A 115,343-nucleotide genomic window follows, 5' to 3' on the forward strand; every position below is an offset into this window, starting at 1 on the left:
GAGCCTCACGTTGTATTCGAGCAGCGAAAGCGAGCCGTCTGGCTTGATCATTATGCCGGCGTAGATGACGCCGATGAAGGGGATTTTGTCTTCTTTAAGTCCTTCGACGGTCGGCGTGAGTATTTCGTCGGTGATTTTTTTAGTGAGCTCGTCGCCGACCCACGGCACCGGCGAGTAGGCGCCCATGCCGCCGGTGTTGTTTCCCCTGTCGCCGTCGAGCGCGCGCTTGTGGTCCTGGCTCGACGGGAGTATGCGCACGCAGCCGCCGTCCGTGAAGGCGAGCACGGTCATTTCCATTCCGGGAACGTAATCTTCTACGACGATCAACTTTCCAGCCGTGCCGAGCTTCTGCTCCTCAAGCATCATGCGGCAGATGGAAAGGGCTTCGTCGTACGTCTCGGGAAGGAAGGCCCCCTTGCCGGCCGCAAGGCCGTCGGCCTTTACTACGAAGGGCGCGCGGCGCTTGGAGAGCGCAGCTTCGCACTCCTCGACGTTCGTGCAGAGGTCGAAGTCGGAGGTGGGGATGTGGTGGCGCTTCATGAACTGCTTTGAGAAAGCCTTGCTTCCCTCGAGGCGCGCGCCGGAAGCGCCCGGGCCCATAACGAGAATTCCCGCGGCTCTCAGAGCGTCGGCCGTGCCGGCGACGAGCGGCGCCTCCGGTCCGACGAAGGCCAGCTCTATGCCCAGCTTTTTGCAGAGTCCGGTCATTTCAGCCGGATCGCAAGGGTCTCCCGCGTGGCACTCCGCAAGCTTAGCGATGCCCGGGTTGCCTGGGCAGCAGTGCAGCCCGCTCGTTATTTTCGATTTTGAAAAGGCGTGGACGACCGCGTGTTCTCTGCCGCCGCCGCCCAATACCATTACTTTCATAGCCGTGCCTCCCGCTCAGTGCCTGAAGGTGCGCGTTCCGCCCTCGAAAAGCGAGATCCCGAGTTCTTCCGCCCTCTGGAAGACCTGGCTGTCTCTGATCGATCCTCCCGGCTCTATCACCGCGACGACTCCCGCCCTGTGGGCCAGCTCGATCGAATCGGGGAAGGGGAAGAAGGCGTCGGAGGCCATCACCGCGCCCTTCGCCTTGTCTTTCGCGAGCCGGATGGCGTATTCGGCCGCGTCTACGCGATTCGTGAAGCCGCCGCCTATTCCCACAGCGGCGCCGTCTTTGACGAGCACGATCGCGTTGCTCTTGGTTATCGCCGCCGTTTTCCAGGCGAAGATTATGTCCTCCCAGAGATCGGGGCGCGGCGTGCCGTGCCATTTGCCTTCTGTCTCCTGCGGCAGCTTGGGCAGCTTGTCCTCCTGAACGAGGAAACCGCAGCGGTTGCCGGTGAACTGCAGCGTCGGCGCGTAGCCCGGCACGAGCTTCAGCACGCGGAGGTTCGGCTTCTTCTCTTTCATGTACTCGGCGACTCCCTCTTCGAAGTCCGGCGCGGCGAGTATCTCAAAGAAGGTCTCCGTTATTTTCTTCGCCGTTTCGAGGTCTACTTTGCGCGTGATCCCTATGATGCCGCCGAAGGCGGAGACGGGGTCGCAGGCGAGGGCCTTTTCGAACGCTTCGAGCGGCGTCGCGCCGCAGGCCGCGCCGCAGGGCGTCGTGTGCTTGACTATCGTGCAGGCGCACATGTCCTGGAAGACGGAGCAGCCGCGCAGCAAGGTGTCTAAATCGAGCAGGTTGTTGTAGGATAGCTCTTTGCCGGAGAGCTGTTCGAAGGGGCGCTTCTCAAGCGGCGGCAGGAAGAGCCCGGCCCGCTGGTGCGGGTTTTCTCCGTAGCGGAGCTTCTGCTCCACGCGGAGCGGAAAGATTTTTTCTTCCATGACCTCTTCGCCGACGCCGAGTTCGCGGCAGAGTCCCCTGTATATTACCGAATCGTACGACGCGGTGTTTTTGAAGGCTTTGAGCGCGAGCTCCTGCTTGAATTCCAGCGTGAATTCCTGCTTTTTGTCGAGTTCGTCGAGGACGCGCGCGTAATCGGCGGTTTCCGTGACGACCGCGACGTGGAAGTAATTTTTCGCGGCGGCGCGGATGAGCGAAACTCCGCCGATGTCTATCTTTTCGATGAGCTTGTCGAGCTCGGCGCCGCTCTTTGCGGTCTCTTCGAAGGGATAAAGCGTGCAGACTACGACGTCTATAAGGGGTATGCCGAACTTCTCGCGGTCGGCTTCGTCCTGGGCGAGCCCGCGGCGGGCGAGGATGCCGCCCATTATCGTCGGATGCAGCGTTTTGACGCGTCCTCCGAGTATCGCAGGGACTCCGGTGAGGTCGACGACTTCCGTCACCTTCACGCCGCCTTCTTCGAGATGCTTCGCGGTGCCCGAGCTTGACACGATCTCGTAGCCGTGGGCAGCGAGCCCCTTCGCGAGCTCGACGACGCCAGTCTTATCCCATACTGAGATAAGGGCCTTTCTTGTCTCAAATTTTTCCATTGACTTTTCCTCCCATTGATTTATTGAAACAGGATGCTCTGCGAGGAACTTTTTCAGAGTCTCCTTGTATATGACGTGTTCGACGGCGTGAATCTTCGCTTCGAGCGTTTCCAACGTGTCGTGCGGCTCGCGTTTTACGCTGCGCTGCGCGAGTATCGGGCCGTGGTCGACCTCTTCGTCGACGAGGTGGACCGTCACTCCTGTCTCGCAGGCTCCGGCGTTCCAGGCGTCCCGAATGCCGTGCGCGCCCGGGAAGAGGGGCAGCAGAGCCGGATGGATGTTTATTATGCGCCCCTTGAAGCGGCGCACGAATTTCGGCGAAAGCACCTTCATGAAGCCGGCGAGCACTATCCAATCGCTGTGAGTTTCCTCTATCGCTTTGGCTATCGCCTCTTCGGCGGCTTCGCGCCCCTCGCGCTTGTAGAAGAAGACGCGCGTCTGAGCGCCGAGCGCGGCGGCCGTCGCGAGCCCCTTCGCGTCCAGCCTGTCGCTGCCCACGAAGGAGACTTCCGCCGGCAGCTCTCCTGTGATCGTAGCCTTCAGAAGGGCTTCCATATTGGTGCCCGTGCCCGATATCAGTATCGCTATGCGCGGGATGTGCATTTTATCACCTCTCCTATCACGGCCGGCTCTTCGCCGAGCGCTTCGAGCGATTTTTCTATCTCTTTCAGGTCGTCGGGCGCCGCTATGAAGACGAAGCCGATGCCGAGGTTGAATACGCGGCGCATTTCCTCTTCTTCGATGCCGGCGCTCTGAATAAGGTCGAATACCGCCGGACGCCGCCACGAGAGGAAGTCCACGGCTACGTCGAGATGTTTGGGTATCACGCGGATGACGTTTCCGAGCATGCCGCCGCCGGTGATGTGCGCCATCCCGCGCACCTTTCCGGTGGACGCCGCGGCAAGCGCCGCCTTCACGTAGAGCTTCGTCGGGCGCATCACCGCTTCGCCGACCGTTTCCTGCCAGCCTGTCGGCAGGGAATCGAGCGCGACGTCCAGCCCCTCTTTTCCGAGCGCCGAGCGCACGAGGCTGTAGCCGTTGCTGTGTATCCCGCTGCTGGGCAGCCCTATAAGCAGATCTCCCTCCTGTATTCCGCTGCCGTCGATTATTTTTTCTTCTTCAACTATGCCGACGGAGAAGCCGGCGAGGTCGAAGCCGTCGCTGTCGTAGACGCCCGGCATCTCGGCCGTCTCCCCGCCGAGCAGGGTGCAGAGGCTTTCGCCGCACGCGTCTATGACCCCCTGCACGATTTCCTTGAGGATGCTTTCGTTGAGCTTTCCGCAGGCCGCGTAGTCGAGGAAAAAGAGCGGGCGCGCGCCGACGGTCACGAGGTCGTTGACGTTCATCGCGACGAGGTCCTGCCCGAGCCCTCTGTAAAGCCCCGTCGCCTTAGCGAGTTCGAGCTTTGTGCCGACGCCGTCGCAGCACGCCGCGAGGCACTGCCCGCCGCCGATTCTGTAGAGCCCGGCGAAGCCGCCGACGCCGCCTAAGCAGTTTTTATCTTTGGGGCGCTTGGCGAGGAGCCCCTTTATCGTTTCGACCCAGGCGTCGCCGCCCGAGATGCTGACTCCGGACTTTTCATAACTCAGCTTGCCCATCGCTTATTTCTCCTCATCTTCAAGGTATTTGCCGCTGAAGCACGCTGTGCAGAGCTTTTCCTCAGGCAGGCCGACGGCGGCGGTCAGATCTTCTTCCGACAGGTAATCGAGCGAATCCGCGCCGACCTTTCTGCACAGCTCGTCGAGCGTCATCCTTACGGCGGCGAGCGTGTTCTCCTTGCGCGTGTCTATGCCGTAGCGGCAGGGATGCAGCACCGGCGGCGAAGCTATTCTGAGGTGGACCTCCTCCGCGCCGCAGCTGCGAATCATCGATACGATGCGCTCGGCCGTCGTGCCGCGGACGATGGAGTCGTCGACGATCGCGGCCTTTTTGCCTTTGAAGAGCGCCTCGATAGGGTTGAGCTTTATCTTGACTCCGAGCTCGCGCACCTTCTGCGTCGGCTGTATGAAGGTCCTTCCGACGTAGCGGTTGCGGACGACGGCCATCTCGAATGGCGTTTTCGACGCCTGGGCGTAGCCTATAGCGGCGATGGTGCCGCTGTCCGGCATTCCCGCGACGAGATCCGCGCCGGGACAGGGAGACTTCCGCGCAAGCCGCCGCCCCATCTCCTTTCTCGCCTCGTAGACCGACCGCCCGTCGATGATGCTGTCCGGGCGCGCGGTGTAAACATATTCGAAGGAGCAGTGCATGAGGCGCCGGCATTTTTCCTCCGGGCGCACGCGCAGGCTCTTGACGCCTTTGCCGTTGACGACGACTATCTCACCCGGCTCGACGTCGCGCAGCAGCGTTGCTCCCACTATGTCGAGCGCGCAGGACTCCGAAGCTACGTAGTAAGTGCCTTCGCGCTCGCCGAGGACGAGGGGCTTGAAGCCGTAAGGGTCGCGCGCCGCGACGAGGGAATTTTCCAGCAGCACGGCGAGCGCATAGGAGCCCTCGATCCTGCGCAGCGCGTCGACGAGCGCGTCTATCGGCTGCATATGGGACTTCTGCGCCATCATATGCAGTATGGCCTCTGAATTCGTCGAAGACTGGAATATCGCGCCGCGCTGTTCGAGCTGGCGCGTCAGCTCGGCGAGATTCGTGATAAGCCCGTCGTGCGCTATGGCTATCGGGCCGCGCGCGTAATTCGCGCTGATTGGCAGTACGTTCTGAAGGCGGGAGCTCTCGAGCGGCACGTAGCGCACATGTCCTATCGCGTTGTACGCCTCCCCGTCGGCGAGCCGCTTCTGGTCTATCGCATTGTGCAGCAATCCGAGACCGCGCTTGGATGCGACGCTACCATCCTGGATCCAGGAGATCCCGGCGGATTCCTGCCCTCTGTGCTGAAGGGCGTAAAGCCCTAGGTAGACCTCTTCGAGCACCGTTTTTTTAACGGCGCTGTACGCGCCGAAGATTCCGCTCATATCGCGCTATTCCGAGATCCTCTTCCAGATTTCCTCGTATGCTCCGAGTACGTCGCCCAAGTCTTTGCGGAAGCGGTCCTTGTCGAGATGGTCTCCCGTCGAGCTGTCCCAGAAGCGGCAGGTGTCGGGGGAGATCTCATCGGCGAGCATCAGATTGCCGTCGGCGTCCTTGCCGAATTCGAGCTTGAAGTCGACGAGCACCACGCTCTTCTTTGCGAAATAATCCCTGAGTATCTCGTTCACGCGGAAGGAAATTTCCTTGATCTTGTCGAGCTCTTCCTTCGTCGCCCAGCCGAAGAGCAGCGCGTGGTCCTCGATGATGAAGGGGTCGCCGAGCGCGTCGTCCTTGTAGCTCAGCTCGAAGAGCGGGCGCGGAAGCTTGATTCCTTCGGCGACGCCGAGGCGCTTGCAGAGCGAGCCCGTCGTGATGTTGCGGATGATCACTTCGAGCGGGACTATCTTGACGCGCTTGACGAGCTGGTGGGTGTCGTCGAGCTGTTTGACGAAGTGCGACTCTACGCCGCCGTCGGCGAGGATTTTGAAAAGCTTCGACGATATGTTGTTGTTGAGCACGCCCTTGCCGCTCATCGTCGCCTTTTTCTGTCCGTTGAAGGCTGTGAAGCTGTCCTTGTACTCGACGATCACATATTTTGGGTCTTCAGTTGTGTAAAGCCTTTTCGCTTTGCCTTCATAAATAAAATCCTTCTTTGTGAGCTCCATTGCAATTCCTCCGTTATGTATTTGAAAATAATTTCCGTTTCTCTTTTGCGTCCGTCAGACTTCCAGCCGTCCGCCGCTTTCTTCTTCGTCGAGGTAGCCGCCGTCGAAGCAGGCGGTGCAGAGTTCCTCGCGCGGAAGTCCTATCGATTCGCAGAGCTCTTCGCAGCTGATGTAGCGCAATGTGTCCGCGCCTATCTTTACGCGCAGCTCCTCGATGTCGCTTTGAGCCGCGATCAGCTCCTCGGAGCTGGGCGTGTCTATGCCGTAGTAGCATGGATAGCGCACAGGCGGGGAGGCGATGCGCATGTGCACCTTTTTCGCGCCGGCGCCGCGTATCGTCGAGACCGTGCGCCCGGCCGTGGTGCCGCGGACGATGGAATCGTCCACGATGACGGCTTCCTTGCCGTCGAATATGCCGGGCTGCGGGTTCAGCTTGATCTTCACGCCGGCTTCGCGCACGCGCTGCGTCGGCTGTATGAAGGTCCTTCCGACGTAGCGGTTGCGGACGACGCCGGCCTCGAAGGGCACCCCCGCCTCCTGGGCGAGGCCGAGCGCCGCTAAGGTCCCGCTGTCCGGCATGCCCGCGACTATCGAATTTTGTGGGCACTTCCCGCCGCGCGCGAGACAGGCGCCGAGGTTCTTTCTCGCCGCGTATACCGAACGCCCGTCTATCACGCTGTCCGGACGCGCGAAATAAACGTATTCGAAGGAGCAGTGGCGGAGGCGCTGCGCCGTTATCGGGAGCCTGCGCGAAATGACGCCGCGCCTGTCGATCACGAGTATCTCTCCCGCTTCGACGTCGCGGAGGAATTCCGCGCCGATTATCTCGAAGGCGCAGGACTCCGAGGCGACGAAATAATCGTCGCCGCGCCTGCCGAGCGCAAGGGGCCTGAACCCCCACGGGTCGCGCGCCGCGATCAGACAGTCCTCAAAAAGGACCGCTATGCTGTACGCGCCTGTGATCTTCGTCAGCGCGTTTTCAAGCGCTTCGAGCTGCACGGTCGAGGGCTGGTGCGCCATCAGCTGTATTATCGTCTCCGTGTCGCAGGTCGTCTGGAATATCGCGCCCCGGTTCGCGAGATAGCTTGAAAGCGCAGTCGCGTTAGTAAGGTTGCCGTTGTGGGCTATCGCTACGGGGCCTTGCGCGTAATTGGCGCCGAGCGGCTGGCTGTTTTCCCTCTCCGTGCCGCCGGCCGTCGCGTAGCGCACATGACCTATCGCCGCGTGCGCCTCTATCTCGGCGAGCTCGTTCTGTTGCAGGGCTTCGTGGACGAGGCCGAGCCCCTTCTTTATATGGACCGAACCTCCCTGAGTCCACGCCACGCCCGCGGAAAGCTGCCCTCTATGCTGAAGCGCAGAGAGCCCCAGATATACGTCTTCAAGCACAGGCGCGCCGCTTGCGCTGTACGCCCCGAAAACTCCGCACATTTATTACTCTTCCCCCGAAAAGGCTTTTTCAAGCTCCGAAAGCGGTACGTTCAAAATATCTTTCCAGGCGAAGCCCCTTCCGCCGGCCCTTCCCGCCTTCGTAAGCGGGAAGCCTTGCCAAATCCTCTCGAACTCCGCGGCCTTTTCCGGCGCGACGGCGTAGATGGCGCGCGCTCCGCCCTCGGAAAAGAGGAGCGATTCGACGGATTTTTCCGGCGCGAGGGTTATCTCCATGCCGACGCCGGAGGCTATCGCTTCGTTCGCAAGCGCCGTCGCGAGTCCGCCGCCGGCAATGACGCGCCCCGAATCGGCGGCCTGCGCCCGAGCCGTTTTTATTGCGCGCTCGCGGAAGTTCTTCTCCGCTTCGAAGTCCGGCTCGACCGTTTTGCCGAGAGGCTTTCCGCTTTTGCGGCTCTGGTATCGCGAAGACGAGAGGGAACCTTCGATCTTTCCCACCGTATAGATATAGTCGCCATCTTTTGTCCTTCCGGAGCGCGTTATCTTCTCTCTGTCGATTACGAGGCCGGCCGCGACGACGAGCGGCGTCGGATATATCCTTCCCGACGCCGTTTCGTTGTAGAGGCTGACGTTGCCCGAGACGACGGGGCAGTCGAGCGCGCGGCAGCTGTCCGCAAGTCCGCGGACGCACTCCTTGAGCTCGTAGAATTTGTCGGGCTGCTCGGGCGACGCGAAGTTGAGGCAGTTCGTCATGCCGAGCGTATCGGCTCCCGTCAGCCACAGCCCGCGCAGCGCGAGCGCCATCGTCTCGGCCGCTCCGCAGTACGGGTCCGTCCAACACTTGTAAGGCTCGGCCTCCATCGTCAGCACGCAGGCGCGGCGCGTCTTTGGAACTTCGACTACGGCGGCCGGCTCGCCGGGCCCCGCTATCGTGTGAAGCTGCACCATAGAGTCATACTGCTCCCAGATCGCGTCCTTCCTGCGCCCGTTCGGGCATGAGAGCATTGTTGTGAGCTCCTTTGCCGGATCCTCCGACGCGAGCGTCGAAAGGTCTATCGCACGGCGTTCCGGCATGTCCTTCGGCTCTTCGGCGGGCCAGGAGAGCTCCGGCGCGCTGCCGAGTATCGACGTCGGCAGGTCGGCTTCGAGCGCGCCGTTCCTGTAGACGCGGTAGCGCTTGCCCTCCGTCATTTCGCCGACCGCCGCGCAGTCGAGACCGTAATGTTTCGCCGTAGCGAAAACCGGCGCGAGCTTTTCTTTTTCTACTATCAGAAGCATCCTTTCCTGCGATTCGGAGAGGAATATTTCCCATGAAAGCATGTCGGCTTCGCGCAGAGGAATCTTTTCTACGAATATGTCGATGCCGCAGCCGCTCTTGTGCGCTATCTCGCTCGACGAGGAGAGTATCCCAGCGGCGCCCATGTCCTGCATCGAAGCGATCATATTTTTGTCGAGCAGCTCTAAGCAGCACTCTATGAGGAGCTTTTCTTCGAAGGGGTCGCCTATCTGTATTTGCGGCTTGCTCGCCCTTGCATCCTCGTCGAGCTCGCGCGACGCGAAGGAGGCGCCGGCTATCCCGTCGCGCCCGGTCTTGGAGCCGAGCAGCACCGCGCAGTCTCCTGGCTTCGCGGTCTGAGAGCTCGCCATCTTGTCGAGACGCACGAAGCCGGCGCTGAAGGCGTTCACCAGCGGATTGTCATTATAGGCCGGCGAATAAAACGTTTTGCCGCCGACTACGGGGACGCCTACCGCGTTGCCGTAGGCGCCGATGCCCTCGACTATGCCCTTGGCGAGATTCCGCGTCTTGCAGAGGTTCGCGTCGCCGAAGAAAAGGCCGTCCATCGAGACCGAGGGGCGTGCGCCCATCGCGATGATGTCGCGGATTATGCCGCCGACTCCCGTGGCCGCGCCCTGGAACGGGGCGACGGCCGAAGGATGGTTGTGGCTTTCGACCTTGAAGGCGAAGCCCCAGCCCTCGCCCATATCTACGACGCCGGCGTTCTCGCCCTGCCCCTGAAGCACGTATCTGCCCTTCGACGGGTAAGTGCGCAGCAGCGGACGCGTCGATTTATAGCTGCAATGCTCCGACCACATTACGCCGACGAGCTCCAGTTCAAGGGCGTTCGGCTCGCGTCCGAGCAGTTCTGTTATCCTTTTATATTCTGATTCTGAAAGTCCGACTTCGCGAAAGCCCATTTCTAAGCACCTCTTTCTGCAAAATCACGCGCTATCGAAAGCCAGAAAGCGCCGCCGTCGGAGCCGCCGTTTAAGTGAGCCACAGTCGAGCGCTCTGGGTGCGGCATAAGTCCTAAAACGTTCCCCTCTTCGTTGCAGATGCCGGCGATGCCGTTCAGCGCCCCGTTCGGCGCGAACCTTTCGCCGGCCTCTCCGCTCACGGGGTCGGCGTAGCGGAAGACCACACGCCCGTCATCTTCCAGCTGCCGGAGTTCCTTTGGCGGCAGGAAGTAAAGTCCCTCGTGGTGGGCGATGGGGTACTGCACTATCCCGCCCTTTTTGAGTCCGGAGGTGAAGCGGTTCTCCGTCTGCTCGACGCGCAGCCAGCATTTTCTGCAGATGAAGGTCGTGCTCGTATTCGCAAGCAGCGCTCCCGGCAGCAGCCCGCTCTCCGTCAGCACCTGAAAGCCGTTGCAGATGCCGAGCAGGCGCCTGCCGGCGGCGGCGTGGCGGCGGACGGCGCCGATGATCGGCGAATGCGCCGCCATCGCGCCGGAGCGCAGATAGTCGCCGTATGAGAAGCCGCCGGGCAAAATAACGAGGTCCGGCTCGGAGGCGAATTCTCGTTCCTCATGCCAGACCATATCGACGGGCGTTTTAAGCGTTTCGCTGACCGCGCGCCGCACGTCGCGGTCGCAGTTGCTTCCGGGAAAGACAACGACAGCCGTTCTCATCGCTATGCTTCCCGCAGCGAGATGCTGTAAGTTTCTATCAGGTCGTTCGCCAAGAGGTCGCAGCACATCTCCTTCACGCGCTCCGCGGCTGCCTCTCCGTTGTCGGCCTCCAGCTTCATCGTAACGATTCTTCCCACGCGGACGTCGCTTACATCGTAGCCGAGTTGGCCGAGCGTCTTTTCCACGGCCTTGCCCTGTGTGTCAAGAACTCCCATGCGCGGGGTGATCACGGCCTCTGCATGAAAAATCATGAAAAACTTCCTCCTTGAGATTTCTTTTTACTTTTAACTCATCGCAGCAAAATTATCTATAACTTGGTTGATAATATAGTTTAAATCCCTTTAAATGTCAATATATTTAACGCGTCGGCGCGGTTGTCGCAGATATTTTTTAATTGACCGGCCGATTTGTACCTTCAATAGACGCGATGTGATCATTATAAACAGGAATGCGTCGATCTGTTTGCGTTAATCTGTTAAAGCGTCCTATCGGCTCGGCAAATCGGCGTTGATAAACGTTTTCGCAAAATAAGCAAAATAAATAATTAATATATGAGTTTTTAATAATTTAAAGACTAAAGGTTTGAAAATTGACTGAACGTAAAATACCATTATAATAAAGCTTGAGCGAAGATTCAGCCGCTCAAATAAAAGGGAGGTAGATATACACCATGAAACTGAGTAAGCGCACCGCAATAGTCGTTATGTTAGTCTTGTGCACCGCGCTCTTCGCGTCGGCCGCGGCGTTTGCGGCCGAAGAAATCAAGGTAGGAGCGCTCTTCCCGCTGACGGGGCCGGCCGCGGTCTCCGGACAGAACTGCGTCAATTCCGTGCTGGCCGCCGCCGACGTCATCAATACTAAGAATCCCGACATCAAAGCCCCGCTCGCGGCCGGCGAAGGGCTTGTGGGCGGCAAGTACGTCATCAAAATAGTGCCGGCGGACCACCAGGGCAAGCCCGACGTCGCAAAGTCCGAAGCGGAACGCCTCTACAATCAAGAGAAGGTCTTCGCGGTGATCGGATGCTACAACAGCTCCGCGACGAAGCCCGCGAGCGCGGTCGCCGAACGCGCGAAAAAAATATTCCTCTGCGGCTGCTCGAGCTCGGCCGCTCTGACGGAGCGCGGTTATAAATATTTCTTCCGCCATGCTCCGACCGACGCTATCGAATCCGTCGAGTTCGTGGACTATATCGCCTATCTCAACAAAGAGAAGAACGCCGGCATAAAGACGCTCGGCGTGATCTATGAGAACACCGAATTCGGAAAGCACGCCGCCGACGAGGCGAGAAAGGCCGCCAAAAGGGCGGATCTTGAGATCGTGGCCGACGTCCCATTCAACAACGGCGCTACGAACCTCAACAGCGAGGTCCAGAAGCTGAAGTCGGCCAACCCCGACGCTGTCTTCGGCGCGGCGCTGGGCGGCGACTACTCGCTGTGGGTCCGCACGATGAAGCAGGTCAACTGGCTCCCGAAGATCGCGATCAACTACTGCACGGGCTATCAGAACCCGGCGGTGCAGAAGGAGCTCGGCTCCGACGGCAACTTCTTCATGGGCGGCATGGGCTATTCGCCGGAGCTCGCCAAGAAGTTCATGCCAGAAGCCATAAAGATTCAGGATAAGTACTACACGCCGAGAAGCAAGCAGCCGTTCGATAGCGACTCCATACAGGAGGCCGTCATGCTGATGGTCCTCGCGCAGGCCATCGAAAAGGCCGGAGGCCCCGACACCGAGAAAGTCGCAAAGATAATCCAGACGGATGAATTCCCCTCGGTCATGTCGCTCTCCGGCAGGGTGAAGTTCTCGTCCGACGGACAGAACGCCGAAGCCCTTTCCGTCATCACACAGCTCCACGAGCAGAAATACCAGACTGTCTTCCCGCTCAAGTACAAAGATTCGGAGCCCACGCTTCCCATGACTCCTTGGGATAAGAGATAGTTACATAATCGAGCGTTTTCCGGCGGGGCATAAAGCTATGCCTCGCCTTTTTTTCAGCAAGGAGGTCGTTGCATGAGCAATTTTCTGCAAGTCCTGATCGACGGCATACTGAGCGGGCTGCTCTACGCGCTCGTCGCCGCGGGCCTCAGCATGATCTGGGGCGTTATGGACGTTATCAATTTTGCCCACGGAGAGTTTCTGATGGTGGCTATGTACATATGCTACTGGCTGGGCTTTATATTCAAGGTCGATCCGCTCTTCACGTGGGTCGCGGCGGGCATATTCCTCTTCATCTTAGGCGCCGTCACTTACAAATGGATCATAAGAAGGAGCCTCGGTAAGGCCGCTATGGCGCCGCTGCTTGCGACCTTCGGCCTTTCCATGTTCCTCAAAAATTTATGTATGAACCGCTTTTCGCCAAACTTCCGCCTTCTGTCGGGCACTCTGCTCGACGGGAAGACCTTTGAGATCGGGGGTGCCATTGTATCGGTGCCCCAGTTCGTAACGGGAATCTTCTCGCTCGTAGTCGTCGTCGCGCTCTACTGGCTCGTGAAGAGGACGCGTCTCGGCTGGGCCATACAGGCGACCGCTATGGACAAGGAAGCGGCTGAACTGATGGGCATCGATACCGAGAAAATATTCCTGCTTGTCTTCGGTCTTGGCGGGGCATGCGTCGGAGTGGCTGGCGGGCTTATGACCACATACCTTGCCGTGCATCCCGAAGTCGGAGGGCTCTTCAGCCTTATAGCCTTCGTCGTTGTGGCTCTCGGAGGCTTCGGCAGTATTCCCGGCGCTTTCGCGGCCGCGATTCTCATCGGGCTCGTAGAGTCCTTCACCGGCTTCTACGTCGCGGCGGTCCTTAAATATGTCGCGGTCTTCGCAATATATCTGGTAGTTATCCTCGTACGCCCCAAAGGGCTCTTCGGATGGTGACGGCGATGACTCTGACGAAAAAAGACAAACTCTGGTACGGATTTATCATAGTCGCGGCCATCCTGCCCTGTATACCCGGCGTCATCGGCGGCGGCTCCTTCTTCGGTCACGTCGCGACGATGGTGCTGCTGTACGCCGCTATGGCGCAGTCCTGGAACATCATAAGCGGCTACTGCGGGCAGGTCTCATTCGGGCACTCGGTCTTTTTCGGGATCGGCGCCTACGCCGCCGGGCTCGCCGTCGTCACCTTCGAAACTCTTCCGTGGTACGGCGTGCCGCTGGGGATGCTCGCCGCGGCTCTCGTCTCTATATTGATAAGCTATCCCTGCTTCAGGCTCAAGGGGCACTACTTCGCGATAGCGACCTTTGCGATAGTCGAGATATTCAACCGCCTCTTCATGATATGGGACGCGGTGGGCGGGGCTCTCGGCCTCGACTACCCGATCCTGCCGGACGGCTGGGAAAATTTTTCCTGGTCCGACACTAAGACGGGCTACTACATCGGCGCCTTGGCGATATTCATAGTCGTCTTCGGCGTCGTCCGCTGGATAGAGAGGCACCGCATGGGCTACTATCTGCTCGCCGTGCGCGAGGGGCAGGAGACGGCCGAGTCGCTCGGCGTCAACAGTACGATCGTGAAGCTCGGCGCCATGGCGCTCTCGGCCGCGCTCGCGGCTTTGTGCGGCGCCTTCTTCGCGCAGTACAACTACCGCGTCGACCCTCCGATGGTCATGTCGCTCGATATGTCGATGAAGTTCGTCCTCATCACGATACTCGGCGGAGTGGGCACCTTCTGGGGGCCCTTCCTCGGCGCGCTCGTGCTCATCCCGCTGCAGGAATACACAAGGGCATATCTGACCCATTTCGGCGCGGGTATCGACCTGATAATATTCGGCATAATAATCATCGTCGTGATGATAAAGGAGCCGCGCGGGATCATGGGGCTTATATCTTACTTTAAAAAAGATAAAGCTGAAGAGGGGGCGAAAAGTTGATGGCGCTGCTTGAAGTCAGGGACCTTACGATGAAATTCGGCTCGTTGCTTGCGAACAGCGATGTTTCCTTCGAAGTCGAAAAGGGTACGATCGTCGGATTGATCGGGCCTAACGGGGCGGGGAAGACTACGCTCTTCAACTGCGTCGCGGGGCTTTACAAGCCGACGTCGGGCAGGGTCGTTTTCAAAGGCGTCGACGTTACTAACCTTCCGGCTTACAAGATGGCGCGGCTCGGCGTCGCGCGCACCTTCCAGGTCGTCCGCCCCCTGAAGGAAATGACGGTATTTGAAAATATCATGGTCGGCGCCTATATGCGCACGAGCGACAGCTCGAAGGCCGCCGCAGCCGCCGAGCGCTGCATGGAACTCTGCTTCCTCGGCGACGACAGGGACCGTCCGGCGGGAGGGCTGACGATAGGAAACAAAAAGCGCCTGGAGGTGGCGCGCGCCCTCGCGACGGGGCCGGAGCTGCTGCTTTTAGACGAGGCCGTCGCGGGGCTCACTTCGACCGAGATCAAAGAAATGGTCGAGGTCATCGTCCGCCTGCGCAGGGAGGGTATAACGATACTGATGGTCGAACATATAATGGAGGCGATAATGCCGATAGCCGATAAAATAGTGGTGCTCGCGTCCGGCAAAAAAATCGCCGAAGGCGCTCCGGCGGATATAGTCAAAGACCCCGTCGTCACCACGGCGTATTTCGGCGAAAAATTCAGCAAGAGGCTCAAAGAACGGAAGGAGGGTGCGTGATGGCTGCGATGCTTGAAGTCAAAGACATTCACTGCTCCTACGACCACGTCCCGGTGATACAGGGCGTCTCTCTTGAAGTCAACGAAGGAGAGATAGTCGCGATACTCGGCGCTAACGGCGCCGGAAAATCCACGACGATGCGCACGATCGCCGGGCTGATGCATCCGACTTCCGGTTCGATAACATTCAACGGCATTGATATAACGAAGATGCCGGCTTCGTCGAGCATAAAGCGTGGGCTCAGCTACGTCCCGGAGGGGCGCAGGCTCTTTGCGAAGCTGACCGTGCGCGAGAACCTCGAGCTCGGCGCCTTTACGAGCGCTGACAGGACGGGCGTCGCCGAACGCCTCGAAGAGATGTTCGAACTCTTCCCGATACTGAAAAGCCGCGCCGCGCAGACGGCGGAGACGATGAGCGGCGGAGAGCAGCAGATGTGCGCTATAGCGCGCGGGCTTATGTCGCGCCCTAAGCTCATCATGCTCGACGAACTTTCGCTCGGCCTTCAGCCGAGTCTCGTCGAGAAGGTATTCGAAACGGTGAGGGAGATAAGAAAGCGCGGCGTGACGATCCTTCTGGTCGAACAGATGGTGCAGGAGGCCCTTGAAATATCCGACCGCGGCTACGTGCTTCAGACCGGCCGCATCGTCCATCAGGGCACGGCGAAGGAGCTCCTGAACTCCGACGAGGTGCGCAGGGCCTACATGGGCATGTGACCCCCGCCTACAATCGTAAATGAAATACCCCCGGCTCCGCCGGGGGGCGTTATTATTGCGCTATGCCCTTTCGAAGCAGTCGGCGCAGAGGAATTCTCCGTCCTTCACCCTCAGCCACGGCTCGGCCGTGAGCTCGCCGCAGCGCGCGCACTTTTGCGAGCGGTATATCTCCGCTGGCGGAGGCGTCTCTATCTTCGCCCTCTGGACGTCGAAAATTTCTTCGCTCTCCGCCTCGCGCATGAATTTTCTTTTTTCTTCCTTAGAGGCGAAGGCACGCTCTTTCAAGATTATCCTGAAGGACTTTCCGCTCTTCCTGTCGAAAAAGGTGAAGGCCTGCTTGCCGCGCAGCCTGAAAATCAGATTCCCCTTGCCGGCCGTGCAGCTGAGCAGCGCCTGAATTGCGTCCACTCCGCAGGCGTCGTTTTCCGTGACGCAGACGATTTCCTCGTCCTCCGACGGAGCTTCTATCCCGAACTGTTCCATAGCGCAGAGCGCGGCGCGAAAGCCGAGCAGCAGCCCGCCGCATTCGTGCCCGTGGAATTCTATGCACTTTCTGTATAAAAGCTCTCGCTCCATTTTTCTTCCCCCTTACGAAAGCAATTATACAGAAAACGGGCGAAGGATGACAATTTGCAAAGTTCTGATATTGGATGTAAACTCATTAAGCTTAATAAAATCTGTATGTGAAGTGGAGTCTGAATCATGAAGGAAGACATTTTTTCCAAATCGCTCGATATGCACAGGAAGCTTCGCGGCAAGCTCGACATACGCTGCCGCAAAGATATAGAGAATGTGCGGGATCTGGCGCTCGTCTACACGCCCGGCGTCGCCGAGCCGTGCCGCGCGATAGCGCGCGATGAAAACGAGCTGTGGAACGTCACGATAAAAAACAATCTCGTCGCGGTCGTCACGGACGGCACGGCGGTGCTCGGGCTCGGAGACATCGGCCCCGCCGCGTCGATGCCGGTGATGGAGGGCAAGAGCTGCCTATTCAAGCGTTTCGCCGGAATAGATTCGATTCCGCTCGCGATATCTACGAAGGACGTCAACGAATTTGTGAACGTCGTTTCAAAGATCGCCGTCTCCTTCGGCGGAATAAATCTTGAGGACATCTCCGCGCCGCGCTGCTTCGAAATAGAAAGCCGTCTTCAGCAGGAGCTCGACATACCGGTCTTCCACGACGATCAGCACGGCACCGCGGTGATAGCTCTCGCGGCTTATAAAAACGCGCTGCGCCTGACGGGGCGTTCACTTGCCGGCTCAAGGCTTGTGATAAACGGCGCCGGCGCGGCCGGAAGCTCGATAGCGCGCTACTTCCTCGCGGCCGGCGTTGAAGACATCATAATGTGCGACGTGAACGGCGCGCTCTGCGAAGGATACCCGCAAGGGCTTAACCCGGCGCAGGTAGAGCTTTCGAAGGTCACCAACCCCGAGAAGAAGCGCGGAGGCCTCGCCGACGTGATAAAGGGGGCCGACGCTTTCCTCGGCGTCTCGCGCCCCGGCCTCCTGACGGGCGACATGGTGCGCTCTATGGCGAAGGAGCCGGTCGTTTTCGCGATGGCGAACCCGACGCCTGAAATATTCCCCGACGAAGCCTTCGCGGCCGGAGCCGCGGTCGTCGCGACCGGCAGGAGCGACTTCCCGAACCAGGTCAACAACTGCCTCGGATTTCCTGGAATATTCCGCGGCGCCCTCGACGTGCGCGCACGCCGCATAAACGAAGAGATGAAACTCGCCGCTTCCGAGGCCCTGGCTTCGCTCGTAACGGACGCTGAACTGTCTAAGGACTATATAATCCCCTCCGCGCTTGACGAACGCGTCGTTCCGGCCGTCGCGCGCGCCGTAGCGGAGGCCGCGCGGCGCACCGGAGCCGCGAGGCTGTAGCGGTGCGCGAAATGTTTCTTCAGAAGGACGAAGCTTTTCAGCTGCTGGCCGACTTCGGCTCGCCGCTTTACGTCTACAGCGAGGGCATCCTTCGCGAACGCTGCGGAGAACTTCTGGAAGCGTTCGAAGGCCGCATAAAGCCGAGCTTTTCGGCAAAGGCTAATTCCAACCTCCACCTTCTGCGCATCATACGCGAAGAGGGCATAGGCGCCGACGCCGTCAGCCCCGGCGAAATATTTATCCTTGAGCGCGCCGGCTTTGAGAGCGGCGAAATATTTTACATCTGCAACAACGCGTCGGAGGAGGAGCTCCGCTTCGCGATCGACCGCGACATACTCGTCAGCGTCGATTCCCTGTCGCAGCTTGAGACCTTCGGACGCATAAACAGGGGCGGCAGCGTCGCCCTGCGCATAAACCCGGGCGTCGGCGCGGGGCACTGCGACAAGGTCGTCACGGCCGGGTGCGGCACAAAATTCGGCATAGACCCCGCTTGCTGCGGCGAAGCGAAAAAAATCATTGCGAAATATGAGCTGAAGCTCATCGGGATCAACCAGCACATCGGCTCTCTTTTCCTTGACGCGGGGCCCTACGTTAAGGCGGCCGGTATATTGCTTTCCATCGTTCTCAAACACTTCCCCGGGCTCGACTTTGTAGATTTCGGCGGCGGCTTCGGCGTGCCTTACAAAGAAGGCGAACGGAGGCTCGACTTCGGCGCCCTGCGCGACGGCCTCTTCCCGCTGATGGATTCCTTCGTCGAGCGCTACGACAATAAATACGTGCATTTCAAATGCGAGCCGGGGCGCTATATAGCCGCTGAGTGCGGCCTTCTGCTCGGCACCGTGAACGCTGTGAAGGAAAGCTTCGGGAAACGCTACGTCGGCACCGACCTCGGCTTCAACGTGCTGATGCGCCGCGTGCTCTACAACTCCTATCACGAGGCGCGCCTGCTCAGGAGGGGTGCGGCGGTGCAGCGCTCCGCGGTTCTCGCCGACGTCGTCGGCGACATCTGCGAGAGCGGCGACGTTATCGCCGAATCACGCCCCGTCGGCGACGCGCGCAAGGGCGACGTTATCGCGGTAGAAAACGCCGGCGCCTACGGCTATTCGATGGCGTCGAACTACAACAGCCGCATGCGCCCCGCCGAAGTCCTCATGACGCAGCGCGGCGAGTTCAAGCTGATACGAGCCGCCGATACCCTTGAAAGCCTGCTGGCGAATTTCTGACGCGCAGCGCTTTAGAAAAAAATTTATAAAAATCCGCCGTTTCCTATGGGAACGGCGGATTTTACGCACTTTGGAAAGCTGCGTTTATCTGATCGAACAGACGCTCCCTCCCGACGTCACCGCGATGATGCGCTCCGCCGTGACAGCCGGCGCGGCTACGACGTCGCCGTCGAGCGGAACGCTCCAGCTGACGCTGCCGCTGCCCGCGTCGAGCTCGTAAAGGCTGTCACTGTTGGAGCCTATATAAATTTTGTCTCCGAGCGCCGCCGCCGACGAGAAAACGGAAGCGCCGGTGTCGACCTTCCAAAGCTCCGCGCCGCTGTTCGCGTCGACCGCGGTGACCTTGCCGGAGATGTCGCCGAATATGACCCTGCCGTTATGTACGAGAGGCGAGGACTCTATCTGAGCCTTCGCGTCGTAGCGCCAGATGACCGCCTGGTGTTTCAACCGCGCGCAATAAAGCTTTCCGTCTTGGCTCGTGAAGTAGAGCATGCCGTTGGCGACCGCCGGAGCCGACATGATCGGGCCGCCGACTATGGCGCGCCACTTTAGCTTTCCCGTCGCGGCGTCGATCGCGAACATCTTGCAATTCTTGTTGCCGACGTAGACCACGCCGTCGGCGACGACCGGCGAGCCGGTGACCGCGGCGTCCGTTTTGAAACTCCATCTCTGCCAGCCGGTCTTTATCGAGACCGCGTAGACGAAGCCGTCGTTCGAGCCGAAGTAGACGGTATCGCCGTCGGTGGCGGGGGAGCTCTGTACGCCGCTGTGCGTCGTGAATCTCCATATCAGCCCGCCGGTCTCCGCGTCGAGGCAGTAGAGTCTGCTGTCGTAGCTTCCGAAATAAACTCTGCCGTTCAAGACGGCCGGCGACGTCGTGATCCAGTTCTCCGCTTTGAAACGCCACAAGTCATTTCCGGCCGCGTCTACGGCGCAGAAGTCGCCGTCGTTCGTGCCGAAGTAAAACTTCCCCTTGTAGGCCGCCGGAGATGAGGCTATGGCCTGCGACGCTTTGACCGCCGTCCATTCGCGCCGTCCGGAGAAGCGCTGTACGGGATAATTCCCCTCTTGATTCGCGCCCGTGCGCAGGGCGTTGTTCTTGAAGGTCGGCCAGTCCTGCGCGCAGGCGGCCGAAGCTGCGGCTATGATGACGGCGGCCGCTGCCGCCGCTTTGAAGAGATGTTTCGCTGTCATGTCGCTATACTTCCTTTCGTATTAGTTTTCGTCTGTTTCGGCCGCGCGGCGCAAAGCGGCTCAGCCTGCATAGTCCCCGCGGTCGGACACGACCTCGTAGCCTATCGCGTCCATACTTTTCTTTACCGATTCATACGCCGCTTCGGTCTCCGCGTCCGCGTTGAGCTTGTTGTCGTAGAGCATATATTTCCTGCGCACAGACATAGGGGAGATATTCGGCATGACCACGTTGCATCCCGCGAGCACCCCCATTTCGCGCCCGTTGTTTTCGACCGTGCCGAGGGCGGTGGTGGCGGGCAGCAGGACCTTGGGATTCATCAGCCTCACTATCGCGAGCAGGAAGAGCGTGAGCTCCGCGGAGCCCGGCTTTTCGTGTGCGAATGGCGTCTCGTGGTGCGGGATGAAGGGCCCCATGCCCACCATCTGCGGCGCGAATTCTTTTATGAAAAGCAGGTCTTCGACGATATTGCCGACGGTCTGGTAGGGGGAGCCGACCATCGAGCCCGCACCGACCTGGTAGCCGATCTCCTTAAGATTGCGCAGGCATTCCATCCTGTTCGCGAGGGAAAGCTCGGCCGGGTGCAGCCTGCGGTAATGTTCGGGGTCCGCGCTCTCATGACGCAGCAGGTAGCGGTTCGCGCCGGCGTCGAAGAAGCGCTGATAGCTTTCGCGCGGCTTTTCACCGAGCGAGAGCGTTATCGCGCAGTCGGGATATTCGGCGCGGATCGACGCGACTATATCCGTCATTATATCGTCGGTGTAATACATGTCTTCGCCGCCCTGAAGGACGAAGGTGCGGAAGCCGAGCGAATGCCCCTCGCGGCAGCACTCCATTATGTCTTCTTTTGTAAGACGGTAGCGCTGCACCTTTTTGTTGCTCCTGCGGATGCCGCAGTAGAGGCAGTCGTTACGGCAGTAGTTCGTCATCTCTATCAGCCCGCGCACGAAGATCTTCTTTCCGTAGTATTCACAGGCCCTTTCTCGCGCCAGTCCGTATAACATGCGCGCGCTCTCCCCGCTTCTGTTTTCGATGATGAAGCGCAGCTCGTCGCGTGTGGCATCCGCGGTTTTGTAAATAGATTCGATAATGTCGGCTGACTTCACGTTTCCAACTCCCGCACGAAAATCTCCCTCCGGAGGCAATTATATCTCATTTCGATATGAAAATCTTCCGCAAGAAAAAACGGGCCCCCGAAGGGGCCGCGTTTATGACGAACTATCTTTCGAGCAGCTTTCCGACGAGAGCGGTGAATTTCTTTCCGTCGGCGACCGGCTCTCCGTCGGCTATAGAGGCGAGCCCGTAAAGAAGGTTGGACCAGTCTACGGCGTCGAAGCCCTCCTTTTCGGATTCCAGAGCTATCTTTTTGATCAGCGCGTTGTCGGCGTTGATCTCCATTACGCGCTTTTCTTCCGGCACTTCCTGTCCCATGGACTTGAAGAAGTTCCTCATCTGCGGCGATATCTCCTCGCCCTTCTGCACGAAGCAGACGGGGGAATCTACGAGGCGGTCGGAAATTTTCACGTCCTCGACGAGGGCGCCGAGGGCGTCCTTTATCTTCTTGACGAGCCCGCTCTTTTCGATCTCCACGTTATTCTTTTCCTCTTTCTTCTCTCCCTCAGGCAGGCTGAGATTCTCCGCCGCGGCCGATACGAAATCATATTTATCGTATTTGCGCGCGTGATTTACCCATATCTCGTCCACCGGGTCGCTGAGCAGCAGCACGTTCACGCCCTTCTTCTTGAAAGCCTCGAGTTTCGGCGAGTTTTGCAGATTCTTCAGCGAGGAGCCCGTCAAATAATATATTTTGTCCTGCCCCGCCGGCATGTTGACGATATAGTCCTCGACGGAAGTCTTTTTGCCCTCGGAGCTCTCAAATACGCAGAGCTTTATCAGCTCGTCGCGGTGGCGCAGGTCTGAGATGATGCCCTCCTTGAGGACGATTCCGAAGGTCTGCCAAAATTTTGCGAATTCCTCGCCCTTTTCCTTCTTCATCTTCGCGAGCGTGTCGAGTATCTTTCTGACGAGGCTGCTCTTTATCTGAGACGCCATCCTGTCCTGCTGCAACATCTCGCGCGAGACGTTGAGCGACAGGTCTTCGGAATCTACCACGCCCTTTACGAAGCGCAGGTACTGCGGTATGAGCTCCTTGCAGTCGTTCATTATGAAGACGCGGCGGATGTAGAGCTGGACGCCGTGCCTGCCGTCCTGGTAGAAGAGATCCATCGGCTGGCGCGACGGGATGAAGAGCAGCGCCGTGAACTCACATGTCCCCTCGGCCCTGTAGTAGATGCGTTCCATCGGATCCTCCCAGTCGTGGGAGATGTGGCGGTAGAACTCGTTGAATTCTTCGTCTTTGATATCCTTCTGAGGGCGCGTCCAGAGGGCCTTCATGGAGTTCACCGGCTCTTCTTTTTCGTCCTCCTTCTTCTCCCTGCCCTTTTCCGTCAGATATATCGGGTAGCTGACAAAGTCGGAGTATTCCCTGATTATGCCGCGGATCGTCCATTCCGATAGATAATCCTTGAGTTCTCCTTCCTCCTCGTCTTTCTTTTCATCTTTTTTGATATGAAGAGTTATCGTGCTGCCGTTCGACGCGCGGCTGCCGTCGTCGATAGTGAAGGTGCCGTCGCCGGTCGATTCCCACTTCCACGCCTTATCCTCGCCGGCCTTCATCGTGTCGACCGTCACGTTGTCGGCCGCGATGAAAGCGGAGTAGAAGCCGACGCCGAACTGCCCGATGAGATTGCCGGCGCTGCCGCTCTTCGCTTCCTGCATCGCGCGGATGAATTCGTTAGTGCCGCTCTTCGCTATAGTGCCGAGGAAGGAGACGAGCTCCTCTTTGTTCATGCCTATGCCGTTGTCTGAGAAGGTCAACGTTCCGCTCTCTTTATCTATCGTGACGTCAATGCGCCCGTTCTTTGCGTATCCGGCGAGCTCAGGCTTGCTCAGGCTTTCGATGCGCAGCTTGTCTATGGCGTCGGATGCGTTGGATATGAGCTCGCGCACGAATATGTCGGGGTTCGAGTAGACTGAGTTTATCATCAGCTCCAGGACCTGTTTTGCCTCGCTTTGAAATTCCCTTTTTTCAGCCATTGAAAATCCTCCTAAGTGCTTATAAAAATTCTTTGCTATTATAAAATAAAACAGGACGTTTTATTTACTCCGTTCCGCCGCGGGTTGGAACAAACGGAGGCCGCCGCGCCGGGACGCGGCGGCCTGCCTGTGTGTTCTATTCTTTTTCGGCGTTCCCGAACTGGAAGTCGAAGGTCCCGCTTTTTTCCGCTATGCGTATCTTTCCGCCGTCGTTCACCGCGCCGCCTATTATCGCGCGGGCGATGGGCGTTTCGAATGTCTTTTGTATATAGCGCTTCAGCGGGCGCGCGCCGTAGACGGGGTCGTAGCCGTTCCTGGCGCAGAGGTCGAGCGCCCCGTCCGTCAATTCGAGCGCGATATTGCGCTCGTGCAGGCGCGCTTCGAGCTGTCGCAGCATCAGGCGGACGATATTGCGGATGTTGTCGAGCGTCAGAGGCTTGAAGCAGATTATCTCGTCTATGCGGTTCAGGAACTCCGGGCGGAACTTTCCGCGCAGCATCGACATGACTTCCTCGACGGCGCCCTGATTCAGGCTGCCCTTGTCGTCCATGCCGTCGATCAGCGACTGAGCGCCGATGTTGCTCGTCATGATGATGACGCAGTTTTTGAAATTCACCGTGCGTCCGTGGCTGTCCGTTACGCGTCCGTCGTCCAGTATCTGAAGCAGGATGTTGAAGACGTCCGGATGGGCCTTTTCTATCTCGTCGAAGAGCACGACGGAATAGGGATGGCGGCGCACGGCTTCCGTAAGCTGGCCCCCCTCTTCGTATCCGACATATCCCGGAGGCGCTCCTACGAGGCGGGAGACGGAATATTTCTCCATGTATTCGGACATGTCTATGCGGACGATGTTCTCCTCCGAGTCAAAGAGCGCCTCCGCAAGGGCCCTCGCAAGCTCCGTTTTACCTACGCCGGTCGGGCCGAGGAAGATGAAGGAGCCTATTGGGCGCTTCGGGTCCTTGATGCCGGAACGTGCGCGCAGCACCGCGTCGGCGACGAGGCTCACCGCTTCGTCCTGCCCGACGACGCGCTCGTGAAGCACCGCGTCTAAGTGCAGCAGCTTTTCACGCTCGCCTTCGACCAAGCGCGTGACCGGTATGCCGGTCCACTTCGCTACAATCTCGGCGATCTCGTCCTCGGTGACCTCTTCGCGCAGGAGCTTCTGCCCGCCGGCGGCAGCGCCCATAGCTTCCTCCTCTTTCTTGAGTTCGCCTTCAAGCTTGTTAAGAGTGCCGTAACGCAGCTGCGCGGCCGTGTTGAGATCGTAGCTGCGCTCCGCCTCTTCGATCTGATGGCGCACCTTCTCTATCTCTTCGCGCGTGCTGCGAATCTTTACGATGTCGCGCTTTTCCGTCTCGTACTGCGCGCGCAGGGTGTTCGCCTTCTCTCTTTCGTCGGCGAGCTCCTTTTGCAGCGCTTCGAGGCGTTCCATACTCGCCTTGTCCTTTTCGAGCTTCAGCGCCGCTTCTTCGATCTCCAGCTGCATCACGCGGCGATTCACCGTATCGAGCTCCGTAGGCAGTGAATCGATGTCGGTGCGTATCATCGCGCAAGCTTCGTCTATCAGATCGATGGCCTTGTCGGGCAGGAAACGGTCGGTGATATAGCGATTCGAGAGCGTCGCTGCCGCCACGAGCGCGCTGTCCTGGATCCTCACGCCGTGATGGACCTGGAAACGCTCTTTGAGGCCGCGCAGTATCGATATAGTGTCCTCGACGCTCGGCGGCTCCACCATGACGGGCTGGAAACGCCTTTCGAGCGCCGCGTCCTTTTCGATATACTGGCGGTATTCTTCAAGCGTGGTCGCCCCTATGCAGTGCAGTTCGCCGCGCGCAAGCAGCGGCTTCAGCATGTTGCCCGCGTCGAGGGCGCCCTCCGACTTCCCGGCCCCGACTATCGTATGCAGCTCGTCTATGAAGAGGATGATGCGTCCGTCGCTCTTCTTGACCTCGTCGAGCACCGCTTTGAGACGTTCTTCGAACTCTCCGCGGAACTTCGCGCCCGCGATGAGCGAGCCCATGTCCAGCGCAAAGATGATGCGGTCTTTAAGGTTCTCCGGGACGTCGCCGCGCATGATGCGCTGCGCCAGCCCCTCGGCGATGGCAGTCTTGCCTACGCCCGCTTCGCCTATCAGGACGGGGTTGTTCTTAGTTTTGCGGCTCAGGATGCGTATCGCCCTGCGTATCTCCTCGTCGCGCCCTATTACTGGGTCTAGTTTGTTGTCTCGCGCGGCCTTAACGAGGTCGCGCCCGTACTTTTCCAGAGCGTCGTACTTATCCTCGGGGGTGTCGCTGGTGACTCGCTGGTTGCCGCGCACCTCGGAAAGCGTCTTCAAAAAACTTTCAGGCGTTACGCCGAAAGTCTCGAAGACCTTTCCCAACGGGGAACCTTTCGTCTCGCTGAGAATCGCCAGGAAGAGGTGCTCTACCGAGACATATTCGTCCTTCATATTGTTAGCTTCGCTTTCGGCCTTCACGAGGATTTTCGAGAGCGTCTGTGAAATGTATATCCTGCCGCTCTCCTGCCCTGCGCCGGAGACCCGCGGCTTCCTTGAAAGCTCCTTCTCGACCGCCGCGGCGATGTTGTCGGCCGCGATGTTCATCTTGCTGAAGAGGCGTGGGATAAGCCCGTTCTCCTGCTTCAGCAGCGCCAAAGCAAGATGCTCGACGTCCACCTCCTGGTGCCCGAAGCGGATCGCCGTGTTTTGCGCCTCGTAGAAAGCTTCCTGAGATTTCTGTGTCAGTTTATTCATATCCATAACTATCCCTCCCGGGATGCAAATTTAACCAACCCTGACGTTGTAGGCATATTATAGTACATCAATGAATATCAAACAATAGGGTAAAATAATTTTTTTGAAAAAATTTTTCTTTGACGTTCCACGCAGTTCGGCGAAGACGGAAAACGCTCATGGCTTTGGCGGCATAAAATGTTGCCGCAGGCGTCTGGTAATTGGCGGGCGTTTATGTCATACTAACAGTCTGACGTAAAAACTACAGCCGGAGGTGTAGGGGCGTGTCCCTGATATGGATGGAAAGAGAGAACAGGATACTTATCATTGACTGCGGTTCACAATATACACAGCTCATAGCGCGCCGCGTGCGCGAGCTCGGCGTTTACAGCGAGATAATCTTTTGGGATTCGCCGAAGGAAAAAATCGCCGCGATCAACCCGAAGGGAATAATAATTTCCGGCGGGCCGCGGAGCGTCCTTGACGTCGGCTCGCCTGTGCTCTCGAAAAATCTGATAGCGGACGTGCCGGTCCTCGGCATATGCTACGGCATGCAGCTCCTCGCGCAGCTCTTCGGCGGCGTCGTCGAACGCGGAGAAGCGGCGGAGTACGGACACGCCGTCGTGGAGATCGAAGACAGCCGTCTTTTCTCGCGCTGCGGCGAAGATAAAAAGCTCGACGTCTGGATGAGCCATTGGGACGAGGTGAAAAAAGCGCCGGAGGGCTTCAGGGTCACGGCGAGGAGCGAAAGCGGGGCGCTTGCGGGCTTCGAATCCGCCGACGGCCGCGTCGCGGCGCTGCAATTCCATCCCGAAGTCGCGCACACGCCGAAGGGTAGGGAAATATTGTCCGCCTTCGTCTTCGACATCTGCGGCTGCAAAGCGGACTGGACTCTCGGCGCCGAGTGGGTCAGCCGCGAGATAGAAAAAATCCGCGAAAAGGTCAAGGGCGGCACGGTGATCTGCGGGCTCTCGGGCGGCGTAGATTCTACGGTCTCCGCGGCCATAACGCAGCGCGCCGTAGGCGACAGGCTTTACTGCGTATTCGTCGACCACGGGATGCTGCGCAAGGACGAGGGACAGCGGGTGATGGAGACATACCGCTCGCTCGATCTCAACGTCCGCTACGTAGACGCGGGCGAAAGATTTTTGAAAGCCCTCGAAGGCGTGACCGAACCGGAGCGCAAGCGCAAAATAATCGGCGAGCTCTTCATCCGCGTATTCGAAGAAGAGGCGCGCCGTATCGGCGGCTCCGACTGGCTGCTTCAGGGGACGATATACCCAGACGTCGTAGAGAGCGGACACGGAGGAGGCGGCGTGATAAAAAGTCATCACAACGTCGGCGGGCTGCCGAAGGATATGAAGATGGGGCTGCTCGAACCGCTGCGCGACCTATTCAAAGACGAAGTCCGCCGCGTCGGCAGAACGCTCGGCATAGCACCGCACTTTCTTGGCCGCCATCCCTTCCCGGGGCCGGGGCTCGCGGTGCGCTGCCTTGGCGAGCTGAGAAAAGAACGCCTGGACATACTGCGCGACGCCGACGCGATATTCATCGAGGAAATTCGCAATTTCGGTCTCTACGACGACATCTGGCAAGCCTTCTGCGTGCTCCTTCCCGTGCGCAGCGTCGGGGTGGTCGGCGACGTCCGCAGCTACGGCGAGACTATAGTGCTTCGTGCCGTCTCGTCCCTCGACGCGATGACGGCCGAGTGGGTGCGCCTGCCCTACGAACTGCTCGATACGGTGAGCCGCCGCATATGCAACGAAGTGCCGCAGGTGAACCGCGTGACGCTCGACGTGACAAGCAAGCCGCCGGCAACTATTGAGTGGGAGTGATAGTAAGAAATATGATTCTGTTGTAAAACGATTGAAAATATAGCATTTCGGAGGTTTTGCAGTGTAAAAAACTCTTGAGTGATACTGTTTTGATACTAAAAATGTAAAAAAGCAGCGTCAAAAGGGAGTTATTGAATTAAGCGAGTTTTACGAGCAATACTTATTGACCGAAGGGCAGTAAGGTAGGTAAATTGTTTAGAAAGCCTTCCATCATTTTGTGGTGGGAGGCTTTTGTGGATGTGATTAGAATTGTAAAATTTTGATTTGTAAGTACGTTTATAATCTAAGGATACCGTCAAAATTTGTACGGATATTGTAGGGTAGAATGTGCTAAAAACCTCTAAACTATAATTGAGAGGAGGAAGTCGTGATGAATATTATAATGGCATTTAATAAAACAATAGACTATATTGAAACGGTCTTAGATGGTGAAATAGACGAAGAGAAAATAACTTATTTATCAGGGTACTCATATCCGATGTTCAGTCGATTGTTTTCTATGTTGACTGAAATGACATTGTCAGAATATATAAGAAACAGAAGATTGACGGAAGCGGCTGTTTTATTAAGAGATACAAATGAAAAAATAATTGATATAGCTATTAAGTCTGGCTACGAATCATCAGATTCATTTGGAACTGCTTTTAAAAGTTTTCATGGATTTACTCCTTCCGAGGTAAGGAATGGGAAACCGTTCAAATTAGTTTCTCGCATTCAACTAGCACTGAGTGTAAAAGGAGGTAGAAGTATGAATATTACAATTCAAAAGAAAAAAGCGTTTGGAGTTGCAGGAATCAATGAACAAGGTATTGACTCATCGCTGTGTTCGGATGTATGGAAAAATCTTTATTCTAAATATAGTCATGAAGAATTAGCGGCACTTGGAGAAGGACAAAGTATCGGAGTTTGTCATGATGTAGAAAATCCTAATATTATAAATTATATGGCAGGTTATATTGTTGCAGATATAAATAAAGCTAAAGAAATGGGATTTGATGTTTTAGAAATTGAAGAAAACGAGTATGCTGTTGTTGAACTGAATGGAAGTGTACCGGAATGTATTCACGAAGGGTGGAAATATGCCATGGAAGTATTCTTTCCGGAACATGGATATGTTCATTCAGGAGATCCGGATTTTGAATATTATTATGAAGGAGATATGCACAACCAAGATTACAAAATGGAATTATGGATTCCGATAGTCAAGGCGTAAAATTTATAATGCGGGATGGGATGGGATGGGATGGGATGGGATGGGATGGGATGGGTGTTCGGAAAGACTCTTCAAGAGCTAAAAAAAAGACAAATCGCAGCTCAACATGAACGTACTGCGCAAGAGTGCGCTTGCGTTGTTAAATCAGGCTAAATACGGTCGTTTAAGCAAGAGGAAGGAAGATGATGTTCAAAGCAGCCCTTAACCCACAGCTCTTGCTTGATATCTTGTTTGCTCATAAAAAGTAAATGCTGTGGCCTTGGGAGCTTCCCGCCTTTTTCTTGACACATACAGGGCTCGATGGTATTATATCTGCCGTTGCGGGCGGAAATAGCTCAGCTGGTAGAGCGATGGCCTTCCAAGCCGTAGGTCGCGGGTTCGAGTCCCGTTTTCCGCTCCAGGTTTACCCGCGTTTTTGATGGGGCTGTAGCTCAGCGGGAGAGCACTTCCCTCGCACGGAAGGGGTCGGGCGTTCAAATCGCCTCAGCTCCACCATCTTAATGAGGGTTACGGCCTGCGGCTCATTCGCAGGCCATTTTTTTATCCTTATGAGCCGTGCGCTCATCTCGGCGGTGATTGAAATGTCTTTCGGTCCTGAGCTCGTATGGTTTTGGAGAAGAGAGATCGAAGCGTCCTTCTGTGGCAAGCGCGTACAAAGGGTTGACGGCGGCAATAATTCGGCGATTATCTCCTTCGGTCAGGCTGAACTGCTGCTCTCATGGGACTCGGCCCACTGCGGCGCGGCTGTAGTATCGCAGAAGGAACGGAAAAATTTTCTATCGTCAGCAACGCATATGCCGCAGATCACTAACGCTTTGAGGAGCCACCTCGTCGGCGCTGAATTTTTTTCGGCGGATCAGCTGCGGCGCGACAGGATTTTAAAACTGTCGTTCCGTAAGACGGTAGGCGCCGGTTTTTCAGTCGTCCGCTACGTTTTCTTCGAGTTGATGGAGCGTTTCAGCAATCTGCTTATCACCGACGAAAAAGGTACGATCATCGAAACGGCTAAGCATATACATCCGTCCGACAACGCCTTCCGCAGTATTCTTCCGGGTCTCAGCTACAGCATGCCGCCGCTTTTTGAAGGAATTTCGCTCGAAGAGTGGCTCGCATCTCCTAGGGCTTCCGAGATTAATAGAATAGCCGGCTTCGGTAAAAAGCTGCTTAGGGCTCTTTCAGAGCAGCCGCTTGATGTATCGGAGCGCTTCCTTAGAGCTTTTTACAGCAGTAACGAAGCCGATATAGAATTTATCCCGCAAGCGCTTGGCAATTATATTACAGTTCTTCCTGGGCTTCTGCCCGGCGCGGCGCGTCTGTCGAAGGGTGGAAGCGGCACGGCCGCGGTCCTCGCGCCGCTGCGCTACGCCGCTTTCGATGCGCGCAGGAAGAGGGTCCTCTCTCTGCTGGAAAAGGAAATACTTCGCAGAGAGCGGCAACGCGCTGATATAAACGCGTTGATCGCGGGGCGCGGCGCTGAGCGCTTCAAACAGTACGGCGAGCTGATAACCGCGAACCTATGGCAGATAAAGCCGGGCGCGCGCGAAGCTGAGTTGAGCGGCTACAGCAAAGACGGCGGCGTTTATTCTCTTAGCGTTCCCCTTATTGCCGGCGTATCGCCGCAGAAGTGCGCGGAGATATATTTCTCGAAATATAAGAAGATACGAAGCGCCGCCGAACGCGCGGCCGCCCTGCTGCCGCGCATCGAAGAGGAGCTTGCAGGCTACGCCGAGACGCTTGAAGCGGCGCGCGCGGTGACAGATGCCGGCAGCCTTGTGATGATAGAAGAGGAGATCGGCGCTATAAAACCCGCTGCGGGCAGAAAAAATGCGAGAGCGAAGAAAAAGGAGCAGCTGCCGCCGCATTTGCGCTTCGAGTTCGACGGGGCGATCGTTTTCGCGGGGCTTTCAGCAAAGGGTAACAGATACGTCACCTTTAAACTTGCAAACTCCGACGACATATGGTTTCACGCTGAGGGCGTGCCGGGCTCCCATGTGATACTGCGTCATTCCGCCGCACTGTCTGCAAAGGAACGCGGCGACCTGTTGGATTTCTGCGCGTCGCTCGCGGTTTTTTACAGCAAAGCTAAAGAGACCTCTAGATGGCGCGTCGATTACACTGAGCGGAAGTACGTCAGCCCGATACGCGGCGGCGTGGCGAACGTCACCTATAAAGAATTTTCGTCGATTGCCGGCAGCGGCGCTTATTGGCGTGAGTATCTCGAAGAGCGGAAAAAAGATTCATGACGGCGCGTGCTGCTCTGACTGCTCCGCATGAACGGCGGCGAATGTCCCCGCATATGAAAGTTTTACGCGTGCTTTGAGGGCTGTTTCGCTTTGTTCGGGGAGAATAAAAAAAAGAAGCAATGAAAATCAATCTATATGACGCAGTAGAATTAGACGGTGGACGGATTGTAGCAGTAGTTGCAGATGACGTTGCCGGTTTTTTATTATGCGAAGATGAATCAAAGGTGGAAGAGGAGTCTGCTTCTGGTAAAGACTGTGGCTGGATCGTCAGTGTGCCAATCTTCAAAGTAAAAAGAGTGATAAGCTGACGATAAACATAAAGTCAAAAGCGGCGCCTATGTTATTGCGAAAAACCGGATAAAAATGGAGAGTGAGGAAGCCATTAAACGATTAAAAAATAATGCGGTTGATTATTGCGCCTCTTGAAGATATAATGTTTCATTGGCTTGAGAACGGGCCGATAACATAAATTTGTCAGGGGGCGCTTCAACTAATGAATCTTTTAGCGATAGTAGGAGTGACGGGAGTGATCGCGCTGCTCTTCGCGGCAGCAGCGTCGTGTAAGATCTCCGGTTTTCGTGTGGAGAACGAGCGGGTAAAAGAATTATCCGGCATTATACAGGGAGGGGCCATGGCCTTCCTCTACAGGGAGTATAAGACCCTCGTCCCATTCGTCATCATAGTGGCGGCCATCCTTGCGTGGAAGATAAACGTTCCCAGCGCGGCGTGCTTTGTGGCAGGCGCTCTTTGCAGCGGTCTGACGGGCTTTATCGGTATGAAAGTGGCCACCAAGTCGAACGGCAAGACCTCATTCGCCGCCATGCACGGCATGAACGACGCCTTGAAGATCGCCTTCACCGGCGGCAGCGTCATGGGCATGACGGTAGTCGGAGTAGGTCTTTTAGGCGTCATCGCCATGTACTATATCTTCCCGAGCCCCGAAGTCATCACGGCCTTCGGCTTCGGCGCGAGCTCCATAGCGCTCTTCGCGCGAGTGGGGGGAGGCATCTACACCAAAGCGGCCGACGTTGGTGCAGACCTCGTCGGCAAAGTCGAAGCCGGCATCCCGGAAGACGACCCGCGCAACCCGGCGGTCATAGCGGACAACGTCGGCGACAACGTCGGCGACATAGCCGGTATGGGTGCCGACCTCTTTGAATCATACGTAAACTCGATAATCGCGGCCATGGCCATAGGTGCGATGGCGTTCGACCAGACGGGAGTCTACTATCCGCTCCTACTTGCGGCGGTAGGCATAATCTCCTCGATACTCGGCACCTTCTTCGTTCGCGTAGGTGAAGGAGGCGACCCGGCGAAAGCCCTGCGCATGGGGCTCGGCATCACGGGCGTCTTCATGCTCGTCGGCACCTTCTTCATCACAAAATGGATATTCCACGGAGACATCACCCTCTTCTGGGCGGTCCTCTCGGGAGTCCTCTGCGGGCTGCTCATCGGTGCGGCGACTGAATACTACACCTCCGGCGACTACGGCAGCGTCAAAGAAATCGCCCAGGCCTCCGAGACTGGTGCGGCGACCAACATCTTGGCGGGACTCGGCGTAGGCATGAAATCGACGGCCATCCCCGTCATCCTGGTCTGCTGTGCGATAATGGCCGGAGTATTCTTCGGCGGGCTCTACGGCATATCCTGCGCGGCCGTAGGCATGCTCGCCATAACCGGCATGGCCCTTTCAGTAGACGCCTACGGTCCCATAGCCGACAACGCGGGAGGCATCGCCGAAATGGCCGAACTCCCCGAAGAAGTCCGCAACATCACCGACAAACTCGACGCCGTCGGCAACACCACGGCGGCCGTCGGCAAAGGCCTTGCGATCGGCTCCGCCGCGCTCACGGCCCTTGCACTCTTCGTGACCTTCGCGCAGGCCACGCGGCTCAAAGCGATAGACCTACAGAACCCCGCCGTGATGGCCGGACTCTTCATCGGCGGGCTGCTCCCCTTCATCTTCAGCGCCTTCTCCATCCAGGCCGTCAGCCGCGCCGCTGAGAAAATGATCGAAGAAGTCCGCCGTCAATTCCGCGAAATCCCCGGTATAATGGAAGGCACGGGACGTCCGGAATACGAGCGCTGCGTAGACATCTCGACGGCGGCAGCGCTGAAAGAAATGATAGTTCCAGGGCTCATGGCGGTCCTTGCTCCCGTAGCGGTAGGCTTCCTGCTTGGTCCGCAGGCGCTGGGCGGCATGCTCGGCGGCTCCATAGTCACGGGAGTAATGATGGCCATCTTCATGTCCAACGCTGGAGGGGCGTGGGACAACGCTAAGAAATTCATCGAGTCCGGTGCGCACGGCGGCAAAGGCAGCGCGCCCCACGCCGCGGCGGTCGTCGGCGACACGGTGGGCGACCCGTTCAAAGACACGGCCGGCCCGAGCCTCAACATACTGATCAAGCTGATGTCCGTCGTCGCTACCGTACTCGCTCCGCTCTTCGTTATGTAGTCACAGCGTAACGAAATTTGAAAAATTTGCGTAATAGCGGGCGGCGCCTTATAAAGGGCGCCGCCCGCCGCTTTTTTCGCGAATCGCAATGAGGGCCGCCCGTAAGCGTTTTTGCCGCGGCCCAGGGCGTGCGGTATTTCGGAGGATCCGTATGCCCGGCCGCCACATTCCTCAAGCTCATTTTATATACGGCTTTCTATGATGTATAATTCTCGCAACTTTAACGAAAGGGCGAAAGGGAGTGTGCCGAATATGTGGAAGGGACGTTTTGCGCAGGACACCGACGAGGCCGTGATAAATTTCACGCAGTCGCTCGACCTGGACTGGCGCATGGCTATGGCGGACATACGCGGGAGCGTCGCGCACGTAAGGATGCTCGCCCACACGGGGCTTCTTGCCGCCGACGAGGCCGCAGTGATAGAAAAAAACCTGCGCGAGATCGCGGATGAGATAAAAAAAGGCGAATTCACGCCGAAGCTTTCACTCGAAGACGTTCATATGAACATCGAGTCGCGCCTGATAGAAAAATGCGGCGCGACAGGCGCGCGGCTGCACATGGGGCGCAGCCGCAACGACCAGGTGAACACGACGGTGCGCCTCTATCTGCGCAAAGAGCTGCTTGATATCTGGGAGGGGCTGGAAGCGCTCATTGCGACGCTGCTGGAAAAGGCGGAGGAACACGCCGACGTCGTAGTGCCGGGCTACACGCACCTGCAGCAGGCTCAGCCGATATCGATGGGGCACTTCTGGATGGCCCACGCCCAGGCGTTCATGCGCGACGCGCGACGCCTATGCTCCGCTTACGACGCCGTCGACGAATCGCCGCTCGGCTGCGGCGCCCTCGCCGGCTCGACGCTGCCGCTCGACCGCGAATTCACGCGCGCCGACATGGGCTTCGCCCGCATCACGGAGAACAGCATGGACACGGTCGCGCACCGCGACCATTTCCTGGACGTCCTCTACTTCGCGGCGGTCTTCGGCACCCACGTCAGCCGTCTCTCCGAAGACCTGATAATTTATTTCACGACGGAGTTCGGCTGGCTTAAGCTGCCCGATTCCTTCTGCACCGGATCGAGCATAATGCCGCAGAAAAAGAATCCCGACGTGCTGGAGCTGCTGCGCGGCAAGGCGGGGCAGCTGACGGGCGCGCTCGTCGACCTGCTGACGACGGTGAAGGGTCTTCCCCTCAGCTACGACCGCGACCTGCAGGACGATAAGCGCAGCCTCTTCCGCTCGCTCGACTGCCTGAAGGGAATATTCTCGGTGCTGCCGGCGCTGCTGAAAAACGTAGGGGTAGATGAGGAGCGCGCGAATAAAGGCTTTGCCGACGGGCTTATACTCGCTACGGACGTCGCCGAGTATCTCGTGCTGCGCGGCGTGCCCTTCCGCATCGCGCACGAAAAAGTCGGCCGCGCCGTGCGCTGGTGTATTGAAAACAAGAGACCGCTCGACAAGCTGACGCTCGCCGAATGGCAGGCCCTTATCCCTGAGGCCGAGGAAAGCCTTCTGCCGCTGCTCACGCCGCGCCGCTCGGTGGAGCGCAGGAACACCTACGGAGGGACGTCGCCGCAGCAGCTGCGGGCTCAGATAGGGCGCGCGAAGGAAAAGCTCGCCGCCTATGAAAAAGAGCAGGCGGCGCACCGGGAAAAACTCCCCGACATGCTCTAAATCAATAAACGGCGGCGATAACGGCATACCGGGCGGACGTGGAAAGGAGCCTCTGCAGGGGCCCCTTTTCTTCATGGACGAAAATCCGAAAATCCAGCAAGCTTAATAAAGTGCGGCTTCTGCGGGCGTACAAGGCCCTATTCTTAATTCGTTGCCGAGTTTGAATATAGCAAACGGAAATTCATTATTCTTTAGCGCTTGTATTGACATCGAAGGGGGCAGATGTTATAACTTAGAAAAGTTAGCAAATGCTAACTAAATAATTTCCAGGAGGTATTGTATATGAAAAGGCTGTTCCAGATGACTGCAAAATATAGGCTTGGCAGGGGAGCTCTCGCCCTTATCTGCACCGTGCTTCTCTGCCCGCCGCTGGCAGAGGCTCATTATTTCAGCGTCATCCCTAAGGTCTCGCACACCGATGTGGGAAAGGAGCACTCCGTCATCGTCTCTTTCACACACATAAGCAAGCAGGCGCAGTACGATTACAGCTTCATGAAACTGGTCCCCGACAGGGAGATGCTGAACGGCAGGCTGATATATAAAGACGGCACAGAAAGCGATCTGACAAACCTGTTTGCCGCCTACGACGACCCTGACGGAGATGAAGTCACGGGGATCGATTCGCGCCGCGCTGTGGCGCGGATAACCAAAGAAGGGACCGTGACGGCCGCCTGCCGCACTTATCTGAACATTCCGGGCGCCATGGTCTATACCGGCTTCAGTAAACACATATTCAACATCGCAGCCGACCGCCATTCGATGGCCTCCGTCGGAGGCGGCGAGGTGGCGGAGATCATCCCCCTCTCCGATCTTGCCGGGGCCAGCGTCGGTATGCCTATCAAGTTCAAGCTGCTTTATAAAGGAAATCCCTACGCGGGCGCGGTGATAGAATACGGGAACGAAACCACCCCCATCATACAGGGAGAAGAAGGGCCTGAAAATCTTAAAAAACTTGAAACGCCCAGCGACGAAGAGGGCGTATTCACATATACCCCAGATTCTGCGGGAAGGAATACGGTCGCGGCAATGCTGGATGTGGGCGGCGGAACTTATTACTCGGCGACGCTCTCCTTCGAAGCCAAAGAAAGCTCCGGAGGCAGCAGCGGCGGCTGCAACGCCTCGTCGGCGGCCATGCCGGCCCTGCTGCTTCTTCTCGGCTCCCTTCTGCCTGTGATAAAGAGCGGAATCAAGAAAAACGCCAAAAGGTAAAAAACGAAATATCTATCTGCGACGCGGCGCCTCTGTGCACAGAGGCGCCGTCTCTGTACTTTAGGTTATCCCGCGAAAGTGGCAGGAGGCCGCGTGCTAAAATCACATCCCGGGGTAGCGGAAGTACTGCACCGGTATTCTGTCGTAGCGAGCTTCGATCTCGGCGATTTCTTTCAGCAGTTCTGCGGCGTTTTCCTGCTTTGCCGCCTCTTTTTTCAGGTAGTATTTGCGGAAGAAGCTGTTTTCGTCGCTCGCTCCCTCCGAAGCGAAGAGCTCTTGATACATCATCAGGTCGACGGGCATGCCGAACTTCCTTTTGACGTCGTCATAGCCGAAGAGGACCCATATCTCATGGAAGCCCGCCCAGGAAATGGCCGAGATGCACATGGGGCAGGGGTCGTGGCTCGCTACGAAGAGGCACGACGCGGGGTCAGGATGATTCCGGTCGGCGAAGAAGCGCTGGATGGTGTCGATTTCGCCGTGGTAGATGGGGTTTTCCTGACGGTTGTTGCTGCCGGCCGTTATTACCCGGCAGCTCTGCCTGTCGAGCACGATGCCGCCGAAGAGATGATTGCCCTCCGCCGCCTTTTTTTCCGTCAGCGGCAGGAGCTTCTCTTTGATAGCCTTAATTATGAGCTGCGGCTTGTTCATCTTGTCACATCCTTTCCGCAGCCCGCCGTGCGCGTATCCGACGGGATTTATCGATTTTTTATCAGACTGCGCCCGCCCTCTATTCCCAGTTCGTTATTTCGGCGTTCGCACCGCTTCCGCCTTCCTGCCCGTCCGCGCCGTAGGACATTATGTCAAAGTCGCCGTGTTCGCCGGGCGAGGCGTAGAGGAAGTCGCGCCCCCACGCGTCCTTGGGGACCTTCTTCATGTAGCCGCCCTTCTTGTAGTTGAGAGGCTCCGGCGGAGTCGTCGGCTCCTTTACGAGAGCTTCGAGCCCCTGCGCCGTCGTGGGATAGGCTCCATTGTCGAGGTAGTAGAGCCCGAGCACCTGTTCGAGCTGGGCGATCTGCGTCTGCGTCGTCTTGCGCTTCGCCTCGTCGCTCTGCCCTATGAGCCTCGGGCCGACGAGCGCCGAGAGCAGCCCGATTATCACGACGACGACCATGATCTCTATCAGCGTGAAGCCTTTTCTCTTTTTCAGCTTTATTCTTGCGCTTTTCACTCAGTATACCTCCTCTTCATCTAATGCAACAGATAAATATTACCTTGCGCGCATATATTTTTCAAGCGCAGCGTCCCGTCTGCCGGCGAGCGTCGTTATACGAGAAATTTCTTTTTTGAATGAACCTGAATGAATTGTCGGTTAAAAATGTAGCGATAACACGCTTGAAAAGAGTATAATTGAAAAGTTGTGACTTATTACGCAGGAGTTGGAGGAGTTTCAGATGTACTTGTTGATCACCGCCGTTTTGTTTCTCTTCACCGCCTTCTCGCAGAGCGGCGCTTTTGCGTCGTCGGACGCTCTGTATTACGATGTAGCGGTAATCGGAGCCGGCACCGGCGGCACGGCGGCCGCGATACAGGCCGCGCGCATGGGGATGGACGTAGCTCTCATCGAGGAATCCGACTGGGTCGGCGGACAGATGACGGGCGCCGCCGTTTCCACGATGGACGACGTCCGCCGCACGAGGACGGGCATTTACAACGAATTCATAACGCGCGTACGCGAGCATTATGAGATGCGCGAGACGGCGGTCAACACATGCTACTGGGGCTCGGACACGATAGCGTTCGAGCCGTGGGTCGGGCAGAAAGCGCTGACCGATATGATAAACGAAGCAAATAGAGTGATGCTCTTCCTAAAAGCGCGAGTGCTCGAGGCGCAGGTAGACAATGGCGGGGTCACGGCGGCCATCATCGAGGACGAAGAGGGGAAAAAGACGATACGCGCGAAGGTCTTCATCGATGCGACCGAGGCCGGCGATTTCATCCCTCTCACCGGAGCGCGCTATAGATCAGGTAACGGCATCTCTCCGCATATAGACAACGACAGCGTTATACAGGACATAACCTACGTCGCCGTGGTGAAGAAGTATCCCGAAGGCCTGCCCGAAGAGCTGCGTATAATGACGCCGCCGCCGCATTACTACGAATATCTCCCCCACTTCCGCGAAATAATCGCCAAAGACGGTAGCTGGTGGCCCGGAGATTATCCCTTCAACGTGGCAGTACACAACGCCTACCGCGGGATGCCGGACGTCACCAACCCCAACCGTTCGAAAATCGACGGCGGAGTGCCCTCCACATGGCAGTTCATATCCCGCACGGCGCTGAACTGGGCGAACGACTACCCGGGGCGCAAGTTCGGCTCGGCAGGCATGCCGGCGCGCTTCCTCGAGGACAAAAAGTTCCGCCGCGACGCGGAGCGCAAGGCGATGGAGGAGACTCTCGCGTTCCTGTACTATATGCAGACCGAGCTCGGCATGGAGGACTGGTCGGTGGACACGCGCCAGGGCTACGGCGGCAGCTTCACGAACGACTGGCAGAGCTGGAAGGAGATGCCGGAAGAGTTCGCGCCGATTCTCAGGCACTTCCCCCCCTTCCCCTATATCCGCGAGAGCCGCCGCATAATCGGCGTCGCGACGATGACCGTCAAAGACGTCATCCGCGACGCGTCGCTCAAGCGCATTCTAAACATGGTGCCGGAGAGCGTGGCGCTCGGAGAATACCCTACCGACATACACGGGCTGCGCGAGCCCAAATATCTTGACCGCGACCTCGGCGAGCGTCCCGAGGACATACCGGACGACAAAGAGTGGGAGGGAGGGCTCTTCCAGATACCGCTCGGCGTCTTTATCCCGGAAAAGATAGACGGCCTTCTCGCGGCGGAGAAAAATATCTCCGTTTCGCGCGTGGTCAACGGTTCGACGCGCCTGCAGCCCGTCACGATGCTCACTGGGCAGGCGGTCGGCGCCTTAGCCGCGGTCGCGGTCAGAGAAAAGATCGAGCCGCGCGACGTGCGCCCGATACAGGTCCAGTGGGAGCTGCTCGGGTCGAAGGACAAGCTCTCCTACTACAGCTTCGACGATGTCCCACCCGATTCCCTCTGGTGGCGCGGCGTCGAGCTCGCGATGCTTTACGGCTACATGGACAACCCCGGCGAGACGATCTTCGGCGTCGACCACGAGATGCACTGGCTCGAGGTAAGGGACGCCTTCCGCCGCATCTTCGGCCGCACGGAATTCCCACGGCGCGAATACGAGGCCCTCGTGACGCAGAACGACTTCAATGCGTGGCTCAGAGAGCTGTGGAAGGACGACGCGGAAAAGTACAAAAGTGTGCTCGAACGCTTCTCCGGAGAGGGGGTCATGACTAAAGGGCAGCTCGCCGCTGCGATGGGCGAGATAAAATACATCTATGAAATGCAAAAGTAAACCTCTGATAGAACGCTTGAGAAAATGCGCTCGTAGTGCTATTTTAATCTGGACTTAACGGTTATCGAGAACCTGCTTCCCCTTGCCGGAACGCCGGCCGAAGCCCTGGGGGAAAACGCATACGAATTTCAATGAAGGAGGGGAGCGGGATGCCGCGGAACATCGACTTTATGATCGTCGTAGATATGCAGAACGACTTTGTGAGCGGCGCGCTCGGAAGCGAAATGGCGCGCGCGATCGTCCCCGAAGCGGTGGAAAAAGTGCGATCCTTCGTCGCCGAAGGCGGAACCGAAAGACTGATATTCACTAAAGACACCCACGGCGAAAATTACGCCGAAACAAATGAAGGACGGCATCTGCCGGTGCCGCACTGCGTCAAGGGCACATGGGGCTTTGAGATAATCGACGAGCTCGCCGGCTTCGCGAAGGACGCGAAGATAATTGAAAAGCCGGCCTTCGGCTCGACGCTCCTTCCGTCGGCGGTCCGTGAAATGACGGACGCTCCGGATGAAGAAATAAGCTTTTACCTCCTGGGCCTCTGCACCGACATATGCGTCGTATCGAACGCGACGATATTAAAGGCGCACTTTCCGGAGAGTTGCGTGAACGTTTATTCAAAGTGCTGCGCCGGCGTGACGCGCGAAAGCCACGACGCCGCCCTTCTGACGATGAAGATGTGCCAGATAGAGCTGCTCTGACGCGAAAAAGAAAAAGCGCTTCAGCGTCGACTTTTGGGCGCGCTCCGCGCTTGCGCCGAAGTTTGACAACGTTGAAAAATAATGTATAATACTTTCGTTCCGCAAAAGGATACTTGCCGGTGTAGCTCAGCTGGTAGAGCAGCTGACTTGTAATCAGCAGGTCGGAGGTTCGAATCCCCTCGCCGGCTCCAGAGAATCAAGCGCCCACGGCAGAGCCGTAGGCGCTTTCTTTTCATCCGTCGTCAGGCTTCCGTCGGCGCGGCCGACTGTATCAATTCCGTGAAGGAGCGCATCGGCGGCGTAACGTACTTGTTTTTGTGACAGACGATCTGGCTCCACAGGCTTATCGCGTTGCAGCGGACGTCCAGGACCGACAGCTCCCCCTTTTTCACGCTTTCTTCTATTACGTAATCCGGCAGGAAGGATACCCCCATGCCCCTTTTCAGCAGGCGCAGGATGACTTCGATGTTGTCGACCTCAAGTATAGGCACGAGCTCGACGCCGTTCACGGCGGCCTCGCGGTCGAGCTCCCGCCTGTAGATGGCGTCGCGCTCGGCGAGTATAAGCGGCTGCCGTGCGATTTCCTCAAGAGAAATATTTTTCTCGGCGCAGAGCGGGCTCTCCGGCGCGGCTACGAATTTCAGGCTCACCGGCGACGCGCAGGCGCGGACACAGTCTTTGTGATAGATGAGGTTGTCCAGCAGATAGATTACGTCGACTTCGTTCTGGCGCAGCATCCTGTAAAGGGCGGCTCCCGTCGCCGAGGTTATCTCGATTTTTACCTCCGGATATCTGCTGTGGAAACGCGGCAGCAGGTCGGCCGTCTTCCAGACGAAAAGAGATTCGAGGACGCCGATGCGCAGCGTGCCCGCGACAGAGTCCGGAGCGTCGCTCAGGGAGCTCAGCTTGTCCTCGAGACGGACGAACTCATTAGCGTAGAGGATAAATTCTTCGCCCTTCTGCGTGAGCGAAATGGTCTTGCCGATGCGATCGAATAGCGGAAAGCCGAGCTCCCTCTCGAGCTGTTTTATCTGAATCGTAACGGTGGACTGAGAGTATCCGAGCTCGTTCGCCGCTTTCGTAAAACCGCCGAGCCCGGCCACGCGAAGAAACGTGTTGATATTTTTAAGCTCCATCCTTTGCCTCCGACGCAGGTTAAACGATATGCGCAAAGCCATTTTAGCATATAACGGCGCGTAAAATTTTGGGGAAAACGCCGCCGATAAAGGGAAAAGAATGAAACCTCGCAACGCCCGTATGTACCTCGGCTTTATGGTTGCGGGCGGGGACGCTTCCGCGCCCGTCAGGCGGCTCCGCCCGCGCCGTAACAGCGCGGAGAAATTTTTCTCTGCGCCGCGGCGAAGCGAAGACGCCTAAAGAAAAATTTCCGCGCAAATTAAGGCGCGAGAGCCGACAGTTGAAAGGGAAAACGTGAAACGCCGGTGAATAGCGCCCGATAAAAATAAAATCGTTTAATTTTGAACATAAGAAATCTTTTATCGGTCATAACTCAGAAAATGTACTATAATATGTTTAATGAGACATTGTTAAATGTTTCACTTAACATAAAACTTTTACGGGAGGCGCTGGCTGTGAGCAGCAAGGCAATGACAATAGGAAACAATGTTAAATGCGAGGGCAGAAAGTCTTACGTAGATGCTAAGACCGTAGTATACGGCGCCGTTTTTGTGGCGGCGTTCATCCTTCTTGCGTACTTCCTCGGACATGCTGAAGTCGTGTCGAACCCCTACGTTCCCGCCCGCATTTTCTAAAATACCCGTTCGGACGGTACGCAGTGAACAGCAAAAGGCCGCGGAATTGAAAGCCGCGGCCTCTTTAATTTTTCAAGAATTCTGCGTGGGCTCCTTTATGATAAGAGACGTATCTACGAGGTCGGTCTCTCCGTTCACATAATAATTCGTGCTACGCACGAAATCGTTATATTCGGCTATCATTTTTTTTGCCTTGGCTTCGTCTTTCTGGCAGATTTCAAACGAAAGCGCGTGTATCAGAGCCATATACGACGCGTTGGAATCGATATATGTCACGTACTTTTCGGGCACCTGTATGAAAATCTCGCAGTACGAGAATATAGGCGAAAGCACAGAATTTGAGAAGCCTATCACCGGGATTTCGCGTTTCTGGATGATTTTTAAAATTTTCTGCGTTTCAAGCGGATAGCGCGGAGTGGAAAAGACGATGCATACGCTGTTTTTCCCCGCCGACCGTATCAGCGCGTCCTCGGGGAGTCCAAGCTTTTCTATCATATGAACGTTCGGCTTCATTACCTGCAACGCGAAGAGCAGCGCCTGCGCGCAGCATACGTTGGCGCCGCAGGCGACGATAAGGACCGTCTTCGCCTTTGCGACCATCTCCGCAGCCCTTTCAAACTCATCTTCGTTTATCCCCGCCAGCGTTTCCGCCATCACCTGCATTTCCATCGCGAAGATGGCGCGGCAGGTGTCTCTCGGGAATTCATATTCGCCGCTTTTTATTGCGAACGCGCTCATTATTGGGCGTTTGCTGTTTGCCGTGAGCTCCTCGCGCAGAGCCGCCATAAACTCAGGGAAGCCCTTGTATCCGAGATTATAGACGAAGCGCACGACGGTAGTTTCGCTGACGTTTGCGAGAGAGGCCAGCTCCGTCATCGTCACATAAGCTAAAGAGGTGTAGTTTTTTTCAATGTACTGTGCCAGCTTTAAATGTTTGGGCGAAAGATTGCCGCTCTTTGCCGCAATTCTGCGAAGCATGGAAAAGTTTTCTTTTTCTGTCATCTGCGGACTCCTCTCCATTATCGCCGATAGTAACTCATATTCCGCTTTTTTGTCAAGGTGAACGCGGGCACAAATGATGCGGTAAGAAATATTTAATTGTCGGCTGATTATACGCGACATTCTAAAAAATTTTCTTCTTTTTTATAAAAATATATTGACAAATTTTCTTCAAAAATATAATATTTACTTGACCGGTTTTACAAGCTTCACATGTGAATAAAAAGGGTTTCAGCACCACGCTCAAATGTTCCAAAACTAAGAGGGGGAGAAACACAATGGAGAACACAACGCTTAATCTGGTTGTCCTTCTGCTTTACATGGGCGGCCTCATGTTATTCGGCCTCTATCAGGGGATGAAAGTCAAAAACACCACGGACTTGAATATGGGCGGGCGTTCGGTCCCCGGCTGGGCCTGCGCCTTGTCCGAGAGAGCGACTGCGGAGTCGGCATGGTGCCTTGTCGGCTTCCCCGGTTATGCGTACGGCAGCGGGCTCGTCTCGATCTGGGTCGCGATAGGCCTAGCGCTCGGCAACATATTCGCGTGGACGCTGCTTGCCAACAGAATGAGGAAGGAAGCGGCCAAATTCGACGCTCAGACTTATGTCGACTGGGTCGTCAAACGTCACTCGAAGAGCAAGGCCGTAACGGCCATCAGGCTTATGGGCAGCTTTATCGTAATTTTCCTTTTTGCGTTTTACGTCGAAGCTCAGGTCATAGGCGGGGGCAAAACGCTGCACACGCTCTTCGGGCTTCCGGTAACGTGGGGGATCATCCTCACTATGGTCGTGATCATACCCTACACAGTTTGGGGCGGCTTCCAAAGCGTCGTCTACACGGACTGCGTGCAGAGCGTTTTGATGATCTTTACGCTGATAGTCGCACCGCTCTACGGGCTGTATTACATATCCGTCACGCCGGGGCTGTACGCCTCGTCGATCGTCGAAGCGCTGAGGCTGGCCGGCCCGAACTACCTTGATCTCACGGCCGGAGCTAAGGGTATTTTCGCGGGCTTCATGATCGCCAGCAACTTCGCGTGGATCATCGCCTATCTCGGCGGCTGCCCGCACCTTACAGTGCGCTTCATGGCTATGAAGGACGACGCGGCGTGGAAAATGGGAAGGAACATCGCCTGCGTCTGGACGGTGCTCGGCTACAGCGGCGCCATCCTTATCGGGCTCGTTGGACTTGCGATATTCGGCCCCGCGAACATAGCGGATGCGGAAATGATCATGCCGAAGGTCGTGCTGAAAATATTCAACCCCGTGCTGGGAGCTATATGCGTGACCGGCGCAGTCGCGGCGATGCTCTCGACCGCCGACTCGATGCTCATCGTCACCTCCTCCGAGTTCTCAGAAAATATTTTGAAGCCGGTCATTCTGAAAGGCCAAAAGCTCGACCCTAAGAAGGAACTCTTCATTTCGCGCTGCGTTACCGTCATAGTCGGGCTTTCCGCCCTCGCCTTAGCCTTCCTGCTGCCCGCGAACATGGTCTACAGCATAGTCTCCTTCGCCTGGGCGGCAATGGGCAACCCCTTCGCCGTCGTCACCTGCATGACGCTGCTCTGGAAGAAATATACCGGCGCGGCGGCCTTCTGGACTATGGCGTTCGGCTTCTTCTGCACCGTTTTCTGGCAGATGTCCCCCTACAACGCGATAATCGACGCGCGCCTCGTCGGCGTCGTCCCGGCGCTAATCGCCGGCTATGTGGTGACTAAAATGTCCAATGGCGGTGAGGAATATCTTGGAGAGGCGGAATAAGCTTTAACTGGAGACAAAGCGGGCCGCGCCGCATAAAAAAGGCGGTCCGCTTTGCCCGTGCGCTCAAATATGCGGGCGTCTTTTGAAGAAAAATCTTTTTTTATTTTATAAAAAGGTTGACAAACTTCATGAAATGAATTATATTCCAATTGTTGAATTTACAGTATTTTTATGAGGATATATTTTATATGATATTGTGTTTGTCTTTAAAAATGAATTAAAGTTAAGCATGGCTTGAAAGCGGCATAAAGGCGGGATTCATGGCTTCAAACGCGCGCTGCGCAAAGGGCGCGAAAGTCACATAAAGGCGCAAGCAAGAGGGTAATGTGCATGGCGGTTTTTTCCGTCAGTCATTAAAAGGAGAGTGAGGCAATTGCAGCTGATCAACCAGCACCCCGTTCTGGCTTACAGCCACGGGGCAAAAGTCAAATTCACGTTTGACGGCAGCGAACTGGAAGGTTTCGAAGGAGAACCTATCGCTATGGCGCTTCACGCGAACGGCGTCCACGTCTACAGGGTGACTCCGGAAATGAAGAGGCCGCGCGGGTTTTTCTGCGCGATAGGGAAGTGCAGCTCGTGCTTTATGGTGGTGGACGGGGTGCCCAACGTAAGGACCTGTATCACCCCCCTTAAAGCCGGAATGAAGATCGAGACGCAGCACGGCAAGGGCGCTGTTCCTATGGAGGTGGCGTAGACGATGTCTGAGATCAGAAAGACCGACATCCTGGTCGTGGGCGGCGGAGCGGCCGGGCTCAGCGCGGCCGCCGAAGCCGCCTCCCTGGGCGCGAAAGTCACGGTGCTTGAAAGCGACCTTCATCTCGGCGGGCAGCTTGTAAAGCAGACGCATAAGTTCTTCGGCAGCAAAGACGAACACGCCGGCACCAGAGGCTATAAAATAGCCGATATCATCCTTGACGAAATAAGGGCCTGCGGTGATAAAGTCGAAGCCTTCACAAACACTTCGGTGATAGGCTATTACAAAAACGACGGGATCGTCACGGTGATGCGCGGCGAAGAGGAGTACTACAAGCTTCTGCCGAAGAAGATCGTAATGGCGACCGGCGCGCAGGAGCGCATCATCCCCTTCCCGAACAACGACATCCCCGGCGTTTACGGCGCCGGCGCGGTGCAGACGCTGATGAACGTCTACGGAGTGGTCCCCGGCAAGAGAGTCCTTATGATCGGCGCCGGCAACATCGGCCTCATTGTAAGCTATCAGCTGATGCAGGCCGGCGTTGAGATCGCCGCTGTACTTGAAGCGCTACCGAAAATCGGCGGCTACTGGGTCCACGCGGCGAAGATCCGCAGGCTCGGAGTCCCCATCCTTTTGAGACACACAATCAAGGCGGCGCTCGGCGCCGATATGGTCGACGGCGCGGTCGTCCAGGATATAGAGACGGGCGAGCTGTCGCACGTCGAATGCGACGTCATCTGCCTCGCGGTCGGACTCACGCCGACGAACGAAATGCTCTGGCAGGCCGGATGCGAAATGAGATATATCCCACAGCTCTGCGGACACGTCCCCCTTCGCGACCCCAAGCTGCGCACGAGCCACCCCGATATCTGGATCGCCGGCGACGCGGCCGGAATCGAAGAGGCGAGCTCGGCGATGGTCGAAGGGCGCATCGCCGGGCTTGCGGCGGCGCAGTCCCTCGGCTTTAAGGCCGACGAAGGCAAATTTGACGAATATCACGAGCGCCTGGCCGCGCTGCGCAGAGGCGAAGCCGGCGAAAAAATCCGCAGCGGCCTCGCTCTGGCGCAGGTCGACGACTGGAGGGATGAGTAATGGATAACGAGGAGAGACTCTTCAACAGCGGCGTCCTTACGGGCGAACGCAAGGGCGCGGTGCTTCCTCCGAAGGATCTCTGGGAGAACAAAAAGGGCGGGCTCGTCTTGATCGAATGCCCGCAGCGCATCCCGTGCAACCCCTGCGCTACGAGCTGCCCCAGCGGCGCGGTGAAGCCCTTTGCCGACATAAACGACAATCCGGAGATCGATTACGCGAAATGCACCGGCTGCGGCCTCTGCGTCGCGAAATGCCCGGGGCTCGCCTGCTTCGTGATCGACCTGACGTTCGCTCCCGGCAGGGCCCTCATAAAGATGCCTTACGAGCTGCTGCCGCTGCCCTCTAAGGGCGACAAGGTGGCGTGCCTCAACAGAATCGGTGAAGCGGTGACCGAAGGCGTCGTTGAAAATGTGGCGGAACCGCTTAAAGATTCAACAAAAGTTTTGCATGTCTCCTTCGACAGGAAATTCGTCGACCAGGTGCGTGCGGTAAGGGTGGTGAAGTAGATGTCCTGCTGTGATCACGATCACACTAAAGTCGATTTCAAAAAGATGGAAGATGACATCGTCGTCTGCCGCTGCGAGGAAATCACCCTCAAGGAGATCCGCGAATGGATAGCGCGCGGTTACGACACCTTTGACGAACTGAAGCGCCTGCTGCGCGTCGGCATGGGCCCCTGCCAGGGACGCGGATGCAGGGACATAATCCTTCGCGAGATTTCAAAGCAGACCGGCGTTCCCGTGGCGGACATACCTTCCGGCACGATACGCCCGCCCGTGAAGCCGATAAAGTGCGGGCTCGTCGGCGACATTAAAGGAGGGGACTTCGAATGAGCTGGAAGAGAACGGCTGACGCCGTCGTCATAGGCGGCGGCATGATGGGAATGGCTACGGCCTACTATCTCAAAAAGCTGGGGATGAAAAGCGTAGTCCTGCTGGAAAAGAAGACGGCCGCCTCCGGAGCCACCGGAAGGTGCGCGGCGGCTTTCAGGGCGACCTGGGGCGGCGAGCTGAATATAATCCTCGGCAAGGCCTGCATCGAAAAATACGAACATCTGTCGGAAGAGCTGGGCATGGACATCGGCCTTTATCAGAACGGCTACCTCTTCATGGCCTACTCCGACGCGCAGGTCGAAAACTTCAAGAAGTGCATCGAACTGCAGAACTCCCTCGGCGTTCCGTCGAGGATGCTCACGCACGACGAAGCGCGCGCTCTCTGCCCGGGGCTCTATACCGACGACATAAAGGGCTTCTACTGGTACAAGCGTGACGGGCACGCCGACCCGATGCTCACGAACTTCGCGCACCAGGAGGCTGCAAAGCGCGAAGGCGTCGTCATCGAGAAGTTCACGGAGGTCACGGGCTTCAAAAAGACCAACGACGCGATAAAGGGCGTGCGCACGAGCAAAGGCTATATAGACACGGACATCGTCATCAACGCGGCCGGCGCCTGGTCAGGAAAGGTCGCCGCGATGGCCGGGCTCGCCATTCCGGTTCACGGAGAGCGCCACGAGATATTCGCGACCGAGCCGGTCGACTTCAACGTCTGCCCGACGTTCCTCATGAGCTACGACCCGGACTTCTACATGCAGCAGCGCCCGCACGGCTCGATAATCGCCGGCTGCGGCCCGCACCGTTACCGCCCGGGTGCGGCGCCCTTCGACGACTACGAAATGGGCGACTGCTGGGACTTCCTCGAACATATGACGGGCATACTGACGCACGTGCTGCCGCGCACGAAGGGCATCCGCGTCGTCAGGCAGTGGTCCGGCATGTACGACATCACGCCGGACATGCAGCCGGTCATAGGCGAAGCGGACGAGCTGAAGGGCTTCTGGATGAACGTTTCCGGTTCGCGCGGCTTCATGTTCGGCCCCGTCGCCGGCGAGATGGTGGCCGAGCAGATACTCTTCGGCAAGACTAAGCTTCCAATAGAGAAGTTCCACTGGAACCGCTACGCAAGGGGCGAATATCTGCTTGATACGGCCATAGCGTAAAGGTTTTAAAGGGCGCGCGCTGAAGATGAGAGAGGGCGCATCGATTAGAAAAAGTAATCTATCTAATCAAAACAATCAATTTTACAAATCTTCAGCGGCGCCCGTATAATATCCGTAAAGCCCGAGGGGAGAAAACGGCATAGAGGATTTTCCGTCTTGGGCGGCGGTTTTCGGCAACAGGGGAAATATATTTTTTGACACAAAACAGGAGGTAATTTATAATGGCTGGTGGTAAGGAAGTAAAAACGCTGCTCCTTTCGCAGGACGACCTTCTCAAGGTCGGCGTTACAAATATGGCCGATTGCATCGACGTCATCGAAGGCGTCTTCAGCCTTATCGGCAAGGGCGACTATCTGATGGGCGGCCCGCTGCAGAACGAGCACGGGCAGATGATTTATTTCCCGGACGAAGAGCGCTTCCCCGGGATGCCGGTGAGCGGGCCGGACCGCCGCTTTATGTCGATGATCGGCTATCTCGGCGGCAAATATAAGATCTGCGGCGAAAAGTGGTACGGCTCCAACCCCGCTAACACCTCGCGCGGGCTGCCGCGTTCGATATTGACGACGATCCTCAACGACGCCGACACGGGCGCGCCCTTCGCGATCATGAGCGGCAACCAGATCTCCGCGATGCGCACCGGCGCCGTTCCCGGAGTCATCGCGCGCCATCTTGCGCGCAAGGGCTCGAAGGTGGTCGGAGTGATCGGCGGCGGCGTAGTCAACCGCGGAGGGCTGCTTGCTATAAAGACGGCGGTGCCGACGATCGAAGAGGCCGTCCTCTACGACATCAACCTCGAAAAGGGCAGGAAGTGGGCGGAGGAAGAGAGCAAGGCGCTCAACATCAAAGTCTCCGTCACGACGAATATCGAAGAGGCGATACGTCCCGCCGACGTCGTCGCGATAGCTACCGGCGGCAACGTAGTGCCGCGCATCGAGAAGGAGTGGCTCAAGAAGGGCGCGCTGGTGATCTTCACGGGCGACGCCGACTTCGATCCCGAGGCCTACTCGGAGAACACCGTCTTCGCGGACAACTGGAAGATGCATCAGGCCTTCATCGCCGACGGTAAAGAGCACCCGAAGGGACTGGAGGCGGTCTCCGTAGTCGCCCCTTCGTACCATCTGCTACTCGCCATTCAGGCGGGCAAGTTCGATGAAAAGAAAGTCCGTAACCTGGGCGACGTCGTGAACGGCATCGACAAGGGGCGCAGCAGCGACGACGAGATCATCATGTTCGTGACGGGCGGCATGCCGCTGCACGACATAGCGTGGGGCAAGACGCTCTACGACCGCGCGGTCAAAGAGGGGCTCGGCCAGGAGTTCTGCTTCTTCAAGGAAGCTTACTGGAGATAAAAAAGATTTAAGTTTCTGAGTTACGGCCATACGGCGTCTGTCCTGCACAAAATATATTCTGCGAGACAGACGCTGTTTTTAAAATGAGAGGCTTTGCGGCGGCGCAAAGCGTCGGCCCGTCTTCTCAGGCGCTGAGGGCGGCGCTGAAAGGGCGGAAGGAGTATCCGTAATTTTTTAATCGTTCATTGTCGGGCCCGCGGTATGAAGCTTGGCATATCGCAACTTAAAGGGCGGTAAGCAGCAAAAAACACGGGGAGGCTGAAGGAAATGGCATTGAGAAAGATGTGGCTCAAGATAAACGGGGCGAACAGAATGTTCGCCTGCGATCCCGCAAAAGACTCTTTGGCGGATGTGCTGAGACGCCTGGGGCTCACCAGCGTAAAGGTCGGATGCGGCATAGGCGTCTGCGGCTCCTGCACGGTTCTTCTGAACGGGGAGCTCGTCAGATCCTGCGCGCGCAAGATGGCGCGCATAGACGAATACAGCGAAGTGACTACGGTCGAAGGGATAGGCACGCCGACTAATCTGCACCCTGTGCAGGTGGCGTTTATGAACAACGGCGCGGTCCAGTGCGGTTTCTGCACGCCTGGATTTATAGTATCTTCGTACGCGCTGCTGCAGAAAAACGATAATCCGACGCGCGAAGAGGTGCGCGACTGGTTCCATAAACATAGGAACGTATGCCGCTGCACCGGCTACAAACAGATAGTGGACGCGGTCATGGATGCCGCCAAGGTGGTGCGCGGAGAGGCCACGATCGACGATATAAAGGTCAAACTTCCCGAAGACAAGGAATATTACGGCAAGCCGCTCGTGCGCCCGACCTCTCTCGCCAAGGTGTGCGGGCTCGCCGACTACGGCGACGACCAGGAGCTGAAGATGCCCGCCGACACGCTTAAGGTAGCGGTGGTCCAGCCCCGTCTCGCTCATCACGCGAAGATTCTTAAGATAGACGCCTCTGAAGCCGAGAAGATGCCCGGTGTGAAGAAAATCATCATGGCCGCGGACCTCAAGGCGGCAGGCGGCTCGAACGTGATGGCCGAAGCCAACTTCCACGAGCGCAGCACGGTAAGGATTCCCAGCCGCAACGTCCTCGCCGAGGACAAGATCTACCGCTACGGCGATGTAGTAGCGCTCGCGGTCGCCGACACCAAGGAGCACGCGCGCGCCGCGGCCGCCAAGGTGAAGGTCGAGATAGAAAAGCTTCCGGAGTATCTGAGCTTCCTTGAGGCGGCGATGCCGGACGCCCAGCGCATCCACGAGGACACGCCCAACATCTTCTGCAAGCAGCCGGTACTCAAGGGCGCCGGCCTCGAAGAGCCGGAAAAGGTGGCGGAGATCATCGATAACTCAGCTTACAGCGTCGAAGGCAGCTTCTATTCGTCGCGCGAGCCGCACCTTTCGATCGAAGGCGACTCCGTGCAGTGCTACTTCGACGAGGACGGTTTCCTCACGTTCCAGTGCAAATCTCAGGGCGTCTACTCCTCGATCAGCCGCATAGGCACCTGCCTCGGCGTACCGACGTCGAAGCTGCGCGTAATGATGAACCCGACGGGGGCGAGCTTCGGCTGGTCGACGAACGCCGGCGACCTCTGCCTGGCGGGGGCCGCGGCCGTCGTTATGAAGGAGCCGGTGGCGCTTTCGATGAGCTACGAGGAACACCAGCACTTCTCGGGAAAGCGCTGCCCATCCTATTCGAACGGGCGCCTCGCCTGCGACGAGGAGGGAAAGCTGACCGCGGCGGAATTTGATTTCGGCCTCGACCACGGCGCATACTCGTGGGGCGGCGACGACTGCTTCACAAAGCAGGCGCGCTTCGCCTTCTTCCCCTACTCGATCCCGAACGTTGCAGGGCTCTGCCGCGTCGCGAACACCAACCACAACTTCGGCACGGCCTACCGCAGCTACGGCTCGCCGCAGGCCTATACACTCAGCGAAGCACTCGTCGATATGCTCGCCGAAAAGGCTGGGATCGACCCCTTCGACTTCCGCTACCGCAACATAGGGCGCCCCGGCGATACGAATATCAACAGCTATCCCTTCCGTCAGTACCCGATGGAAGAGATGATGAACATATTGAAGCCCCTCTACGACAAGGCGGTGGCGGAGGCTAAGGCCGCCGACACGCCGGAAAAGCGCCGCGGCGTGGGGCTCGCGTGGGGCGGGTTTAACGTAACGGAGGGAGGCACCGACAAATCGGCTGCCGCCATCGAGCTCAACCCCGACGGGACCTTCACGAAGTACGACACATATCAGGAGCTCGGCCAGGGCGGCGACATCGGCTCGCTGATGCTTACGCTTGAGGCGCTCAAGCCGCTCGGCGTGACGCCGGATATGATCAAGCTCGTGCAGAACGATACAAAGCTGTGCCCGGACAGCGGCATGTCCGGCGCGAGCCGCACGCACTACATGAGCGGCAAGGCGACGATGAACGCGGCCGAGCAGCTGATAAACGCGATGAGAAAGCCGGACGGCACGTTCCGCACTTACGAGGAGATGAAGGCCGAGGGCATCCCGACGAAGTACACGGGAAAATGGACGTGCGCCAGCGTCGAAGGGCTCTGCCGCCTCGACCCCAACACCGGCATAGGAGACCCGAGCCCCTCATACACCTACTGCCTCAACATGGCCGAAGTCGAAGTCGACACCAAGAGCGGCAAGACGACGGTGCTTCGCTTCAGCTGTGTCGACGACGTCGGCAAGGTGGGCAATCTGGCCGCGGTAAACGGCCAGGCGTACGGCGGCATTTCGCACAGCATAGGCTTCGCGCTCAGCGAAATATACGAGGATGTGAAGAAACACACCAACATCGCGGCGTGCGGCGTCCCCTACATCAAGGACATCCCCGACGAAATCAACGTCATACACTACCAGCGCCCAGATGAAATCGGCCCCTTCGGCTCCTCCGGCGCTTCCGAAGCCTTCCAGTCGTCCGGACACGTGGCTGTGCTGAACGCCATCAACAACGCCTGCGGCGTGCGCATCCACGAGATACCGGCGACGCCGGCTAAGGTGAAGGCCGGGCTCGACGCGATAGCGGCCGGCGGCAGGCCCGAAGAGCCGGCGAAATACTTCCTCGGCTCCGACCTCTACGAAGAGCTCGACGACATAAAGGCCAATCCGGTGAAGTACGAAGGAGAGCCAGATTTCTTCCGCGCTCTCGGCGACACCACGGAAAAATTCTTCTAAGAATCGGATAACGACTTGAAGCTGTACTTCGGGCCGCATTTTTACACGCGGCCCGAAGTATGCTATAAAAATGTAGGACGACAAACGGCTGCGGGGTGTCTTGATATGGATGATGAACTGAAGCGGATGTATCAGCTGAAGGTCGAAGGGCTCTGCTGCTCTTCGATACTTATAGAGATGGGGCTCGAGCTTCGCGGCGAAAGCAACGAGCAGTTCGTCAAGGCGGCGAGGGCCCTCTGCGACGGAATACACAGCGGGCTTATCTGCGGCGCTCTGACCGGCGCCGTCTGTATGCTCGCGCTCTTCGACGAGAAAAATATCGAGATGACGAAGGAAATGGCCGACTGGTTCACGAACGAGCTCTGCGCAAAGTACGGCTCGGCCGACTGCCGCGCGATAACGCACCTCGCCCCTTACGAAAAAGCGGTCAAATGCCCCGAGATATTGAAGGCGACATATCTGCGCGCGAAGGAGCTGCTTGAGGAATTCGGTTATATAGAGCCGGGCGGGTAACCATGGACGAGACTGTAAAAAATCAGATCAGAAACTGCTGCCTGGAAAAGGAGGCCGCTCCCTGCGTATCGGCCTGCCCCTTCCATTTCGACGTGCGCGGATTTATTCCAAAGGCCGGCCGCGGAGCGTTCAACTTAGCCTACAGGGCCTACGCGAACGCCGTAGCCTTTCCGCGAATAGTTTCCCAGATATGCGGCGAACCCTGCCGCGCCGGCTGCCCGCTTAAAGACAGGGGCGGCGCGGTAAACCTCAAGCTTATCGAGCAGGCCGTCGTAAAATCAGCGACGCGCACGGCGCCGAACAGCTACAATCTGCCCGCGAAGGGGAAAAGAATCGCGGTGATAGGCGGCGGCGCTGGCGGCCTGGCGTGCGCGCTGCACCTGTGCAACAAAAAGTATGACGTCACGGTTTACGAAAAGACGGAGAGGCTCGGCGGGCGGCTGTGGGAGACGCTCTCCCCCGACATCTTTTTAAAGGATATAGCGGAGCAGTTTTCCAAAGAAAAATACGAGCTCCTCCTCGGCCGCGAGATAGGGGAGATCGGCGAAATAAGAGAGAAGTTCGACGCTGTGTACGTCGCCACCGGCAGAGGCGGCGAAAGCTTCGGGCTCTTGAGGGCTTGCGAAATGCGCGAAGCCTCGGCCTCTTCTCTCGACGGGGTATTTCTCGGCGGCGCGCTGCTCGGCGCCTCCCCCGTCGAGGCGATAGCGCAGGGCGCGGCGGCGGCAGGGCTCATCGAAGGCTACCTTAAAACCGGAATTGCGAAAAGCGCTGAGCCGCACCCACCCACGAGGATAAAATTGAACCTCGACGGCGTTGAGACAAAGCCGGAGCTCCTCCCCGCCTCTTCCGACGGCTACAGCGGGGAGGAAGCCGCGGCGGAGGCGCTGCGCTGCATCAGATGCCGCTGCGATTCTTGCGTCCGCGCCTGCGACATGATGGCGTATTTCCAGAAATTCCCCAAGCTGATCGAGGAAGAGGTACACATCACGATATACCCCGGCACGCTCGACGGCAACGGCACGGTGGCGACGCGCCTCATCTCCACATGTAATCAGTGCGGGCTCTGCGGCAAAGTCTGCCCGGAAAAGATCGACGTGGGGCTTTTCATGAGGGAAAGCCATATAGCGATGCGCGAAAAGAAGGCCATGCCGTGGGCCTTCCATGAATTCTGGCTCAACGACATGGATTTCTCGCGCTCGGAGCGCGCGCAGTTCTTTTACACGCCCGCAGGCAAATGCGCCTATTTGTTCTTCCCCGGCTGCCAGATGGGCGCGTCGAACCCGGATTATGTCACTAAGACATACGCGCTTTTGCGGGAGCTCGCCGGCCCCTGCGCCGTTTACGTCACTTGCTGCGGCGCGCCGGCGCTGTGGGCAGGCGACAAAGGCGTTTATGAAGGCATCTGCGGCGAACTGAAGGATAAATGGCGCAGCTGTGGCGAGCCGGAGATCATCTTCGGCTGTCCTACGTGCAGGGAGATGATGAACCGCCACCTGCCGGAGATGAAGGGCAGGATGCTCTCCGACCTGCTCTGGGAGCTGGGGGCGAAGATCCCCGACGCGCACGGCGCGGAGGTGTCGCTTTTCGACCCCTGCTCGGCGCGCGACTTTCCCGAGACGCAGAGGAACGTGCGCGCTCTGCTCTCCTCCGCGGGATACGTCTTGAGCCCGCTGGAATATGAAAAAGAGCGCGCGAAATGCTGTTCGTGGGGCGGACAGATCTCGATAGCGAATCCCCCCTACGCGAGGTGGCTCGTGGAAAAACGGCTCTCGGAGGGAGAGGCGCCGTACGTCGTCTACTGCACGAACTGCCGCGACGTCTTTGCCGACGCGGGCAAGCCGGTGCGGCACATCCTCGACCTGCTCTTCGGGCTGGAGAGGGAGGGGCGCACGCCGACGTACAGCAAAAGGCGCGACAACCGAGAAGAGGTGAAGAGGCTTTTGACAAAGGAACTGCTCGGCATGGAACTGCCCGAAAAAGAGAAAATCCCGCTTTTTATTTCGCCGGAGCTCGAAGCTAAGATGAACAGGGACAGGATACTCGAAGAAGACGTCGCCGCCGTGATCGCTTTCTGCGAAAAGACGGGAAGAAAGCTGGTCGACGAGCGGGGGCATTTCATCGGATACAGCGAGATCGGACATATCACCTGCTGGGCCGAATATTCGCCGGAAAAAGACGGCTACAGGGTGCATAACGCGTATCCGCACCGTATGAAGATAGAGCTTGAAGAGGTGTGGCATGGAAGAAAAACCAAAGCTGACTTGTAGCAGATGCGGCGTCGAACTTGAGATGCACAAGGCGTTCTTCAGCTACCTGGAGCATTCCTTCAGCACAGAAGTGCTGCGCTGCCCCGTCTGCGGGCAGGTCTTCATCCCCGAAAGCCTCGCTAGGGGCAAGATGGCGCAGGTGGAGGTATCTATAGAGGATAAGTAAATGAGGCAAAATATGGAAAAGGTCATAAGAAAGACGCGCAGCATCTGCCCGCGCTGCGGGCGCGCGGTAGACGCCTCTGTCGTCGTGCGCAGCGGGGCGACTTATCTTGATAAAAGCTGCCCCGAGCACGGCCCCTTCTCCGCAACCATATGGAGGAATAAAAAAAGCATATTCGACTGGTACGGAGACGTCGAGCTACTCGACGCGGCCGCGGCGCCGAACTGTCCCTCCGAATGCAGGGAAAACGGGCTCTGCGCGGCCCACAAGAGCGCGACCTGCTGCATCGTGCTCGAAGTGACGGGGCGCTGCAATCTGCGCTGCCGCTACTGCTTCGCCGCCCCGGACGGCGCGCGCGACAGGCCGGCCGAAGAGATAGTAAAAGAAATAGCCGGCTTTGCAGTCCCAGGGAAGACGCTCGTCCAGCTGAGCGGCGGCGAGCCGACGCTGCGCGACGACCTGCCCGAAATCACGGCGGCCGCCAAAAAGCTCGGATGCAAATACGTTCAGCTCAACAGCAACGGAATACGCCTGGCCGAGGACGAGGCCTACGTCAAAGAGCTGGCCGACGCGGGGCTTTCCTTCGTCTTCATGCAGTTCGACGGGACGGACGACGAAATCTACGAAAAACTGCGCGGAGCACCGCTCTTCGCTGTAAAGGAGAAAGCCATAGATAATTGCGCCAAATACAACGTCGGCGTCACCCTCGTGCCGACGATAGTGCGCGGCGTGAACGACGGCGCTATCGGTGGCATACTGCGCTGGGCCGTCTCCAAGTCGCCGAAGGTGCGCGGCGTACACTTTCAGCCCGCGGCCTACCTGGGGCGCATCCCTAACATACCGGACGACGGCGCGCGCTTTACGCTCGACGAGCTCGTCTGCGCTATAGAAGAGCAGTCCAGCGGGCTGGTCGAAAGCGGCAGCCTACAGCCCTCGCGCTGCGACCATCCGCTCTGCGGCTTTCACGGCGACTTCGTCGTGCTGGAGGATGGGGGGCTCCACGCGCTGACGAAAAAGCGCGACGACGCGCCGTGCTGCTGCTGCGGCGTGGAAAACCCTGCCGATAAAAACCGCGAGTTCGTCGGCCGCAGATGGCAGAGGCCGAAAGAAGAGAACGCCTCCTGCTGCTCCTCCTCTAACGACATGGAAGATATGGATTACTTCCTTTCGCGCATCGCGACGCACGGCTTCACCGTCACCTCGATGGCCTTTCAGGACGCCGGGAACGTAGACCTCGAACGCCTGCGGATGTGCAGCCTTCACGCGGCCAAAAACGGAAGGCTCGTCCCCTTCTGCGTGAATTACATGACGCTCTGGGATCGCGTCTGATGAGCTGCCGCGACCTGCCGTCGCCCGGAGGAACGGCCCTTATCGAGCGCGCGCTGGCCATATGCTCCTTTCCTCCCGGCGCCGCGCTTGCGGACGTAGGCTGCGGCGGCGGAGAGTGCGTCCGCTACCTGAACGAGCGTACGGATTACATGGTATGCGGAATCGACAGCGACCCGGCCGCGATAGAAAAAGCCTCGGCCCCCGGCCTCGACCTTCGCTGCTGCGGCGCCGAAGAGCCGCCATTCGGCGAGGCGTCGCTCGACGGCATGATTTTCCAATGCAGCCTTTCGCTATTTGAAAGGCCGCGGGAGGCGCTCAAAAGCGCCGCGCGCGCGCTGAAAGAGGGGGGAAAGATAATCGTCGCCGACTTTTATTCGCGCGGGACGGAAGCAAAATTTTCCAGGACGCTCGGCCGCGTCGAAAGAAAAGAGAAAATAATCCTGCGGCTCGAGGAGGCCGGCTTTAAACTCCTCGCCTTCGAAGACTTCACGCGCGAAATGCGCGAGCTCTGGGGACAGCTGATACTTGACGGCGGCGCGCCCGAAGATCTATTCGGGGAAGGCGCCGCCGAAAAAATAAAAGCGGCGAAGTGCGGTTACGGGCTCTTCGTCGCGGAGAAAGGCGGGCGCGGGAAATGATTTCCGCTCTTGAGTCTGTAACTTCGGAGATAACGGGCTTTGAAACGCCGATCGGAGAGAAAGAAATGTCCGAGTGGCAGCTCTCTCAGATACGCGCCGCGATGGAGCGCGCAGCCTCGCACAGCGAAGCTTACGCGAGGCGCTTTGCCGGCATAGATATAGCGTCGATAGACTCGCCGGCGGCGCTTGAGCGGATTCCCTTCACATATCCGCAGGAGATAATCGACGGCGCCGACGCTCTTATATGCGTTCCGAGGCGCGACATTTCCCGCGTGACGTCGCTGCCGACCTCCGGCAGCACGGGCGCGCCGAAAAGAATATACTTCACCGAAAAAGACCTGGCCCGCACGGAGCGTCTCTTCGAGCTCGGCATGGCCCCGATCATAGGAAGGCGCGGCCGGCGCTGCGTCGTCATGATGTCGGACGCAGCTCCCGGCAGCATGGCGAGCCTTCTTAAAAGCGGCGTCGAAAAAAGCGGCGTGCCGGCAGCCATATACGGCGGGATCCGCGATTTCGACGACGCGGCGCGCTTCCTGCGCGACGGCGACGTTATAGTCGGCCTCCCGTCGCAGATGATACACCTCTGCCGCAAACATCCGACGCTGCGGCCGGAAAGCGTGCTGCTGAGCGCCGACTACGTTCCGGCGCCCGTCCCGGGAGCGCTGCGCAAAACGTGGAAATGCCGCGTCTACACGCATTACGGCATGACCGAGAGCTGCTTCGGCTGCGCCGTGCAGTGCTCGGAAGAGAGTGCGCAGCACATACGCCACGACTCCCTTCTGATCGAGATAATCGACCCCGAGACGGGACGGGCCCTTCCTCCCGGAAAGGAGGGGGAGATCGTAGTAACAACGTTCGCCAACGAGGCAATGCCGCTCTTCCGCTATCGCACAGGCGACGTCTCTTCCCTCGTGAGCGGGAAATGCGAATGCGGCAGCGCACTGCCGCGCCTCGGAGCGGTGCGCGGCAGGCTGAAAAATCTGATAAAGGCAGCCGGAGGCAGCTTTTCAATAGAGTCCATCGACGACGTTTTATACAGAAATAATGAGCTGTGGCGCTACGACGCTTCGCTAAGAGAAGACGCCCGCGGGAAAATACTGTCGATAACGGCATATGGAGGCAACCGGCTGAAAATCGACGATATTTATAACGCGCTGTCGACGATTCTGCCGCGCGAGATAGCCGCGGAGGTCGCGATAACGGACAAGCCATGCCGCGGCGGAGGAAAGCGTCGCATAATAGACCGCATCGAAGAGGCAGGATAAAAGGCCGTCGCTCGACGGCCGTAACGGCATGAGTCCCATGAGTCCTAAGATGGGATAAAAAGAGCCTTCCTTGTAATGCGGCCTATGTTCAGACGGCCGACTGGTTTTCGCATTACACGGAAGGCTCGGGGGAGAGACAGCTATTCCGTTCCTTATATCGCGGCCGTTATACGGCCGCAGTTAGAAGCCCTTTCCTAATACCAGCCGCGGCAGCCACAGCGACAGCGCCGGGATATAGGTAGTCAAAAGAAGCGTGGGTACCCAGGCGAAGGCGATAAACATCAATGTCGGCTTCATCATCTCCGCGACCGGTACTTTTGAAACGCGGGAGCCGAAGTAAAGCATCATAGCGCAGGGCGGGGTGATGAGCCCGAGCCCCAGGTTCATGCCCATGATCGCACCAAGCTGTATGGGATCTATACCAAAACTTCTTGCGATTGGCATTAAGATGGGGACAGCCAGAAGCATAGAACTCGTATCATCCATGATCATCCCCAATATTATCAGAACGATATTGATGAACATCAGAATGACATATTTGCTGTTGGATATCGAATGCAGAAAATCTGTGATGACGGAGGGAAGGTCCTGCATCACCATAATGCGGGAAAGGACCATGACGCAAAAGATCATCACCATGATGACGCCGGTCGTTGTCGCGGAGTCCGCCAACGTCTCATAAAGGGCTTTCCACGTCAGCTTTTTATAAATCAGCATGCCGACCGGCACTGCGTAGAATATTGCGATAGCTGCGGATTCCGTGGGCGTGAAGACTCCGGAATAGGTGCCCCCAAGGATTATGACGGGCATCAGAATTGCCGGAACGCTCCACTTGACCCTGCTGAATACCTCCCTCACTATCTCCGACGAGGGGATTTTTTCTTCGCTCTTCAGATTTTTGACGTTCCTGAGCATCACGACGTTCGTTGCGGAAAGCAGCGTGGCAAGGATGATGCCCGGTATGACCGTCGCCAGGAAACAGGCTAAGATAGACTGGCGGGCGGACCAGGCGAAGATGATCATTAGTGCGCTCGGCGGAATGAAATATCCCAGCGGGCAGGCGTTTGTTATCAATGCAGCGGCGTGCCCGCGGGGATAGCCGTCTTCGATCATCTTCGGGATGACGATCGGCCCTATGCAGGTCAGCGTAGCGGTAGTGCTGCCGGAAATAGCTCCGAATATAGCGGAGGCGAAAACGCCGGCGATCCCCAATCCCCCTCTGATGCGCCCCACAAACAAGTCGACAAAGTTGATCAGCGCGGAGCCTATATTGCTTTTTGCCATGATGGTGCCGACGCATACATACAGAGGGACGCACAAAAGCACGACCGCGTTCGTGCTGTCGTATCCATAGGATATTATAAAGCTTGGATCCAAGTCTAAAAGTACTACCAAACCAAGCGCAGCGGCCATGAAAGCGTACATGATGGGCACTCCGGCTATTATTAAAATGATTACCAGCAGCATCGCAATTCCGATCGATGTCATTGTTTTTCTCTCCAATCTCTAACAAGTCATGGACATACAGCGTACAAGCTAATCTTTGAAGTCTTTCACGCGATGATAATCTCTGAGCAGGTAAACGCAGTTATAAAATAGCATCAGAATGAATCCCACAAATATGCCCATGTGCGGAATGAGATATGGGATCCCCCAGTCTATGGTCCTCGGATCGATCAACACGTCCCAGCGCACAAGGTCGAATGACAGAACGACCATCGGTATCCCTACCGCCACCTGCACGGCTTTTGAGAATAAAGAGAGCTTCCGTCTGGCCCTTTCTGATACAAATATAGCAAGAACGTCCGCTGAAACGTGGGATTCTTCCCAAGTCGCGTAAGAACTGCCGATGAAATACATCCAATATGCGCCTATCAGTATGATTTCATCGTATCCCAAAACGTTTATTTCAAAAATGTAACGGCAGACGACTACGATGCCCAATTCAAAAACGACGATTATCGTCGATATGGCCGCCAGCAAACGCTGAAGCTTCAGCAGCGCGTCCCAGCCCCATGTCTTTTGTATTCTTTCTTCCAAATACATAGAATCACTCCTCTCTCCCTATTAACGGCGCATGGAGCTCTGCGGCGCAAAGTATAGCCCGTTTTTGACCGATTGCAGAGCTCCATGTTAAAAAATTTCGGCCTGCGGCTATTTATTGCCCAGGAAAGTGTTGATTTCTTCAAAAATGCCTTTGCCCACGATCTTTTCCGCTTCAGGCCAGCAATATTTGACGGCTACCTCATGGTTGCTCTTGACCTGCGCCGCTGTGGGCGTATAAACTTTCATGCCCAGTTTTGTTTTCATTGTTTCCAGGTCGCGATAGTATGCGCCTACGGCGTCTTTCCATTCCCTTTCACGCTCGGCTTCGAAGGCGTCGATAATGATCTGCTTCGTCTTGTCGTCGAATTTGTTCCAGGTTTTTTTGCTGATGCAGAAGTCGTTCACGACGACTACGGAGGCGCCCAGATACTGTACGTGCGCGCCTAAGACCTCGCCCAGCGACGCGACCGCCTGTTCCGTGTTCATGCCCGTGTCGGCGTCGATGATGCCCGTCTGGATAGATGAGAAGATTTCCGCCCAGGGAATCGTGGCGACGGAATACCCCATATTCGTATAAAAGGCTCTCCACGCGGCGACGGGGACGACGCGTACGGTCAGCCCTTTCTTGTCTCCGACCGCAAAGGGGTCTCTGATGTTTCTTCCCTTGCCGATGTTGCAGTACATGATGGCGTCGAGATATGAGCCGATATAAACGACGCCGTTCTCATCGTAGCATTTTTCAAGGAATTTGTGCATCGGCGAGTCCTTCGACAAGAGCTTCTTGGCCTGCTCGTCGCTGACGGTAAGCCCGGGGACGGAGACCAATTCAAACTTCTTATTGAATCTCGACGAAGGATAATTGCCTATCATATCGATGGTGCCGCGCATGACTTCCTGATAGCAGTTTTCATAATTGCCCAGCTGGTCTGACGGATAGATGACGATATCCACTTCGCCCTTCGTCTGCTCTCTGACTCTGTCCGCCACTCTCGTGAGGGCGCGGACTACGTAGTTGTCCGTCGCGTACATAGAAGCCAGACGATATTTTGCCGCCTCCGCAGTACTCCCGAACGCGACAGTGCTTGCAACGATCGTCAATGCGATGATCAATGTCGAATATTTTTTCATAGATATCACTCTGCCCTCCTAAATGATTCGTACTTTCTCCCATATGTAAAAGATCCAAGCCTCAATCAGGTAATTCTCTCTCTATGCTCACGCCGCCGTCTTCAGCTCTTTTGCAGAAAACCGCCACCTCCCAACTTATCCGGCTACTTATTGCAATAAAGGTCCACGAGCTCGTCTTCGCGTCCTACCTTCAGCACGTCGCGCAGGTACCTGATGCTGCGGATGCAGGCGTCCATCTGCTTCGCCTTCGCCTCTTCGAGCGTATCGTTTTCCATATCCCATTCGATCTCGAAGGTGATTTTATCTGTCGGCGATACCCTGCGTATGAGGTCAAGGACCTTCTGGACGTCGATGTCGCCGTCGCCGATCGCGACGCCGTGGAACCTTGCGCCGTACTGGTCTCTGGAAAGCTGGTGGTCGCAGAAGTGGTTGCAGATCGCGCGCGAAGCGAGTTTCTCAACGGCGGCCTGCGGCCCCTCGAGTACTCCAAATGAATTTACCGTATCGACGCAGACCTGCACGAGCGGGTGATTCACTTTATCGACGAGCCACAGTATCTCGTCCGCATATGTTTCCGTATGGTTTTCGAGGGCGACCGGGATGCCGAATTTTTCGATTGTGGGAATCGCCTTTTTGATCTGGTCGTAGATTCCGGCAAGCTGCCTCATGACCGTCGGCTGGAAGCAGCTTCCATAAAGCGGGCGCTCCCTGCGTATGTCGAGGCTGAACTTTACGAGCTCGGCGTTTAGTTTGGAGGCCACCGTCACCGCGCTTTCGAAGGTCTCGTTGAGGCGCGTGTCGAACTCTTCGTTCAGGGAACAGTTATACTCGAGGTAGAGGCCGCGCTCTTTCGCCGCTGCGGCTACCTCTGCAAGGCGCGCGTCGTCCTTAGTCTCCAAGTCCGTGCCCGTTATGTGAAGGCCGTCGAGCCCCCATTCGACCGCATAATCCATCAGCTTGAAAAGGTCGAAAGTTTTGGCGTACGGCTTGTCGTGAATGCCCCAGTTCTGCCCGAAGCCCCAAAGATGCAGAGTGTAGCTGTGCATCCCTAATCTCATTTTGCGCATAGTAATATCCTCCTGTTTACTTTTTATATTATTTTTGCTATTTATCTGATAAATCTTACAGTTATATTATGATGAAGTAAATTCTTTTTGTAAATTCAAAAAAGAATTATTTATCGTGGTATAATCTTTATTGTTAATTAACGGATTCCATTAAGCTACTGCTGCGCGAGGGCACGGCGGCCCTGCGGCGGTGTCTTTATCTGCCGCAGCGGCTAAGGATAAAAGTTTTTATTGGTGAGAGGGATTGCAAAAATGAAGAAGAAGATCGTTTTAGTTGACGATCATAAAATTTTTCTTGAAGGGATAAGCGGAATCCTTTCCGACAGCAAGACGGTGGAGGTCGCGGAAAGAGCCTACAGCGGCAGGGAGGCGCTTGAAGCGATAAGGGCCGTCAAGCCGGACCTGGTCATCCTCGACATAACGATGCCAGAGATAAACGGGATAGAGGTGACGCGTGCCGTAAAACATGAAATGCCGGCGGTAAAAATCCTCATCCTTTCGATGCACCTCGACAGAAGGATGATAATCGAAGTCCTTAAAGCGGGGGCGGACGGCTACGCGCTTAAGGAGTCGGAGCCGGCGGAGCTCGTCGCGGCCATAGACGTAGTGCTTTCGGGTCTGATGTACTTAAGCCCGGGCGTCGTCACCCTTCTGATACGCGACTATATACAGAAGCTAGCGCTGCCTGGCGCGCAGGAGAAATTGGAGGTGCTGTCGGCGCGCGAAAAAGAGATACTCTCCCTGATCTCCGACGGCAAAAGCGCCAAAGAAATAAGCGCGGAGCTGTGCATAAGCAGGAACACGGTGGACGTCCATCGGCGCAATCTGAAGCAGAAGCTCGGCTGCGAGAACCTGAACGAGCTGACGCGCTACGCTATGAGGGAGGGTTTGATGAACTTTGATAGGTAACGGCGAACGCCAGCTGATTCTCGACGCGATTTTCCAGAACATAGCGGACCCCATGGCCATCTGCCGCGTCACGGAGAGGGAGGACGGACAGAAAGACCTCGTATACGTGAGGGTCAACGACGCTTATGAAAAATTAAACAATACGAAGCGCGAAAGCCTCATAGGAAAGCTTTACAGCTCGGTCTGGAAGGAGGATACGACGGACTGGGGCGGGGTGATGATAAGGGTGGCGGAAACGGGGAACACCGGCTATGGAGAAGAGTTCGGCGACGACGCGAAATCAGGTTTTTTTGAAGCGGAAAGCAGCGTCGCGCCAGGCTATTACCAGCTCTTTATATTTTCCCCGATCCCCGACTGGGTCGTTATGATATTCCGAAACATGAATACGTGGCGCAAGGTCGCCGTGCAGCTGAAAAAAAAAGAAAAACTGCTGCGCAAGCTGACGGCGGGGCTCACTCTCGCGGAGGAAAAGACAAGAAGGACGATAGCCGCAAAGCTGCATGACAGCATAGGCTATTCGATGGTGGGCATGCTGCATTCGCTGCGCACTTTGTATGAGGAACAGCGCGATGCGGAACAGAAGATGAAAGTGGCGGCCGTCGTTGAGAAGATGGAGCGCCTGCTTCAGGAAACGCGCTCTTTTACGTTTGACATAAGCCCGCCTATCCTTTACGAAGTCGGGCTTTCCGCCGCCCTTGAGGCCAGGTGCGACAATTTGCAGATCACGCACGGCATCAAATGCGCGTTTAAATGCGAGGGGAAAGAAACGAACCTTGACGAAGATACGAAAATACTGCTTTACCAGATGACGCACGAGCTGCTCGTCAACGTCGTGAAGCACGCCGAGGCCACGGGCGTGCTTGTGATCATCCGCTGGGGGGCGAAAAACGTTCAGATAATCGTCGAAGATGACGGGAAGGGCTTCACGCCGTCAAAAAACAACAGAAAATCAAACAGCGGCATGGGGCTCTTCAGCATCAGGGAAAGGCTGCGCTCCGTAAACGGAGAGATGAAAATCGTTTCCACGCCGAAGAAGGGCACGACGGTCAGCCTCGTCGCACCGATACAGTCGCGCGAATGAAAACGTTTTGACAAAGCAGGAGGGCCTATCTCTAATTTCATCGATACGCCCGCGGCGAAAAGCGCCGCTTACGGGCACAAACTCTTCGCCAGGCTTGTCTTCGCTCGCGCTCGTGGTTATAAACCACAAAAACGCCAGTGCAAAATAATAGTTGATGAATAATTCCCCTCATGCTATGTTAACGCTCGGATCATGCGGACGCTTTTGAAGAAGCCTCCCTCGCGGACCCCGACGAGGTCAAACGCAAGACCGCCGAGGCGCGGGCGTAGATTCCAAATATGCTAGCATACCAAGGGTATAACCGAGCAGAGGAAATCCGACAACCAAATGCTCTGGGTGCAATCCATGAACTCTGTCCGCAGCCGAGCAGAGGAAATCATCAAAGCAGAATTGATTTACTGTTGATTTGTCAAGTCCTGACCAAACAATTCCTTATTGCAACCGAAGCGACAGGTATTTCCTTGTGAATTTCCTGCCGCTTTTTTCAAAAATCACAAAGATTGCCTTGCCTCAGACTGCGAGGGAATGAGAGCTTAATGAAAATTATACAATCCAATATTTCTGCATATATGTTGATTTTTTCACGTCTGAGTGACATAATAAACCTACGTCGAACACGAAAAGGATGGCGAATCATGGCAGTAAGCTATAAAAAGCTGTTTCATCTGATGATTGATAAAGGTATAACCAACGCCGAGCTGATGGAAAAAGGCGGCTTCAGCGCAAACATCATAACCAGATTAAAGCGTGACCGCTATGTGGCATTAGACAGCATCGAAAAAATTTGTTATGTCCTTGACTGTGGCGTGGATGATATTCTGGAGTTCATACCGGAGGAAAAGGGGCATTGAAACAATGGCTGATATGAGAAAAGATCAGGAACGGGAAGAGCTGTTCCGTCGTATTTATAAAATTGCAACCGACCTTGTTCATGCAGGTCATGTCGCGGAATGGGATTTCAAGTCCTATGTTCTCGGCACGATGTTCTACCGCTATATTTCGGAGAACTTTGCCGCCTATATCAACGCAGGCGAGCGGGCGGCCGGAAACAAGGATTTTGATTATGCAAGAATGTCTGACGCAGACGCAGAACCTGCCCGAGAGGGATTGATTCAGGAAAAGGGGTTCTTTATCCTGCCGTCTGAATTGTTCTGCAACGTTCTCGCCCGTGCGGACAAGGACGAAAACCTGAATGAAACGCTGGAGCGTGTATTCAAACATATTGAAAGCAGTGCAGCAAGCGGAGACGCTGAAAACGACTTTGCCGGTCTGTTTGATGACTTTGATGTCAATAGCAAAGCAATCGGTGAAACTGTTGCAAAGCGTAATAAAGTGCTTGTCGAGCTTTTGAACGGTGTTGCGACAATGCCGCTGTTCTCTGCAAACGGCACTAACGCTGACTTGTTTGGCGACGCTTATGAATATTTGATGGGTATGTATGCCGCCAATGCGGGCAAAAAAGGCGGTCAGTATTTTACACCTTCCGATGTTTCGGAGCTGCTTGCTCGTCTCGGTACAATTGGGAAAAGCCGTATTAACAAGGTCTATGATCCCGCCTGCGGTTCCGGTTCGCTGCTGCTCAAAGTGGAAAAGGTGCTTGGCAAGGACAATATCGAACGTGGCTTTTTCGGACAGGAAATCGACCTGACCACCTACAACCTTTGCCGCATCAATATGTTCCTGCACAATGTCGATTTTGACAAATTCAGCATTGTGCGTGAGGACACGCTGCTCAGTCCGCAGCACTGGGACGACCAGCCGTTTGAGCTGATCGTCTCGAATCCTCCATTTTCTGTCCCGTGGGAAGGCGACAAAAATCCGCTCTTGATCAACGACCCGCGCTTTTCGCCTGCCGGAGTGCTTGCCCCGGCTTCTAAAGGTGATATGGCGTTTATTATGCACAGCCTGTCGTGGCTGGCTTCCAACGGTGCGGCGGCTATCGTCTGCTTCCCCGGCATTATGTACCGCAGCGGGGCGGAGCAGAAAATTCGTAAATATCTGGTGGACAACAACTATGTGGACGCCATCATTCAGCTCCCGCCCAACCTGTTTCTCAATGTCACGATCTCTGTTGACATCATGCTTTTGAGGAAGAACAAGACGGATAACGCTGTGCTGTTTGTGGACGCTTCCGGCGAGTTTGTCAAGGTCACAAAGAACAACCGACTTTCCGAAGCGAACATTCAGCGCATCGTGTCCGCCGTTGCCGGGCGCAAGGACGAACAGTATTTCTCCCGTCTTGTACCGAACGAAGAAGTCGGCGGCAAGCAGAACAACTACAACCTTTCCGTTTCCACCTACGTTGAAGCCGAGGACACCAGAGAGAAAATCGACATTGCGAAGCTCAATGCCGAAATTGAGGAAATCGTTGCCCGTGAGCAGGTTCTCCGTGACGAAATTGCGAAGATTATTGCAGAAATTGAGGCGGAAAGATGAAAAAAGAGAAGCGTGAAATCAGCATCGTCCGTTCCTCCGCTGCGGAATATCTTACTTTTATTACTGCTACCGGAGAAAGTGATGTAAATGCGGTGTACTTTGATGAAAATGTGTGGTTGACGCAAAAGATGATGGGGCTTTTGTATAATGTGGAAACTCACACGATCAACTATCACTTGAAAAAGATTTTTGCTGACGGAGAAATCGACGAAAGCTCAGTTATTCGAAAATTTCGAATAACTGCTGCGGACGGCAAAAGCTACAACACCAATCATTATAATCTGAGCGCCATCATTGCCGTGGGCAACAAAGTGGATTCCCCTCGTGCGGTGCAGTTCAGAAAATGGGCTAACCATATCATCGAAGAGTTTACTGTGAAAGGCTTTGCGATGGATGATGAACGCCTGAAAAACGGCGGCACTGTTCTGACGAAAGACTATTTCAGGGAACAGTTGGAACGCATCCGTGAAATTCGCCTTTCGGAACGTCGGTTTTATCAAAAGATTACCGACATTTATGCCATCAGCATTGATTATGACGCCAAAGCGGAAACAACAAGGCTGTTTTTTGCGCGGGTGCAAAATCAACTCCATTGGGCAATCCACGGCGAAACGGCGGCGGAGACCATTTATCGCCGTGCCGACAGCAGCAAAGACCACATGGGGCTGACCGCTTGGAAGGATGCGCCCGACGGCAAAATCCAGAAATTCGACGTGGTGATCGCAAAGAATTATCTGACACAGGAAGAGCTTTCCGCAATGGCGAGAATCGTCAACGCCTATTTAGATTTGGCAGAACTGAGAGCCGAAGAAGAAGTGCCTATGACAATGGAAGATTGGGCAGAACAGTTTGAGGGGGTTCTTAGACTGAGCAAAAAGGAAATCCTGACCAATGCCGGGAGCATTTCTGCTAAAATCGCCGAACAGCACGCTCTGAGCGAGTTTGAAAAATACCGCGTCCGACAGGATCGGCTTTATCAAAGCGACTTTGATCGAATGCTTCTTGGGGAAACAACGCCAAGTTTGCCTGCAACGACCGAAGCGGAAACCGAGAAGGATGGTGAGAACAAGTGAGCAAACTGGATGAATTGATTCATGAGCTTTGCCCGAATGGGGTGGAATATAAAACGCTCGGGGAGATCGCGACAGACATTTTTCGTGGTTCCGGTATTACCAGAGACCAAGTGCGTGAAACAGGTACGCCCTGTGTCCGCTATGGAGAAATTTACACCACCTATGGAATTTGGTTTGAGAAGTGCATATCCAGTACAGATGAGGACTTGCTGACAAGCAAGAAATACTTTGGACATGGTGATATTCTCTTTGCAATCACTGGAGAAAGCGTTGAAGATATTGCAAAGTGTTGTGCTTATATCGGTCATGATAACTGCTTAGCTGGCGGTGACATTGTAGTGCTAAAGCATAATGAAGACCCGAAATATATGGCATATGCTCTTTCAACCGTAGACGCACAAAAACAAAAGAGCAAAGGAAAGGTCAAAAGCAAAGTTGTTCATTCGAGTGTGCCGGATATCAAGGCCATTAGTATCCCTGTTCCCCCTCTTCCTGTGCAACGTGAAATTGTCAAGATTCTTGACAATTTCACGGAACTTACAGTAGAGCTTACAGCGGAGCTTACAGCGAGAAGAAAGCAGTATGAATACTATCGTGATGAACTGTTAAAGTCGAAAGATAATATTCCTATGGTTGCATTGAAAGATGTTGCCACGAATATTTACAGAGGTTCGGGTATCAAACGCGATCAGGTTACAGTTGACGGTATTCCGTGCGTTCATTATGGAGAAATATATACTACCTACAATACTTGGTTTGACGAATGTATATCTCACACCAAGCTTGAATATGTTCCAAGCCCAAAATATTTTGAACACGGCGATATTCTGTTTGCAATTACAGGTGAAAACGTCGCGGATATTGCAAAATCGGTTGCCTATGTTGGTCATGAAAAGTGTCTTGCTGGTGGCGATATTGTGGTGTTAAAGCATAAACAGAATCCAAGATATCTGGCCCATGTTCTTGCAACAAAAGTAGCAAGAGAACAAAAAAGCAAGGGTAAGGTGAAAAGCAAGGTCGTTCATTCCAATGTCCCGTCCATTGAGCAGATAACTATTCCGCTGCCGCCGCTTGATGTTCAGGAGCGATATGCCAATGTTCTCGACAACTTCGACGCTATCTGCTCCGATCTGAAAATCGGCCTTCCTGCGGAGATTGAAGCCCGAAAAAAGCAATATGAATTCTATCGGGATCAGCTCTTGACATTCGCAGAGGGTGGCAGGACAGTCTTCACAGACAGACAGACAGACAGACAGACAGACAGACAGACAGACAGACAAGGATAGCGCGCTGATCCGGCTGTGTCAATATGTTTTTGGATATGTTTTGTTGCCGCTTGAAAAGATTTTTGATATTCGGAACGGTTACACACCATCAAAGGCTAATCCTGAATATTGGACAGATGGGACGGTGGATTGGTTCCGCATGGAGGATATTCGCATGAACGGTCACATCCTTTCAAGCGCATTACAAAAAGTCACCGAAGTTGCCATAAAGGGCGGAAAGAAGATTCCTGTAAATTCGATTGCACTTTCCACTTCCGCAACCATCGGCGAACATGCTTTGATTACAGTCGAGTGTCTTGGAAATCAAAGGTTTTCATTCTTTACGCCCAAAGCCGCTTTCGCTGATATGATCGATATGCGATTCATGAACTACTATTTTTACAAAGTGGATGAATGGTGTAAAGGACATCTATTCCAAGGTAATTTTAACAGTGTGGATATGGGTGCACTGAAACAATTGTGCGTGCCGATTCCCGCTATAAGTGAACAAGAACGTATTGTTTCCATCCTTGACCGCTTCGATGCTCTATGTACAGACCTATCCTCCGGTCTTCCCGCAGAGATCGAAGCAAGACAGAAACAATACGAGTATTACAGGGACAAGCTACTGGCATTTGAACCGGCAGAATAACCTGAATGAGTAACACGAGAGGAGGCAGCCCGTGAGCTATTTTAACATCGTTGCTCAAAGCAGCGAAAGCACAGTCGTAACGGAATATAAGCCGCAGGCGAAGCGTTCGGAGGCTTACCAGAGCGAGGCGGATTTGGAGAATGAGTTCATACGCCTGCTTTGTGAGCTTGGCTACGAATACCTGACAATCCACAAGGAAGCCGACCTTATCGGCAATCTGCGCAAGCAGCTCGAAAAGCTGAACGATTATCGCTTCTCCGATGAGGAATGGAAGCGGTTTTGGAACGAGGTGCTTGCAAACGCCAACGCTGACATTGTCGAAAAGACCCGCCTGATACAGGAAGACTATGTTCAGGTGTTGCGGCAGGACAACGGCGAGAGCAAGAATATCCTGCTGATTGATAAAAAGTGCATCCACAACAACGTTCTTCAAGTCATCAATCAATACGCTGTCTCTGCTGATGAGGGCGCTGCCCACGATAACCGCTATGATGTGACTGTGCTTGTTAATGGGCTGCCGCTGATTCATATTGAACTGAAACGTCGTGGCGTGCCAATTCGTGAAGCATTCAATCAGATTGACCGCTATCAGCGTGACAGTTTTTGGGCATCCAGCGGGCTATATGAGTTTGTGCAGATATTCGTGATTTCCAACGGTACGAACACCAAGTACTATTCCAACGCGACCCGCTTCAACCACATCAGGGACGCAGGAGCGCAGAAGATCAAAAAGGCGAAAACCAGCAACAGCTTCGAGTTTACCTCTTTCTGGGCAGATGCGAATAACCGCATCGTTCCCGATCTCATAGACTTTACAAAGACGTTCTTCTGTAAGCACACTATCTTGAACATTCTGACCCGCTACTGTGTGTTCACGGCCGAAAACATGCTGATGGTCATGCGTCCCTATCAGATTGTCGCTACCGAGCGCATTCTCAACCGCATCGAGATTGCCAACAATTATAAAAGATACGGCTCCGTTGCGGGCGGCGGCTATGTTTGGCATACAACAGGAAGCGGTAAGACGTTGACTTCGTTCAAAACGGCGCGGCTTGCCTCCCGACTGGACTATATCGATAAGGTTCTATTCGTTGTAGACCGCAAAGACCTCGACTATCAGACGATAAAGGAATACGACCGCTTTGAAAAGGGCGCCGCCAACAGCAACACGTCTACCGCTATTTTGAAGCGGCAGCTCGAAGATGACAACGCAAAGATCATCATCACGACCATCCAGAAGCTTGCTACCTTCATCAAGAAGAATGCCGGGCATACTGTCTTTGATAAGCGGGTAGTCATTATCTTTGACGAGTGCCACCGTAGCCAGTTCGGGGATATGCATCAGGCAATCGCCAAGTATTTCAAAAAGTACCACCTGTTCGGCTTTACCGGAACGCCGATCTTTGCGGTCAATGCGGGAGTTGGTAAGAATCCGACGCTCCGTACCACAGAGCAGGCGTTCGGCGATCAGCTCCACACCTATACCATCGTGGACGCTATCAATGATAAGAACGTGCTGCCGTTCCGTGTGGACTACATCAAGACGATGGACGCGGAGCCGGACATTGATGACAAGGAAGTGTGGGACATCAACCGGGAAAAGGCGTTTCTCGCTCCTGAGCGTATCCGCCTGGTCACGGACTATATCCTGACGCACTTTGACCAAAAGACCTATCGTGGGGATAAGACCTATACCTTCAATGTTTTGCAGAATATTGCCGAGGTTGTATCTGTCAGAGGCAGAGCACAGATTGAGGAGATCAAGAAGAAGCAGCGAGTCAGAGGCTTCAACTCGATCTTTGCCGTGTCCTCCGTAGACGCAGCCAAGCTGTACTATTCGGAGTTCAAGCGCCAGATGGAGGAAAATCCGCAGCGCAAGCTCAAGGTGGCAGTCATTTACAGCTACGGCGCAAACGAGGAAGAAACGGACGGTATCCTTGACGAGGAAAACCCGGCGGACACCTCTGCACTCGACCAAAGCTCCCGTGACTTTCTGGAAACCGCTATTGCGGACTACAATGCGCTGTTCCGCACCAACTACTCAACGGACGGCGATAAGTTCCAGAATTATTATAAAGACGTTTCCCTACGGATGAAGAACAAGGAGCTTGACCTGCTGATCGTGGTCAATATGTTCCTGACGGGATTTGACGCAACCACGCTCAACACATTGTGGGTGGACAAAAACTTAAAAATGCACGGGCTGATTCAAGCCTATTCCCGCACGAACCGCATTCTTAATTCCATCAAGGTGTTTGGAAACATCGTTTGCTTCCGTAACCTTCAAAAGCGGACCGATGACGCCATCTCGCTTTTCGGAGATAAGGAAGCGGACGGCATAGTGCTGATGCGTGGTTATAAGGATTATTACTTTGGCTACGAGGACAAGGATGGAAGGACTCACCCCGGCTATGCCGATATGATCAAAGACCTGACGACAGAGTTTCCGCTTTCCGAGGAGCGCATAACGGGAGAACAGCGGCAGAGAGAGTTTATCGTACTGTTCGGCGCAATCCTGCGTATGCGAAATCTGCTGATATCCTTTGACGATTTCGCTGGGAATGAAATTCTGACCGAAAGAGACCTTCAAGATTATCTCGGCAGATATCAAGACCTTCGTGACGAATGGAAAAACCGTAAGCCGGGCGGAGAAAAAGAGGACATTACCGACGACATCGTTTTCGAGATTGAACTCATCAAGCAGATTGAGATCAACATCGACTATATCCTGATGCTCGTCAAAAAGTACCATGACTCACACTGTGATGATAAGGAAGTCCTTATCACCATTCAGAAAGCTGTGGACGCCAGCCCAGAGCTACGCAGCAAGAAGGAACTGATAGAGACCTTTATCGCCGGTATAAACGATGTGTCGGATGTTATGCTGGACTGGCGCATCTTCGTCGCTGAAGAAAGGGAACGGCAGCTTGCCGCCATAATCAAAGAAGAACGCCTGAAAGACTACGAAACACGCCGCTTCATGGAAAGAGCTTTCCGCGACGGTTCGGTCAAGACGACAGGAACGGATATAGACAAACTGATGCCGCCGATTTCCCGCTTTGGAGGAGACAGAGCCCAGAAGAAGCAGACGATTATCGAAAAGCTGAAAATGTTCTTTGAGAAATTCTTCGGACTTGGAACTGTGGAGTTCAGAGAAATTGAGGAAGTGGAGCCGAACGGGGAAAAGGAAGATTAAATAGTGCAGCACACGGGCAGGCAACGGCTTGCTATCAGCAAATTTGAACAATAATCGGAGGGGAAAAGAACAATGCGGATAAAATCTTTAACAATTAAAAATTTTCGTCGATACTCAAGTGCGGTGACCATAGAGTTTGAGAATCTCACTGCTTTTGTTGGGAAAAATGATGTCGGAAAATCAAGCGTGTTAGAAGCTCTTGACATTTTCTTCAATGACGGAAAAGGCTGTATTAAGCTCGACAAAGACGATACCAACAAAACTGAAAGTGAGAACGGAAACAATGAGATTTCTATTGCTGTATGCTTTGAAGAATTGCCGGACAATGTAGTTATTGATGCGACAAATGAAACGACTCTTGAGAGCGAATACTTGCTCAATGAAAATCACCAGCTTGAGATTGTGAAGAAATATCCCAATGCAGGAAGCGCAAAAGTCTTTATTCACGCATATCATCCCACGAGCCCGAATTGTTCTGATTTGCTCTTGAAAAAAAATAGCGAACTCCAGAAACTTATTAGTTCTCAGTCGATCGAGTGTGCAGACCAAACGCGAAATGCAGTAATGCGTAAGGCTATTTGGGAACATTTTTCAGACGACTTACAGTTAGCAACGACGGATATTGATGTTACTAAAAATGATGCAAAGACTATATGGGACAAGCTACAAAAATATTTGCCCCTATACACTTTGTTTCAAGCAGATCGAAAAAATACCGATGGAGATAGCGAAGTGCAAGACCCGTTGAAAGAGGCGGTAAAAGAAATTCTTGCTGATGAATCTTTGACAGCGACCTTACATTCAGTTGCAGAAGAAGTAGAACGAAAACTCAGGGAGGTTTCGTCTCGAACGCTTGAAAAATTGCGGGAAATGAGTCCGGAAGTTGCAAGTAGCCTTAACCCCGTCATACCGCCGTCTACAAGTCTAAAGTGGACAGATGTGTTCAAAGGTGTGTCTATTACTGGCGACAATGATATTCCTATAAACAAACGCGGCAGTGGCGTTAAAAGGTTGGTACTGTTGAACTTCTTCCGAGCAGAAGCGGAGCGACGCCTACAGGAACGCAATGCTCCAAGCATTATATATGCGATTGAAGAACCGGAAACCTCCCAGCATACTGAAAATCAGAAAAAGCTGATTCGATCTTTTTTGACGCTTTCAGAAGCAGAGAATACGCAAATCATCATTACTACACATAGTGCAAGTATTGTAAAGGAACTTGGCTTTGATAATTTGAGGTTGATTTCTTACGAGAACGGAACCGAAAATGTTCAGCGCATCTGTCGCGGACAGTTGCCGTATCCGTCTCTTAATGAAGTTAATTATCTTGCCTTTTCCGAGGTGACGGAAGAATATCACAATGAATTGTATGGATTCATTGAAGAGCAAGAGTGGTTGTCTGAATATAAAGAGGGCAAGTCAACGTTTCCGTATATTAAACTTCGCAACGGACAAGAAATCCAGGAACAGAGAATTCTAAGCGAATATGTACGGCACCAAATACATCATCCAGAAAACAAAAGAAACCGACACTATACAGAAGAAGAACTGCATGAGTCTGTTTGCCTGATGTGTGACTTTATCGCCAGTCGCATGACATAAAATCATAAACTGAAAACCAGACCGTTGACTGCGTCCAGTGCGCACAAGTCAGCGGTCTTTTCTTTTCCCCCAAACCAAGAAAGGAATCACCTCATGCCAAACGAAAAACTGGAAAAACTAAAGCAGGAACAGTATGTTGCGGAGAAAAAACTGACCGCAGCTAAAAGATACCGTATAATTTTATGCGCACATTTGTGTAAGGGATATTTTCCGCGGACGTGCAAGCAGCATGAAAAAGAGCCTGAATATGAAGCGGGCTGGGCAAACGGTTAAATAACGCCGTTATGCAACAACGTCGGAAGTTGCAAACAGTTCTCCGAGCTGATATGTTTTGTCTGCGACAACAAAAAACAGGACAGCAAGAGGAGGGCTGCGATATGAAAGATAACACAACAGCCGGCAAAAATCCATCCGCAGGCGGAAAGATCATCACCATCAACGAGGGCAAGGTAAAAGGATATCTGAACACGGTGGTGAAAGATGTTGTCGAGGAAACCTTGAATGGGATGCTTGACGCCAAAGCGGATGAACTCTGCAAGGCTTCGAAGTACGAAAGATATCCGAAACGTCTGAGCGCCAGGGCAGGGCATTACACGAAGACGCCGCACGTTGTGGCCGGAGATCTGAAACTGAAAATACCGCGTCTGCGCAGCATCCCGTTCGAGACTGCAATAATAGAGCGCTACAGGCGCAGCGAAGAGTATCTGTTGAGGAATCACTTATAGAAAATGTACATAGCTAAGCGTATCGGTAAGGCGTGTTGAGGATATAACGCAAGCACTTTGGGGGACTAGGGTGAGCCCGCAGTCTGTCAGCAACCTCAACAAGAAGATATACTCGCGCATAGATGAGTGGCGAACAAGAAAATTCACGTGCGGCAATTGGCCCGTACGTCTATCTTGACGGGATCTGGCTCAAACACAGTTAGGACGGCGACGTGAAGAACGTGTCGGTATTGGTTGCGCTTGGAGTCAATGAATACGGCTACAGGGAAGTCATAGGGATAGCTGAAGGCGCCAAAGAAGATAAGGACAGCTGGTCATGTTTCCTGCGCAGTCTGAAAGAGCGCGAGCTGACAGGAATGAAGCTCTTCATCTCAGACAATGGCCTCGGGCTTGTGGAAATCATACCGGACTTCTGCCCCGAAGCGGAATGGCAGCGTTGCACGGTGCATTTTTACAGAAGACATAATGAAGACCGTACCGCGGCATAAAATATCTGAAACTATGTGCCTGGCCAAGACACTCCATACGCAGGAGAGCATGGAAAGCGCGAAAGATAAAGCGTCCATGGTAGTAAAGAAGCTGCGTGAAATGAAACTACCGCAGGCGGCAAAGATCGTTGAAAGCGAAAGCTGAGGAAACATTCAGCTACTATAAATTTCCGCCGGAGCACTGGCAACACATACGCACCAACAACCTTCTTGAGCGTCTCAACAAAGAAATCCGCAGGCGCACGAGAGTTGTGCACAGTTTCCCGGATACGGGATCTGCAATTATACTGATAGCGGCCCGCCTGTGCCACACGATGGCCGGCAAATGGGGCGCCGCCAGATACATGGAGGAACTTCTGAAAGGAGGCGAAGGCGAAGTGGCTTAACGGTTCAAACTGACACCAGCATATCAGCACAGGCAATTTAGGCTCTGAAAAAAATGTGCGCAGAATTCTTGACACAACCGTTGCGATATTGCCCTCTCGTGATGTACGGTATATACCCATCATCAACATAAACGTTTGCATAAAAGTTCGATATTTTACAAAAATATATTTATAAATTCTTTTTAATTTTATCTGAAGAAGCACCGTTCCTTTGTAACGGCGCCTGTGAGGTGGAAAATAGTGAAGAGAAGGTGGAAAAATTAAAATAAATATAAAATATTCAAATAAAAGATAAATTCTATAACGATTCCGCCTCTGTAAAACGAACGTGCTTACGAAAATCACCCGGTGATATACCGTTCGCCTTTTTAAATACACGGCAAAAATTCTGCGCTGTATTAAAACCTGTCTTCCAAGCTATATCCGCGACTTTTTCCGGACTTTGCGACAGGAGGACTTTTGCTCTTTCGAGACGGTACTCGGTAAGATACCGCTGCGGCGAATTATGTATGCTTTTGTAAAAGCAGCGCAACGCTTCGCTCTTACTGATATTTGCCGCTCTTGCAATGTCTGAAAGTCCGATTGGTTTCGAATATTCGCGGTATATATACTGAAGCATTTTCTGCATACGGTCATGCATAAGCCTGTTCGGCTTTACTTTGCTGACATCTGCAGTGAGTTTGTCATATACCGCACTGAAAAACTGACTCCATAAGTTTAATGCTGAGCTGTAAATGTACTGTTCACGCATAAAACTTTTGTCCTGTTCACGACGGAAAAGCCCTGCGAGGGAACCGCAAATACGTCGCGAGCCATAGTCACTTGCTTTGAAGATGAAATATTTTATATCTGACGAAGAAACCGGCTCAACATATTTTTGACAGATGGCAGAATCTGCAGGAGCAATGAATTCCTCCGGAAACATAACGCTTTTCAAAACGCCGCTCTTCACAATATATCTGTGGATGGTATTCGCATTTATGAATAAAACATCTCCGGAATCGAGCAAAATATGTTCGTCATCAATGTTGTAGTCCGTGTTGCCGGAAACTGCCATAGAGAACTGGAATTCCCTGTGCCAGTGCCAGGTAATAATTTTACCCCGGCTGTCACTTGTATCGTCAAAAAAACTCGCGAAACGAAACGTGGGTGTTCCATAACATTGTGTTGACTGAAGAGATTGATCAACCGTCATTTCTTCTATCTGTATCATTTTTAAGCCCTTATGCAATCGGCTGGAATAATTTCGGGCCGTACCGAACCATTTCGATTCAGCATTCTAATGTGGAATATTGCTTCGAGCACACCTCCGGCTACGGCGAGTGCCTTGTCTGAAATCTTGCGGCAATATTCCACTTTACCGCGCGGATCTACGTCTCCGGATTTCATACCGATCCTGACCGGCGTTCCGTCAGCTATAAGACCGCGTAATACACCGCTTATAGTGCAGCACATCGGATGGCATTCAACATAACCAACAATGTCGCCTGCTTTCACATAATCTCCTATTTCCGCAGTTGCATGGAAAATCCCATCATAAGGAGCGCGCAGTACACGCTCGCCCGCAAACCCGCCAATCAAGCCAGGTATATTTGTATTAGGAGTAGCACAGCCTTTATATATGGCGCGCCCCATCGCGTGTCCGCGCATAGTCTCAACGACGGCACCACAGTCCAGACCAGCCGCAAAGCCGGGCCCCACACCGATGACAATGGGCGCGTCGGTTATTTTAGTTCCTGTGTTGCGTTTTGCCATGATAGCGTCGACCAGTACCTCCGGGCACAGCTCGTCAAGACATCCACATTCTGAATCGGCAAGAACCGCTATGTATCCGCGTTTCAATTCTGCCATTGCCTCGCGGACACTACCTGCAAAACGCGCTGTTATGCCTTCTACAACTGTTTCCCCATGAACAATCGCCTCGGAAAATGAAACTGCCCTTCGAATAGACGTTGGGTTTGACAGGTCGGTCATAATAACACCGAATCCGCAGTTTTTCAGTCGGGCGGCGATTCCGCTCGCAAGGTCTCCTGCGCCTCGGATAAGTACTGTCATAGCTGTTTCAGATCTCCTAGCCCGCAGCAGAATCTTTCTCGCAAAGCGACTTTACAGCATTCATAACGCTCTTGAATCCTGTGCAGCGGCAGTAGTTGTTTTCGAGAGCTTCTATGATTTCATCGTCAGTAGGAGAAGGGTTTTCATCGAGAAGCGCTTTTGCAGTGAGTATCATTCCAGGAGTGCAAAAGCCGCACTGAACAGCCGCTTTGTCAAGAAACGCCTGCTGGACAGGGTCTAATTTGTCGCCTTGTGCAAGCCCTTCAACCGTGGTGATTTTGGAACCATCAGCTTCAACAGCCAGGACCATGCATGACGGTACAGCCTTTTTATCCATTATTACAGTGCAGCAGCCGCATTCGCCGTTATCACAGCCGCGTTTTACGCTTGTGTAGCCGCCCTTGTCTCTTAACGTATCGACAAGCAGCTCATCGGGCGCTACGACAAAAGCCTGCTTCAGCCCATTGACCACCAGCGTTATCTGAAGGTTGTTATTAACATTATTCATGATTTAGCCCCCTCAAGAGTCCGATTCCATGCAAGTGCAACTGCCTTGCGGAACAGATCACGTGCTTTTGCCACCTTGAACAGTACGTCATCGTTCGTGATATTCACGTCTTTGAACAACATCTTGGACGCAGCTTCTATACGTTCGGGCGACATCACACCGCCTTCCAGAAATCTTACAGATTCCTCTGCCATATAAGGCGTCTGCGCAACACCGCCAAGACATATCTGAGCTTTCGCGCAGGCACGGCCGTCCTCAGCCGGGACAACATCCGCGGATGCGCTGACTAATGCGAAAACGCCGGGGCCGGGTTTATATGTTTTATAAGCGCTGAAGTGCCTGCGGCCCGGAATCTTTATTTCGGTCAGGACCATATCTGATTTTATCTGCGGTTCCGCATCAACCCTGTAAAAGTCCTTTACCATAATTTCTATGGAGCCGGCCGGTGACTGCAGAACCACGGAAGCTCCCAGAGCGCAGAGAGCCATTGCCATATCGGACGGCAAAGGAGCTTTGCAGTAGCTTTTGCCAGTTATCGTATGCAACAGATCATCTCCGTAACGAACAGCGTGACACACTTTACCGCCGCGTTTAAAACAGGGTTCAAGAGACTGTCTCATGAACAGGTTGATGTGAGACTGATTGAAGTACGGGCACTTGACTTTCTGACAGAGGTTGCCGCCGATCGTCGCCCTATTCCGCAGTTTCTGGCTTGCTACATTCCTCGCTGCTTCAGAGAGTGTCGTGAAATTGTCCTTGATAATCTTTGTATCTTCTACTGCCCGAAGCGTAGTCATTGAGCCTATCCTTGCCCCGTCTTCAGACACTCTGATAAAATCGAGTCCTTCGACTTTTGCGAGGCTGACGAGGCAATCAGGTTCAATTGTATGAGCCCGGAGCTGCAGCAGGACATCCGACCCGCCCGCGTAGAGCTTAGCGCCCTTGTTCTGTTTTAATGCCTCAAAAACTTCTTCAAGCGAAGAAGGTGCCAGATATTTAAAGCTCATTTACAACGCCTCCTTTTCGGCATTTTTGTCGGCCTGTTGTCTTACAATCGCACCAAGTACTCTTGACGGCGTGATAGGAAGGTCTTTAATCCTGACTCCGACAGCGTTCTCTATTGCATTTGCAATAGCACCCGGCATACATACAACAGCAGGCTCCCCGAGTCCCTTTGCGCCGAAAGGTCCGTTAGGCTCTATCTGTTCCACAAACCTGACGGTAACACCCGGCACTTTGTCCATTGACATAACATGATAATTTGTGAAGTTAGGATTGATGCACCTGCCGTCTTTTCTTATAAGGGATTCGGAAGTTGCCAGGCTGAGTCCCATCACAAGCGCTCCCTGCACCTGGCCCACTGCCTGGCTCGGGTTTATTATCCGTCCGGAGTCATGACATGAAACAACCCTCACTACACGGACTTCACCCGTTTCCTTATCGACTTCTACCTCAACTGCCTGCGCCAGGAACGGATACGCCTCTGCGATGGAGCCCTTTCCTTCTTTGTCAGGGACTATCGAGCCCGGGTCGTACTGGCCTTTGAATGTCAGAAGCACTGCGTCGCGCGTGGCATAGCCTCTGAATGCTGCGTCAGCAAGCTTCATGGTCTTTTCCGGATCTGTCTTTGAGAATACATTTCCTTTGCGGAAACAGAGATTTTCCGGCTTTTCGCCCAGCACTTCAGATGCGATGCCTGCCAGCGCGGCTCTTGCTTTGTACGCTGCGTCCATAACGGCCCTGCCGGCAACGAATGTCGTGCGGCTTGAATATGTTCCGAAACCGAAAATGCCGCTGTCCGTGTCCGCCCCTATGACCTTGATGTCGCTGACCTGTATGCCCAGTATCTCGGCTGCAATCATGGCCATTACTGTGTAAGTTCCCTGCCCAAGGTCAGGGTCCGAAACGTGCAGCACGACAGAGCCTTCTTCATTTACTATCAGCAGGCACGAAGAACGGTCATTGTCAATTGCTGCTTCATCCCAGAATCCCTTGCGCCACTGCGGCTTCCCGTCAACCAATGTGATGTACGGCGAATCCGGTTTGTCAGCGTAAAGAGCTTCCGGCGAGCCGTAGCCTGTACGCCATATGAAACTGTTAAAACCTACGCGCCAGCCTGTCCAATGGACGCCGCAGGCCAGGCCGATGCTCTTTACAATGTTTGGATCATCGCTCGGCTCAAAGTCCTTGTGTATGAGCTCGTTCGCCTTTTCTATGCATTCCTTCAGGCCGCAGCCCTGAATCTGCCAGCCGATAGGAGTCTTGTAGTTTGCTTCAACGGCGTTCTTGAGCCTGAGTTCCACAGGATCCATGTGGATCATTTTAGCCAGCTGGTCCATAGAGGACTCGATGGCAAAATTTATCTCTTCATTGCCGAAGCTGCGCATTGGCGTGCTCCAGTTGTTATTGGTGAAGACGGGACGGAAAGCGTACTTTATATTAGGGCATTTGTAGAGTGAAGAGAACAGGTGTCCCTGTGCCTGCCCCAGCGCATAGGCCCAGCCTATATAACCGCCGGAGTCGCAGTATGTGTAGCAGTCCATTGCCGTCAGCGTCCCGTCCTTTTTTATTCCGAACCGGACATTGAACTTATAGCTGTCGCGAATTGCGGTTGCGGCAAACTGCTCTTCCCTGTTGCGAACCATTTTAACTGGGCGGCGGACTTTCCAGGCGCAGGCCGCGCCGATGTAAACGAGGCGGTAAACGTTTCTCCCGCCGGCGGGAGATCCGTTGCAGGGCACGATGATCCGCACTTTGCTCTGAGGTATATGGAAAATGCGGGCCATCATCATTCTGTCCCAGTACGGAACCTGTGTATTCGTATATACAGTGAACGTGGAACCGTCAAATGATGCAACAACGCTGTCGGTATCGGAGGGGCAGTGCTCGATAGTAGGCGTGGTATAGGTGTCTTCAAGCACATAGTCAGCTTCTTTTAAGCCTTTTTCCACATCTCCCGTTACAACATAGAGGTCGTCCAGTTGCGGGTGAATCGGGACTTCCGGATTAAGTCCGCTTTCGATTGTGCTGTAAACCGGCAGCTGTTCATATTCGACTTTGATTTTCGCAACGCCTTCTTCTGCCGTTTTTTCGTCAACGGCAATAACGGCTGCTATTTCGTCGCCTATGTACCTTACTCTATCTGTTGTGAGGACAGCCATATCGCCGCCGCTTCCTATGGCACGCTCGTTGCCCGGAATATCCTTGCCTGTGATAACGTCTATGACGCCGGGAACTTTCATTGCTTCTGACGTGTCTATACTGATGATTCTTGCGTGAGCATAGGGGCTTAACAGAGTTCTTGCATAGAGCATATGCGGCAGCACTATATCACGCACAAAGACTGCCGATCCAGTGACTTTGTCCTTACCCGTAATAAGCTGCGTGGGTTTTCCTATTACGTCAAACATTTTGTCCTCCTCCTTAAAAAAGGCAACAGGCCATTAAAAACAGCGCTTACGCGCGTGCTTCTAAACCGCAAAGCGTCATTTAAAAATTCTTACGTGTTTATTATCTCAGCTATAACTACATAAATCTTGCAAAAAATTTCAATGAACATGTAAAATTTTTCCAAATCATAAACTATGTATTGCAACCATATTATGTTATTTGCAAAAAGTCTGATTTTTTGATATACTAATTCAAATCCCTGCGAATATAAACAATGAATGTTTCAGCTGTTCAACAATACTGCTTATGGTACGGCTATATGGATGACTGTCAAGCGGCCAAAATAAGGTGTTTTAGAAGAGGCGGTATCGAGGAGGGGTGAGCGCTTATGAAAATAATGGAACTGCCTACGGACGAGTCGTTGCGTTCCCAACTTCCGTATGGCGGACAATTTTTCCATTTTGCGTATTTTGTCGACGATTTAACGGAGTACAAAGACAAAAGCATTAATTGGCATTGGCATGACGAGTTTGAATTTTCTCTTGTGGAGTCGGGTACGGTTATCTGCAGGATAGGCAGTGAAAAAATTGAGTTACAATCAGGAGATGCATTGTTCATAAACAGCGGCGTCATCCACAGTTTCACAGCGCTGGACAGCGGCGTGTGCAGACAGATAATATTTTCGCCAGAGTTTCTTGCGACGCGGGATTCGGCTATATTTACAAAATATGTTCAACCTGTTATTGAAACTGCCAGGGAGTACATTGTCATAAACGGCGGCAACGAGGAGCAGGCCGGCCTGCGTGGGCTTATTGCTGCAGTCTGCCTCAACGCGGAGTCTGAAACAGACACGGAAAGAGAGCTGAACATTAACATTTCCGTGATGGTAATGTGGGAGACTTTCATTAAATTCGCGAAGGGTATGCTTGCTGACAATACAAAAACTCCGTCTCCGTCAGCAACCAAGATAGAAAGGGCCCGACTGCATATCATGCTGGAGTACATCAGAGAGAATTATCACGATTGCGAAATAGAACTTAAAGACATAGCCGCGGCAGCAGGTGTCAGTGCCTCAAGCGCCACGCGGTATTTCAAAGCAGGCTTACACACAACTCCTGTCCGGTATCTGAATGGTCTAAGACTGTGCAGAGCGAGAGAACTCCTTGTGTCCACTAACGATACTATAACTGCTGTAGCACAGGTTACCGGTTTCGACAACAACGGTTATTTCTGCAAGAGTTTCAAGAAGAAGTACGGCATTTCGCCAACCGATTTTCGTCATAAACAGCAAACAACTCCAGGACCGCTGTAAAAATCATCAATCCCCGCTCAACACATGAGCAGGGATTTTTGCACACAGGAGCTGTGTCATTGCAGTTTAAGTTCCATGAATATTTTTTGCAAATCTTTGGGAAGATTTTGCAAGCACTGCGTACAGTTTTCTGCAACAATAAGAATAACGGCACAAGAAGCAAGATTCACATAACCAACGCGTGCAAAACCAGGTACGGCTGCCCGGTTTTCACGTCTGCATTTAAATTTAAGAAGGGAGAACTTTGCAATGAAGAACCTGATATTGCTGCTGCCTGTTATTTGCGGCATCATGTGGGGATCTAACGGTATATTTGTTCGTGAACTTTCAGCGTTCGGTGTAGACCGCATAGGCGTCCTCGCTGCAAGATTCGTTGGAGCTGCGGCCGTGGTATTCCTCGTCATACTTGCATATGACAGGAAGCTGTTCAAGATAAAAAGGGCCGGCGACCTGTTTTATTTTGTAGGCAGTGGTCTGGTGGGCATGCTTGCACTGAATTTCTGCTACAACGAGGCGATAAACCGGCTGACGCTTTCGCTGGCGGCGGTGCTGCTGAACCTGAACCCTGTCTTTGTCGTCGCGCTGGCTGCGATTTTGTTCCACGAAAAGATAACCGTCAGAAAAGTTGTATGCATGGCCCTTGCCATATTGGGCTGTGTATTCGTAAGCGGCATTTTTGAAGAGACCGCCGGTATTAAATGGTCTGCGGCCGGGATTTTAATCGGGCTCGTAGCTGCGTTCTTCTATGCCCTTTACAATATTTTCTCAAAGTTTGCAACTGAGAAGGGCTATCACACGTTCACAATAATCTTTTACAGTTTCCTTCTGATATCTATTGTACTGGCGCCTCTAACAAACTGGGGGCAGATCAAGGATTACGCAGCAGCTGCGCCCGCGAGACACTGCCTTTTTCTGCTGCTGTTTTCACTATGCACGTCAGTACTCCCTTATATTCTTTTCACATTTGCGCTTAAGCACGGCGAGTCCGGCAAGTGCTCGATACTGGCAGCCGGCGGCGAGCCTATAGCGGCGTCTGTATTCGGAATGCTCATATTCCACGAGCTTCCGACGTTCTTCATGCTGCTTGGCCTTGCTGTCACGATTGTAGCGCTTGCTTTCCTCTGTATGTCGCAAAAAGAAAACTTGTAACCGAAAAATATTTAACTCACCCGCCTTGTGCCGGTCAAAACAAAACGTTATCCCGCGCCTCCCAGAGAAAGAGGCGCGGGATTTTTGTCAGAATCATAACACCGGCTGAGCCGGTGGTTATGATTTATATCTTATTAGCGTTCGGCGAACGGAATTTGCACCACAGGCGCTTTCTTTACGCTGAATGAAGCGCTGCTGAGAATGCCACATCGGCAATGGGATGAGTAAGCAGGGGCACGTGCTCCGTTATTTCAAGCCCCCAGCCCGCGAGTCCTTTTATCTTTGCTGGAGTATTTGTGATTAAGCGCATCTTATGCACACCAAGCCTTGAGAGTATCTGTGCGCCCGTCCCGTATTCACGCATTGCGCTTGAAGTGTTTGCACCGGAACCGTGCTCTCCGTTTCCGGCTGCTTTAAGGTTGGCAAGGATTTCATCGCGTCCTAATCCGCGCCTGATGTATACCAGAATACCCCTGCCTTCCTTTTCTATCATTATCATTGCCTCGTGGAGTTTGTCGCAGCAGTCGCAGTCAAGCGACCCAAGCAGGTTGCCCGTAAAGCATTCTGAGTGAACACGGGTAAGCACCGGTTCGGGACCTGAGATATCGCCCTTTATGAGCGCGATATACACCAAAGAAGGATCAGGGCCGTAAGGATCGGTATACGCCCGGCACTCAAAACTGCCCCATCTTGTAGACAGCCGGGCTGATGCCTCTTCCTTAACAAAGTTTTCGCGTAACGCGCGCCAGTGTATGAGCTCTTCGACGGAAATTATCTTCAAGCCTTCGCGTTCTGCGAATTCTGTGAGCTGCGGCAGACGGGCCATCGTGCCGTCGCTTTGTATGATCTCACATATAGTACCGGCCGGATTGAGACCGGCAATTCTGGCGAGATCGACAGCGGCCTCGGTGTGGCCAGCACGCTGAAGCACTCCGCCCGGACGTGCGATGAGCGGAAATATGTGCCCCGGGCGCCTGAAGTCTGCCGGCTTTGAATCCGGATTTGCCAGCGCACGTGCCGTCTTAGCACGTTCGGCGGCAGATATTCCGGTTGTGGTCCCGACGAGCTTGTCTACTGAAACAGAAAAAGCCGTGCCCTGTGCCTCTGTGTTCTCTGACGTCATCGGTACAAGTGCAAGATTGTCTGCCTGTTCACGTGACACTGGTACGCATACGAGCCCTTTTGCTTTTGTGATCATGTAGTTCAGATCTTCAGCGCGGCACTTGTCCGCAGCCATAACTAGATCACCTTCGTTTTCCCTGCTCTCGTCATCGACAACTATAACCATTTTGCCTTTTTTTATATCGGAAACAGCTTCCTCTATTGTGTTGAACATGAAGTTTGCACCTCCTTAAAAAAAGGAGGCCCCGAATATACTGGGGCCCCGGTTGTAGAATTATACGTAACCTGCTACGACAGAAATACTTTCTTTGCCGCAGAACGCGATATTTCGATGCCATGCTCGATGTCTGACACCGGAACATTGAGTGCCGGACGGAAGCGGACGGTCTTCGCGCCGCAGCCGAGAATAAGCATTCCCTCATTGCGGCATTCAGCAAGGAACTTGTCGCGCAGTTCGCCGGTCTTTATGTCGTATGCGCACATCAGTCCTTTGCCGCGGACATTGCTGATGAATTCCGGGAACTCTGCCTGAAGTTTCTGCAGCCCCTTCATAAGCGCAGGCCCCGCCGTGTTCGACACGTAATCAAGGATGTTGTCGTCGCGGTATATTTCAAGGTAACGCTGCGCGCGTACCATGTCAACGAGGTTGCCACCCCAGGTGGAGTTGATGCGGCTCGAAACGTTGAAGCAGTTCTGCTCGTTTTCATCTACGCGCGGACCCGCAACCACGCCGCAGACCTGCGCCTTCTTCGCAAACGCGAAGAGATCCGGCTTTACCGGGAAATGATGCTGCCACGCCCACATCTTGCCGGTGATGCCCATGCCGCACTGGACTTCGTCGAAGATGAGCATTATTTCGCTCTCATCACAGATGTTGCGCAGCTGTTGGAAGAACTCGGTGCGGAAATGGTTGTCTCCGCCTTCGCCCTGTATCGTCTCGATTATTATCGCGCAGTGTCCGTCGGGGTCGTTTGCGATTGCATTCTTAATCTGCTTAATTGACTGCGCTTCGAGCCATTCGGTCTCCTCAAGATGCTCTTCGGGCGGGAAGAATATTTTGGGATTGATCACCCGCGGCCAGTCCGTAAACTTAGCATAGCGCTGGTGTTTGTTCGGGTCGTGGGTGTTCGTCACGGAAAGCGTGTAGCCGGAGCGTCCGTGGAACGCTTCATTGAAGTGAATTATTTTCGTACCTTTGCGGCCGCTGAACGCCCCGCCAAGCGTTATTTTACCCTTTTTGATGAGCTTCTGGACTTTCCAGTCCATCGCGATCTTGAAGCAATTCTCTACTGCAAGCGTGCCGTAGTCGATGAGGAACAGGTGCTCGAAGCCCTCCGGCATCGCTATCTCATGGAACGTCTTCACGAATTCCGCCATGTCCTCCGTGTAGATGTCGGAGTTCGCGACCTTGTTGATCGCGGAGCGGAATACTTTCTCCTTGAATTCGGGGGTGTCGAGCTTAGGGTGGTTCATTCCGAACGGCGCGGACGCGAAGAACGTGTAGAAATCGAGCCAGTTTTTGCCTGTGTCGGCGTCAATGATGTGGCTGCCCTTTGATTTTTCCATGTCTATAACGATGTCGAAGCCGTCGCGGAGCATGACGCTTTCGATTGTCTTGAACACGTCCTTCGGCGCCACTGAACAGGTTAATTTCATCTTAAATACCTCCTGCCTGTGCCGCTTCGGGCACAAGGGTCTGTTTTTCATATCAAAGCCGCCGCCGCACGGCTGGAGTAGGCAGGGTTTGGTTTGCGTGCGGCGGTGGCGTTTTCAGTTTTTGTTACGCCTGCCTGATAGCTCCGGCGGGGCAGTCCTCAAAAGCCATCTGGGCCTTTTCGGAATTGCTCTCTGCTTTGACTACCTTTGCCTTTTCGCCGTCCATCTGGAAGACGTCGGGGCAGGTCTTTACGCACCTCTTGCAGCCCAAGCACTGGGCTTCGTTAATCGTATACTTCATGGCAATACCCTCCACAGCTTAATTAATGTACACTGATAATTTATTTGGTTTATAAACGTTTACCGAAAAGACGCCGTGCTAGTCTTTTGTCGGGATGTCCTTCGTCTTCTTGATCGTCCAGGCCATGTTTTTGCCGAGTATTTCCATGATTTCCTCGCCTTCGGGGTCCTGATACTCACCCCTGCTCGTCCTGTAGCCAAGTGCGCCGCCGATCGAAACAGGCCAGTAGATCGAACCGGGGACTATCATGTTGCAGATGCCGAAGAACATCATGAGCTGTGCCCATGTGAAGTTGGCGCTCGTCCTGCGCGTTACCGCAACCGCAGCTCCTACCTTGCGGTAAAGAAGTCCGTTTTCATACCAGTTGCGCATCTCCGGTGTCGCGTTGTCAATCATTTCCTGAGCTTTGCGCTTCTGCTCGGGATCCTTCAGATAGCGGATATAATGTCCGCGTGCCTCGGCGCATATGCCTGCGCGGTCGATAAGAGCCTTGATTTTCGGGGTCGCAGATCCGAAGTACACGGGGCTTCCAAGGATAATGCCGTCAGCGGCCTTCATCTTCTCAAAGATAGGCCAGAAGTCGTCCTTGAGAGCGCAGACGTCGTACTTCGGCATCCAATACGGCGGGTGCTGGTAACCGCAGTGTGAATAACTGTAGCCATTCTCATCGCCGTCTTCCGCGCAGAGGTCATACGCGCAGCCTTCAATTCTCTTGTTGCGGAGAGGGATGAGCTCCGTTTCGAAGCCTTCCTTTTCGCACTCTTTCAACACGATGTTCATGTAGTAATCGGTGTTGGCGTCCCTTCTCATGCTTCCGGAAATTGCTATTACCTTGCCTAACGAATCAGCCATATTACAATTTACCTCCTCTTATTTTGTGATACTAACCCTCTTCCTCTTGTAACATTTCGCGCATGATATAACCATTAGTGTTTTGCCTCAGTCACCTCCCAGTTTCTGCGTTTTGTCCACATACGATAAACATGCAGGCGCTTTAAACCTTGTTAAAAAGCGGCGCTCCGCTGCAAAAAACTCTGCCAAATCCCTGCGACGGCATATTTCACGCCGCGGAGCGCCTATTTTTATTTTTCTACAGCCGCTATTGATTCGCTCAGCGCCCGCAGCGTCTCCTTGACATCAGCTTCTGTGTGCGATGCAGACATCATGACCGACGGTTCGTTGCCTGACATATCCTTCAGTATTCCTCTGTTAACCATTTCAAACGAGAGCTTTTCCATGTAGACGAAATCGACGTAGTTCAGCACATCACGGTAACTGCTTATCTTTTCCTTGTCGGTCTTAGCAAACCAGAAGACGCCTGGGAAGCCCTGCACGACAAAGTGATATTTGCTCTCTGTCTCAAGCGTTTTCTTTATGCCGTCGAACAATTCCTGACCGCGCTTTTCATATGCGCTCCACACTTCGTCCTTCGCAAGTTCGTCAAGTGTCGCAATCGCAGCCGCCGTAGCTATCGGGTTGGCATTGTATGTTCCGCCGTGCGGGACCTTGCCTTTGCCAGGACCTATCAGACTCATGATTTCACATTTACCGCCGAATCCTGCCAGCGGATAACCGTTGCTCATGGCCTTTGCGTAGGCGCTGATATCCGGAACTACGCCGAAACGCTCTACCGCGCCGCCTCTCGCGATTCGGAAACCAGCTTTTACTTCGTCAAATATAAGAACGATGCCGTACTTGTCGCAGAGGTCACGGAGAAATTTCAAATACCCTTCCTTCGGCAGAAGCACGCCGTTGTCCAGCATAAGGGGTTCGGTAACTATTGCAGCTATCTGGCTAGCATTCCTTTTTACTGTCTTTTCGAGAATTTCGAACTCATTCCACGGCTGGACAATAACTGTATCGCTGTAGCACTTGGGCACTCCTGGGCTGTAGGGAACCGCAGTCGGATTGTCAATGGGGCCCATCTCGTCAAGCGAGGGATACATTGAGAAAATAACGTCGTTATGTATGCCGTGATAGTGTCCTTCGAACTTTACTATCTTCTCTTTGCCGGTATATGCGCGGGCGAGCCTTATCGCATGCATTACAGACTCAGAGCCTGAGCATGTGAATCTGAACATCTCCACATGTTTGCAGAATTTTCCGACTCTTTCTGCCACTTCTATTTCGCGCTCATTCGAAAGTCCGAACAGCACACCATCGTCCATGACATCCCTTACTGCCTGCTGGACTTTGGGGTAGGCGTGGCCAAGGATAACCGGGCCATAGGCCATCCTGTAGTCGATGTACTCGTTGCCGTCGACATCCCATATGTGCGAGCCTTTAGCCCTGTCTATGAAGAGCGTAGCCGGCTTCGCCCAGTAGCGGCTGTTTGACGCTACGCCGCCGGGGATATGCTTCTCTGTTCTTGCGAACAGAGCGTTCGACTTGTCAAACTTGAAAGCCATAAACTTTTCCTCCTTTGCATTATTAAAGATTATTTTTTATGAGTTCGATGATTTCATCCGAGCTCATGACTGTGCAATAAATATTGTTCATTATCGTTAGTTCCGCATCGTGCAGTTCCATAGTTGCGGCTGCGCAGCAGTCCTCTGCGACTATTACCTTAAACCCATGATCTGCGAGGCTGCGTACTGTCGACGCTACACACTGGTCTGTAACTATGCCTGTAACAATGACAGTCTCAATGTCCATATTCCTGATGAGAGTGGCGTAATTCGTGCCTGTTACTACGCTGTCGGTAGTCTTGTTGACTACGATCTCATCCCCCATCGGCTTGAGTTCGTCGACCATCTGTGCGGCGTATGAGTTAACCGGTATAAGCATATTGTTCCAGCCGGGCGTCTTTTGAACGATGCACCTGTCCTCGCCGGTTTCCTTGAGGCAGGCAATGCGCCCGTACGTAACCTCAATACCGTTTTTCCTCATGAACTCAATGAGCTTTTTTGTATTGGGAATAACCACATCGTCAAGTCTGTCGTGGAATGGAACCCAACGATCCCATTCACCGTTTTTCTTGAAACCAAGGGCTTCGCCGAAATCCCTGAGGACAAATTCGTTCTGCATATCTACGACAAGCATGCACGTCCTGCGCGGGTCAATCTTAACTTCCGGCGGGTCGCCGGCTGTCGCATAATAAAATGAAACATATTTCCGTGTTGTTGCAGCCATTTAAATCTCTCCTCCTCTTTTTGTAATAGCAGCCTGTTTTTTATTTTTTTAATTTATCTTGATAAAAAACCAAAACCAAACATTAACGGATATTAAAAAACAAATCTTCTTAAGTTATTTTTCTCATTTTTCTGTCTTAATTTGCCGCTTTAATTTAATAATATTACTTTACACCAGAGTAAGAAAATTTAGTTTTTATATCTGACCAGAAAAATTAACAAATATCACCATACACAGCCGTGTATTTTTGACGCCAGACGAAAGCAGAATATACCGTCTGCATGGCTGCCGCTGCCTCGTCTGAGCGCATTTGCCCACGGCAGGCAGGCATATGAACGTATTTTAACTGTTTACGAATATGGTCAATTATGGTTGAAAAAACCTTGTTTGTCATAAAGAGGCTTGCGTGTTTGGCAAGAGACTCCGTCATGATTATTAACAAATAATGTAGGTTTTCAATAGATGCGTTACAGAGGCCAAGGTCAGATGCAAAGGCTTCCTGAGGATGAGGTTAAGGGAATTTGAACAAATAATTGCGGACATGCCTGCCTGCCGTTAATGTTTAGCCACTACGAAAAACTATAAGGAGGCTGGTGTCCACATTAAATAGGATAGCACAAGATGTCCGTTTCAGAAAAGCTGTAATCAAGTACGTTAAATCTTATGGCGTTAAAAAGGCTGCCATTAAGTATAAGACCAGCAGGACTTTTGTCTACCGGTGGCTGAATAGGTATGACGGGACCGACTCTTCTCTTATGAATCTTTCTAAGCGTCCCCGCCATCACCCTGATGAACATTCTGAGGCAGAACTTAAGCTGATCTTCAATATGAGAAGGCGGAATGAGCACTGCGGGCTCGTCGTCCTGTGGGTCAAACTGCGAAAAAGGGGTATAGAAGAGATATCTCATCTTTGTACAGGGTGCTTGTACAGTATAGGCTTAAACGCCGAAAACTGCCAAATCCAAAGTATGTCCGAGTGGTGTAGAATGGAAGCACTGCAACGGAGGTTTACATTATGGTCAGAAAGAAGCGCACACCTGAAGAAGAAGCACGCCGCGAGGCAATCCGAGCCGAGAATTGCTGAAGACCGCGGATGTCAGCAGCATGGACGACATTCAGAATCTCTTCAAGGAAACGATCGCGGCGTTCATGGAAAACAGGCTCGACGCTGAACTTGAGGACGAACTCGGCTACGGCAGGTACGACAGCAAAAACAAGAGCACGGACAACAGCCGCAACGGACACGGCAGCAAGACCCTGCATACGCGCTTCGGCGACGTCGGCATATCAGTGCCGCTAAATCGTAACAGCGAGTTCGATCCTCAGATACCCAAGAAGAACCAGACGAGCATCAGATAAAGACATCAAGGGAAAGATACTCTCAATGTACGCCAAAGGTATGACCACCTCGGACATCGTAGCCCATATCCGCGACATATACGGCATAGATATTTCCGACACTACGGTAAGCCGCATCACCGACAGGATCTTCCGGCAGCCAAAGAATGGCAGTAGCGTCCGCTTGAAGCCGTCTACGCGGTAGTATTTCTCGACGCGATCCACTATCACGTCAGAAGCGAAGGATAGGTAGTAAAAAAGGTAGTATACATCGCCATAGGCATCGCTCTTGACAGACATAAAGACGTTCTGGGCATGTGGGTAGGAGAGAACGAAAGCGCCAAGTTCTGGGCGTCAGTTCTGAACGGCATGAAGAACCGCGGAGTCGAAGACACCTTCATTGCCTACACTGACAATCTTGCCGGGTTCTCATCCGCGATAGAGGCGGTATTTCCCCGGGCTGAGATACAGAACTGCATCATCCACCAACTCAGGAACTCCGACAAATACGTGTCCTATAAAGATTTAAAGCCGTTGACGGCCGACCTGAAAGCCGTTTACACCGCCCGTCGACGAATCTTCGGCTCTTGATGTGCTGGACGGCTTCGCTGAGAAATGGGATGCGAAGTACCCGAAGATATCAAAGTCGTGGTGGGAAAACTGGGCCGGCCTCAGTATATATTTCAAATACCCGCAGGAGATTAGATAGTGTCTACACGAGAGAAGTGATATAATGGCGTCGAGAAGGGAGAGTCATTATGAATAATGCTCAACATCGACATGATATCGACGACAAAGCATGGGCGAAACTGGAACCCATGCTGCCCGGTCAACGTGGACAGTGGGGCGGTATAGCCAAGGATAATAGGAGATTTATCAATGGGGTATTTTGGATTCTTCGCACTGGCGCGCCGTGGAGGGACTTGCCGCCCGCCTATGGGAAATGGGGCACGGTGCATCAGCGCTTCCGCCGCTGGAGAGACAAGGGCATATGGGATAAAATCCTTGAGGCATTGATAGACGACCCTGATTACGAATGGCTCATGATAGATGCAAGCCACTGCAAGGTTCATCCGCACGCTGCCGGTGCAAGAGGCGGCAATCAGGATATGAGCCGCACAAAAGGGGGCTCAACACCAAGATTCACCTTGCCGTGGATTCGTCTGGTATGCCGGTCAGAGTTATTATCACAGAGGGCACCAGAGCTGATTGCAAGGAAGCTGTACATCTTATTTCAGGGATAGAGGCGGAGAATCTTCTGGCGGATAGAGGCTATGATACGGCAGAGATAATATCGCACGCTACCGCCGCCGGGATGAACGTCGTGATCCCACCGAAGAAAAACCGTAAAATTCAACGCGACTATGACCGTTATCTCTACAGGATAAGACATCTTGTAGAGAATGCGTTTCTATGGCTCAAACGCTGGAGGGGCATCGCTACACGCTATGCGAAGAACACGGCGTCATTCTTAGCCGCCGTCCAGATCCGATGTATTGCAATTTGGCTCAATGTTTTAACATAACTCGTGTAGACACTGTCTAGAAGACTGATGATATACACCACCAATACCCATAGAGGGCTTCAATCGTCAGCTGAGAAAAGTGACAAAATCAAAATCAGCCTTTCCTACAGACGACAGTCTCTTGAAAATGCTGTATTTGGCGATGAAGGACGTCACGAAGAAATGGATGGGCAGGCGTCAGGATTGGAGCGTCATCCATGCCCAGCTGGGCGTGTTCTTAGCAGAGCGCATGCCGGACTGAAACGGTATGGACGTGTACTATAACAGCCAGGCGCCATGCCTAGGGGGCAAGGCTCCGCTTGGCGGCTGGGTTCCAGTTGCCTTGATAAGCGGCATCGCCGGCGCTAACTTATAGACAAGGCGGCAGGGTAGTAAGCCGCTGCCGCCTGTCAAAAATCACGTTCTATTCGCACCGTTCGAGGGCGTTTACACAAAATATGGGGAAGACCCTTTTATTCGCCGGCCTGGCTTTGTTTATTTAAAAGAGCCGTATCCAGCCGACGGGCTGAGCACGGCTCTTTGATTCAACGCGATCCGCCGTCTTATCGAAAGCCTTCAAGCGCGCCCGTCTTTTATTGCCTGGGCGCCGCGCGGTCAGTCTGAAAGGTCGGCCAGCTTGGCCTTTACGCCTTCGAGAGCGCTGAGCTTTTTCTCAAGCTCCTTCGAGATTTCGGCGTCGCAGCAGAGCTGAAGGACCAAAAGCCCGGAGGGGGAGCACGTGCCGGGCGTCGACTGGTCGTGCAGCCCTAGCCTCGTCATTATGGAGCAGCCGTATTCCGTCAGGATGCGCTGCACCTCGACCGCGCTTTTGCCGCGGTCGGCGATTCTTACCGCCATGATCTGATAGCAGTTCATTATCAACCTCTCCTCTTTTTCGTATTTCGTAGCAATTAGAAAACAATTTACTTTATACAGTCTAACATATTTCAGAGGAGGAGGCAATTGAAATTTTTTGTTGTTGCTCTATGATAATGTCCCCCCATAATCGTTCTGAGATAACGCCACTATGAGGCAGATCATGATGAGTATGACATACAAGACCAGCTATAAAGACAGTCGAAACATCGCCCTCTCGCTGTCAGCAAAAGCAGCTTCGAAAGTTGGGAAGATTCGGATGAAACAAGGGCGGCCGCGAATCGCACGGTTCGCGGCCGCCGCAGCTAAGTGGTATATATTAGAAGTCTTGTTTTTCAGCGAATTACAGGGTTCAGGCCCGCCGGTCTTTAGCCGTGCCCTCCGCCGCCGCCTTTGCCGGAACCGCCAGCGCCGGCGGCTTCTTTAGCTTTTTTGAGCTTTTCCGCTCCTTCGTGTCCGGGGGCCTTCGGATCCTCGGAAGTGCCTAAGATTTTCGGTATCCAGTAATCTTTCGTTGCATCGACGATGTTGACTGTGGTTTCTGCCGCTCCTGAAATCCCGGTTACTACACCACTGGTGATGGATAGAGCACTGCCATAGAGGTTGATTTTTTTCAGATCCTTCCTAAACTCGGTACTGCTGTTATCTTCATCTACTACGACATCGGCAAAAGCTAAACTCGCCTCTGCCGTCTGAGTTATGCCAAGTGTGACTCCGAGCCCTATTGCCCCCAACATTCCCAGGACTGCTAATGTTGACACCGCCGGCGCGCCCAAAGCTACAGCTCCAGCCAGTGTGCCCACAGCTGACACGGTGCCGACTGCCGCAAAGGCGGCAGTCGCGAGGAAGACTGTACCTGCGGCTAAAATCTCTCCACCCCTGTAGACAGTCGCCATCGTAAAGTACCTGTTCTTGAACTGTTCCACCTCCTTATCGACTTTATCAGCCATTGCACTTACCTTCTCACCGACTGCATCCATCGCTGCGCCGGCCTTCTCAACGACTGAATCCATCACTTCGCCGGCCTTCTCAACGAATGCGTCTGCCGCCGATACGGCAGCATCAGCGATTGTGTCGGCGGCGTCCGCGACGCTTTGGAGCCCGCTCTTGATTTTGTCGAGCACGGAGAAGTCGAAAGCGTAGGCAGGAGTGGCGAATATATAACTCAGCGCCTTCGCCAGCAGAGTCCTCTCCTCTTCGTCCATACCGGCCATCGCCAACTTCGCCATATCTATGTTGCGAATGTATCTCTTAGCGCTGGCGCTCAGCTCTTTATTCAGGATTCTCAGCTCGAAGAGCATCGCTTTGAGCTCTTCTTTGGTAAGCGCTTTTTTGCCTCCGTATTTGGCGTCGTATATCTGCTTTAAGAAGTATCTGTTGCCCATCTCCGCGTTGAGGAAAGCCTCGATGTATTTGTCGTGCTCCTTCATTATCAGTTCCGTGTACTTCTGCGGAAGGGCGACGCCCTCCGGCTCGCCCCCGGCGGCAAAAACCGCGGGGGCGCTTTGGAATATCATGGCGCACACCAATATCACGGCGGCGGCTCTAAATATTTTTTTACTTTTCATCCGTCAAAATCCTTTCGTATTTTTCTCATGTTCATAGGATAGGCTTTCTTCCATTGCGTCAAGGCCGGAAATCCCGGCGGCGAAGCGAAAAAAGTCTCTCGTTACTTAATTCGGCGATCCCTCCTTACCGTGACGGGGCCGTCCGTAAAGTTCAATTCCATTAAATTAATCCGGCTCCTCTCCTTTCCTATGTTTCTGTTAGCCATAGAAAGCTGTTAATATGTAAAGTATATCATCTTCAACATGGCAAAGCAATTGAATGTTCGCGGGGCGCGTACACGCGGGGGTTTTTCCGCCGCTTGCATTATCGCGCGCTCTGCTGAATAATTATGCCGCATACGGCAATAAACGGAAAATCAAGACGGAGGTGTTTCCTATGGATAAAAAGTACGGACGAGCGTCTCTTATCGCGGCGGCCCTTGCGGCGCTCGCGCTCGCCTTCGCCGCGCCGCGCCTCGGGGCGGGCGGCTTTCGGGTGCGCGAATTTTCGCCGCGCGGCGAGGCGCAGAGAAGCGCCGAGATAAAATGCGTCTTCAGCGGCGCCGTCGTCTCAGGCGACGTTATCGGCGCGCCTCTCGCGCCGGGCGCATATCCTCTGACCTTTTCGCCCGAGATATCCGGCTTTGGCCGCTGGACGGACGCGTCGACCTTCGCGCTCGCCCCGTCGGGAGGGCTCGCCGCCGCGACGCGCTTTTCCGCGTCGGCCGCGGAGGGGCTGCGCGATTTACAGGGGAGGCCGCTTTCCGGCGCGAAAGAATTTTCTTTCAGCACGCCGCCGCTCGAATTTCTCGGCGTGAAGCAGATCGATTTCAGCGAGGAGGAGGGGAGCGTCACCTTCGAATTGTCCTTCTCCCTCCCGGTGGAGCCGCGGCGTTTCGGCGGCTACGCGCGCGTAAGCGACGAGAAGGGGCGCGCCGTCGATTTTTCGACCGAGAGCGGCGGCGACGCTAAAAAGCTGCTGCTGAAGTTAAGCGGAGTCTCCGATGGAGAAGCGACGCTGGAGATAGCGGAGGGCTTCGCGTCGGCCGCCGGCCCGCTGGGACTCGTGAAGGCGCGGAGCGCGAAGCTCAAATGCTCGCCCGTCCTCGAAGTGCGCGATTCCAACGCCTTCTCTGAGATGGACGGCGGCAGGATAGTCATCGAGACTACGGCGCCGGTAGACCTGGCGAGGGCGGCCGCGTTCGTCGAGCTTTCGCCGAAGGCGGATTTCAGCGTCGAGCCGGCGCCGGGGGGCTTTGCGATCTTCGGCGCCTTCCGACCGCAGGAGAGGGTCAGGGTCGAGGTGAAGAAGGGGCTCCCCTGCGCGGCGCGCCCCTCGGCCGCCCTCGCCGAGAGTTGGAGCCGCGCGTTTATCTTCCCCGACGTGGCGGCGCAGTTGCGCTTTTCGGACGGCGGCCGCCTGCTCTCGCCCTCCGGCTCTCTGCGCCTGCCGATCGAAAGCGTGAACGTAGACAAAATCAGGGTGATCGTGAACGAGCTTTACGCGAACAACATAGCCTACGCGATGCGCGGCGGCGACGATCCGAACGACAGGGGTCTCTCGCGCCTCGCCGCCGAAAGAGAATATCTCGTCCGCGGCAGGCCGAACGCTCCGGCGCGCCGCGCGCTCGACATGGCGCCGCTGATCGGCGGCAGGCGCGGGGTCTTTATGGTCAGGGCCTTTTCCGAGGACGAAAGGGGGTTCTGCGAAGCGAGCTGCGTCGTGAACGTCAGCGACCTGGGCCTTTCGGTGACGCTCGGCGCGAAGGAGGCGCTGGCGCGCGTCCTTTCCGTCTCTTCGGGCGCACCCCTCGCCGGTGTGGGGGTCTCCCTGCTTTCGTGGGAAAACCAGATCATAGGCAGAGGCGTGAGCGGCGCGGACGGCACGGCGAAGATCTCGCTCAAATCTCCGGCGGAGGGCGGACATCCGGTCATCGCCATTGCGAGCAACGGAAAGGACACGGCCTATCTGCGCTTTGACGGCGGGCTTTACAGAGGGAACGACGACTTCGACAGCTCCGGCGAAGAGTGGCTGCGCGGCGGCTATTCCGCGTATTGCTACACGCCGCGCGATATTTTCCGCCCCGGCGACGAGGTGCCCGTCATGGCCGTGGTGCGCGGCGCCGACGGCAGGGCCCCGCGCCCCTTCCCGCTGACGGTGAAGCTTTATTCTCCGGAGGGCAGGGTATGGGCTTCGAAGGGTGCGATGCTGACGAAGGAGGGGACTCTCTTAGCGGAGTTCAAGCTACCGCCGGAGGCTCCGACCGGAGGATGGAGCGCCGAGATTTACGCGCCGGGGGCGAATGAGCCGATAGGGCGCAGGGATTTTTACACGGAGGAGTTCGCCGCGCCGCGCCTCTTTGTCGAGGCGAAGGGCGGCAAAGCGCGCCTGACAGCAGACGAGAGCTGCGAGATAGAGCTTTCCGGCCGTTACACCTTCGGCAACCCGGCCGCCGCGATGCGCTACGAGGCCGAGCTGAGCACGAAGCGGCGCGAGCTCTCCTATAAAGGGTGGAAGGGCTTCTCCTTCGCCGACGAAGAAGCGGAGTTCGTGCCGGAAAACGATTTTATAGCCTCCGGCGCGCTCAACGCCGGCGGGCTAGCGAAGTTCGCACTCGGCGGCGAGGGGCGCGCTTCGCGCTCCGCGCTCGACCTCGCACTGCGCTGCGGCGTGATGGAGGACGGCGGCCGCTGGACTTACAAGACTCTCACGATAGCCTGGTATCCTTCGGAATTTTTGGCCGGGGTCGAGGTCCGGCGCGACGTTTCGCCGCATAGGGAGCTCTCCTTCCGCGCCGCCGCCGTGACCCCGGACGGGAAGGGCGCTCCCGCCGCTGAGCTGAAATATTCGCTCTTTCGCCGCGTCAGCCGGGCCGTGACCTTCGAAAGCGGCGGGCGAGGCGCACGCGATACGCTCAAAGAGCTCATCCCGCGCGGGAGCGGCAGCCTCAAGCTCTCCGGCGGCGTCGGCAGCGCGTCGGTGAATATAAAGGAAGCGGGGGAATATGTGCTGCGAGTCGAGACGCCCGACGGCAAGTCGCGCGCGTCGGCGCTGATCTACGCCTACGGGGCGGGAGGCGCGGAGGCGCAGCTTCCCGACGTCGCGCTGATCACTATGGATAAGAAAATCTACAAGGTCGGAGAGACGGCGAAGATCAAGGTCAAGTCGCCCTTCGCAGGCTCGCTGCTGATAAGCGCCGAAACGACCGACGTGATTTGGAGCGCGGCGAAGCGGATGGAGGGGCGCGAGGCCGAATTTTCCCTGCCTGTGACGGAGAAGATGAGGCCGAACGCCTGGATCACCGCACAGGTCGTGCGCCCGGCGCAGAGGGACGGGGCGCCCGCCCGCGCCGCCGGCGCAGCCCCGCTGATGGTCGACAACGCGAAAAGCCGCCTCGGCGTTGAGATAGAAAAGAGGGAGAGGCTGAAACAGGGGAAAAACAAAATCTCCGTTCACGTCAAAGATTCCGAGGGACGCGGCCGCGCCGCCGACGTGACGCTGATGATAGTCGACGAGACCGTCCTCGGGCTCACCGGCTATGCGTCGCCGGCGCCGTGGAAGCACTTCAGCGCGCGGCGCGCGCTGGGCACGGAAACTTACGATATATACGGCTCTCTGATAACGCCGGAGCGCGCGGCCGAAGCGCTCCGCGCGGCCGGAGGCGGTGCGGCCGACGAGAACGCGCTGCTGAAGTCGAGCCTCTCCCCCGTGCAGGCGCGGCGCTTCAGGCTGCTCTCGATCGTCAAAAGGGCGCGCAGCGGCGCCGGCGGCAGATGCGACGTCGAAGTCGAGATGCCGGAGTTCTCCGGCGCTGTGCGGATAATGGCCGTGGCCGCCGCGGCGGACGCCGAGGGAAGCGCGGAAAGCGCCGCCCAGGCCGGCGGCGAGATCGTGACGGAGTTCTCTCTGCCGCGCTTTGCGGCCGACGGCGACGAATTCCTGTCCGCGGCGCGGATATTCAACAACGCGCGGCGCGACGTTTCCGTGAATTTTACGATAAAATGCGAGAATTCCGGCGCACGGCTGACGACGAAGGAGAAAACGAGCCGCTCGGTGAAGATAGCGGAGGGCTCGTCGGCCGTGCTGCCCTTCGCCTTCAAAGCCGAAGGCTCCGGCGTCGTGAAGGTGGTATGCGAGACGGAGGAGGCGGGCTCTGGCGAAAAAACGCGCAGCGTCACCGAGTTCCCCGTGCGGCCGGCCGCGCCACGCGTGACCGAGAGCCGCAGCGCGGTCGTCGAGCCGGGCGCGTCGCTCTCCTTCAATGTGCCGGACGACCCGAAGAAATCCGGCTACGCGGAGGCGCGCGTCACGCTCTCCGCGGCACCGGCCATGTCGCTCTCGGCGCTTGCCGAGTTCCTAGTCACATATCCCTACGGCTGCACGGAGCAGACGGTCTCCTCCGCGTGGGCGCTGCTCCTCCAGCCCGAGCTGGTTAAGGAGATCGACCCCGCGCTCGCGGACCGCGCTGCGCTGGCTGCGCGGATAGAAAAAATAGCGAAGTCCCAGAGCTGGGACGGCGGCTTCCCGCGCTGGAGCGGCGAGGGCGCGTCGTCGCCGTGGGAAAGCCTCTATGCGGCGCACTTCCTCTTCGAGGCGCGGCGCCTGGGCGAGAAGGTCCCGCAGGAGGCGCTGCGCGCCGCCCAAGATTACGCGCGCGCGCTGCTTCCCGCAATGCCGGAGGACGACGGCGATGCGGCCTGGCGCGCGACTCTTTCGAGACGCGCCTACGCGGCCTTCGTGCTGACGCTCGCCGGCGAGCCGCCCCTCGGCTGGATGGAGAACCTGCGCGGCAAAATCGGCGAAATAGAGCCGGACGGACGCCTGCTGCTCGCCTGCGCCTACGCGGCGGCGGGAGAAAAGGCCGAAGCGAAAAAGATAGTCGGCGAGAGGGTCGCGGCTTCGAGGGAAAGGCCCGGGCGCGACGAAAATTACGCTTCCGCGCTACGCGATAAGGCGCTTTCGCTGCTCGCCTCCGCCTATATCGACCCCGCCGGCGCCGACGCCGCGGCGCGCGCCGGCGAGCTGTTGAAGGCGCTTGAGAAAAACGGGCGCTACAACACGCAGGAGGGCGGCTTCGCGATGGCCGCGCTCGGCCGCTGGCTCGCAGGGCGCCCGCGCGACGGCGTCCCCTCCGGCTCGCTGAGCCACGGCGGGAAGCGCGAGCTTGTCGATGAAAAGAAGCGCAGCGCCGCCCTTTCCGGCACAGGCTCTTACACGGCCGAAAACGGCGGCAAGTCGCGCCTCTACGCAGCTTGGAGCCTCTCGTATATTCCGGAAGGCCTTATCCCCGCCAGGGACGACGGCATAGAACTCCGCCAGAGCGTAACGGATAGGAGCGGAAAAGAGATCGGCGCTGAGGTCGCGCGCGGAGAAGCCCTTACCGCGCTCGTAACGCTGACGCCCAAGGGCGGCGCGCTGCGCTCAGTCGCGGCGGTGCTGCCTCTGCCGGCGGGCTTCGAAATAGAAAACCCGCGCCTGACGGGCGGAGAAGAAGAGAACGCCGGCGGCGTGCGCAGCGAGATACGCGACGATCGGCTGATACTCTTCGTCGACGAGCTGGATAAGCCCCTCAAATGGCGCTACTCCCTCCGCGCCGTCACGGCCGGGAGCTTCGCCGTGCCGCAGATATACGCCGAATGTATGTACGACGCCGGCGTTTCAAGCGTGAGCGGCGGCGGCAATATAAAAGTCAATGAAGGTAAGTAAAAAATTACGCAAATTATCGGCAAAAGCGGCGGCGGCATATCAGAATCATAGGCGAAAGCCGCTGCCGCTCCGCCTCCTGACGGCGGCGGCGGTCGCTTTCTTCGCGGCGCGCGCCCTGCTCTTGGCGACCTTCCCGCTGGAGGCGGTCGCCGGGCGCCCGGCCTCCCTCGTCGTGACGGACAGGAGCGGGGCCCCCTTGAGGGGCTTCCTCTCCGCTTCCGGCGAGTGGCGCCTGCCCGTGCCCCTTTCCGAGATGGGAAGCGTCATGCCCAGGGCTGTCGTCGCGCTCGAGGACAGGCGCTTCTACTTCCACGGCGGCGTCGACATTTTCGCGCTCCTCCGCGCTGCGCTGCAAAACGCGAAGAACGGGCGCGTCGTCTCCGGCGCGTCGACGATAACGAGCCAGACGGTGCGCCTCGCGGTCGCGCGCCCGCGCACGCACGCGGCGAAATTTATCGAATTCGCGCAGGCTTCAGCGCTGGAATTTTTCATGGACAAGGATAAAATACTTGAGACATATTTGAACAGCGTCCCCTTCGGCGGCAACATCCGCGGCATCGAAGCGGCGGCGCGCTCGTGGTTCGGCAAGCCGGCGAAGGAATTGTCGCTCGCCGAGGCGGCGCTGCTCGCTGGGCTGCTGCGGGGCCCGGCGTACTACCGCCCCGACCGTCGCCCCGAGCGTGCGAAGGAGCTTCGCGACAGGATAATCGACACGCTCCGGCGGCGCGGCGTCGTCGGCGAAGAGGAGGCGCGGCGTGCGAAGAAAGAGCCTCTGCCGCGCGCGCGTCTCGCGCTCTCGGGCGCGCGAGTGCAGGCGGCGGAAGCGGCGGCTCGCTTCGGCGGAGCCGCCTTCGCTGCGGACGGCTACGGGCGTTTTCGCTCGACCGTCGATTCGCGCCTCCAGCGGCTCGTACTGTCGGAGCTGCTGCGGCGCCTGCCCGCGGCGGAGCGCGAGATAACTGCCTGCGCTGTGCTCGTCGAAAACGACGGCGGCGCGGTGCGCGCCTACGTCGGCAACGCGCGCGAGGGCACCGAGGGCGCGTCGTCGTGGGTGGACTGCGCGCAGTCCGAGCGCTCCCCCGGCTCCCTGCTGAAGCCGTTCATTTACGCGCTCGCCTTCCAAAGCGGCAAAGCCTCTCCATCGTCGATGCTCTGCGACGTCCCCGACGGCGCTGGCGGCGGCACGCGCAACTTCGACCGCCTTTACCGCGGCCCAGTCTCCGCGCGCGCGGCTCTCGCCGAATCGCTGAACGCGCCGGCCGTCGAGATATTCCGCCGCGTCGGCGCGGAAAATGTTTTGAACTTCCTGCGCACCCTCGGCTTTTCTCATCTGACGCGCGCCGCGGCCTACTACGGGGAGAGCCTCGCACTCGGCGGCTGCGGCGTCACGCCGCTGGAGACGGCGCGCGCCTATCTCGCGCTGGCAAGCGGCGGGAGCGCGGGCGCGCTGAGATGGGGCGAAGAGGAGGCGAAGCCGCGCGGCCCCAGCCTCCTGGCTCCGGGCGCCGCCTTCATGACGCTCGACATATTGAAGGACGTCCGGCGCAATCTTCCGGCCTTCGCCGACGCCGATTCCGACGGCAAAAGGATAGCCTTCAAGACCGGCACCTCCTACGGGCTGCGCGACGCCTGGTGCGCGGCCGTAACGAAAAAATATACGCTCGTCGTCTGGTTCGGCGACCCGCGCGGCAGGCCGCACCGTTCGCTCGTCGGCCTGAAAGCCGCGGCGCCGGCCGCCGCGGCGATAATGCTTGTGCTCACCGAAAAGGGCGAGCCCTGGTTCGCGCCTCCGCCCGGTACGGTGAAAAAAGAGCTCTGTCCCCTCTCGGGCGCGCCGAGGAATCAGTATTGCCCGAAGTCGCGCAGCGACTACGTCATCGAAGGCGTGACCGACGACGCGCCCTGCGTGATGCACGCGTACTCCGGCGGGAAAGTAGTAATAAAATGGCCGCAGAAGATAGAGCGCTGGCGCGCGGCGCGCGGCGGCGGCAAAGACGAGGGGCTTGAAATAATCTCGCCGAAAGACGGCGCCTCCTACGTCAAAAGAGGCGGAGGAGACGAAATCCCCTTAGCGGCGTCCGGCGGGCGCGGCGAGATATTTTGGTTCGCCGACGGCGTGCTGATAGAAAAAACCGGCGAAGCCCCGGTATGGAAAATGTCCGGTGGAAGGCACACGATCGCGGCTGCCGACGAATACGGAAACGCCGCGGAGGCCGAAATAACCGTCAAGGAACCGGCGAGCGGCGCGGAAGGAGAGATACCTCTCCTTGAAGAGAGCGGCGGACAGGCGTTATAATTTTAATCAGCGAGGCAAAAAACATACGGGGTGATATCGATGGCGGTAAAATTTGTTTTGATCGTCCAATGCGACAAATCGCGCGAGAGATGCAGCGGCTTTGCCTGTACGGACAGCTTCTACAATCGCGAAGGTTTTTTTAAGGGACACGGCTACGAAGAGGGCGTGCGCTACCTGGCGCTGACCTGCGGAGGCTGCTGCGGCACCGGGCTGGCCATGAAGCTTGAGCATTTTTCGAAAAAGCTGCTGAAGAAGACGGGTATAAAAAAAGAGGAGGTCGCCGTGCACCTTTCTTCCTGTATGGTCACAGACAACTACCATCACGACCGCTGCCCGAACATCGCCTATATAAAGGACATAGTCCGCAAAAAAGGCTATGGGGACGTCGTCGACGGCACATACCTCAGCGAGGCCTCCGAAAGAAAGCGCTGCGCCGGCGTGTATAAAAGATACGATTGATAGCGGTGCTCCCGCGGTTATAGTTTTACCGCGGCGGAAATCCGCCGCCGCGAAAAGCGCGCCCTCTGGGGCGCTTTTTTGAACTTTCCGCGCCAAATCCTCATTTGCCTGACATTTTAGCATGATGTTATGATATAATCGGATTACATAGCCGACTTAGGCAACGACTCAGCCGTGTATGTCAGGATGCGCGGCTATCAATATAAAAACTTTTTACCGTATCGCGGAAGGAGAGTTTTTTATGTCGGAACAAAACAGCGTATGGAAATCTTATCGTTTCCCGATCATACTGATCATAGCGATAGCGATCGGCTGCGTCCTCGGCTCGGTGATGGGGAAGGACGCGCTCGTGCTGAAGCCTCTGGGGGATATCTTCGTCAACGCGATGTTCATGGTGGTCGTGCCGCTCGTCTTCACGACGATATGCAGCGCGGTCGCGTCGATGTCGTCGATGGAGCGCCTGGGGAAGGTCATGAAGTACCTCGTCCTCGTCTTCGCCGTCACCGGCGCGATAGCGGCGGTTCTTATGCTCATCGCGGTCACCGTATTCCCGCCGGCGAGCGGCGCGACGATACAGCTTCAGCTTCCCGAGGAGATCAAGGCATTCAGCACCGCCGACCAGGTCGTAAAGGCCTTCACGACCGACGACTTCGTCGGCCTGCTCTCGCGCCGCGCGATGCTGCCGCTGATCTTATTCACGATCTTCTTCGGCTTCTGCCTCCAGTCTCTCGGCGAACGCGGACGAGCTCTCGGGCGCGGCATCGCGGTGGCGGCCGACGCGATGTTGCAGATGGTCAGATACCTTATGTACTACGCGCCGATAGGCCTGGCGGCTTACTTCGCGGCGCTCGTCGGCGACTACGGCCCGCAGCTTTTGGGCGCCTATTTTCGCTCGATGGTCGTCTATCACGTCGTGACATTCGCCTACTTCATCATAGCTTTCACGATCTACTCGTGGTGGGGCACGGACGGGCGCGGCGTGCGCACCTTCTGGGGGCGGATCATACCGCCGGCGATAATGGCGCTCGGCTCCGGCAGCAGCACGGCCACTCTGCCTCTGAACCTTGAGGCGGCGAACGGCATGGGCATCCCGCGCGACATCAGCGAGATCGTGCTGCCCATAGGCGCGACCGCTCATATGGAGGGCTCCTGCCTCTCCGGAATCCTCAAAATATCCTTCCTCTTCGGAATCTTCGGCCTGCCCTTCTCGGGCTTCGGCACGATGGCGACGGCCGTCGCGGTCGCTGTGCTTTCCGGGGTCGTCCTTTCGGGGATTCCGGGCGGCGGCCTCGTCGGCGAAATGCTGATTGTCAGCCTTTACGGCTTTCCGCCGGAGGCCTTCCCGATCATCGCGACGATCGGCTTCCTCGTCGACCCGGCTGCGACGATGGTCAACGCGACCGGCGACACCTGCTCGGCGCTGATGATCTCGCGCCTCGTCGAAGGAAAAGACTGGTTCGCGAAGGCCATAGCAGAAAAATCGGAGGAAGCGGCGTAACTTTACGGGCGTAAGGTGCTCCGACAGCAAATAACGCCAAGCGGAGCCTCCGGCGCGCGTCCGGGACTCCGCTTTTTATATATCCTCCGACGTTTTCGCAAAGACGACCGGTTTTCAACGGCGATTTTATGATAAAATCCTGAAACAACAGATACAAGGGGGCTTTCGATGGCGAAGCTCTTCCTGGATAGAAGGAGGAATCGGACGGATGAAAAGGACGGCAATTCTTGCGGCAGCGGCGGCCGTACTCTTTGCGGCGCTCTCGGCGCATGGCGCGGAGCTCATAGGCGAGGCGAAGGCCAAGGAGATAGCGCTGAAGCACGCCGGCGTAGAGCCGCATACGGCGCGCTTTACAAAGACGGAGTTCGACAGAGAGCACGGCAGGGCGGAATATGAGTTAGAATTCTTTGCCGGCAGCGTAGAATACGATTACGAGATAGATGCCGAAAGCGGCGAGGTGTGCGGCTTCTCTCACGAGAGAAGAGGCGGCGCGCCAGGGGAAATTGGCGGTCCCGCCACGATCGGCGAGGACGAGGCCAGGAGAATCGCGCTCTCCCGCGTTCGGGGGGCGACCGAGGGGGACGTCAGAAAGCTCAGGCTTGAGAACGAAGACGGAAGAAAAATCTATCAGTGCGAAATCTTTTACGGCGGCAGGGAATACGAATTTGAGATAGACGCCGGGAGCGGCGAAGTGCTCAAATTAGAGGCGGACCGCTGAGCCGCCCGAATCCGTCGCGGAAAAAAGCGGCGAGGCGCGTACTTTTGACGCGCCTCGCCGCTTCGTGTGAGAGAGAGGTTTTAAGGAAGGTACTTTTTAGAGAAATACCTTCAGGCTTTTTTATTTGTCCTCCTTCGAAGCGTTATGCGCAGCGGAGCCGCAGCCGCTGCAGCCGTTCGAACAGCCGCAGGAGCATTTGCCCTCGCGCTTGTCCCTGCTCAGCTTTGCGATTATCGCGACCACCGCGATAAAGAGCAGGGCGCTTATCACTATCGTTGCAGCCATTGAAATCCACCCCTTTATAACTAAGCGCGTGCGCTGTCCGCGCCTGCGTAAGCCGAAATGCGGTCTTTCTTAACAACAGGGCGGAAGATCATATAGGCAGCGCCTATAACGATTGCGGCGGCAAGCGCGGACAGCATATTGAAAGCGTGTCCCCAGGCGACGAGCCCCAGCTGGTAGACTACGAAGGACGCCGCGTAGGCGTATAAGGTCTGGTAGCCTATCGCAATGCAGGTCCACTTCGCGCTGTTCATCTCGCGCTTGATCGCCCCCATAGCGGCGAAGCAGGGCGCGCAGAGCAGGTTGAACACCAGGAACGAGTAGGCTGCAAGCGGCGTATAGTGAGCCTGAAGCGCTTTCCATATTTCCGCGCCGTCCTCCGAGAGCTCGGCGTAGCCGAAGAGTATCCCGAAGGTGCCTACGACGTTCTCCTTGGCTACGAGCCCCGTGAAGGCCGCGACGGCCGACTGCCAGGTACCCCAGCCGAGAGGCGCGAATATCCACGCTATCGAGTTTCCTATCTTCGCGAGGAAGCCGTCGGATAGGTCCTCCACCATCGCGAAATGTCCGTCGACATAGCCGAAGCTCGACGTGAACCAGACGAAAATCGTTGAGAGCAGGATTATCGTTCCGGCTTTTTTAATGAAGCTGTAGCCGCGCTCCCATGTACTCGACGCTATGTTGGCGATCGAAGGCATATGGTATTCGGGGAGCTCCATAACAAAAGGCGCGCTCTCTCCGGCGAAAAGGGAGGTCTTCTTTAGCATCAGACCGGAGATTATGATCGAGGCAATACCGACGAAGTAGGCTGAGGGGGCAACCCACCACGTCCCGCCGAAGAGCGCGCCTGCGATGAGAGCGATTATCGGCAGCTTAGCGCCGCAGGGCATAAAGGTCGTAGTCATAATAGTCATGCGGCGGTCGTGCTCGTTTTCTATCGTGCGCGAGGCCATGACCCCAGGAACGCCGCAGCCGGTGGCTACGATCATCGGTATGAAAGATTTGCCCGAAAGCCCGAAGCGGCGGAATATCCTGTCGAGGATGAACGCGACGCGCGCCATATAGCCTGAGTACTCCAGCACCGCTAAGAGCGCGAAGAGGACGAACATCTGCGGCACGAAGCCGAGCACAGCGCCGACGCCGGCGACTATTCCGTCGAGTATCAGGCTCTGCAGCCAGTCGGCGACATCAAGCGACGCGAGGAAACCCTCGACCGCCGGCGGGATGACCTCGCCGAAGAGGACGTCGTTGGTCCAGTCGGTGACGAACGTTCCGACCGTCGTCACCGAAATGTAATACACCACAAAAACAATTGCTGCGAATATCGGCAGCGCGAGCACGCGGTTCGTCACGACCGAGTCGATCCTGTCGGTGACGGTAAGAAGATTTTCCCCCTGCTTCTTATGCGCCTCGTGGATCATCGACGCGATGTAACCGTACCTTTCGCCTGTGACAATGCTCTCGGCGTCGTCGTCGAATTCCGCTTCGCAGCGCTCGCGCACCTCCTTCGCGGCGGCTAACGCGCCCTTGTTATTTTTGAAGCTCTCGGCGGCCTGCGGATCTCCCTCGAAAAGCTTTATCGCGTACCAGCGCTTCTCGCACGACGGGACCTCGCCGGCGAAGGAGGCTTCTATCTCGGCGAGCGCGCTTTCGACCGCGCGGCCGAAAATTTTCTTCACCTCGCCGGAGACTCTTTTCTCCGCGGCGCCGAGCGCCGCTATTACGAGCTCCTCTATGCCGCTGTTCTTCAGCGCCGATATCTCGACCGCCGGCATCCCCAGCTTCTTCGAGAGCACAGCGCAGTCGATCGTTTCGCCGCGCTTCTTCACGACGTCGATCATGTTCACCGCGGCGACCATCGGTATGCCGAGCTCCGCGAGCTGCGTCGTGAGGTAGAGATTGCGTTCCAGATTGCTTCCGTCGATAATGTTTATTATCGCGTCCGGGCGCTCGTCGAGCAGATAATTCCTCGCGATGCGCTCCTCGGGGCTGTACGGCGCGAGAGAATAGATTCCCGGGAGGTCAGCTATCTTCACGTCCTTATGTCCACGGAGGACGCCCTCCTTCTTCTCGACCGTGACGCCGGGCCAGTTGCCGACCGACTGATTCGCGCCGGTCAACACGTTGAATAAAGTGGTTTTCCCGCTGTTCGGGTTCCCCGCAAGTGCTATCTTCATTACCATGCTATTTCCCCCTCGTTAGCTAAAGCTAACTTAAAATAGACTTAAAAAAGCGAAAAGCAAAAGCCGTTCGCAAAGAGTGCCGGCCGCGTAACTACTCTACTTCGACGATCTCTCCCTCGGCCTTTCGCAGAGAGAGGTCGTAGCCCCGCACCGTTACTTCGATGGGATCTCCCAGCGGCGCCATCTTCAAGACGTCCACCTTAGTCCCCTTCGTTATCCCCATATCCAACAGTCTGCGACGCAGCGCGCCTGTTCCGTGCACCTTAACGACGCTGACCGATTCCCCGGGGTTCACATCCCTCAGAGTCTTCATGACAATCCCCTCCATTGTCAAATCATAATTTTGAGTGCCGCCTGATGGTCTATCGCTATGCGCGAACCCTTTATGCCGACGATGAGATTGCCGGAATTTTTCGAGATCACGACGACCTCCGCGCCGGGGACGAAGCCGAGCCCCTCGATGAACCGCCTCTTTTTGCCCTCGCCGCCGACATTCTTTATCGTGTGTATCTCACCTGCGTTCGCCATAACCAAAGGCATCATGGCCAAAACCTCCGTTCCGCAGCGATTAGCTTTCGCTAACCTCGTCACTGCAATAGGTTAGCACCGGCTAATTATTTTGTCAACAGTCCGCGCAGAAGCCCTTGAGGGAAAAATAAAAATCCGCCGCAGCGCCTCCATTAGGCATTCCGTAGGCCGCTCGTCCGTGAAATTCTCAAAATAAAACACAGTACAAATCTCATACGGCGCCATAGCCGCCTTACGCTTGGCGCAGAAAAAGCAGCGAGACGCGTCCAAAAGGACGCGTCTCGCTGCTTCGTGTGAGAGAGAGGTTTAAGGAAGGTACTCAGAGAAATGTCTTAAGTTTTTTTATTTGTCCTCCTTTGAAGTGTTATGCGTCGCGGAGCCGCAGCAACCGCATGAACAGCCGGAGCATTTGCCTTCGCGCCTGTCCCTGCTCAGCTTCGTGATTATCGCGGCCGCCGCGATAAAGAGCAGAACGCTTATCGCTATCGTCGTCACTGAAAATCCCCCTCCTTCATAATCATCTGAGAGCGGGCGTCGTCACGCATATAACGCATGCGGCAATCGCGGACGGCATATCGAAAAAAAGGCGCGCTCTCCCCGGCGAAAAGGGAGGTCTTCTTTAACGTCAGACCGGAGATTATGATCGAGGCAATACCGACGAAGCGGGCTGAGGGGGCAACCCACCACGTCCCGCCGAAGAGCGCGCCTGCGATGAGAGCAATTATCGGCGGCTTCGCGCCGCAGAGCCCGAAGGTGGCAGCCATAACAGCCATGCGGCGGGCGCGTCCGTTCTTCTCGGCCGTGACGCCTGCCCAGCCGTCGCGCGGCTGATCCGCGCCGGCCGGCGAGTTGGATAAAGCTATTTTTCCGCCGTTTGGATTTCCAGTAAGCGTCGCTTCCATGACCATCTGCCGCCCCTTCCTTAGTTAGCAGAAACTAACTTAAATGGATTTAAAAAAGCGAAAAGTAAAAACTATCCGCCAAAACTGCTAACTGTGCAATTACTCCCCTGTTTTATACCCTCAGACGTCAATCATAACCTTGAATGCCGCACGAGCGTCTGTCTTCCGCAGCGATTAGCCTGCGCTAACCCCACTGCACTGATAGGTTAGCACCGGCTAACCATTTTGTCAACAGCTTTTTGGGGGAAAAATAAAAAAATCAGCAGGAAAATTTGAAAATTATTCCGACCGCGGCGGAGATCACTATAAAGGAGACAAAGCTCCACTTCAGCCTCTTTTGGGCGGCGTAAAGAATGATGCCGAAAACAATCGCTTTCCAGTTGAGGGCGGACGCGAGCGCGGAAAAACTTACCGGCGCGCAGAATTTATCGAAGGAGAGCATCGCGGCCGCGAAGACCTTCACTCCGGCCGCGCACAGGAGCGCGATCGACGCGGGGCGCAGCCCGTAAAAAGCGTCCTTCACGACGACGTTTTCATGAAAATTTTCCAGGAGATTCGCGACGAGCAGAACGACGACGATCGACGGCAGAATCAACCCAAGCGTCGCGGCAGCGGCGCCCGGTGCGCCGGCCGTGATAAAGCCGGCGAAAGTCGCCATGTTGACGCCTATCGCGCCCGGCGTCGACTCGGCGACGGCTATCATGTTCGCGACGTCGGTCGGAGTGAACCAGCCGCTCTTCGCCGACAGCGCATAGAGGAAGGGCAGAGTGGCGAGCCCGCCGCCCACCGCGAAGAGCCCGACCTTGAAAAATTCGTAAAAGAGGTTCAGCAGTAGAATCATCTTCCGCCCCTCTTGCAGCGCCGCCACGCGGCCCCGAAGAGCGCCGACGCGGCGACCACCGCAGCCGGGCTCACCGAAAAGGGCAGCAACGGCGACGCGGCGCAGAGCGCGAAGACGAGCGCGAAAATAAAAAAGGTGGCGACGTCGGTAACGGAATTCCGCCACAGCCGCGCCACCGCGTTCGCGACGAGCACGCAGACGCAGACGCGCACGCCGGCGAAAGCGTCGCGGACGACGGGGTATTCGGCGAACGCGCGCAGCGAAGCGGCGAGAAGCGCTATGACAAAGAGCGGCGCCGTGACGAAGCCGAAGGTCGCGGCGAAGCCGCCGGCCGCCCCGCCCCTCTTATCGCCGATGAAGGTCGAGACGTTTATCGCGACGACGCCCGGCGTGCACTGCCCGACCGCGTAATAATCGGTCAGCTCCTCCTCCGTGATCCAGCCGCGCTCCTCGATGAATTCGCGGCGCAGTACGGGATACATAGCAAGCCCCCCGCCGAAAGTTACGGAGCCGATTTTCAGGAATATCAGATAAAGGCGAAGGAGATTTTTCACAGAAAAAACCAAAATGTCTTAAAAACATCCGCGCTATTTGCCGAAAGCAACGGTCCCGAACGGCCGCATCCTTTTAAAGCATCTCCGAGGGGCATAATATTTAGCATATCTATCCGGTACATAAGTCAGCGCCATTCTTCTCACGCCCATCCCCGCGCCGGTCAGCGTCCACTGCCGCCGCGGCCATGAGCGATATTTTTATTCATAGTATTGTATGAAGATTACGATGTCAACGGAGAAGTTTTACGCAAGCAATCTATAAAGGCCCAGGCTTTGTGAGTCTGGGCCTTTAACATCGCAAATCTGACGCTGGGCCTCACATGGAGTTCCGTTAGCGGCAGACTGCACAAAACTGTCAGCGAGTCGGCATCGCTACCGAAACCTGTCTGGGCCGTGAGCTTCCCGGCAGGGCGAACGCGACTGCGGCGCCTGCCGGGTCGTTTGTTACGCTTACTTTTTCATCTCCTCAAGAGCCTCTTTGATCCTTGACGGTATGGCCGGTATCGTCTTAACGCGCGCTCCGCATGCCGCGTAGATGGCGTTGCCTACCGCGGCGTGCGGTCCGGAAAGCGGCATCTCGCCGGTCCCAGACGCCCCGAACGGACCAAGCGGACGCGGCACTTCCGAATGTATCAGCGTAAGGTCGTCCGTGATGTCTTTGATGTACGGGAAGCCCATCGTCACGAAGTTGTGGTATTTCGATTCGTCGAGGAAGTCTTCCGTGAGCGCAAGACCGATGCCCTGCGCCACTCCGCCGTATTGCTGACCGTCTACTACTAGGTAGTTGTTGATGACTCCTACGTCGCCGCAGAGGACGAATTGTTCGCAGTGCGCCTTGAAGGTCTTCATATCGACGGAGACCAGCGCGAGGTTGACGGCGAACATGTGGAAGGCGAAGGGGATGCCTTTGCCACTGTCTTTGTCGTTGCCGCAGCAGCTCTCGACGGAGCCGTCTTTGCGCTGTATCTTGGCCTGCCATTTGCCTTCGTAGAAGGTCGGGATGCCTTCTGCTATCATTTCGTCGTAGGTACGGTATGTGCCGTCCGGTTTGCGCATCGCGTCGAGCAGTTTGTTGCAGCTGTCTACTATCGCGTTGCCGGTCATCGTCTGCGAACGGCTGGCCGCCGCCGCTCCGCTGTTCGGGCAGCGCGCCGTGTCGTTCATGTAGAGTTTGATCTGTTCCGGGGAAAGGTTCAAGGGCCTGAGCGCTTCGTGCGCCGTGCCGACGGTGCCCATGTCGGCCCCTTGTCCGTGGTCTTCCCAGGTGTTGTAGATCATGACGCTTCCGTCTTTGAGAAGTTCGATGTTGCTGCCGGATTCGTCGGCCCCGTCGTCGTTCGCGTTGTAGATGCTGACGGAGACTCCTACTCCGTATTTCTTCTCAGGCGTCGATAGTTCTTTGGCTTTCTTTTTCATTTCTTCGTAGACGGGACGCGCTTTTTTCATCATTTCCGGCAGCGGGAATACTTCCGGCGCGTAGCCCGACGGGAATTGACCACGAGGATTGTCGGTGAAGGGCGCCCATTCGAGGAGGTTTTGTTCTCTAAAGTCGAAGGGGTCTATGCCGCATTCGTAGGCCAGCATGTCCATCGCCGTTTCGACTCCCCAATATATCTGCGGCGAGCCGTAGGCGCGGAAGGCGGAGCTCCAGCGATGGTTGGTCCAGATGGTGTACGCCGTTACGCGCATGTCGTCGTAGGCGTAGGGGGAGAAGAAGAATTGTCCGCTTTTGTTTGTTAGGTCGTTCGCGGATTCACTGCAGGGGCCGTGGTCGATCCAGCATGTCCCTTCTACTCCGACGAGTTTGCCTTTCGCGTCCGCGCCGGCCCTGATGTGCATGAGGGAGGGCG

At 55.5% G+C, this 115,343-nt stretch carries 94 protein-coding genes, 3 tRNA genes and 4 pseudogenes (2 of these 101 cut by a window edge); 57 read left to right on the forward strand and 44 right to left on the reverse strand.

The features are described from left to right. The 9 genes in view from purD to purS are tightly spaced (at most 54 nt apart) and all read right to left on the reverse strand, a layout consistent with a single transcriptional unit that may run on beyond the window. On the reverse strand, positions 1–867 hold the 5' portion of the coding sequence (gene purD / locus EH55_RS08275) for a phosphoribosylamine--glycine ligase (RefSeq protein WP_037976663.1). The gene continues 408 nt to the left of window position 1, outside the view; the window shows 867 of its 1,275 coding nt (coding positions 1–867); its start codon is at positions 865–867; its stop codon lies beyond the left edge, outside the window. A 15-nt stretch (positions 868–882) separates the two neighbouring features. Then, positions 883–3,021 carry a bifunctional phosphoribosylaminoimidazolecarboxamide formyltransferase/IMP cyclohydrolase gene (purH, locus tag EH55_RS08280; protein WP_081839509.1) on the reverse strand — a complete coding sequence of 713 codons (2,139 nt, stop codon included), beginning with the start codon at positions 3,019–3,021 and terminating at the stop codon, positions 883–885. Further along, positions 3,003–4,016, reverse strand: a complete 1,014-nt coding sequence (gene purM, locus EH55_RS08290) for a phosphoribosylformylglycinamidine cyclo-ligase (RefSeq protein ID WP_037976666.1) — start codon at positions 4,014–4,016, stop codon at positions 3,003–3,005. Before purM ends, purH begins: the two co-directional genes overlap by 19 nt. 3 nt (positions 4,017–4,019) lie before the next feature. Continuing rightward, positions 4,020–5,381 carry an amidophosphoribosyltransferase gene (gene purF, locus EH55_RS08295; protein ID WP_037976668.1) on the reverse strand — a complete coding sequence of 454 codons (1,362 nt, stop codon included), beginning with the start codon at positions 5,379–5,381 and terminating at the stop codon, positions 4,020–4,022. A gap of 6 nt (positions 5,382–5,387) precedes the next feature. Next, positions 5,388–6,101 (reverse strand): phosphoribosylaminoimidazolesuccinocarboxamide synthase, encoded by a 714-nt coding sequence (purC, locus tag EH55_RS08300; RefSeq protein ID WP_037976671.1) that lies wholly within the window; start codon positions 6,099–6,101, stop codon positions 5,388–5,390. A gap of 54 nt (positions 6,102–6,155) precedes the next feature. Continuing rightward, the gene (purF, locus tag EH55_RS08305) at positions 6,156–7,529 is read right to left on the reverse strand and encodes an amidophosphoribosyltransferase (protein WP_037976673.1); all 1,374 of its coding nucleotides are present in this window, start codon (positions 7,527–7,529) and stop codon (positions 6,156–6,158) included. 3 nt (positions 7,530–7,532) lie between these two features. Next, on the reverse strand, positions 7,533–9,683 hold the full coding sequence (gene purL / locus EH55_RS08310; RefSeq protein WP_037976676.1) for a phosphoribosylformylglycinamidine synthase subunit PurL: 2,151 nt from the start codon (positions 9,681–9,683) through the stop codon (positions 7,533–7,535). Between the two features lie 2 nt (positions 9,684–9,685). Continuing rightward, positions 9,686–10,396 (reverse strand): phosphoribosylformylglycinamidine synthase subunit PurQ, encoded by a 711-nt coding sequence (purQ, locus tag EH55_RS08315; protein ID WP_037976678.1) that lies wholly within the window; start codon positions 10,394–10,396, stop codon positions 9,686–9,688. A gap of 2 nt (positions 10,397–10,398) precedes the next feature. After that, the gene (gene purS, locus EH55_RS08320) at positions 10,399–10,647 is read right to left on the reverse strand and encodes a phosphoribosylformylglycinamidine synthase subunit PurS (protein WP_037976680.1); all 249 of its coding nucleotides are present in this window, start codon (positions 10,645–10,647) and stop codon (positions 10,399–10,401) included. Between the two features lie 419 nt (positions 10,648–11,066). On the opposite strand from purS, the gene EH55_RS08325 reads away from it, so the two are divergent. From EH55_RS08325 to EH55_RS08345, 5 genes are all read left to right on the forward strand, one after another. Then, a complete protein-coding gene (locus tag EH55_RS08325; RefSeq protein WP_037976683.1) occupies positions 11,067–12,332 on the forward strand; it encodes an ABC transporter substrate-binding protein in 1,266 nt (421 codons plus the stop codon). Positions 12,333–12,404: 72 nt separating this feature from the next. Continuing rightward, entirely contained in the window at positions 12,405–13,265 is an 861-nt protein-coding gene (locus EH55_RS08330) for a branched-chain amino acid ABC transporter permease (protein ID WP_037976685.1), read from the forward strand. A 5-nt stretch (positions 13,266–13,270) separates the two neighbouring features. Further along, on the forward strand, positions 13,271–14,260 hold the full coding sequence (locus tag EH55_RS08335; protein ID WP_037976889.1) for a branched-chain amino acid ABC transporter permease: 990 nt from the start codon (positions 13,271–13,273) through the stop codon (positions 14,258–14,260). Then, positions 14,260–15,009: an ABC transporter ATP-binding protein gene (locus tag EH55_RS08340; protein ID WP_037976687.1), complete on the forward strand. Its 750-nt coding sequence runs from the start codon at positions 14,260–14,262 to the stop codon at positions 15,007–15,009. The genes EH55_RS08335 and EH55_RS08340 overlap by 1 nt, the downstream gene beginning before the upstream one ends. Beyond that, positions 15,009–15,722, forward strand: a complete 714-nt coding sequence (locus tag EH55_RS08345) for an ABC transporter ATP-binding protein (protein WP_141730522.1) — start codon at positions 15,009–15,011, stop codon at positions 15,720–15,722. The genes EH55_RS08340 and EH55_RS08345 overlap by 1 nt, the downstream gene beginning before the upstream one ends. A gap of 60 nt (positions 15,723–15,782) precedes the next feature. Here EH55_RS08345 and EH55_RS08350 read toward each other — a convergent pair whose 3' ends face one another. After that, positions 15,783–16,298 carry an FmdE family protein gene (locus EH55_RS08350; protein ID WP_037976689.1) on the reverse strand — a complete coding sequence of 172 codons (516 nt, stop codon included), beginning with the start codon at positions 16,296–16,298 and terminating at the stop codon, positions 15,783–15,785. Positions 16,299–16,424: 126 nt separating this feature from the next. On the opposite strand from EH55_RS08350, the gene EH55_RS08355 reads away from it, so the two are divergent. Continuing rightward, positions 16,425–17,606 (forward strand): NAD(P)-dependent malic enzyme, encoded by a 1,182-nt coding sequence (locus EH55_RS08355; RefSeq protein WP_037976691.1) that lies wholly within the window; start codon positions 16,425–16,427, stop codon positions 17,604–17,606. Positions 17,607–17,617: 11 nt separating this feature from the next. Continuing rightward, positions 17,618–18,829, forward strand: coding sequence for a diaminopimelate decarboxylase (lysA, locus tag EH55_RS08360; protein WP_037976893.1), 1,212 nt, complete (start codon positions 17,618–17,620; stop codon positions 18,827–18,829). Positions 18,830–18,913: 84 nt separating this feature from the next. Here the strand turns inward: lysA and EH55_RS08365 are convergent, their stop codons facing one another. From EH55_RS08365 to clpB, 4 genes are all read right to left on the reverse strand, one after another. Beyond that, positions 18,914–20,023, reverse strand: a complete 1,110-nt coding sequence (locus EH55_RS08365) for a beta-alanine-activating enzyme beta-propeller domain-containing protein (protein ID WP_051682764.1) — start codon at positions 20,021–20,023, stop codon at positions 18,914–18,916. A gap of 60 nt (positions 20,024–20,083) precedes the next feature. Then, the gene (gene hydE / locus EH55_RS08370) at positions 20,084–21,127 is read right to left on the reverse strand and encodes a [FeFe] hydrogenase H-cluster radical SAM maturase HydE (RefSeq protein WP_037976693.1); all 1,044 of its coding nucleotides are present in this window, start codon (positions 21,125–21,127) and stop codon (positions 20,084–20,086) included. Between the two features lie 112 nt (positions 21,128–21,239). Further along, complete coding sequence (gene htpG / locus EH55_RS08375) at positions 21,240–23,117, reverse strand: molecular chaperone HtpG (protein ID WP_037976696.1); 1,878 nt, start codon at positions 23,115–23,117, stop codon at positions 21,240–21,242. Positions 23,118–23,253: 136 nt separating this feature from the next. Further along, positions 23,254–25,875, reverse strand: a complete 2,622-nt coding sequence (gene clpB / locus EH55_RS08380; RefSeq protein ID WP_037976698.1) for an ATP-dependent chaperone ClpB — start codon at positions 25,873–25,875, stop codon at positions 23,254–23,256. Positions 25,876–26,147: 272 nt separating this feature from the next. Between clpB and guaA the strand changes: the two genes are divergently transcribed. The 9 genes from guaA (at position 26,148) to EH55_RS08420 (ending at position 36,471) form a co-directional block, all read left to right on the forward strand. Beyond that, positions 26,148–27,683: a glutamine-hydrolyzing GMP synthase gene (guaA, locus tag EH55_RS08385; protein WP_037976896.1), complete on the forward strand. Its 1,536-nt coding sequence runs from the start codon at positions 26,148–26,150 to the stop codon at positions 27,681–27,683. Between the two features lie 370 nt (positions 27,684–28,053). Further along, positions 28,054–28,896: an AraC family transcriptional regulator gene (locus EH55_RS08390; protein WP_037976700.1), complete on the forward strand. Its 843-nt coding sequence runs from the start codon at positions 28,054–28,056 to the stop codon at positions 28,894–28,896. A 324-nt stretch (positions 28,897–29,220) separates the two neighbouring features. Next, positions 29,221–29,296, forward strand: a tRNA-Gly gene (locus EH55_RS08395). A gap of 20 nt (positions 29,297–29,316) precedes the next feature. Then, positions 29,317–29,391 (forward strand) — tRNA-Ala (locus tag EH55_RS08400). 86 nt (positions 29,392–29,477) lie between these two features. Then, on the forward strand, positions 29,478–31,139 hold the full coding sequence (locus tag EH55_RS08405) for an NFACT family protein (protein WP_037976703.1): 1,662 nt from the start codon (positions 29,478–29,480) through the stop codon (positions 31,137–31,139). A 119-nt stretch (positions 31,140–31,258) separates the two neighbouring features. Then, on the forward strand, positions 31,259–31,447 hold the full coding sequence (locus tag EH55_RS14215; RefSeq protein ID WP_141730523.1) for a hypothetical protein: 189 nt from the start codon (positions 31,259–31,261) through the stop codon (positions 31,445–31,447). 185 nt (positions 31,448–31,632) lie between these two features. Next, positions 31,633–33,594 carry a sodium-translocating pyrophosphatase gene (locus EH55_RS08410; protein WP_037976706.1) on the forward strand — a complete coding sequence of 654 codons (1,962 nt, stop codon included), beginning with the start codon at positions 31,633–31,635 and terminating at the stop codon, positions 33,592–33,594. A 252-nt stretch (positions 33,595–33,846) separates the two neighbouring features. Then, positions 33,847–35,262 (forward strand): argininosuccinate lyase, encoded by a 1,416-nt coding sequence (gene argH, locus EH55_RS08415; protein WP_037976708.1) that lies wholly within the window; start codon positions 33,847–33,849, stop codon positions 35,260–35,262. Between the two features lie 282 nt (positions 35,263–35,544). Continuing rightward, positions 35,545–36,471: a DUF4198 domain-containing protein gene (locus EH55_RS08420; protein ID WP_037976710.1), complete on the forward strand. Its 927-nt coding sequence runs from the start codon at positions 35,545–35,547 to the stop codon at positions 36,469–36,471. A gap of 102 nt (positions 36,472–36,573) precedes the next feature. Here the strand turns inward: EH55_RS08420 and EH55_RS08425 are convergent, their stop codons facing one another. Then, complete coding sequence (locus EH55_RS08425) at positions 36,574–37,122, reverse strand: cytidine/deoxycytidylate deaminase family protein (RefSeq protein ID WP_037976712.1); 549 nt, start codon at positions 37,120–37,122, stop codon at positions 36,574–36,576. A 79-nt stretch (positions 37,123–37,201) separates the two neighbouring features. Beyond that, positions 37,202–37,642 carry a type II secretion system major pseudopilin GspG gene (gene gspG, locus EH55_RS08430; protein ID WP_276203878.1) on the reverse strand — a complete coding sequence of 147 codons (441 nt, stop codon included), beginning with the start codon at positions 37,640–37,642 and terminating at the stop codon, positions 37,202–37,204. 223 nt (positions 37,643–37,865) lie between these two features. Here gspG and EH55_RS08435 point away from each other — a divergent pair, with 223 nt between their 5' ends. From EH55_RS08435 to EH55_RS08445, 3 genes are all read left to right on the forward strand, one after another. Further along, positions 37,866–39,854: an FAD-dependent oxidoreductase gene (locus EH55_RS08435; protein WP_037976713.1), complete on the forward strand. Its 1,989-nt coding sequence runs from the start codon at positions 37,866–37,868 to the stop codon at positions 39,852–39,854. Between the two features lie 149 nt (positions 39,855–40,003). Then, a complete protein-coding gene (locus tag EH55_RS08440) occupies positions 40,004–40,552 on the forward strand; it encodes a cysteine hydrolase family protein (protein ID WP_037976714.1) in 549 nt (182 codons plus the stop codon). Positions 40,553–40,667: 115 nt separating this feature from the next. Further along, positions 40,668–40,743 (forward strand) — tRNA-Thr (locus EH55_RS08445). A gap of 51 nt (positions 40,744–40,794) precedes the next feature. Here the strand turns inward: EH55_RS08445 and EH55_RS08450 are convergent. Then, a complete protein-coding gene (locus EH55_RS08450) occupies positions 40,795–41,688 on the reverse strand; it encodes a LysR family transcriptional regulator (protein WP_037976716.1) in 894 nt (297 codons plus the stop codon). A gap of 456 nt (positions 41,689–42,144) precedes the next feature. Here EH55_RS08450 and EH55_RS14440 point away from each other — a divergent pair, with 456 nt between their 5' ends. Further along, positions 42,145–42,324 carry a hypothetical protein gene (locus tag EH55_RS14440; protein WP_037976718.1) on the forward strand — a complete coding sequence of 60 codons (180 nt, stop codon included), beginning with the start codon at positions 42,145–42,147 and terminating at the stop codon, positions 42,322–42,324. A 72-nt stretch (positions 42,325–42,396) separates the two neighbouring features. Here EH55_RS14440 and EH55_RS08465 read toward each other — a convergent pair whose 3' ends face one another. Further along, the gene (locus tag EH55_RS08465) at positions 42,397–43,326 is read right to left on the reverse strand and encodes a MurR/RpiR family transcriptional regulator (RefSeq protein WP_037976719.1); all 930 of its coding nucleotides are present in this window, start codon (positions 43,324–43,326) and stop codon (positions 42,397–42,399) included. Between the two features lie 275 nt (positions 43,327–43,601). Between EH55_RS08465 and EH55_RS08470 the strand changes: the two genes are divergently transcribed. The 14 genes from EH55_RS08470 to EH55_RS13510 all read left to right on the forward strand — a co-directional run bounded on the left by EH55_RS08470 (position 43,602) and on the right by EH55_RS13510 (position 59,581). After that, positions 43,602–45,083 carry a sodium/proline symporter gene (locus EH55_RS08470; protein WP_051682765.1) on the forward strand — a complete coding sequence of 494 codons (1,482 nt, stop codon included), beginning with the start codon at positions 43,602–43,604 and terminating at the stop codon, positions 45,081–45,083. Positions 45,084–45,456: 373 nt separating this feature from the next. Then, entirely contained in the window at positions 45,457–45,777 is a 321-nt protein-coding gene (locus tag EH55_RS08475; RefSeq protein WP_037976720.1) for a (2Fe-2S)-binding protein, read from the forward strand. A gap of 3 nt (positions 45,778–45,780) precedes the next feature. Next, complete coding sequence (locus tag EH55_RS08480) at positions 45,781–46,869, forward strand: NAD(P)/FAD-dependent oxidoreductase (protein WP_037976721.1); 1,089 nt, start codon at positions 45,781–45,783, stop codon at positions 46,867–46,869. After that, on the forward strand, positions 46,869–47,375 hold the full coding sequence (locus EH55_RS08485) for a 4Fe-4S dicluster domain-containing protein (protein ID WP_037976723.1): 507 nt from the start codon (positions 46,869–46,871) through the stop codon (positions 47,373–47,375). The genes EH55_RS08480 and EH55_RS08485 overlap by 1 nt, the downstream gene beginning before the upstream one ends. Then, positions 47,376–47,702: a (2Fe-2S)-binding protein gene (locus tag EH55_RS08490; protein ID WP_051682766.1), complete on the forward strand. Its 327-nt coding sequence runs from the start codon at positions 47,376–47,378 to the stop codon at positions 47,700–47,702. Continuing rightward, positions 47,699–48,865: an NAD(P)/FAD-dependent oxidoreductase gene (locus tag EH55_RS08495; RefSeq protein WP_037976724.1), complete on the forward strand. Its 1,167-nt coding sequence runs from the start codon at positions 47,699–47,701 to the stop codon at positions 48,863–48,865. Before EH55_RS08490 ends, EH55_RS08495 begins: the two co-directional genes overlap by 4 nt. A gap of 221 nt (positions 48,866–49,086) precedes the next feature. Next, the gene (locus EH55_RS08500) at positions 49,087–50,214 is read left to right on the forward strand and encodes a tyramine oxidase subunit B (protein WP_037976728.1); all 1,128 of its coding nucleotides are present in this window, start codon (positions 49,087–49,089) and stop codon (positions 50,212–50,214) included. A gap of 267 nt (positions 50,215–50,481) precedes the next feature. After that, positions 50,482–53,403, forward strand: a complete 2,922-nt coding sequence (locus EH55_RS08505; protein WP_070110130.1) for a molybdopterin-dependent oxidoreductase — start codon at positions 50,482–50,484, stop codon at positions 53,401–53,403. Between the two features lie 105 nt (positions 53,404–53,508). Continuing rightward, positions 53,509–53,916 (forward strand): DVU_1555 family C-GCAxxG-C-C protein, encoded by a 408-nt coding sequence (locus tag EH55_RS08510; protein WP_037976729.1) that lies wholly within the window; start codon positions 53,509–53,511, stop codon positions 53,914–53,916. Between the two features lie 2 nt (positions 53,917–53,918). After that, entirely contained in the window at positions 53,919–56,186 is a 2,268-nt protein-coding gene (locus EH55_RS08515) for a pyridine nucleotide-disulfide oxidoreductase/dicluster-binding protein (protein ID WP_037976731.1), read from the forward strand. Next, positions 56,158–56,352 carry a DVU_1557 family redox protein gene (locus EH55_RS08520; RefSeq protein ID WP_037976733.1) on the forward strand — a complete coding sequence of 65 codons (195 nt, stop codon included), beginning with the start codon at positions 56,158–56,160 and terminating at the stop codon, positions 56,350–56,352. Before EH55_RS08515 ends, EH55_RS08520 begins: the two co-directional genes overlap by 29 nt. Further along, positions 56,353–57,678 (forward strand): radical SAM (seleno)protein TrsS, encoded by a 1,326-nt coding sequence (gene trsS, locus EH55_RS08525; RefSeq protein ID WP_051682767.1) that lies wholly within the window; start codon positions 56,353–56,355, stop codon positions 57,676–57,678. Next, a complete protein-coding gene (gene trsM / locus EH55_RS08530; protein WP_037976736.1) occupies positions 57,678–58,316 on the forward strand; it encodes a DVU_1556 family methyltransferase in 639 nt (212 codons plus the stop codon). The genes trsS and trsM overlap by 1 nt, the downstream gene beginning before the upstream one ends. Continuing rightward, positions 58,313–59,581 carry a DVU_1553 family AMP-dependent CoA ligase gene (locus EH55_RS13510; RefSeq protein WP_051682768.1) on the forward strand — a complete coding sequence of 423 codons (1,269 nt, stop codon included), beginning with the start codon at positions 58,313–58,315 and terminating at the stop codon, positions 59,579–59,581. The genes trsM and EH55_RS13510 overlap by 4 nt, the downstream gene beginning before the upstream one ends. Before the next feature lie 180 nt (positions 59,582–59,761). Here EH55_RS13510 and EH55_RS08540 read toward each other — a convergent pair whose 3' ends face one another. The 4 genes from EH55_RS08540 to EH55_RS08555 all read right to left on the reverse strand — a co-directional run bounded on the left by EH55_RS08540 (position 59,762) and on the right by EH55_RS08555 (position 63,822). Next, the gene (locus EH55_RS08540; protein WP_037976739.1) at positions 59,762–61,069 is read right to left on the reverse strand and encodes a TRAP transporter large permease; all 1,308 of its coding nucleotides are present in this window, start codon (positions 61,067–61,069) and stop codon (positions 59,762–59,764) included. Positions 61,070–61,117: 48 nt separating this feature from the next. Then, positions 61,118–61,627, reverse strand: coding sequence for a TRAP transporter small permease (locus EH55_RS08545; protein WP_037976741.1), 510 nt, complete (start codon positions 61,625–61,627; stop codon positions 61,118–61,120). Between the two features lie 108 nt (positions 61,628–61,735). Continuing rightward, positions 61,736–62,755 carry a TRAP transporter substrate-binding protein DctP gene (dctP, locus tag EH55_RS08550; protein WP_037976744.1) on the reverse strand — a complete coding sequence of 340 codons (1,020 nt, stop codon included), beginning with the start codon at positions 62,753–62,755 and terminating at the stop codon, positions 61,736–61,738. Between the two features lie 143 nt (positions 62,756–62,898). Continuing rightward, the gene (locus EH55_RS08555) at positions 62,899–63,822 is read right to left on the reverse strand and encodes a sugar phosphate isomerase/epimerase family protein (RefSeq protein WP_037976745.1); all 924 of its coding nucleotides are present in this window, start codon (positions 63,820–63,822) and stop codon (positions 62,899–62,901) included. A gap of 252 nt (positions 63,823–64,074) precedes the next feature. Between EH55_RS08555 and EH55_RS08560 the strand changes: the two genes are divergently transcribed. The 11 genes and pseudogenes from EH55_RS08560 (at position 64,075) to EH55_RS08605 (ending at position 77,635) form a co-directional block, all read left to right on the forward strand. Then, positions 64,075–64,731 carry a response regulator gene (locus EH55_RS08560; protein WP_037976748.1) on the forward strand — a complete coding sequence of 219 codons (657 nt, stop codon included), beginning with the start codon at positions 64,075–64,077 and terminating at the stop codon, positions 64,729–64,731. Next, entirely contained in the window at positions 64,721–65,812 is a 1,092-nt protein-coding gene (locus EH55_RS08565) for a sensor histidine kinase (RefSeq protein ID WP_051682769.1), read from the forward strand. The genes EH55_RS08560 and EH55_RS08565 overlap by 11 nt, the downstream gene beginning before the upstream one ends. Before the next feature lie 297 nt (positions 65,813–66,109). Then, entirely contained in the window at positions 66,110–66,217 is a 108-nt protein-coding gene (locus tag EH55_RS13865) for a TnpV protein (RefSeq protein WP_141730527.1), read from the forward strand. A 230-nt stretch (positions 66,218–66,447) separates the two neighbouring features. Then, complete coding sequence (locus EH55_RS08570; protein WP_037976750.1) at positions 66,448–66,663, forward strand: helix-turn-helix domain-containing protein; 216 nt, start codon at positions 66,448–66,450, stop codon at positions 66,661–66,663. Positions 66,664–66,667: 4 nt separating this feature from the next. Beyond that, on the forward strand, positions 66,668–68,248 hold the full coding sequence (locus EH55_RS08575; protein ID WP_037976752.1) for a type I restriction-modification system subunit M: 1,581 nt from the start codon (positions 66,668–66,670) through the stop codon (positions 68,246–68,248). Next, complete coding sequence (locus EH55_RS08580; RefSeq protein ID WP_051682770.1) at positions 68,245–69,321, forward strand: virulence RhuM family protein; 1,077 nt, start codon at positions 68,245–68,247, stop codon at positions 69,319–69,321. The genes EH55_RS08575 and EH55_RS08580 overlap by 4 nt, the downstream gene beginning before the upstream one ends. Continuing rightward, the gene (locus tag EH55_RS08585; RefSeq protein ID WP_037976755.1) at positions 69,318–70,607 is read left to right on the forward strand and encodes a restriction endonuclease subunit S; all 1,290 of its coding nucleotides are present in this window, start codon (positions 69,318–69,320) and stop codon (positions 70,605–70,607) included. Before EH55_RS08580 ends, EH55_RS08585 begins: the two co-directional genes overlap by 4 nt. Before the next feature lie 43 nt (positions 70,608–70,650). Continuing rightward, positions 70,651–71,238: a restriction endonuclease subunit S gene (locus EH55_RS08590; RefSeq protein WP_201769360.1), complete on the forward strand. Its 588-nt coding sequence runs from the start codon at positions 70,651–70,653 to the stop codon at positions 71,236–71,238. A gap of 31 nt (positions 71,239–71,269) precedes the next feature. Continuing rightward, positions 71,270–74,434, forward strand: coding sequence for a type I restriction endonuclease subunit R (locus EH55_RS08595; RefSeq protein WP_037976759.1), 3,165 nt, complete (start codon positions 71,270–71,272; stop codon positions 74,432–74,434). 72 nt (positions 74,435–74,506) lie between these two features. Further along, a complete protein-coding gene (locus EH55_RS08600; RefSeq protein ID WP_037976761.1) occupies positions 74,507–76,036 on the forward strand; it encodes an ATP-binding protein in 1,530 nt (509 codons plus the stop codon). Positions 76,037–76,413: 377 nt separating this feature from the next. Continuing rightward, positions 76,414–77,635, forward strand: a pseudogene (locus EH55_RS08605) (IS256 family transposase). Positions 77,636–77,933: 298 nt separating this feature from the next. On the opposite strand, the gene EH55_RS13515 reads toward EH55_RS08605, so the two are convergent. The 5 genes from EH55_RS13515 to EH55_RS08630 are packed head-to-tail and all read right to left on the reverse strand — an operon-like array spanning position 77,934 to position 83,608. Beyond that, positions 77,934–78,848 carry an AraC family transcriptional regulator gene (locus EH55_RS13515; protein ID WP_051682771.1) on the reverse strand — a complete coding sequence of 305 codons (915 nt, stop codon included), beginning with the start codon at positions 78,846–78,848 and terminating at the stop codon, positions 77,934–77,936. A 2-nt stretch (positions 78,849–78,850) separates the two neighbouring features. Next, a complete protein-coding gene (yqeB, locus tag EH55_RS08615) occupies positions 78,851–79,690 on the reverse strand; it encodes a selenium-dependent molybdenum cofactor biosynthesis protein YqeB (protein ID WP_051682772.1) in 840 nt (279 codons plus the stop codon). A 16-nt stretch (positions 79,691–79,706) separates the two neighbouring features. Then, positions 79,707–80,198: a (2Fe-2S)-binding protein gene (locus EH55_RS08620; RefSeq protein ID WP_037976763.1), complete on the reverse strand. Its 492-nt coding sequence runs from the start codon at positions 80,196–80,198 to the stop codon at positions 79,707–79,709. Then, on the reverse strand, positions 80,195–81,205 hold the full coding sequence (locus tag EH55_RS08625) for an FAD binding domain-containing protein (RefSeq protein WP_037976764.1): 1,011 nt from the start codon (positions 81,203–81,205) through the stop codon (positions 80,195–80,197). The genes EH55_RS08620 and EH55_RS08625 overlap by 4 nt, the downstream gene beginning before the upstream one ends. Next, positions 81,206–83,608 (reverse strand): xanthine dehydrogenase family protein molybdopterin-binding subunit, encoded by a 2,403-nt coding sequence (locus tag EH55_RS08630; RefSeq protein ID WP_037976766.1) that lies wholly within the window; start codon positions 83,606–83,608, stop codon positions 81,206–81,208. A 368-nt stretch (positions 83,609–83,976) separates the two neighbouring features. Between EH55_RS08630 and EH55_RS08635 the strand changes: the two genes are divergently transcribed. Beyond that, positions 83,977–84,900: an AraC family transcriptional regulator gene (locus EH55_RS08635; RefSeq protein ID WP_037976768.1), complete on the forward strand. Its 924-nt coding sequence runs from the start codon at positions 83,977–83,979 to the stop codon at positions 84,898–84,900. 249 nt (positions 84,901–85,149) lie between these two features. Beyond that, entirely contained in the window at positions 85,150–86,049 is a 900-nt protein-coding gene (locus EH55_RS08640; protein WP_037976771.1) for a DMT family transporter, read from the forward strand. A gap of 175 nt (positions 86,050–86,224) precedes the next feature. On the opposite strand, the gene ribB is transcribed toward EH55_RS08640, so the two are convergent. From ribB to EH55_RS08665, 6 genes are all read right to left on the reverse strand, one after another. Next, on the reverse strand, positions 86,225–87,385 hold the full coding sequence (gene ribB, locus EH55_RS08645; RefSeq protein WP_051682773.1) for a 3,4-dihydroxy-2-butanone-4-phosphate synthase: 1,161 nt from the start codon (positions 87,383–87,385) through the stop codon (positions 86,225–86,227). A 74-nt stretch (positions 87,386–87,459) separates the two neighbouring features. Then, positions 87,460–88,827 (reverse strand): L-lysine 6-transaminase, encoded by a 1,368-nt coding sequence (lat, locus tag EH55_RS08650; RefSeq protein WP_037976773.1) that lies wholly within the window; start codon positions 88,825–88,827, stop codon positions 87,460–87,462. A 124-nt stretch (positions 88,828–88,951) separates the two neighbouring features. Continuing rightward, the gene (locus tag EH55_RS13870; RefSeq protein WP_081839513.1) at positions 88,952–89,128 is read right to left on the reverse strand and encodes a ferredoxin; all 177 of its coding nucleotides are present in this window, start codon (positions 89,126–89,128) and stop codon (positions 88,952–88,954) included. 78 nt (positions 89,129–89,206) lie between these two features. Further along, entirely contained in the window at positions 89,207–89,980 is a 774-nt protein-coding gene (locus EH55_RS08655) for a flavodoxin family protein (RefSeq protein WP_037976777.1), read from the reverse strand. Positions 89,981–90,210: 230 nt separating this feature from the next. Continuing rightward, a complete protein-coding gene (gene gntE / locus EH55_RS08660; RefSeq protein WP_037976779.1) occupies positions 90,211–91,536 on the reverse strand; it encodes a guanitoxin biosynthesis PLP-dependent transaminase GntE in 1,326 nt (441 codons plus the stop codon). A 22-nt stretch (positions 91,537–91,558) separates the two neighbouring features. Beyond that, positions 91,559–92,260, reverse strand: coding sequence for a cysteine hydrolase family protein (locus EH55_RS08665; protein ID WP_037976781.1), 702 nt, complete (start codon positions 92,258–92,260; stop codon positions 91,559–91,561). Between the two features lie 1,077 nt (positions 92,261–93,337). On the opposite strand from EH55_RS08665, the gene EH55_RS14780 reads away from it, so the two are divergent. The 5 genes and pseudogenes from EH55_RS14780 to EH55_RS14745 all read left to right on the forward strand — a co-directional run. Further along, positions 93,338–93,619, forward strand: coding sequence for a transposase (locus tag EH55_RS14780; protein ID WP_218105889.1), 282 nt, complete (start codon positions 93,338–93,340; stop codon positions 93,617–93,619). A gap of 25 nt (positions 93,620–93,644) precedes the next feature. Next, the gene (locus tag EH55_RS14785) at positions 93,645–93,803 is read left to right on the forward strand and encodes a transposase (RefSeq protein WP_201769365.1); all 159 of its coding nucleotides are present in this window, start codon (positions 93,645–93,647) and stop codon (positions 93,801–93,803) included. A 56-nt stretch (positions 93,804–93,859) separates the two neighbouring features. After that, positions 93,860–94,189, forward strand: a pseudogene (locus EH55_RS14790) (transposase); the annotation flags it as partial. Positions 94,190–94,419: 230 nt separating this feature from the next. Continuing rightward, positions 94,420–95,123 (forward strand): annotated as a pseudogene (locus EH55_RS13875) (IS5 family transposase). Between the two features lie 21 nt (positions 95,124–95,144). Further along, positions 95,145–95,269, forward strand: a pseudogene (locus tag EH55_RS14745) (transposase); the annotation flags it as partial. 448 nt (positions 95,270–95,717) lie between these two features. On the opposite strand, the gene EH55_RS08685 reads toward EH55_RS14745, so the two are convergent. Together EH55_RS08685 and EH55_RS08690 are read right to left on the reverse strand one after the other, a co-directional pair. Further along, positions 95,718–95,978 (reverse strand): hypothetical protein, encoded by a 261-nt coding sequence (locus EH55_RS08685; protein ID WP_037976788.1) that lies wholly within the window; start codon positions 95,976–95,978, stop codon positions 95,718–95,720. A 368-nt stretch (positions 95,979–96,346) separates the two neighbouring features. After that, the gene (locus EH55_RS08690; RefSeq protein ID WP_037976790.1) at positions 96,347–97,546 is read right to left on the reverse strand and encodes a hypothetical protein; all 1,200 of its coding nucleotides are present in this window, start codon (positions 97,544–97,546) and stop codon (positions 96,347–96,349) included. Between the two features lie 376 nt (positions 97,547–97,922). On the opposite strand from EH55_RS08690, the gene EH55_RS08695 reads away from it, so the two are divergent. The 5 genes from EH55_RS08695 (at position 97,923) to EH55_RS08715 (ending at position 108,203) form a co-directional block, all read left to right on the forward strand. Next, positions 97,923–103,232 carry an Ig-like domain-containing alpha-2-macroglobulin family protein gene (locus EH55_RS08695; protein ID WP_037976793.1) on the forward strand — a complete coding sequence of 1,770 codons (5,310 nt, stop codon included), beginning with the start codon at positions 97,923–97,925 and terminating at the stop codon, positions 103,230–103,232. Next, positions 103,219–105,528 carry a penicillin-binding protein 1C gene (gene pbpC, locus EH55_RS08700; protein WP_051682774.1) on the forward strand — a complete coding sequence of 770 codons (2,310 nt, stop codon included), beginning with the start codon at positions 103,219–103,221 and terminating at the stop codon, positions 105,526–105,528. The genes EH55_RS08695 and pbpC overlap by 14 nt, the downstream gene beginning before the upstream one ends. A gap of 39 nt (positions 105,529–105,567) precedes the next feature. Next, the gene (locus EH55_RS08705) at positions 105,568–105,987 is read left to right on the forward strand and encodes a CGGC domain-containing protein (protein ID WP_037976795.1); all 420 of its coding nucleotides are present in this window, start codon (positions 105,568–105,570) and stop codon (positions 105,985–105,987) included. A gap of 241 nt (positions 105,988–106,228) precedes the next feature. After that, entirely contained in the window at positions 106,229–107,485 is a 1,257-nt protein-coding gene (locus EH55_RS08710; RefSeq protein WP_037976796.1) for a dicarboxylate/amino acid:cation symporter, read from the forward strand. 208 nt (positions 107,486–107,693) lie between these two features. Then, the gene (locus tag EH55_RS08715) at positions 107,694–108,203 is read left to right on the forward strand and encodes a PepSY domain-containing protein (RefSeq protein WP_051682775.1); all 510 of its coding nucleotides are present in this window, start codon (positions 107,694–107,696) and stop codon (positions 108,201–108,203) included. Positions 108,204–108,323: 120 nt separating this feature from the next. On the opposite strand, the gene EH55_RS13880 is transcribed toward EH55_RS08715, so the two are convergent. The 9 genes from EH55_RS13880 to EH55_RS08750 form a co-directional block, all read right to left on the reverse strand. Beyond that, positions 108,324–108,488, reverse strand: a complete 165-nt coding sequence (locus EH55_RS13880) for a FeoB-associated Cys-rich membrane protein (protein ID WP_081839515.1) — start codon at positions 108,486–108,488, stop codon at positions 108,324–108,326. A gap of 20 nt (positions 108,489–108,508) precedes the next feature. After that, positions 108,509–110,668 carry a ferrous iron transport protein B gene (feoB, locus tag EH55_RS08720; protein ID WP_037976798.1) on the reverse strand — a complete coding sequence of 720 codons (2,160 nt, stop codon included), beginning with the start codon at positions 110,666–110,668 and terminating at the stop codon, positions 108,509–108,511. 91 nt (positions 110,669–110,759) lie between these two features. Beyond that, on the reverse strand, positions 110,760–110,981 hold the full coding sequence (locus tag EH55_RS08725; protein WP_037976915.1) for a FeoA family protein: 222 nt from the start codon (positions 110,979–110,981) through the stop codon (positions 110,760–110,762). A 17-nt stretch (positions 110,982–110,998) separates the two neighbouring features. Further along, positions 110,999–111,211 (reverse strand): FeoA family protein, encoded by a 213-nt coding sequence (locus EH55_RS08730; RefSeq protein WP_037976801.1) that lies wholly within the window; start codon positions 111,209–111,211, stop codon positions 110,999–111,001. 327 nt (positions 111,212–111,538) lie between these two features. Next, entirely contained in the window at positions 111,539–111,691 is a 153-nt protein-coding gene (locus EH55_RS13885) for a FeoB-associated Cys-rich membrane protein (RefSeq protein WP_081839516.1), read from the reverse strand. Further along, entirely contained in the window at positions 111,688–112,104 is a 417-nt protein-coding gene (locus EH55_RS14600) for a hypothetical protein (protein ID WP_037976803.1), read from the reverse strand. The genes EH55_RS13885 and EH55_RS14600 overlap by 4 nt, the downstream gene beginning before the upstream one ends. Positions 112,105–112,357: 253 nt before the next feature. Continuing rightward, positions 112,358–112,939 carry a chromate transporter gene (locus EH55_RS08740; protein ID WP_201769362.1) on the reverse strand — a complete coding sequence of 194 codons (582 nt, stop codon included), beginning with the start codon at positions 112,937–112,939 and terminating at the stop codon, positions 112,358–112,360. Next, complete coding sequence (locus EH55_RS08745; RefSeq protein ID WP_037976920.1) at positions 112,936–113,493, reverse strand: chromate transporter; 558 nt, start codon at positions 113,491–113,493, stop codon at positions 112,936–112,938. Before EH55_RS08745 ends, EH55_RS08740 begins: the two co-directional genes overlap by 4 nt. A 450-nt stretch (positions 113,494–113,943) precedes the next feature. Continuing rightward, a protein-coding gene (locus tag EH55_RS08750; RefSeq protein ID WP_051682776.1) for a molybdopterin-dependent aldehyde oxidoreductase crosses the window boundary here: on the reverse strand, positions 113,944–115,343 show its end. The gene runs 1,447 nt beyond the window's last position; only the last 1,400 of its 2,847 coding nucleotides appear in the window; the start codon falls outside the window, past its right edge; its stop codon occupies positions 113,944–113,946.

Source organism: Synergistes jonesii (assembly GCF_000712295.1).
Lineage (GTDB): Bacteria > Synergistota > Synergistia > Synergistales > Synergistaceae > Synergistes > Synergistes jonesii.

What these genes read in the sequence shown, in the direction of transcription:
- EH55_RS14600 (WP_037976803.1), bottom strand. Translation starts at nt 112,104, where the DNA reads ATGGTCATGGAAGCGACGCTTACTGGAAATCCAAACGGCGGAAAAATA.
- EH55_RS08655 (WP_037976777.1), bottom strand. Translation starts at nt 89,980, where the DNA reads ATGGCTGATTCGTTAGGCAAGGTAATAGCAATTTCCGGAAGCATGAGA.
- EH55_RS08440 (WP_037976714.1), top strand. Translation starts at nt 40,004, where the DNA reads ATGCCGCGGAACATCGACTTTATGATCGTCGTAGATATGCAGAACGAC.
- EH55_RS13515 (WP_051682771.1), bottom strand. Translation starts at nt 78,848, where the DNA reads ATGATACAGATAGAAGAAATGACGGTTGATCAATCTCTTCAGTCAACA.
- EH55_RS08625 (WP_037976764.1), bottom strand. Translation starts at nt 81,205, where the DNA reads ATGAGCTTTAAATATCTGGCACCTTCTTCGCTTGAAGAAGTTTTTGAG.
- purQ (WP_037976678.1), bottom strand. Translation starts at nt 10,396, where the DNA reads ATGAGAACGGCTGTCGTTGTCTTTCCCGGAAGCAACTGCGACCGCGAC.
- yqeB (WP_051682772.1), bottom strand. Translation starts at nt 79,690, where the DNA reads ATGACAGTACTTATCCGAGGCGCAGGAGACCTTGCGAGCGGAATCGCC.
- argH (WP_037976708.1), top strand. Translation starts at nt 33,847, where the DNA reads ATGTGGAAGGGACGTTTTGCGCAGGACACCGACGAGGCCGTGATAAAT.
- trsS (WP_051682767.1), top strand. Translation starts at nt 56,353, where the DNA reads ATGAGGCAAAATATGGAAAAGGTCATAAGAAAGACGCGCAGCATCTGC.
- EH55_RS08545 (WP_037976741.1), bottom strand. Translation starts at nt 61,627, where the DNA reads ATGTATTTGGAAGAAAGAATACAAAAGACATGGGGCTGGGACGCGCTG.
- EH55_RS14785 (WP_201769365.1), top strand. Translation starts at nt 93,645, where the DNA reads ATGTACGCCAAAGGTATGACCACCTCGGACATCGTAGCCCATATCCGC.
- gntE (WP_037976779.1), bottom strand. Translation starts at nt 91,536, where the DNA reads ATGGCTTTCAAGTTTGACAAGTCGAACGCTCTGTTCGCAAGAACAGAG.
- EH55_RS08500 (WP_037976728.1), top strand. Translation starts at nt 49,087, where the DNA reads ATGGCTGGTGGTAAGGAAGTAAAAACGCTGCTCCTTTCGCAGGACGAC.
- lysA (WP_037976893.1), top strand. Translation starts at nt 17,618, where the DNA reads ATGTTTCTTCAGAAGGACGAAGCTTTTCAGCTGCTGGCCGACTTCGGC.
- clpB (WP_037976698.1), bottom strand. Translation starts at nt 25,875, where the DNA reads ATGGATATGAATAAACTGACACAGAAATCTCAGGAAGCTTTCTACGAG.
- EH55_RS08345 (WP_141730522.1), top strand. Translation starts at nt 15,009, where the DNA reads ATGGCTGCGATGCTTGAAGTCAAAGACATTCACTGCTCCTACGACCAC.
- EH55_RS08450 (WP_037976716.1), bottom strand. Translation starts at nt 41,688, where the DNA reads ATGGAGCTTAAAAATATCAACACGTTTCTTCGCGTGGCCGGGCTCGGC.
- EH55_RS08520 (WP_037976733.1), top strand. Translation starts at nt 56,158, where the DNA reads ATGGAAGAAAAACCAAAGCTGACTTGTAGCAGATGCGGCGTCGAACTT.
- EH55_RS08420 (WP_037976710.1), top strand. Translation starts at nt 35,545, where the DNA reads ATGAAAAGGCTGTTCCAGATGACTGCAAAATATAGGCTTGGCAGGGGA.
- EH55_RS08340 (WP_037976687.1), top strand. Translation starts at nt 14,260, where the DNA reads ATGGCGCTGCTTGAAGTCAGGGACCTTACGATGAAATTCGGCTCGTTG.
- EH55_RS08490 (WP_051682766.1), top strand. Translation starts at nt 47,376, where the DNA reads ATGTCCTGCTGTGATCACGATCACACTAAAGTCGATTTCAAAAAGATG.
- EH55_RS08555 (WP_037976745.1), bottom strand. Translation starts at nt 63,822, where the DNA reads ATGCGCAAAATGAGATTAGGGATGCACAGCTACACTCTGCATCTTTGG.
- EH55_RS08425 (WP_037976712.1), bottom strand. Translation starts at nt 37,122, where the DNA reads ATGAACAAGCCGCAGCTCATAATTAAGGCTATCAAAGAGAAGCTCCTG.
- purH (WP_081839509.1), bottom strand. Translation starts at nt 3,021, where the DNA reads ATGCACATCCCGCGCATAGCGATACTGATATCGGGCACGGGCACCAAT.
- EH55_RS08540 (WP_037976739.1), bottom strand. Translation starts at nt 61,069, where the DNA reads ATGACATCGATCGGAATTGCGATGCTGCTGGTAATCATTTTAATAATA.
- htpG (WP_037976696.1), bottom strand. Translation starts at nt 23,117, where the DNA reads ATGGCTGAAAAAAGGGAATTTCAAAGCGAGGCAAAACAGGTCCTGGAG.
- EH55_RS08635 (WP_037976768.1), top strand. Translation starts at nt 83,977, where the DNA reads ATGAAAATAATGGAACTGCCTACGGACGAGTCGTTGCGTTCCCAACTT.
- purS (WP_037976680.1), bottom strand. Translation starts at nt 10,647, where the DNA reads ATGATTTTTCATGCAGAGGCCGTGATCACCCCGCGCATGGGAGTTCTT.
- purM (WP_037976666.1), bottom strand. Translation starts at nt 4,016, where the DNA reads ATGGGCAAGCTGAGTTATGAAAAGTCCGGAGTCAGCATCTCGGGCGGC.
- feoB (WP_037976798.1), bottom strand. Translation starts at nt 110,668, where the DNA reads ATGGTAATGAAGATAGCACTTGCGGGGAACCCGAACAGCGGGAAAACC.
- EH55_RS08570 (WP_037976750.1), top strand. Translation starts at nt 66,448, where the DNA reads ATGGCAGTAAGCTATAAAAAGCTGTTTCATCTGATGATTGATAAAGGT.
- EH55_RS08730 (WP_037976801.1), bottom strand. Translation starts at nt 111,211, where the DNA reads ATGATGCCTTTGGTTATGGCGAACGCAGGTGAGATACACACGATAAAG.
- EH55_RS08495 (WP_037976724.1), top strand. Translation starts at nt 47,699, where the DNA reads ATGAGCTGGAAGAGAACGGCTGACGCCGTCGTCATAGGCGGCGGCATG.
- EH55_RS13880 (WP_081839515.1), bottom strand. Translation starts at nt 108,488, where the DNA reads ATGGCTGCAACGATAGTGATAAGCGCCCTGCTCTTTATCGCGGTGGTC.
- trsM (WP_037976736.1), top strand. Translation starts at nt 57,678, where the DNA reads ATGAGCTGCCGCGACCTGCCGTCGCCCGGAGGAACGGCCCTTATCGAG.
- EH55_RS08335 (WP_037976889.1), top strand. Translation starts at nt 13,271, where the DNA reads ATGACTCTGACGAAAAAAGACAAACTCTGGTACGGATTTATCATAGTC.
- dctP (WP_037976744.1), bottom strand. Translation starts at nt 62,755, where the DNA reads ATGAAAAAATATTCGACATTGATCATCGCATTGACGATCGTTGCAAGC.
- EH55_RS08580 (WP_051682770.1), top strand. Translation starts at nt 68,245, where the DNA reads ATGAAAAAAGAGAAGCGTGAAATCAGCATCGTCCGTTCCTCCGCTGCG.
- purF (WP_037976668.1), bottom strand. Translation starts at nt 5,381, where the DNA reads ATGAGCGGAATCTTCGGCGCGTACAGCGCCGTTAAAAAAACGGTGCTC.
- EH55_RS08705 (WP_037976795.1), top strand. Translation starts at nt 105,568, where the DNA reads ATGGCGGTAAAATTTGTTTTGATCGTCCAATGCGACAAATCGCGCGAG.
- EH55_RS08690 (WP_037976790.1), bottom strand. Translation starts at nt 97,546, where the DNA reads ATGAAAAGTAAAAAAATATTTAGAGCCGCCGCCGTGATATTGGTGTGC.
- guaA (WP_037976896.1), top strand. Translation starts at nt 26,148, where the DNA reads ATGGAAAGAGAGAACAGGATACTTATCATTGACTGCGGTTCACAATAT.
- pbpC (WP_051682774.1), top strand. Translation starts at nt 103,219, where the DNA reads ATGAAGGTAAGTAAAAAATTACGCAAATTATCGGCAAAAGCGGCGGCG.
- EH55_RS08405 (WP_037976703.1), top strand. Translation starts at nt 29,478, where the DNA reads ATGTCTTTCGGTCCTGAGCTCGTATGGTTTTGGAGAAGAGAGATCGAA.
- EH55_RS08410 (WP_037976706.1), top strand. Translation starts at nt 31,633, where the DNA reads ATGAATCTTTTAGCGATAGTAGGAGTGACGGGAGTGATCGCGCTGCTC.
- purF (WP_037976673.1), bottom strand. Translation starts at nt 7,529, where the DNA reads ATGTGCGGAGTTTTCGGGGCGTACAGCGCAAGCGGCGCGCCTGTGCTT.
- EH55_RS08390 (WP_037976700.1), top strand. Translation starts at nt 28,054, where the DNA reads ATGAATATTATAATGGCATTTAATAAAACAATAGACTATATTGAAACG.
- EH55_RS13870 (WP_081839513.1), bottom strand. Translation starts at nt 89,128, where the DNA reads ATGAAGTATACGATTAACGAAGCCCAGTGCTTGGGCTGCAAGAGGTGC.
- EH55_RS08470 (WP_051682765.1), top strand. Translation starts at nt 43,602, where the DNA reads ATGGAGAACACAACGCTTAATCTGGTTGTCCTTCTGCTTTACATGGGC.
- EH55_RS08685 (WP_037976788.1), bottom strand. Translation starts at nt 95,978, where the DNA reads ATGAACTGCTATCAGATCATGGCGGTAAGAATCGCCGACCGCGGCAAA.
- EH55_RS08725 (WP_037976915.1), bottom strand. Translation starts at nt 110,981, where the DNA reads ATGAAGACTCTGAGGGATGTGAACCCCGGGGAATCGGTCAGCGTCGTT.
- EH55_RS14215 (WP_141730523.1), top strand. Translation starts at nt 31,259, where the DNA reads ATGAAAATCAATCTATATGACGCAGTAGAATTAGACGGTGGACGGATT.
- EH55_RS08665 (WP_037976781.1), bottom strand. Translation starts at nt 92,260, where the DNA reads ATGGCTGCAACAACACGGAAATATGTTTCATTTTATTATGCGACAGCC.
- EH55_RS08485 (WP_037976723.1), top strand. Translation starts at nt 46,869, where the DNA reads ATGGATAACGAGGAGAGACTCTTCAACAGCGGCGTCCTTACGGGCGAA.
- purC (WP_037976671.1), bottom strand. Translation starts at nt 6,101, where the DNA reads ATGGAGCTCACAAAGAAGGATTTTATTTATGAAGGCAAAGCGAAAAGG.
- EH55_RS08355 (WP_037976691.1), top strand. Translation starts at nt 16,425, where the DNA reads ATGAAGGAAGACATTTTTTCCAAATCGCTCGATATGCACAGGAAGCTT.
- EH55_RS08325 (WP_037976683.1), top strand. Translation starts at nt 11,067, where the DNA reads ATGAAACTGAGTAAGCGCACCGCAATAGTCGTTATGTTAGTCTTGTGC.
- EH55_RS08600 (WP_037976761.1), top strand. Translation starts at nt 74,507, where the DNA reads ATGCGGATAAAATCTTTAACAATTAAAAATTTTCGTCGATACTCAAGT.
- EH55_RS08365 (WP_051682764.1), bottom strand. Translation starts at nt 20,023, where the DNA reads ATGACAGCGAAACATCTCTTCAAAGCGGCGGCAGCGGCCGCCGTCATC.
- EH55_RS08740 (WP_201769362.1), bottom strand. Translation starts at nt 112,939, where the DNA reads ATGATTCTACTGCTGAACCTCTTTTACGAATTTTTCAAGGTCGGGCTC.
- lat (WP_037976773.1), bottom strand. Translation starts at nt 88,827, where the DNA reads ATGAAATTAACCTGTTCAGTGGCGCCGAAGGACGTGTTCAAGACAATC.
- EH55_RS08480 (WP_037976721.1), top strand. Translation starts at nt 45,781, where the DNA reads ATGTCTGAGATCAGAAAGACCGACATCCTGGTCGTGGGCGGCGGAGCG.
- EH55_RS08350 (WP_037976689.1), bottom strand. Translation starts at nt 16,298, where the DNA reads ATGGAGCGAGAGCTTTTATACAGAAAGTGCATAGAATTCCACGGGCAC.
- EH55_RS08695 (WP_037976793.1), top strand. Translation starts at nt 97,923, where the DNA reads ATGGATAAAAAGTACGGACGAGCGTCTCTTATCGCGGCGGCCCTTGCG.
- EH55_RS08435 (WP_037976713.1), top strand. Translation starts at nt 37,866, where the DNA reads ATGTACTTGTTGATCACCGCCGTTTTGTTTCTCTTCACCGCCTTCTCG.
- EH55_RS08710 (WP_037976796.1), top strand. Translation starts at nt 106,229, where the DNA reads ATGTCGGAACAAAACAGCGTATGGAAATCTTATCGTTTCCCGATCATA.
- EH55_RS08560 (WP_037976748.1), top strand. Translation starts at nt 64,075, where the DNA reads ATGAAGAAGAAGATCGTTTTAGTTGACGATCATAAAATTTTTCTTGAA.
- EH55_RS08505 (WP_070110130.1), top strand. Translation starts at nt 50,482, where the DNA reads ATGGCATTGAGAAAGATGTGGCTCAAGATAAACGGGGCGAACAGAATG.
- purL (WP_037976676.1), bottom strand. Translation starts at nt 9,683, where the DNA reads ATGGGCTTTCGCGAAGTCGGACTTTCAGAATCAGAATATAAAAGGATA.
- EH55_RS08640 (WP_037976771.1), top strand. Translation starts at nt 85,150, where the DNA reads ATGAAGAACCTGATATTGCTGCTGCCTGTTATTTGCGGCATCATGTGG.
- EH55_RS08715 (WP_051682775.1), top strand. Translation starts at nt 107,694, where the DNA reads ATGAAAAGGACGGCAATTCTTGCGGCAGCGGCGGCCGTACTCTTTGCG.
- EH55_RS08510 (WP_037976729.1), top strand. Translation starts at nt 53,509, where the DNA reads ATGGATGATGAACTGAAGCGGATGTATCAGCTGAAGGTCGAAGGGCTC.
- EH55_RS08330 (WP_037976685.1), top strand. Translation starts at nt 12,405, where the DNA reads ATGAGCAATTTTCTGCAAGTCCTGATCGACGGCATACTGAGCGGGCTG.
- EH55_RS08630 (WP_037976766.1), bottom strand. Translation starts at nt 83,608, where the DNA reads ATGTTTGACGTAATAGGAAAACCCACGCAGCTTATTACGGGTAAGGAC.
- EH55_RS08465 (WP_037976719.1), bottom strand. Translation starts at nt 43,326, where the DNA reads ATGACAGAAAAAGAAAACTTTTCCATGCTTCGCAGAATTGCGGCAAAG.
- ribB (WP_051682773.1), bottom strand. Translation starts at nt 87,385, where the DNA reads ATGTTCAACACAATAGAGGAAGCTGTTTCCGATATAAAAAAAGGCAAA.
- EH55_RS08620 (WP_037976763.1), bottom strand. Translation starts at nt 80,198, where the DNA reads ATGAATAATGTTAATAACAACCTTCAGATAACGCTGGTGGTCAATGGG.
- EH55_RS13510 (WP_051682768.1), top strand. Translation starts at nt 58,313, where the DNA reads ATGATTTCCGCTCTTGAGTCTGTAACTTCGGAGATAACGGGCTTTGAA.
- EH55_RS08575 (WP_037976752.1), top strand. Translation starts at nt 66,668, where the DNA reads ATGGCTGATATGAGAAAAGATCAGGAACGGGAAGAGCTGTTCCGTCGT.
- EH55_RS08515 (WP_037976731.1), top strand. Translation starts at nt 53,919, where the DNA reads ATGGACGAGACTGTAAAAAATCAGATCAGAAACTGCTGCCTGGAAAAG.